Source organism: Streptomyces sp. NPDC048370, from assembly GCF_043200825.1.
Lineage (GTDB): Bacteria > Actinomycetota > Actinomycetes > Streptomycetales > Streptomycetaceae > Streptomyces.
Map to the genome: position 1 here is coordinate 56862 of NZ_JBICYI010000009.1, position 115343 is coordinate 172204.

Genomic DNA, 115343 nt, shown 5'->3' on the forward strand with positions numbered 1-115343 from the left:
CCGGGCCACGCGGCGCCCGGCCCCTTCGGGCCCGGTCTTCTCGGGCAGCGGTGGTGGGGCGGTGAACCCCCGTCAGTCGGCCTTCCGGGGCCGTAGCGCCTCCTCCATCACGGCCCGGGCGATCGGCGCCGCGCTGCCGCCGCCGCTGATCTCCGTACGCCTGGCCTCGGCGTCCTCGACGACGACCGCGACCGCCACCGCGGGCTGGGCCGTGTCCGCCGCCTGCGCCCAGGCGATGAACCAGGCGTACGGAGTGCCCGCGTTGCCCAGGCCGTGCTGGGCCGTGCCCGTCTTGCCGCCGACCGTCGCCCCCGGGATCGCCGCGTTGGTGCCCGTGCCCTCCTCGACCGCCCGGACCATCAGCCGCTGCAGCTGGGTCGCGGTCGAGGGGCGCATCGCCTGCCGGTAGCTGCGCCTGCCGGTCGTGTCGACCGTCGTGCCGCCCGCCGTCGTCGTCCGCTCGACCAGGTACGGGTGCGCGATCTCCCCGTTGTTGGCGACCGCCGCCGCCACCAGCGCCATCTGCAGCGGGGTGGCCGTCGTGTCGAACTGGCCGATCGACGACAGCGCCAGCTGGTCGTCGCTCATCGCGCGGTCGAAGTTGGACCTGGCGACCCAGGACGGGATCGTCAGGCCGGGGTCGTTGAAGCCGAACTTCTCGACCGCTTCCACCATTCCCGAGAGCCCCACCTCCACCCCGAGCCCCGCCATCACCGTGTTGCACGACCACTGGAGCGCGTACGCGAGGGACGCGTTCCCGCACCCGGTGGCCGCGTTCGGCAGTACCTGCCGGGTCCCCGGCAGGACGAACGGGTCGGGGGTGTCCGTCGGCGCCTCGACGTCCGTCACCACGCCCGCGTCGAGCGCGGCGGCCGCCGTCACGATCTTGAACGTGGAGCCCGGCGGATACGTCTGCCGGATCGCCCGGTTCAGCATCGGCTGGTTCGGCGAGGTGTTGAGCCGCGCCCAGGCCCCCTCGACCGCGGGCCCCGTCCCGGAGAGCAGCGCCGGATCGAACGAGGGGGAGGAGACGAGCGCCAGGACCCGCCCGCTCGACGGCTCGACCGCCGCGACCGCGCCCCGCTTCCCGCCGAGCCCCCGGTACGCGGCCTCCTGCATCGACGCCCGGATCGTCGTCACCACGTCGCCGCCCGCGAGCCGCCCCCGGCTGAGGTCGTTCCAGAACGGGAACGGCGCCAGCATCGGATCCGTACCCGCCAGGACACCGTCCTCGGCGTGCTCCACGAACGTCGTGCCGTACGTCTGCGAGGCGAAGCCGGTCACCGGCGCGTACAACGGGCCCTGCTTGTACGTCCGTTCGTAGCGCAGCTGCTGCCCGCTGTCCCGCGAGCCGGTCACCGGCCGCCCGTCGACCACGATCTCGCCGCGCGGCTCGCCCCAACGGGTGATCGCCACCCGCCGGTTGGCCGGGTTCTCGTCCAGCGACTCGGCCTGGAAGACCATCACCCGCGCCGCGTTGACGAGCAGCGCCACGAGCAGGACCAGGCAGAGGGCCGCCGCGCGCCGGATGTACGGGATCACCGGGCGTCCTCCACGATCGGCGCGATGACCCCGGTCTCGACGAGCTCGGGGCGGGGTGCGCGGGCGGAGTCGCTGACCCGGATCAGCAGCGCCACGATGATCCAGTTGGTGACGACGGACGAACCGCCCTGCGCGAGGAACGGCATCGCCATGCCGGTCAGCGGGATCAGGCCCATCACCCCGCCGGCGATCACGAAGACCTGCAGGGCCAGGATCGAGGCGAGGCCGATCGCGAGCAGCCGCCCGAAGGGGTCCCGCAGGGCGAGCCCGGCCCGGTACCCGCGCGCGACGAGCAGCGCGTAGAGCAGGAACAGGGCGGTGAGGCCGACAAGGCCCAGCTCCTCGCCCGCCGTCGCGAGGATGAAGTCGGACTTGGCGGCGAAGCCGATCAGGATCGAGTGCCCGAGGCCGAGGCCCGTGCCGAGCATCCCGCCCGCCGCGAAGGCGAACAGGGACTGCGCGAGCTGGCTCGGCCCGTCGCCCGCCTCGATGGAGGCGTAAGGATTGAGCCAGTCCTCGACGCGGCTGTGCACGTGCGGTTCGATCGAGCCGACCGCGAACGCCCCGACGCCCGCCAGGAGCAGCCCGACCGCGATCCAGCCGGTCCGGCCCGTGGCCACGTACAGCATGATCACGAAGAGGCCGAAGAAGAGCAGCGAGGTGCCGAGGTCCCGCTCCAGGACCAGCACGCCCACGCTCAGCAGCCAGATCGCCGCGATCGGCCCGAGCACCCGGCCGGTGGGCAGCTGGAGCCGCCAGATCCTGCGGCCGGTGTACGCGAGGGCGTTGCGGTTGGCCGCCAGGTACGCGGCGAAGAAGACGGCGAGCAGGATCTTGGCGAACTCGCCCGGCTGGAAGGAGAGTCCGCCGATCCGGATCCAGATCTTCGCCCCGTTGACCGCGGGGAAGAAGATCGGCACGACCATCAGGAGCAGCGCGGTGGCCATCGAGAGGTACGCGTACCGCTGCAGCGTCCGGTGGTCGCGCAGCAGCACCACGACCGCGGCGAAGAGCGCCACCCCGAGCGCCGACCAGACCAGCTGCGTGAAGGCCGCCTGGTCCTTCGGCGTCTCCAGGTCGAGCCGGTAGATCAGTACCAGGCCGAGGCCGTTGAGCAGGACCGCGATCGGCAGCAGCAGCGGATCGGCGTACGGCGCCCGGAACCGTACGGCGAGATGGGCGAGGAGCGCGAGCCCGCCGAGACCGGCCCCGTAGCGGAGGGCGTCCGGGGGTACCGCGCCGCTCCGGGCCAGGCCGACGTCGGCGTAGCCCATGACGGAGATGAGGACGGCGCAGACGAGGAGGGAGAGTTCCACGCCGCGGCGCTTCGGGATGCGTAGCCCGGGCGGGGGAGCGTCCGCCGTCGTTGCGGTCATGGTCCGCAACGTAGCAAGCGATATGGCTTATATCCCTTATGTGTGACGGTGTGCCGTCACGGCTCCGGATCCTCGTCCGGATCGGCCAACCGCACGTACTCCGGCAGCGTGAGACGCGCCTCGGCGCCGCCGTCCGGGGCGTCCGCGAAGACGAGGCGCGCGCCGATCACTTCGGCCTGGCCGACCGCGATCGTGAGCCCGAGCCCGTGCCCCTTGCCGCCGTTCTCGGTACGGAACCGCTGCGGCCCGGACGCGAGCAGGTACTCCGGGTATCCCGGGCCGTGGTCCCGCACCGTGACGACCGCGCCGTCCACGGTCAGGACGACCGGCGGGGCCCCGTGCCGGTGCGCGTTGGCGACGAGGTTGCCGAGGACCCGTTCCAGGCGCCGCCGGTCCGTCTCGACCGTGGCGTCGCGACCGACCCGCACCTCCGTCTCGGTGCCCGAGGCCCGCACCACCCGCCGCGCGATCGCGCCGAGGTCGTGCACCGCCAGGTCCACGGTCTCGTTGCGGGCGTCGAGCCGGGAGATCTCCAGGAGGTCCTCCGTCAGCGAGCGCATCGCCTTCACCCGGTCCCGGACCAGCTCCGACGGCCGTCCCTCCGGCAGGAGTTCGGCCGCAGCCGACAGACCGGTCAGCGGGGTGCGCAGTTCGTGCGCCACGTCCGCCGTGAAGCGCTGCTCGGTCTGCAGCTTGCGCTGGAGCGAGGAGGCCATCGTGTCGAGCGCCCCGGAGACCGTGGCCACCTCGTCCTGCGGGCGCGCCGGGTCCTTCGTGCGGGGGTCGTCCACGCGGGCGTCGAGGTCGCCGGCGCTGATCCGCCGGGCCACCTGGGCGGTCAGGTGCAGCCGCCGGGTGATCCGGGTGACCGCGAACGCGCCCACGAGCAGCGTCGCCCCGATCGCGAGGACCGAGGAGCCGAGGATCGACCGGTCGAGACCGTCGATGATCTCCGTACCGGTGGAGTAGTCAACCCGTACGGCGAGGGCGCGGCCGTCGGCCGGTCCCGCGGCCCACATCGTCGGCCGGCCCTGGTACTCCTCGACCACCGTGCCGCGCTCGCCGCGCAGGGCCAGCGCCCGCAGCTCCTCGGGCAGCCCCTCGGGGTCGATCCCGGCGGCCCGGGGGAGCGGGTCGCCCGCCTCGTACGCGCGGGAGGCGCCGGCGAGCCGGGTCAGCGCCCGCTCACGGAAGTCGTCGACGGTCTGCCCCGCCACGGACACATGGACGAGGACGCCGAGCAGCGCCGCCAGGGCGCAGCACATGACGGTGATGAAGACCGCGGACTTCCAGGTGAGCGTCGCGGTCCAGGCCGGCAGGCGGGGCCGGCGCGGCCGCCCGCGTCGCGCCGTCACGAGGGCTCCACGAGCGGGTCGTCGGAGCCGGAGGCGGAGGCCGGGGGAGTGGGCGCGTGCTCGGGCTCGGGCGAGGAGCCCGGCGGGGGCGGGGAAGGCGAGGGCTCGACGAGCCGGGGCTCGGGCGCCGGCGAGGCGGACGGCGCCGAGGGCTTCACGCGGACGATCTCGTCCCGGGTCGGCAGCATCGCGCGCTGCTGTTCGTCCCAGGACCAGGCCGTGCGGTACTCGTACCCCGGGATGCCGGCGGAGGCGGCCCGCACGATCAGGTCGCGGCCCGCGAGCTCCACGCGGATCACCTGGTCGACGGTGGCCATGATCCGGGTGAGCCCCTGGTTCTCCGCGGTGTACACCCGCACGCCCACCTGTTGGTCGGGCATCCGGATGCCGACGATCAGCTCGTCCCGGCCGTTGCCGGTCAGATCCCGGTAGTACGCCTCCATCACCGGGCACTTCGCGGGCTCCTGGGTGCACCGGGCGATCTGCCGGGCCGTCTCCTCGTACATGCCGTCCGCGCCGGAGTACGTGTCCGGGTGGGCGGCCACCTCGGCCTTGACCACGGCGACGGCGTCGACCCGGCGGACGTCGTTGTCCGGGACCTTGATCCCGGGGACGGACTGGGTGTCGGTCTCGCCGTAGTCGAGCGGCGGCGCGGTCGCGGGCGGAAGCCCGGGCCAGAGGCGGACGGGGCCGATTGCGGTGGGCGTGGCCCCGGCGCTCTTCAGCTCCCCTTCGGTGCCGCAGCCGGACAGCACGAACGGCGCCGCCACGGCCAGGGCCACGGCGGCGACGAACGGCAGTCCGCGCGGTCTCACTCGGCTCCTCGGGTCCTACGCTCCCCGCGACCTGCTACTTCACGAGGTCGGCGAAGAGGATGATGTTGTCGGTGCGGTGACCGTCCTCGATCGGTCCGCCGCAGGTGATCAGCCGCAGCTCGGGACGGTCGGTCTTCCCGTAGACCTTATTCGTAGGGAAGTCCTTTTTGTCGACCTGCTGTATCTCGCGGACCTCGAAGGTCGCGGTCGAGCCGTCCGCCCGGCCGACCTCGATCAGGTCCCCGGTCCGCACCTTCGCCACATCGCGGAGGAGCGCCGGGCCCTCGGCCGTGTCGTAGTGCGCGACCAGGACGGCGGGCCCATTCTCCCCCGGGGTCACACCGCCCGTGTACCAGCCCGCCCGCCCCGCCTGATCCACCGAGGGCACCTGGAGGCCGCCCTCGGCGTCGAGGCCGAGCCGCAGGACCGGGGAGGTGTCCACGCCCGCCGTCGGGACGACCAGGCGCGTCGGCTCCGACGCCGCCATCGGCGGGGCCTCGTGGCGCGCCGGGGCCGCGGAGACGTTCCGTACGGAGACGTCGGGGGCGAGGGCCCCCGGGGCGGCGCCCGCGCCGGTCGAGCAGGCGAGGAGGCCGCCGCCGAGGGCGAGCGCGAGCGCGGAGCCGACGAGCAGCCGCCGACGGGGCGGGCGGGTGGCGGTACTCGTGGGCGAGGCGGGCGGCGCGGACGGCACGAGTGGCGCGGACGGCATGGACGGCTCCGGATCCTCACGGTGACAGCTGATGGATTCGAAGCTAAATGTCCGCTATTGCGGCCTTGTAACAGTGGGCCGTAGGCGCCGCGACGAAGCCGTCACAGCCCGGCCCCCTGGCCCCTGGCCTCCCGGCCCCCTGGTTTCTGTCGGTCCATCCGGTCGAGCGCCGCCCGGCAGAAGGTCAGCAGCTTCTCGTCCTCATGGACGTCATGGCTGCTGTAGCCGGACTCCCGCACGTTGTGACGCCGCCGCCGGTCCAGCTCCGTACGGATCACCCAGCGCGCCCCCGCCGCCGCGGGACCCATCTCCGCCAGGCACTCCGCGATGTCCACGCGCGCGTGCCGGTTCTCCTCCCAGGCCGCGAGCAGCACCGGGAGCGTCGCCTCCGTGTCCCCGGACACCCGCCACAGGGCCGCCGCACTCCGCACCCGTACCCACAGGTCACGGCAGGCGAGACCGGGGAGCAGGGCCGGCGCGCTGCGCGCCGCCGCCGGGCCGATCGTGCCGAGGGCACGCGCCGCCGCACACCGGTCCGGCGCCGTCGCGTCAGGGCCCAGCCAGCCCGCGAGGGTCGGCAGCACGGCTTCGCGGTCGCCCTCGACCGACCACAGCGTGAGCGCCGCCTGCGCGGAGACCGCCGCCGCCTCGCTCTCCAGGAGCGCCCGCGCGTCCGGGATCACCGCCCGCGCGGCGGGCCCGAAGGCGGCGAGGGTCGTCAGCGCCGCCTCCTGCACCCAGTCCCGCCGGTTCGGCGGCGCCCCGCGCAGCACCCGCAGCACCTCGGGCACCGCCTGCACACCCCGGACCGAGGCCAGGGCGAAGAGCAGCGGCGCCGCGTGCTCGTAGAGCCGGTCGTCGAGATCGACCCGGGCCAGCCTGCGGCGCAGCAGCGGCGCGAGCGGCGCGGCCGCGGGGCCCAGGGTGGGCACCGCGTACAGCAGATCCCGCCGTACGTCCGGTTCCACCAGGGCGCGGGCGAGCAGCGGTACGGCCCGGGCGTCCCCGGAGCGGGCGAGGGCGAGCAGCGCCCTGGCGCGCCCGTCCGGCGCCCCGGGCGGGCCCTCCGGCCGTTCTGCCCACTCCGGCCGCTCCGGTCTCTCGGGGCGGCGGGCGAGCCGCGCCGCGAGGGCGTCCGTCGCCGGGGCGGTCAGCTCGAAGAGGCCTTCGAGGAACGAGGTGGCCGCCTCGCGCAGCCTCGGCTCGGGGTCGGCGAGCTGCGCCCCGACCAGCCGCACGACCTCCTCGTACCGGCCGCGCCAGACCCGTATCAGCCCCCCGCACAGCCAGATCGCGTCCAGGCGCTGGCACCGGTCGGGGCTGCGCAGCTGGGCGAGGATCAGCGCGGTCCGCTCCTCGACGCGGTCGTCGAGCGCGGTGTGCAGGGTCCGCATCAGCTCGTCGGTCCACGGCGTCGGGCGACCGGTCGAGCGCTCCTCGAAGAGCTCGCGGACCTGCCCGGCCGCACCGGACGCGCCCGGCCGGGCGTCCGTCTCCGGCGGCGCGGTCCGCACCTCGTCGAGGAGGAGCGTCACCCGCTCCACCACGTCGTCAGGGACCTCGGTCGGCGCGCACCGGGCCAGCTGCGCGAGCGCCGCGAGCCGAAGCCCGGGCGCCTGGGCCGCGCGGGTCAGCCAGCCGAGCCAGTCGACGGTCTCGTCGCGCAGCGACTCGTGCCGCCGCGCGATCCGCCCCACGGCCTCCACGAGCGCGAGCCGCACCTCCGTGTCGCGCTCGACGGTCAGCCGCTCCCGCAGCAGGGTCAGCACACGGGCGGGGTCGGGGTGGAGAGAGGCGAGCGCGCAGGGGGCCGCAAGCCGGACCTCGGGGTCCGGGTCGCCGACCAGACCGAGGAAGACGTCGGCGCCCGCCGCGACGGCGGCAGCGGCCATCGCGTAGTTCGCGGCGGGGATGAACTCCTCGTCGTCCGCGTCGAGTTCGTCGAGCTCCTCCTCGCCGCTCAGATCGATCCCGCCGATACTGGTCAGCAACTCCACGATGCCGCCCCGGTCCTGGACCTCGGGGTCGGCGACCAGTTCCAGCAGGAAGGGGATGCAGGCGAGCGTCGAGTCGTACACGTCGCCCTGGTGGTGCACCGCGCCGTACATCCCGTCGAGGGCGAGCTCCCGTTCGGCGGGGTCGGACGAGGCGAGTCCGCGCAGCATCCCCGGTACATCGTCGGCCGGGCCGTAGGCGTGCCCCAACGAGGCCCAGTCGACCTCCTCGATCCCCGTCAGCATGCGGCCGCCGCCTTCCCCGTGAGCTGTACCAGGACGCAAGTGTGCACCACCACACCGTGAACAAGGACCCGCTGACCGGACGCGGTCTCGGAAGGGCCCTCGGGCCGCTCGAATCGCGCCATCCGCGGCGACGGCGCCCGCAGTTGCCCGCCGGGGCGCCCGCGAGGTGCCCTCCCGGCGTCCCGGGGGCCGTCCCTAGCCGTCGGACCGTACGCGCACGAAGCGGGCGGTCTCCTGCCGCCCCGACAGCTGCAGCAGCTCCACCGGGAGCGGGTCGGCGAGCAGCGTCACCGGACCGTGCTCGGGGTGGGTCACGGCCTCCCCGAGGCGGTCGGCGGCCAGGGCGGCGACCTCGCGGGCCTGCGTCGGAGTGAGCCTGGGCGAGGTCGTCACCGTACGGTCGTCGGGCAGTCGGACCAGGAGCGCGCGGGGCCGGTCCACCGGGCCGACCAGGCCCAGAAGCGTGCCGTCGAGGGTGTCCGCGTGCCGCACCTTCCGCCAGGACCACGTCTCGCCCGCCCGGTACGAGGAGCGCAGCGCCTTCGCCACGACCCCCTCGACGCCCACCTCCCGAAGATCCCGGAACCAGTCGCGCGCGGTCTCCTCGTCCACCGTCGCGAGAACTCGCTGCACGGGCGGACCGATCTCCTCCAGGGCCGTGCCGAGGAGCCGCCAGCGCTCGGCGAGCGGCAGGGGCCGGACGTCCCTGCCGGGGACGGCGAGCACGTCGAAGGCGATGTACGAGACCGGTACGCCCGCCCGCCTGCGGTCGCCCGGCGAGCGGAGCAGATCGGTGAAGCTCAGTCGCCCGTCCCGGTACGCGCACAGCTCCCCGTCCAGGACGAGACCGGCCGGAAGACGGTCGCCCAGATGCGCCGCGATCTCGGGGAACTCCGGGGCGAGGTCCCGGTGCGAACGCGACTGGAGAACGACCCTCCGCTCCTCCAGGACGAAGGCGAGGGCGCGGAATCCGTCCAGCTTGAGGGAGTACTGGAACCCCCCTGGTGTGCTCCCCTGCGCCGGGATCTCGTCGGCCGGGCGGGGGCGCATCACGTCGACGGGCGGCCGCAGGACGGGGCCGGTCGCGGGGGCCTGGCTCATGGCAGGGACCCGGCCCGGTCCGGGTCGAGGAGCGGCCCGAGCAGCTCCCCGTACCGCTCCAGACGTGGCGCGATGTCGTCCATCAGAAGCACGAGCCGTTCGGGCGCGTCGCACGCCTCGACCTCCTCCCAGGTCACCGGAGCGGAGACGGCCGGCCGGGCGCGGGCGCGCAGGGTGTAGGGGGTCGCGGTGGTCTTGGCGGCCGCGTTCTGGCTGAAGTCGACGAAGACCTTGCCGGGGCGCAGGGCCCGCGCCATGCGGTGGACGACGAGGGCGGGGTGGTCCGCCTCGGCCCGGACGGCCAGCTCCTTCGCGTACGCCGAGACCTGCTCGGACGGGGTCGGCGCCAGCGGGACGAGCAGGTGCAGGCCCTTGGCGCCCGAGGTCTTGGCGAAGGCCTCCAGGCCGTCCTCCGCGAGCCGCTCGCGCAGCCAGGTCGCCACCCGGCAGCACTCCACGACGGTCGCGGGCGGCCCGGGGTCGAGGTCGAGGACGAGGCGGTCGGCGACGGCGGGGGAGTCGGCCCGCCACTGCGGGGTGTGGAACTCCACGACCAGGTTCGCCGCCCACATCAGCGAGGCGAGGTCCTGGATCATGACCTGCCGGGCGCGCGGCTCGTCGGAGCGGGGGACCGGGGTCGTCTTCACCCAGGCGGGCGTGCCGGGCGGCGGGTTCTTGGTGAAGAAGAGCTGCCCTTCGGGGCCGTCCGGATAGCGCAGGAAGGACACCGGCCGGTCCCGCAGATGGGGCAGGATCGCGGCCCCGACGGTGGCGTAGTAGTGCAGCAGCTCGCCCTTGGTGGTGCCGGTGGCCGGGTGGAGGACCTTGTCCAGATTGCTCAGCGGGAGGCGCCGCCCCTCCACCTCCGTGATGGGCGTCATACGATGAGAATCCCACGAATCCGGCGGTTGCATACAAGTACGTACAGAAGCGTATGAAGTGCGGCTGAGACCTTTGAAAGGGATGAAACGTGCGATCCATCTGGAACGGCGCCATATCCTTCGGCCTGGTCAGCATCCCGATCAAGCTGGTGAACGCCACCGAGAGCCGGTCCGTGTCCTTCCGCCAGATCCACGAGGCCGACGGCGGCCGCATCCGCTACCGCAAGGTGTGCGAGCTGGACGGCGAGGAGGTCTCCCAGGCGGAGATCGGCAAGGCCTACGAGGAGTCCGACGGGACCATGATCCCGATCACGGACGAGGACCTGGCGGCGCTGCCGCTGCCGACGGCCAAGACGATCGAGATCGTGGCCTTCGTGCCGGCCGGGGAGATCGACCCGCTCCAGATGGACGCCGCGTACTACCTCTCCGCGAGCGGCGTGCCGGCCGCCAAGCCGTACACCCTGCTCCGGGAGGCCCTCAAGCGGAGCGACAAGGTGGCCGTCGCCAAGTACGCGCTGCGGGGGCGGGAGCGGCTCGGGATGCTCCGGGTCGTCGACGACGTGATCGCCATGCACGGGCTGCTCTGGCCGGACGAGATCCGGGCGCCCGAGGGGGTGGCGCCGGAGTCCCCCGTCTCGGTGCGGGAGGCCGAACTCGACCTGGCGGACGCCCTGATGGCCACCCTCGGCGAGGTCGACATCAGCACCCTGCACGACGACTACCGGGAGGCGGTCGAGCGGATGATCGCCGCCAAGGCGGAGGGCGGCGCGGCGGTGGCGCCCCCGGAGCCGGAGGCGGAGGGCGGCGGCCAGGTCATCGACCTGATGGCGGCCCTGGAGAGCAGCGTCCGCGCGGCGAAGGAGGCACGCGGGGAGGGCGGCGGCGTCGCCGAGGTCACCGAACTGACGTCCCGCAAGAGCGCGCCGCGCACCCCGAAGGAGACCGGGGCGCGGAAGTCCACGGCGAAGACGGCCGCGAAGAAGACGGCCGCCCCGGCCCGCAAGTCGACGTCGAGGACGGCCGCCAAGGAGACGACGGCCAAGGAGACGACGGCCAAGGAGACGACGGCGAAGAAGACCACTGCGAAGACCACTGCGAAGAAGTCCGCGACGAAGTCGACCGCGAAGAAGGCCTCCGCCAAGAAGGCGACGCCGCGCAAGCGCTCGGCGTGAGGCCCTAGGGGCTGTCCGGCGGATCAGGGCCGGGGCCACGGCGCCTGGCACGGCACCTCGCCGCGTTGCCGAAACGCCCGAATAGCTCCGCTATCAGGACGCTCCGGCGCCTTGCGATGCACCGCACCAGACGCCGCGTCCTATCCGGCCCTGATCCGCCGGACAGTCCCTAGGGCGTGTTTCGAAAGTCCCGCCTGACTGGCGACGCCTGGCACGCACGCTCGCCGCGTTGTCGGGATCACCCCGATACATCCAGTATCGGGGCGACCCTCCGCCTTGCGATCGCACGCACCAGACGCCGCCAGGCCTGCCCTTCGGGCAGACGGCGCTACTTTCGAAACACGCCCTAGCCCTTCAGCAGCTCCCGCAGCGACGTCTTCATCGCCGCGACGAAGCCCTCCCGCTCGGCCTCCCCCGTCAGGTCGAGCGAGAGGTACGGATTGAGGTCCTCCAGCTCCACGAGCAGCAGCTCCCCGCCCGGCGCCCGGCAGGCGTCCACCCGCTGGATGCCGTGCGCCAGGTCGTTCCAGTCCACGAACCGCTGCGCGAACTCCAGGGCGGCGGCGGTCGGTTCGTACCGCCGGAGGACCCAGCGGGCCTCCGGGTCGGGCGCGTACAGCGCGTACTGGAAGGCGCGCCCCACGAAGTAGAACGAGACCTCGTAAGCGAACTCGATCCGCGGCTGTACGAGCATCCCGGCCGGGTCCACCTCCCCGAGCCGCGCCCGCTCCACGAAGCGCAGACCGACCGAGTCCGCGCCCAGGAGCGGCTTCACCACGTACTCCGCGGCCTCCGGCAGCCGGTCGAACTCCTCGCGGCGCCCCGCCGTGGGAATGACCGGAAATCCCTCCCTCGACAGCTGGAGGAGGTAGTCCTTTCCGGCCATGTCTCCCTTCCCGGTCAGCGAGTTGAAGACCCGCACCCCGCCCTCGCGGGCCTCGCGCGTGAACGCGTCGTACGCCTCCTGGTAGTGCAGGACGGGACCGCTGTTGCGGACGACGACGGCGTCGAAGCGGTGCATGAGCCCGGCCGCGTCGAGCGGATGGCAGAGGGCGACCTCGAACTCCTCGCGCAGCCGCCCCGAGAGCCAGATGTCCTCGTCGCAGTACCGCCGCCCGCGCGCCTGATAGCCGAGGTCGGTGACGTAAAGAAGCGTTCCCATGTGTGATCCCCTCTGCTTCCGCTCAGCCTCCGGCTGGCCGGATCGCCAAAGATTACGTGACGGAAACGCCGCGCATCCGACCATGTGGATCCACGTGCTCCGCCGCATAGCGTGGGCGAACACCGGTGCGAAAGCCGGTGCGAGCAGCGATTTCGCGGCCGGAGCCGACAGCCCGGCGCGACCGGTGCGCGGCAGGACCCGTCACGGGCCGCCGGCACCGCCGAGAGGTGAGGCGACAGCATGCACTACCGGATCCTGGGGCCGGTGCGGGTATGGCGGGGGGACGCCGAGCTCGCCCTGGGGCCCCCGAAGCAACAGGCCCTGCTGGCCCTGCTGTTGGCCAGGGCGGGACAGCTCCTGACCCCGCAGGAGGTGATCGACGCCCTGTGGGAGGAGCCGCCGGGCAGCGCGGTCAACGTGGTCCACCGCCATGTCGGCGCGCTCCGCAGACTCCTGGAACCCGAGCTGCCCAGCCGCGCGGACGCCCGGCGGCTGCTGCGCGGGGCCGGCGGCTACCGGCTGCGGGTCGACGCGGGCGAGCTGGACCTGCTGCACTTCCGTGCTCTGCGCGAGGACGCCCGGCGGGCCACGGCGGCCGGCGACCGAGCGCGGGGCGTGGATCTCCTGGTCGACGCGCTCGGGATGTGGGGCGGCCCCGCCGGCACAGGGCTGGCCCCGAGCGTCGCCGCGCACCCGCTGTTCACGGCGCTCAACCACGAGTACCTGGCCACCGTCAAGGAGGCCGCCGACGCCGCCCTCGCGACGGACCACGCCCACGGCGAGCGCGTCCTCGCCCTGCTCCACCAGGCGGGCCACCACTACCCGTTCGACGAGGCCCTGCACGCCCGCCTGATCACCGTGCTCGCCGCGCTCGGCTGGCAGGCCGAGGCCCTGGCCGTCCACCGGTCGGTCCGCTCCCGCCTTGCGGGGGAGCTCGGCGTCGACCCGGGTCCCGAGCTGCGCGCGGCGCACGAGCGGGTCCTGCGGCAGACCGTCCCCGTGGTCCTGCCCGGCGCGCCCGGCGCACCGGTCGAGCGCGCCGCCGGGGCCGGGGCCGGAGCCGGGTCCGGGGACGGGGGCGCGGCAGGGGGCGGGGACGGTGAGCAGGACCGTACGACCTTACGGCCGGCCGCCCCGCAGCTCCTCCCCGCCCAACTGCCCTCCGACATCGCCACCTTCGCGGGGCGAAGGACCGAGCTGGACCTCTCCCGGGCGCTGCTGGACGCGGTCGGGGACACGGACGCGGACGGGGACGGGGACACCGGGAAAGCCGGGCATCCCGCCCCCGCCCCGGCCCCAGCCTCGGGCTCCGCCCCCGCCATCGCCGCGATCAGCGGCATGGCCGGTGTCGGCAAGACCACGCTCGCCGTCCACTGGGCCCATCAGGTGGCGCACCGCTTCCCCGACGGCCAGCTCTACGTGAACCTCCGCGGCTTCCACCCCACCATGGCGCCGCTCGCCGCCCCCGACGTCATGCGCGAGGTCGTCTCCGCGCTCGGCGTCCCGCCCCAGCGGGTCCCCGAGAGCCCCGAGGCGCTCCCGGCCTTCTACCGCAGCCTCCTCGCACCCCGCAGGCTCCTGATCCTGCTGGACAACGCCCGCGACTCCGAGCAGGTACGCCCGCTGCTCCCGGGCGCCCCCGACTGTCTGACGCTCGTCACCAGCCGGCACCGCCTCGACGGCCTGGTCGTCACCCACACCGTGCGCTTCATCGGCCTGGAGGTGCTCTCCCGTGCCGAGGGCATCGAGTTCCTGACCCGGCGCCTGGGCGAGGAGCGGGTCGCGGCCGAGCCCGCGGCCGCCGAGTCCATCATCGAACTGTGCGGGTACCTGCCGCTCGCCCTCGCCATCGTCGGCGCGCGCGCCCTGCTCAACCCCCGGTTCACCCTGGAGGCGGTCGCCGAGGAACTGCGCGCCACCCGGGGCAGTCTCGACTCCTTCACCAGCAGCGACGCGAGCGCCGACGCCCGGAGCGTCTTCTCCTGGTCCTACCGCGCCCTCAGCCCCGCCGCCGCCCGCCTGTTCCGGCTGCTCGGCGGCGCGCACGCGGGCCCGGAGCTCTCCGTGCCCGCCGCCGCGAGCCTCGCGGGCGTGCCCGTCAGGGACGCCCGCCGCCAGATCGGCGAACTCCTCGACAGCCACCTGCTGACGGAGGACGCGCCGGGCCGCTTCTCCTGCCACGAGCTGCTGCGCGCGTACGCCGAGGAGCTGAGCCTCGAACGGGACGACGAGGCCGCCCGGGCCCGGGCCCGACGCCGCCTGGCCGAGCACCATCTGCACAGCGTCCAGGCGGCCGACGCCCTCCTCGCCCCGTACCGCGACCGCGTCCCCCTGCTGCCGCCGGGCGAGGGCGTCGTGCCGGAGGTGCTGACCGGGGAGCGGCAGGCGGCGCAGTGGCTGCACCGGCAGCGTCAGGTGCTGCTCGCCGCCGTCGAGCGGGCGGCCGCGGACGGCTCCGGCGACCCCGACGGCGGTTCCGACGGCGACCCCGAAGCCGACACCGCCGGCGATCCCGAGGCCGTCGGCCTTCCCGACGGCCTCTGCTGGCGCCTCGCCGCGACCCTGGAGCTCTTTCTCGACCGGGCCGGCCGCTGGGAGGAGCAGCGGCGCATCCAGGAACTGGCCCTGCGGGCCGCCCGGTCGGACGGCGACGCCACGGGCCAGGCGTACGCGCTGCGCGCCCTGGGGTTCGCGTACTGCAGGCTGGGCCGGTACGAGGAGTCCCACGACACGCTCTCGCGGGCGCTGGACGGCTTCACCGCCGCCGGTGACCCGGACGGGCAGGCGACCGCCCACCGGAACCTGGCCTTCCTCAGCAACGCGAGGGGAGATCACACGCGGGCCCTGGACCACTACCGGCTGGCGTCCGCCCTCTACGAGGGGTCCGGGCACCGCACGGGAACGGCGGCCGTCCTCAACGAGATCGGCTGGACCCGTATCCTCACCGGCGCCTACGAGCAGGCGCTGGACGACTGCGGCAAGGCGGTCGTCCTGCACCAGGGGAACGGGAACCGCAACGGCGAGGCGGCGGCCTGGGACAGCGTCGGCTACGCCCGGCACCACCGGGGCGAGTTCCCCGAGGCCCTCGCCGCGTACGAGAAGGCGCTGGACCTCTACCGCGACCTCGGTGACCTCAGCCTGCAGGCCGACACCCTCACGCACATCGGCGACAGTCACGAGGGCGCGGGCGACGCGGCCTCCGCGGTCGTCGCCTGGCGCGAAGCCGCCGAGCTCTTCGAGCACTTGGGGCATCCGGACGCCCGACAGGTGCGGGAACGGCTCGCGCGTCCGGTCTCCCGGGCGGCCGCCGACGACATGGTCGGCGGCCCCCGATGACGTATCAGGGAGACGTCACTTTTTCGGCACTGGGCCCTGCCTACTCTGCTGCCCCGAACCGACCGGGGAAGCAGAGGGGAACATGCCGTGGCCAGGGAAGGAATCAAGCCGCGGTGATTTCCGATGCGCACACCGGAGACCGATTTGGGCGGTCCATTCCGGTCGACTCCACGGTTCCGGGCTTTCCGTCGTCGGATCGTCGAACAAAACTTCGCTCTGATCTGTTTCTACGGTCGGAGGTCGCGGAGCACTCCGCTGACGTTCAGCACTTCGTGGCAACCGGAGGCCTGCTGTCCGGTGGCGGGCGTGCCCGGCTTGGCGCAGGTCACCTCCGCGGTCACGGTCGAGTTCTCGGGGATGTCGATGGGGGTGACCCAGTGGTAGTCCTGGTTGCGGAACGTCTCGAGGGCGATCGTGGTGATCTTCCGCTCGCCGAACGAGATGGTGATGACACCCTCGTCGCCCTGGAAGTTCGCCACGACGATGTCGGTGATCCCGAACACCTTGCCCTGGGGCACCTGGTACGTCCCCACCTTCTTGCCACCGGCGCCCGCCTGGACGTCGATCGTGGCCGAGCTCTGCTGACCCCGGCCGGTGCCGCCCGGTCCCGTACCGCCCCCGCCGTCCCCGCCGGAACCGTCTCCCTGCCCGTCGGGCTTGGGGGTGGGCTTGGGCTTGGCCTGCTCCTCCGCCTTGGCCTTGTCCTGCTTCGCGGCCTCCTCGCGCTGCGCGGTGGTGGCGGCCTCCTTCGCGGCGCTGCGCACCGCCGGCCTGACCAGCGCGAACCAGGCGACGAGCAGCGCCATGATCAGCGCGAGCAGGATCAGCAACCACTTGGGCAGGATGGGCAGTTGGACGAACTCGCCCTCGACGACACCAGGAGCGGCCGGCGGCGCGGGCGGCACCGCCGTCTGCGCGGCGGGAGGCTCCCGGTCGCTCTTCAACGACTCCCCGCCGGACCCGCCGGACCCCTCGGTCTCCGGGGCGTCGGCGACCTCGATCTCGAAGGGCCAGCTCACCGGCTCGCCGAACCAGACCAGCGAGCGGACCCGCGCCTTCAGCCCGACCTCGGCGGTCTCACCGGGTTCAAGGCGTCGTCGCTGCGGAGTGGTGCGCAGGGTCAGCTCCTCGCCGGCCTGCCGGGCGGCGAGCGCGAGGGAGACCGGGGTGTTGCCCTGGTTCCGCAGGGCGATCCGGTAGCGCGCGCCGAGCCAGCCGCGCCGCCGCCGGGGCGCCAGCTCCTGGCGGACCTCGTGGAACGCCTCCACACGCACCGTGGTCTCCGGGACCACCACGTTCTCGGGGTGTTCCACGGGCAGGACGCGCACACCGAGCGGCTTCTCCCCGGCGCGGACCTCGGAGGAGCGCGGCGGGGAGAGCCGTACCGTCACCGTCTCCGAGGTGCCGGGATACAGCGAGAGGCGGGCCGGCTCGACGGTGCTCCACGCGGCACAGTCACCGACCACCGTGAACGTGTACGCCTCGACGATGTCGCTGTCGTTACGGACGTTCAGGGTGGTCGTCGCCTCGCCGCCGGGCGAGACCGTCACGGTCGGCATATCGAGTTCGGCAGATGTGGTCACGCTCGGAACCTAGGTCCCCAACTCGCCCTTCTCCAGGGGCGCGGGGGCCAACGGACGGGCAGCGCGGCTGCCCCCAAGGACCATCGGCGCGCGGTCGGGCGCCGGAACTGAACCACCCGCCGGCCGAACACCAACCGGCCGGCGGACGACGAGAAACGGGTGGGAAGACATGACGAAGAGCGATCAGTGCGATTCCAGGGTGTCGGTCTCGGTCTACGCCGAAGACCTGATCCTGCAGGCGGGGATCATCGAACAACTACGACGACGGCCCGAGGTGGAGCTGCTCCCCGAGGCCGAGGCCGACAAGGCGCGGGCCACCCTGGTGGTGGTGGACACGGTCGACGACTCCACCGTGCAACTGCTGCGCCGCCTCCAGCGCAACACCTCCACGAGCACCGGGCTCGTCGTCGGACGCTTCGAGGCGGGCGCCCTGCAGACGATGATCGAGTGCTCGGTCGCCGCCGTGCTGCGCCGCGCCGAGGCGGACCAGGACCGGCTGGTCCACCTGGTCACCGCCCTCGCGAAGGGCGAGGGCGTGCTCCCCGGCGACCTGCTCGGCAAGCTCCTGGCCCACGTCAGCAGCCTGCAGCGGACCGTCCTCGACCCACGGGGGCTCACCCTCTCCACCCTGACGACGCGTGAGGCCGACATGCTCCGGCTGGTGTCCGAGGGTTTCGACACCGTGGAGATCGCGCAGAAGACCTCGTACTCCGAACGCACCGTCAAGAACGTGCTCCACGAGGTCACCACCCGACTGCAACTGCGCAACCGCGCCCACGCGGTGGGGTACGCGCTGCGGCACGGACTCATATGACCCCCTCGGGTGCCCGAAAGAGCAGCGGACGCTTCCCCCGGCGCGGGTACTCGCGGCCTGTCGCCGCGCGCCGGGGGCTGTGACGCTCGTCCACGGTGAACCGTTCTCAGACTGCGAGGTGGACGTGACCGGCACCCCACGCCCGGCAGGCCGTACGCGCCTGGCCAGACTGGCCGTCTCCGTGGCGGTGATGGTGCCGATGCTCGCGGTGAGCTCCCCGCGCGCCGCCACCCCCGCCGCCGTGCCCCTGCGCGCGGCGGCGGCCGCGGCCGACACCGGCCGCATCGTCTACGCGGGCACCGAGCACCGCTCCATCGGGCGCGTCACGGGCAACCCGGCCACCGGCGAACCGCTGCTCGGCCCCGGCCCGGCGCACTACGACACCGAGGCCTACGCCCGCGGCGACCAGGTCGTCTTCATCAGCCTCCGTGACGGCACGCGCCCCCAGGTGTACCTGCGGGACGGCGGCGGGGGCATCCGCAAGCTGACCTCCGAGCGCGACGCGGCCAACCCCGAACTCACCCCGGACGGCCGGTTCGTGGTCTTCGACTCCGCCGAACCCGGCATCGGCGGAACCCAGCGGGACCTCTGGATCGTGGGGACGGACGGAACCGGGGAGCGCCGCCTCACCGACTCCCCCCGCAGGAACGAGACCGCGCCCACCGTCTCGCCCGACGGCGCCAGGATCGCGTACGTCAGCGACGCCGACCCCCTGCGCGGCAAGCAGATCTACCGCCGGGCCCTCGACGGCGGCGCGTACGAAAGGATCAGCGACGGTCCGGCCGGCACCGCCGACGACCCCGCCTGGAACCCGGTCGACGACACCGTCAACCGCGACCTCGTCGCCTACACCCACACCGCCGCGCCCGGCACCGACCCGAGCGGCCCCCGGCTTCGGGTCACCTCGGGACCGGGTGCCGACGGCCCGCTTCTCTCCGGCGAACAGGCCGGCTGGAACACCCGCCAGGCCGCCTGGCAGCCCGACGGCGACACCATCCTCTTCCTCAGCATCAACGGGCCCTGCGGCTGCACCAACCCGTACGAAACCGTCTACCGGGCCGTCGCCCACTCCACGGAAACCGCCCAGAGCCTCCTCTACGAGGACCGGGTCGTCGACTCGCCGACCTGGCTCGGCCCGCAGAACGGCGGCACCGTCCTCGTCACCCGCACCACCGCGGAGGCCCGCAACCACGCGTACCTCCAGGACGTACGGCCCGACGGCTCCGACCCCCGCGACCTCGGCGTCAAGATCCTGCGCGAGGACCCCACCGCCCTGACCAACACCGACCCGGCGCGAGATCCGCTCTTCAACCCGCCCGGGACATACGACCCGTGGACCGAGCGGCAGAGCTACACCCCGGACGGCCGGCGGATCGTCGTCTCCCGCTTCCAGGGCGACCCCGAGACCGGCCGGATCGAGAAGATCTGGCTGACCGACGCCGACGGCTCGAACCCCACCCTCGTCCCGCTCGCCGGCCGCGGTGACAAGGACTGGGACACCGACCCGGCCTTCTCGCCCGACGGCAGGTTCCTCGCCTTCGCCCGCACCTCACCCGGCGGCGTCGGCTCGGCGTCGGGCCCGAGCCGCATCCTCATCGCCGACGCCAGGACCGGCGCGCTCGTCGGCCAGGTGCGCCCGCCCGCGGGACAGACCGGCGGCGACGCCCAGCCGACCTGGTCCTCGGACGGCAAGACCCTCGCCTTCACCCGTAACCAGGTCATCGACGGCGGGGGCGGCAACAAGCACATCTGGACCGTGCCCGCGGACGCCCTCGACCGGCAGCGGAACCTGAGCGCCGAACTCTGCCCGAGCAGCTGCCAGGTGATCGACGACAGCCCCGCGTTCTCGCCCGACGGCAAGCGCCTCGCCTTCAACCGCAAGGACGGCGGCGGCCGGGTCAACCAGCGCAACAGCGTCCTGGTGACCGACCTGACCTCGGGCGGCTGCCAGGTCCTCCTGCCGACCGGCCGCTCCGGCGACCCGGACGGCTGCCGCCGGGAGGTCCCCGACACCTCCGCCACCGGCCCGTTCCAGGCGCGTGACGTGGCCTGGTCGCCGGACGCGTCCCGGCTCGTGTTCAGCTCCCGCCGGGAGCTCGCGGTCAACTCGCCGGAGGCCCTGTCCACCGTCGAGATCGCCACGGGCGCCGTGACGTCCCTGACCGGTGCCCTCGCGGGCCGCCAGAAGGAGCCCGCGTACCAGCAGTCCGTCGACCTGACGGTGACCGCGCCGCCCACCGCGGACCCGGTGACCGAGGGCGGGGCCGGCACGGTGACGGTGACCGTCACCAACCAGGGCCCGTCCGCCTCGCCCGGCACCGTCTTCACGGCCGCCGCGCCCCCGGGCGTCCGCCTCGACGGGCTGACCCCGTCGAAGGGGCGGTGCGAGCCCGGGTCGCCGCAGTGCGAACTCGGCGTCCTCACGCCTGGCGAGAGCGTCTCCATCACCGTGCGGCTGACCGGCGTGACCCCCGGCGACCGGGTCGTCGACTGGTCCGTCACGGGCGCGGTCATCGACCGCAGCCCGACCGACAACACCAGCCGGACCCTCGTCCCCGTGGAGCAGGCCCCGGAGCCGCCGACACCGACACCGACCCCGACGCCGACGACGCCCACCCCGACCCCGCCGAAGCCGACCCCGCCGCCGCCCGCGCCGAAGGCCGGTCCCGCGCTGACCATCACCGCCCAGCCCGAACCCGGTTACGTCGGCGGCAAGGTGGTCCTCACGTACACCGTCCGCAACGGCCGGGAGGCCCTGGCCACCGGACTGACCCTGCGGCTCGGCCTGCCGCGCGGAATCCCGGCGGGCAAGGCTCCCGCCGGGTGCGCGAACAACGTGTGCGCCCTCGGCGACCTCGCCCCCGGCGCCTCCACCGTCGTCACGATCGTCCTGTCCCCGAACAAGGCCCTGACGACCACCGCCACCGGCCGGCTCACCACCTCCGGCACCGACGCCGATCCGTCCGACAACACGGCCCGCCAGCGCATCCGGATCCTCCAGCCCAAGATCATCGCCGTGCCGCCCATCGGCAAGCCGGGCTTCGTGACCTCCGTCCGCGGCAAGGACTTCCCGCCGGGCACGCCGGTGACGCTCAGCTGGAAGCCGGGCATCACCGCGGCCGCCGTGCCCACCGTCCCCCGCGCCGACGGGACGTTCATCGCCCAGCTGCTGATCCTCTCCAAGGACCAGACGGGACCGCGCGTCATCACCGCCAAGGGCGCCGGCTTCTCCCCGGTCACCACGCCCTTCCTCGTGGTCACGGGCAACGTCGCTCCGCCCGACGAGGTGGCCCGCCGGTGATCCACGAGATCGACGAGGGGGTCCGCCTGCTGCTCACCGAGTCCGGCCTCACGGAGAGCGGGGTCGACCTGGTCTTCGACCCGCCGACCCGGGAGTGGGCGGCCCGCCGCAACGCCCCGACGATCAGCGTCTTCCTCTACGACATCAAGGAGGACGTCGAACGGCGGCGGACCGGCAGGCTGGAGGAGTACGACGACACCGGACGGATCGTGGCCTACCGCACCCCGCCCCGCTGGTTCGACCTCACCTACCTCGTCACGGCCTGGACCAACCGGCCGCAGGACGAGCACCGGCTGCTCTCCGAAGTACTCCGGTGCCTGGCCCGCACGGACGTGCTGCCCGCCCGCCTGCACACCGGGACCCTGCTCCAACTGGGCCTCGCCGTGCCCATCGAGGTGGCCGGCGGCGCCCAGCAGGGCCGCTCGGCCGGCGACGTGTGGTCGGCCCTCGGCGGCGAGCTGAAGGCGGCGATCGACCTCAAGGTCCTCGCCCCGCTCGCGGGCGAGCCCATCGACGCCGCGCCGCCGGTCACCGAAGGGCTGCGGGTACGCGTCGCCCCGACGGCCGGCGACACCTCGGCGGACCCCGGCAGGCGCCTGCGCTACGACGGCACCGGCGACCCCGGTCCGCACGGCTTCGCCGGCCCCCGCGACAGGCCCGAGCCGACGCGCCGCCACCGGGGGCCGGTGCGGTGATCAAGGACGACGTACGGGCGTACGGGGACATGGACGTGGACGTGGACGTGAAGGTGAAGGTGATCGGGAGCAAGGGCGGGGACGCGGTCGTGGACCCGGTCGTGGAAAGGGACCCGGCCGGGCTCGCGTACCTCTGGGAGCGGCTCGCCCGCGTCGAGCAGCGGGTGCGCGACGCCGTGACGGCGCGCCACGCGACCGACCCGACCCCCGACGACCCGTACCGGGGCCAGTACCTCACCCCGGAAGGGGCGGAACGGATCCTGCGGGCCCCGGCCGCCTTCCACCCCGGTACGGCCTCGGCCACCGCCACCGCCACCACCCGCGCGGACGGGCCCGCGGCATCGCCCGGGTCGCGCCTTCGGCGACTCGCAGAGGACTTCCAACTGCTCCCGCAGGACGAGGAGTTGCTCCTCGTGGCCCTCGCCCCCGACGTCGACGCCCGGTTCGAGGCGCTGTACGGCTACCTCAACGACGACCTCACCCGGCGGCGCCCGACGATCGGACTCGCCCTCGACCTGTGCGGGCTGCCCGTCGCGGGCGCGGGGCGGTTCCGGTTCTCCGCCGCCTCGCCCCTCGTCGGGGGCGGACTCCTGGAGATCGCGGAGCCCGACCGTCCGTTCCTCTCCCGGACGCTCCGGGTCCCGGACCGGGTCGCCGCCCATCTGCTCGGCGACGACGAGCCGGACGCCCGACTGGCCGGTCTCGTCGACACGGGAGCCGGCGGCCCGGAGCCGGCCGAGGGCTACGAGGACACGGTGCTGCGCGTCGCGGAGGCCGCCGTCACCGGCCGCGGCCCGGTCCACGTGCGGTCCCGCGGCGGCGACGCCGGCCGGGTCGCCGTCGAGGCGCTCACGGCCGCAGGCCGCCGGCCCCTGGTCCTGGACATCGCCGCGCTCCCCGCCGACCCCGAGGTCGCCCGGGTGCCGCACCTCCTCGCGACCGAGGCCCGGCTGTGCGGCGGCGGCATCGTGGTCGGCCCGATCGAGGCGCTCGAACCCGAACGCCCCGAACGGGCCCGGTGGTTGCGCGAGCTGTGCGCCACCGCGACCGGCGTCCCTCTGATCACCTACGGGACCAAGAACTGGGACCCCCTCTGGTCCCGCCAGAGCCCGGTCCCCTTCACCGTCGGCCCGCCCACCGGCGGCCGCCGGGTCGCCCAGTGGCGCCAGGCGCTGACGGAGGCGACGGAGACGATCGGGGCGCCAGGTGCCGCTTCCGGCCTCGCGCCGCCCGGCGTCGCGCCCGTCGCCGTAGCGGGCGCCGTACCCAGCGCCGTACCCGGCGCCGCGCCCATCGCCGTCCCCGGCGACGACGAACTCGGCCCGGCCGTCGCCTCGTACCGACTCGACGCCGAGCAGGTGCGCAAGGCGGCCGCGGTCGCCGTCCGCGCGGCCGCGGCGGAGCGCCGCCCCGTCGGCCCGCAGGACCTGCGCGCCGCCGTACGCGGCCAGAACGGCGCCGGCCTCGAACGCCTCGCCCGCCGCATCGAACCCGGCGTCGGCTGGGACGACCTGGTGCTGCCCCCGCCCACCCGCCGCCAGCTCGGCGAACTCGCCCTGCGCGCCCGCCACCGCGACCAGGTCCTCGGCCAGTGGCGGATGCGCCCCGGCGGCGGACGCGGGCGCGGCGTGATCGCCCTGTTCGCGGGCGAGTCCGGCACGGGCAAGACGATGTCGGCGGAGGTCGTGGCCGCCGAACTCGGCATGGAGCTCTACGTGGTGGACCTCTCCACGGTCGTCGACAAGTACATCGGCGAGACGGAGAAGAACCTGGAGCGGATCTTCGTCGAGGCGTCCGAGGTCAACGGCGTCCTGCTCTTCGACGAGGCGGACGCGATCTTCGGCAAGCGCTCCGAGGTGAAGGACGCGCACGACCGCAACGCCAACATCGAATCGGCGTACCTGCTCCAGCGGATGGAGTCCTTCGACGGGATCGCCGTCCTCACCACCAACCTCCGGGCCAACCTCGACGAGGCGTTCACCCGCCGTATCGACGTGATCGCCGACTTCCCCATGCCCGACGCGCACCAGCGGCTGGCGCTCTGGGACCGCTGCCTGGGCCCCGAGATGCCCCGGGACGACGACCTCGACCTGGCGTTCTGCGCGGACCGCTTCGAGCTCGCCGGCGGCTCGATCCGTGCCTGCGCGGTGACGGCGGCCTACCTCGCCGCGGAGGCGGGCGGGCCGCTCGGGATGGCGCAGGTCGTCTCCGCCGTGCTGCAGGAGTACCGCAAGCTCGGACGCCTGGTCCTGGAGAGCGAGTTCGGCCCCTGGCTGAGGAGCGACCGGCCCCCGACGACCGGCTGAGGCGACCTCCGCGAAGGAGCCGGGGTGGCGGGTTGGCGAGGTCCCGAGGTGCCGTCGCGCCGGCGAGGCGGCCCGGGAATGTGGGCGATGGTGCACCCCACCTGCCCGTTCAGGCAGTGCCGTTGCCCTTCGGCGGGGACCTACGGGCCTATGACCAGGCACATCGCGCGCGTGAGACTCGGTGGTGACCCAGTGGCCACTTGAAGGAGCGAGTATGCCGTCGTACCTCACCCCGGGCGTGTACGTGGAGGAGGTGCAGTCCGGTGCGCGGCCGATCGAAGGTGTGGGCACCGCGGTTGCCGCCTTCGTCGGGTTCGCGGAGCAGGGGCCTTTCCACCGCCCGACCCTGGTGACCAACTGGGACCAGTACGTCCAGACGTTCGGCGGCTTCACGGAGGGCACCTACCTCGCCCACTCCGTCTACGGCTACTTCGCCAACGGCGGCGGTACGGCCTACGTCGTCCGCGTCGGCGGCCCGGCGGCCGACCAGGCCGACGCGGGACAGCCCGCCCTGCAGGCCCCCGCGCCCGTCGCGCTCGGCGGCTTCCTGGTGTCGGCCCGCGCCGGTGCCGGGGCGGAGGTCTCGGTGGAGATCGCCGACGCCGACGGCGAGAACCCGCCGGAGGACCGCTTCAAGCTGCTGGTCCGCCAGGGCGACAAGGTGGTGGAGACGTACGACGCCTCCGTCCGCAAGAACGTCAAGGGCTATCTGCTCAACCAGGTGCGCGGCTCCAAGGTCGTCCAGATCGCCGAGCAGCCGGGCACGGCGCAGACCAGGCCCGAGAAGCAGACCGTCGCGCTGGCGGCCGCCCCGGCCGCGACCCCGGCCGCCTCCGCCCCCGGCGGCGTCGCGCGGCTCGACCCGAACGAGTACGTGGGCGACGCCTCCGCCCGTACCGGCTTCGCCGGCCTGGAGGCGATCGACGAGATCACCATGGTCGCCGTACCGGACCTGATGAGCGCCCACCAGCGCGGCGCGATCGACGCCGAGGGGCTCCGTACCGTCCAGCTCGCCGTCATCTCCCACTGCGAGCAGATGGGCGACCGCGTCGCGGTCCTGGACTCCCCGCCGAACATGAACGCGCAGAGCATCCGTACCTGGCGCCAGGACGAGGCCGGCTACGACTCCCGCTACGCGACCCTGTACTACCCCTGGATCTCGGTCTTCGACCCGGCCACGGGCCGCAACACCACCGTCCCGCCCAGCGGCCACGTCGCGGGCGTCTGGGCGCGCAGCGACGGTGAGCGCGGTGTCCACAAGGCCCCCGCCAACGAGGTCATCCGCGGCGCCGTCGACCTGGAGATCCGCCTCAGCAAGGGCGAGCAGGACCTGCTCAACCCGATCGGCGTGAACTGCGTGCGCGCCTTCCCCGGCCGCGGCATCCGCATCTGGGGTGCCCGCACCCTGTCGTCGGACCCGGCCTGGCGCTACCTCAACGTCCGCCGGCTCTTCAACTACCTGGAGGAGTCCATCCTCCTGGGCACCCAGTGGGTGGTCTTCGAGCCGAACGACGAACGGCTCTGGTCCAGCATCCGGCGGAACGTCACCGCCTTCCTCAGCGAGGAGTGGCGGCGGGGCGCCCTGTTCGGGAGCACCGCGGCGGAGGCGTTCTACGTCAAGTGCGACCGCGACAACAACCCGCCGGAGTCGGTCGACCTCGGCCAGGTGATCTGCGAGATCGGTGTCGCTCCGGTCAAGCCCGCCGAGTTCGTGATCTTCCGGCTGTCCCAGTTCTCCGACAGCACCAGCCTCGTCAACGAGTAATTCGTCGACGGGCCAACGGGCCAACGGGACAGCACATAAACGGGCAAACGGGTACACGGGTAACAGGAAAAGGTGAAAGCAGTCATGGCAGAGGGCGACGCTCTTTCCACACATATCTTCGGCGTCCAGCTCGGCGGCTACATGGTCGAGTCGATCCAGGAGATCAGCGGCCTGTCCTACGAGGAGGACGTGGTCGAGGTCCGGCAGGTGACCCCCGACGGCAAGCTGCTCATCAAGAAGCAGCCGGGCGCGCGCCAGGCCGGTGAGGTGACGATCACCCGCGGCATGGACAAGAGCAGCGAGTTCACCAAGTGGGTCAAGGAGACGCTGGAGAACGGCGCGGTCGACTCCGCCCGCCAGAACCTCACGATCGAGGTCAAGGACGCGGCGGGCGAGACCGTCCGCCGCATCCAGCTCATGCAGGGCTGGGCGAGCAAGTGGGAAGGCCCCTCGCTCAAGGCCGGCGAGTCCAGCGCCGCCACCGAGACGGTGACCATCACCTTCGAGGAGATCGTGATCGAATGAGGCGCAGGACGGTCACTTCGGGCAACCTGGAGGAGCTCCTCGACGCCGTCTCGTCCGCCGCTCCGGCGGCCGCCCCCGCCCCGGCAGCCGCGCAGGCCCCGGGGCCGGCGCGGCAACGCGAGGAGTTCCGCACCGAGTTCACCTTCGAGCTGCCGCGCGGGTACGTCGACGACGAGGGCACGGTCCACCGCACGGGCTCCATGCGGCTCGCGACGGCCAGGGACGAGCTGCGTCCGCAGATCGACCTGCGGGTGAAGGAGAACCCGGCGTACCTGAGCGTGGTGCTGCTCAGCCAGGTGATCACCACCCTGGGCACGATCACCGACGTCCACGCCGGGGTCGTCGAGCGCATGTACGCCACGGACGTCGCCTTCCTCCAGGACTTCTACCGGCGGATCAACAGCGAGGGGCACACGCACGCCGCGGTGACCTGCCCGCACTGCCACAGCCCCTTCGAGGTGGACCTCTCGGGCGGGCGCCTGGGGGAATCGTGACGTACGCCCTTCCCCGGCTGCGGGAGGAGATCGCGTACGTCGCCTACCACTTCCACTGGCAGCGCGAGGACATCCTCGACCTCACCCACGCGGAGCGTCAGGAGTGGGTGCGGGAGATAGCGCGGATCAACACACGGGTGAACGAAGGCGGGTGAGGTGAGGGCATGGGCTTCTGGGACAGGTTGCGGAAGGGCGGCGGGTCTTCCACGTCGGCTGCGTCGGCCTCGCGGGACACGGCTGTACGGGAGCCCGCTCAGGCCACGTCTCCGCAGGCCCCGACGGGGATCCCGGACTGGGACGGCGGCTGGCGCGAGGTAGCCCCGGCGCCGGTCACCATCGCCCGCTCGACCCTGGGCGTGAGCGACGGGCTGCGCTTCCGCTCGGGCCTCGCCTCCTGGCAGAACCCGACGCTCACGGCGGACCTCGGCCACGGCCTCCTGCCGTCCGCGCCCGCCGGCCTGATCCACGGCGTCGCCCGCCCGTCCACACCCTCACGCCCGACCCCGTACGCGGGCGGCGGCCCGCTGCTGCTGCGTGCGGTGGGCGGGGAGCCGGAGCCGGAGGGCCCGGACCTGGGGTCCGACCTGGGTCCGGAGCGCCCGATCCAGAGGGCGGCGGCACCGGGCGCGGGCTCGGGGCCGGAAGCCTCGGATCCGCTGCTGGTGTCCCGGCGTACGACGCCGGCCGCCGAAGGGGCGAACCCGGATCCGGAGCACCCGATCCAGCGGACGGCGGCACGGGATGAGGGCTCGCGGCCCGAGGCCTCGGACCCGCTGGTGGTGTCTCGGCTCACGTCGCCGGCTACCGAAGGGGCGAACTCGGCGTCGGAGCACCCGATCCAGCGCGCGGCCGTACCGTCGGCGGACGGGACCGCCCCGGTGACGACCGCCCCCGTACTGGGCGCGGCCCCGGTGGTGTCCCGCCGCATCGCGGATTCCGGTACGCCGGGGGGCACCGCGCGCCCCGACGCGAACGGCCCCGACGCGAGCGGCTCCGACGCGCTGCCCGTCGTGGGCAGGGCGCCTCAGCCCTCCGGTACGAACGAGCCCAGCACCACGAGTCCGGCACCCCGGACCCCCGAGACGTCCGCCGCCCCCCGGCGGACTCGGCCGGGTTCCCCTGTCCGGCCGCGCCCGGTCGGCGCCCCGTTGGTCGTGGCCCGGCGCCCGGCGATGGCACCGCGTGTGCTCGCCGCGGTTCCGCCGCGCACACCGGCCACGGCCGCCGACCGGGCGACCGACGACGTACGGGAGAAGCCGGTCCCGTCCGCCCCGGCGGACCGGACCCCGCGTACCGCGACCCGCCCGGGCCTGGGTGAGCCGATCGGTGAACTGCCCGCCACGGCACGGAAGTTCGACGGCGGCACGACGCCCCCGACGTCGACCTCGACCCCGACCTCGACGGCGCCGACCGCGCCGGGCGTCGCCCAGGCGATGCCGGTCATGCGCCGCGTGACCGAACCCGAGACCCCGTCGACCCCGGCCCCCACCCCGACGCCTTCGCCCCGCCCGACCCGGTCCGGTCTCGGCGCGCCGCTCCGCGAACTCCCCCCGACGGCCTCCCTGCTGGGCGGCGGGTCGCCGATCCAGCGCCGCACGCTCCCGAACCGTGAGACCACCTCCACGAACACCCCGACGCCGCCCCAGCCCGGGGCGGACACTCCGGTGGTCCGGGTGCCCCGCACGGCCGAGGGCCCGTCCGGCCCGGGTGCCGTCACGCCCTCGACCGGTCCGGCCGTGCCTCCGGCGGTTCCGGTGTCCCGCGCGGTGGAAGGGCCGTCAGGCCCGGCGGCCGTCACGCCCCCGGGCGGGTCGACCGCCCCTCCGCCGGTTCCGGTGTCCCGCGCGGCGGAACACCCGTCCGGCCCGGGCCCACGCCCGGACGCTCTCGTACGGCCGGTGACGACCGGCCCGACCCCCGGAGCGCCGAAGGCCCCCTCGACCGGACCGACTTCGGCCGCCCCTGCGGTGCAGAGGGCGCCCCGCTCGGACACCCCTTCGTCAGCCTCCACCCCGGTGGTCCCGGAGCCGCTGACCGTGTCACGAGCGGTCGAGAGGACGAGCAGCCCGGACAGTGCCCCGATCCTCGGGGCGTCGGAGGGCCGCTCGGGCGCGTCCACCCCGGCGGACCCGGCGGTGGTCCCGCTCGCCGACCCGGCGGCGCCGCGGCCGGAGCCGATGGTCCCGGTGTCGCGCGCGGTCGACAGGACGAGCAGCCCGGACAGTGCCCCGATCCTCGGGGCGTCGGAGGGCCGCTCGGGCGTGTCCGCCCCGGCGGACTCGTCGCCGGTCCCGCTCGCCGACCCGTCAGAGCCCCGGCCGGAGCCGTTGACCGTGTCCCGTGCGGTGGAGAAGCCGTCCGGCGCGGAGGCCCGGCCGACGACGGGCCAGGTCGGCACCCCGCCGTCCGGACCGGCCGCCGCACGGAAGCCGGCCCCCGCCGACCGGACCGCCACCCCCGGCGTGAAGGCGAACCGGTCCACCCCCGTCGCCCCCTTCGTCCAGCGCTCCCGCCGACTGCTGGCCGACCGGCCGCTGGTCATCAGTACGCGCGTCGCCGAACGGTTCTCCGGGTCGGTACCCGCTCCCGCGGCGGCCGCGGCGCCCTCCCGCCCCGTGGTCGCGGCCACGTGGCGCAGGGACCCCGCACCCGAGACGCCGGCGGAGCCGGCTCCCGCGCGGGCGGCGTCCGTCCAGCGCGCCGCCGCACGCCCGAGCGGGCGCGGCGGCTCCCCGCCACGCCCGAGCGGGCGCGGCGGCTCCCCGACCGACCCGACCGCCCCGGCGGACCGCCCGGTCCAACGCGCGAGCCACCCGGAACCGGCGACGAAGCCCACCCCGACCACCCCCACCCCGACCACCCCCGCCCCACCGGTCGTACGCCTCGACCCGACCACCCCGTCGTCCCCCCGCCCCGCCCCCGTGCAGCGCCAGGCCGCCCAGCCGTTGACGTACACGAGAGGCGCAGGCCCCGTGGCCGAGCCGCCCGCGACGCCCGTCGTGCGGGCACCGGCGACAAACCGGCAGCTCCAGGCCAAGGCCGTTCAGCGGATGGCCGAGGCGGGGCTCAGCGGCGTCCCGGTGATCCCGATCGCCCGCGACGTGTCGCCCACGTCCACGTCGACCGGCACCTCGACGACCTCCACGTCCACCTCCACCTCGACGTCCACCTCGACGTCCAAGTCGACCTCCACCGGCACCCAGACCGGCCCGACCGTCCCCCGCGGCAAGGAGCTCGACGAGCTCGCGAGGGCACTGATCGACCCGGTGTCCCGGCTGCTCCGGAACGAGATGCGCCGCAGCCGGGAACGCACCGGCCGCCCTCACGACCACCGCCGCTGACCCGAGCCCGCACCAGGCACCAGCAGCACCCCCGCCGGACCCGCCGGACCGGCAGGGACCGCCACCCCGAACGAACACAGAACGCGCCCCCGGGCAAGGAGAAAGAGATGACGGACAGCATCGTCGCGACGAGCGTGTTCTTCCGGCTCGCGATCGGCGGCAACGACCTGGGCGCCTTCCACACCTGCTCCGGTCTCGGCGCCCAGGTGGAGATGGAGCAGTACGCGGAGGGCGGCAACAACGGCTTCGCCTGGCAGCTCCCCGGCCGCATCACCTGGTCCAACATCACCCTGACCCGTCCGGTGACCGCCGATTCCGCCAAGATCGCGCGCTGGTTCGACGAGATCATCCAGCGGGTCGAACCCAAGGACGGCGAGATCGTCGCGCTCAAGCCCGATCTCACCCCCATCGTGGGCTGGCAGGTGCTCGGCATCGTCCCGGTCAGCTGGCAGGGCCCGTCCTTCGACCCGGCCAACTCCCAGGCGGCGATCGAAACCCTGGAGATCGCCCACGAGGGCCTGCGCCCGTCCTGACGTCCGACACCGGCAGCCGAGAGGAGGTACGTACCCGATGGCACGCGGCCGAGCCAACCGCACCCAAGCCCAACTGACGATCATGGAACCGCCCGCGAAGGTCGGTGCCAAGCCCGGCGGCACCCTCGCCCGCGTCAAGCTCCAGTTCAACCCGTCGTCCTTGTCGATGAGCAAGACCACCGAGTGGCGGCGTACGCCCTCCCGGATGGCCGGCCAGTCGGCCCTGCCCGAGTTCGTCGGCAGCGGACCGCGGTCGCTCTCGCTGGAGGTCTTCCTCGACGCGACCGCGAAGCACGACAACTCCGTCGAGAACACCGTGCAGAAGATCATGATCGCCCTCGTGCCCACCAAGGCCAGCCTGGCCCGCAAGACACCGGCCAGCCCCTGGGTGCGGTTCGAGTGGGGCAAGTCGAAGACGACCTCCTTCGACGGCGTCCTCTCCAACTTCTCCGTCAATTACAGCCTCTTCGATGTCGACGGGAAGCCGCTGCGCGCCACCTGCTCGCTCTCCATCGAGGAGGCGAGCGTCGACCCGGCGGGCCAGAACCCGACGTCGGGCTCGCGCGAGGCGCGCCGTACGCACCGCGTCGTCGCGGGCGACAGCCTGCCGTTGCTCGCCTGGCGCGAGTACGGCGACGCCACCGCCTGGCGGGTCATCGCCGAGGCCAACGACGTCGACGACCCCATGGTGCTCGTGCCCGGCACGGAACTCGTCGTGCCCAGCAACGAGGACGAGACCCCCGAGGAGGGAGAATGAGTCCGAGCCGAGGCGGCCGGTCGTTCGCGGCCGACCCGATCGTCGAGGCCCCGGCCCCACTGCCGGACCCCTGGGTCAAGCAGTTGGTCAGCTGCGTGGTCGACGAGAACGTCGGACTGCCGGACACCGCCCTGGTGACGTACCGCGACCCGAACCACCACCTGCTCACCGAAACCAAGATCACTATCGGCACACAGCTGAAGATCTCGGTCGCGACCGCCCAGGCCGGGCAGTCCCATGTGCGGCTGTTCACGGGCGAGGTGACGGCGCTGGAGCTGGACACCGACGACACGGGCTCGTTCACGGTGATCCGCGCGCACTCCAAGGTGCACCGCCTCCAGCGTGGCCGCAAGGTCGTCGCGTTCCGCAACATGACGACGGCGGCCATCGTCAAGCAGATCGCCGCCGGGGCCGGACTGCCCGTCGGCAAGGTCCAGGCCGCGCGGGGCATGCACAAGCAGATCTCCCAACCCAACGTCTCCGACTGGGAGTTCCTCCAGTACCTGGCGGGGGAGAGCGGCGCCCAGGTGCGGGTCGACGAGAAGGGCATGCTCCAGTTCGTGAAGCCGAAGCCCGCCTCGGCCGCGCCGGCCCCGTCCACCCGGGCGACCGCGAGCCCGATGGTCCTGGAGTACGGCGCCAACCTGCACGCTCTCCGTGCCGTCCTGACGGCCGCCGACGGGGCGAGCAAGGTGAACGTGCGGGGCTGGAACATGAACACCAAGATGCCGCTGGTGGGGACCGCGGCCTCCGTCGCCAGCAAAACCCTCGTCCCGGGGCTCTCCCCGTCGAAGGCGTCCGCGTTCGGCAAGAAGGCGGAGATCACCGTCGCCGACACCCCGTACCGTACGAAGGCCGATACGAAGGCCGTGGCCGATTCCGTGGCCGAGTCGGTGAGCGCCGGGTTCGGCGAGTTCGAGGCGGTCGTCGACGGGAACCCCAAGCTTCGCGCGGGCACCCCGGTCACCCTCGGCAACGTGGGCAAGGACTTCTCCGGCCGGTACACGGCCACCGCCGTCCACCACGTCCTGGAGCCGGCGGGCGGCTACCGTACGACGGTCGTGGTCAGCGCCTCGCCCGACCGCTCCCTCCTCGGCCTCGCCTCGGGCGCCGAAGCGCCCGCACGCTCCGGGCGGATGCCGGGTCTCGCCATCGGCGTGGTCACCAACGTGCGTGAGGTGGGCCGTCAGCAGCGCGGCTGGGTGAAGCTGACGTTCCCCTGGCTCGACGAGACGTACGAGACGGACTGGGTACGGACCGTCCAGTGGGGTGGCAAAGGCGGCGGCGGGGTCTTCAGCCCCGAGGTCAACGACGAGGTCCTCGTCGGCTTCGAACAGGGGCTGCTGGACAGCCCGTACGTGATCGGCGGCCTCTACAACGGCGTCGACAAGCCGTCGAAGCACGACGTACCGCTCATCGACAAGACCAGCGGCAAGGTTCAGCGCCGTTCCCTGGTGTCCCGCTCGGGCCACCGCCTCGAACTGCTCGACACCAGGACCGGCGTCTCCGGGCTGCGCCTGGCCAGTGGCAACGGGCGACTGGAGGTGCAGCTCGACGAACGCCTCGACCAGATCGACGTCACCGTCTACGACCCGACAGGCAGAAGTCCGCTGACGTCGATGTCGCTGACCCCGAGGGAGATCACGCTGGACGCGGGCCTGGGCACGCTCAACCTGAACGGTCAGACCGTGAACATCAACGCCACGACCTTGATGAACATCGACGCCAAGACCTCGATGAACATCAGCGCCAAGACCGGGGTCACCGTCACCGGCGGGACGGCGGCGACGGTCAAGGCGGCGGTCATCAACCTCAACTGATCCGCCCACCGGGTTCCCCACCCCCGTACCGCTTCGACTTCGTCACCAGCAAGGAGTAAGTGAATGCCTCCCGCAGCGCGCGTAGGAGACCCCACGGCCCACGGCGGTGCCCTCGGCACCCCGCCGCCCGGGCCCTTCACCGCCAGGGTCGCCACCGTGTTCATCGGCGGCAAGCCCGCCGCGGTGACCGGAAGCGTGAACGTCTGTGGGCCGCACGCGTACCTGGCCCTCACCAACCTGGTCAAGCCGAGCCCGCAGGCCGCCACCCGCCGCGTACTGATCGGTGGGCTGCCGGCCGCCTGCGCGATGGACGACACGGTGTGCGGATCGAAGATCATGGCGGGTGCGCCGAACGTCTACATCGGGGGCCCGCTGTGAGCGAGCGGTTCATAGGCCGCGGTTGGGGCTTCCCCCTCAGGGTGAGCCCCACCGGCGGTATCGGGATGGTGGAGCGCGACCGGGAGATCGAGGAGGCCATCCGCCTCGTCCTGGGTACGGCACCGGGCGAGCGCCCGATGCGCCCCGAGTTCGGCTGCGGGATCCACGACTACGTCTTCGCGCCGGGCGACGACGAGACGGCCGGCCGCATCGGCCACGAGGTGCGGACGGCACTGGAGCGGTGGGAGCCGCGGATCGAGGTCGACGACGTGGTCGTCGCGTTCGACGCCGTGGACGAGGGTGTCTTCTACATCGACGTCCGGTACACGATCCGGTCCACCAACGACCTGCGGAACCTGGTCTTCCCGTTCTACTCCATCCCCTCCACCGAGGGCTCCGACGAGACGGGAGTGCGCTGATGGCGCTGCCCTCACCCCACCTGGACGACCGGCGCTTCCAGCAGCTCGTCGACGAGGCCAAGCGGTACGTGCGGCAGCGGACGCCGGAGTGGACCGACCACAACGTGTCGGACCCCGGAGTCACGCTGATCGAGACCTTCGCGTACATGGTCGACCAGCTGCTCTACCGGCTGAACCGGGTCCCCGAGAAGAACTACGTGGCCTTCCTCGACCTGCTGGGCGTCACGCTCTTCCCGCCGACGGCGGCCACCGCGGAAGTCGACTTCTGGCTGTCCGCGCCCCAGGCCGACACGGTGATGCTGCCGGCGGGCATCGAGGTGGCGACCGAACACGGCGGAACGGAGGAGGAGGTGGTCTTCGGCACCACCGCGGACCTGCCGATCGTGCCCAGCTCCCTGACCCGCCTGGTCACCGCCCCCGCGGGCGGCGAGCAGACCGACCGTACGGCCGCCCTCGCAGAGGGCCGGGACATCCCCTGCTTCCAGGCCGCTCCCGCCCCGGGGGACGCCGTGCTGTTCGGCCTGCCGACCGCGGTCCCGCGCTGCATCGTCGTCGTCCAGCTGGACAGCCGCGTCGAGGGCGTCGGTGTCGACCCGAGGCAACCTCCCCTGGTGTGGGAGGCCTGGGACGGCGCGCGCTGGGTGCTGTGCGAGACCGACTCGGACACCACGGGCGGCCTCAACCGACCGGGCGAGATCGTCGTGTTCGTACCGGCGGGCCACACGGCGTCGGTGCTCGCGGGCACGCGGGCGGGCTGGCTGCGCTGCCGGGTGGTCGCCCCGGAGGCGGGTCAGCCGTTCTACTCGGAGTCGCCGACCGTCCGTGAGGCGGAGGTGTTCACCGTCGGCGGGACGATGACGGTCGAGCACGCGGAGGTCGTGCACGACACGATGCTGGGCGCCTCCGACGGCGTGGCGGGCCAGCGGTTCCGCGTTCCGCGCCCGCCGCTGCTCCTGGACGGCGAGCCGCCGGTGGTCGAGGTGTCCTCGGCCGAGGGCTGGCAGACCTGGACGCCGGTCGACCACTTCGGCGACTCGACCCCCGCCGACCGGCACGTGGTCGTGGACGCCACGACCGGCGAGTTCACCTTCCCGCCCGCGCTGCGGGAACCGGACGGCACGCTGCGCACCTACGGCGCGGTCCCCGACCAGGGCGCCCAGGTGCGGATCCCGCGCTACCGCACGGGCGGCGGCGCCGCCGGCAATGTGGCGCGCGGCGCGATCTCGGTGCTGCGCAGCTCCGTCCCGTACATCGACCGGGTCGAGAACCGGGAGGCGGCGCGCGGCGGGGTGGACGGCGAGAGCGTCGACAACGCGAAGACGCGGGCCCCACACGTACTGCGGGTCCGGGACCGGGCGGTCACGGCGCAGGACTACGAGTTCATCGCGCGCGAGGCGGCCCCGTCGGTGAAGCGGGTGCGCTGTCTGCCCGCCGTGGCGGGGGAGGGCGGCGCGGTACGGGTCCTGATCGTGCCGGACGCGGTGGCGGACGAGGGCGACGACCGCCTCCGCTTCGAGCAGCTGATCCCCTCGGACCAGGTCCTGTCGGCGATCACGGCCCGCCTGGACGAGCGCCGCCTGGTCGGTACGCGCCTGGTGGTGGAACCGCCCGCCTACCAGGGCGTCACGGTGGTCGCCCGGCTGGTGGCCGAGGACCAGGACGTGGACCGGGTACGGGAGGCCGCGCTCGACGCGCTCTTCCGGCACCTGAACCCGCTGCACGGCGGGGCCGACGGCAGGGGCTGGCCGTTCGGCCGCCCGGTCCAGTACGGAGAGGTCTTCGCGGTCCTCCAACGGGCGGCGCAGAACGCCCTGGTGGAGGAGGTCCGCCTCTTCCCGGCGGACCCGGTGACGGGTCGGCGGGGCTCCCCGGTGGAACGCATAGACGTAGCACGCAACGCCCTCGTCTTCTCCTACCAGCACCAGGTGGTCGTGACCCCCGGGGACCTGGGCGGCGGATCATGACCAGAGCCGCGGTCCCCGGCCTGCCGAGCCGCCACCCGATCGGCGCCCTGCTCCCGGCCCTGTACGCGGACGACGACCTCGCGCAGCGCTTCACGGCGGGCCTGGACACGGTCCTGGCCCCGATCCTCTCGACCCTGGACAACCTCCCGTCGTACTTCGACCCGGCACTCACGCCCCCGGACTTCCTCCACTGGCTGTCGACCTGGCTGGGCGTGGACCTGGACGACGACTGGCCGGAGGAACTGTCCAGAACGGTCGTGGCCCGAGCGATGGAACTCCACCGCCGGCGAGGCACCCGCCGAGGCCTGGAAGAACGCCTGCGCCTGTGCCTGGGGGTGGAGGCCCAGATCATCGACGGCGGCGGAGCAACGTGGTCGAACACCCCGAACGCGACGCTCCCCCCACCCCCCACGGGCGAACTCCTGGTCCGCGTCAGGGGCCCGGTGGACACCCGCCAGGTCCTGGAGGTGGTCCAGGCCTCCTGCCCGGTCCACCTCACGTGCCGAGTGGAGATCGTGACGGGCGAGCCGGACGAGGAAGGCAACTGACATGCGCGTCTGCCCGGACTGCGGCACGGCGAACGGCGACACGGACGACTTCTGCGGGAACTGCGGGGGGTACGTGGGCTGGTCGAAGGAGGAGGAGAAGGAGCGGGAGAGGGAGCAGGACCGGGACCGGGACGGGGACCGGAACCGGGACGGGGACCGGGACCGGGACCGCCGGAGGACGCGGGAGGAGGAGGAACCACCGTCAGACTTCCCCCAGCTCCCCGCTGCGACCCCGGACGTCCCGACGGCATTGCCGACGGAACTGACGGGAGGGTTCCCGGCCGGACTGGGCCTCCCGGCGGACGTCCCGACGCAGCCCGAGCCGGGCTTCTTCCGGGGACTTCTGAGAGGCTTCCAGTCGGAGCTCCCGGTGGAGATCCCGTCGGACGCGTCAGGGGAGGGGCCGGCTGAGGAGGAGGCAGAGGAGGAGCGGCGCAGGCCCCCGGCTCGGACGACCAGCCCGCCCCCCACGCTTCCACCCCGCCCCACGCACAGCCCCACCCCACCCACCTCACCCACTCCACCCACTCCACCCACTCCACCCACTCCACCCACTCCACCCACACCCACGTCCGCCCCCATCGCGGCGCGCAGGCCGGTCCCGGTCCCCGCAGCACCGGAGGAACCCCCGGCGGGACCGGTGGGAGCGGTGAAGCCGGCGAAGCCGATGGCGCAACGCCCGAAGGTACGTAAGTCGTCGTCGGAGACACAGCAGGGCCCGCCCTGCCCCCAGTGCGGCACGGCGAACGCCCCGGACCGCCGCTTCTGCCGCCGCTGCGCGGCCCCGCTGCGCCCGACGGCGCGGGTGGTGCCACTGCCGTGGTGGCGGACGGTGTGGCCGTTCCGCCGCAGGGCGCGTTCGGGATCGGGCGTGTGGGTACGCCGCTCGGTGATCGCGCTGGTGCTGGTCGGCCTCCTGGTGGGCGGCTACTTCCTGATCCCGGCGGGCCGCTGGCTGTACGAGGACGTACGGGACAAGCTCGGCAAGGCGACGCCGATCACCCCGACATCGACAAAGGCCACTGCGTCGGTCAGGGGCCACGGTGGAGCCCTGGCGACGGACGGCCTGAGCAACACGTACTGGGGCGCGCCGAAGGTCGGCGACGCGCTGTCGTTCGAGTTCCGCGCCCCGTTCCGCCTGGTGGACGTAGTGATCCACACGGGCGCATCGGCGAAGACGGAGACGTTCCGCAACCAGGCCCGCCCGACGAAGGCGGACCTGGTGGTGACGGCATCGGACGGCAAGGTCCACAAGAAGTCCATCACCCTGGCGGACAAACCGGGCCCCCAGACGATCCAGACGGGCTACAGCGACGTCGTCTCGATCCAACTGACCCTCCACGAAACAGCGGGCCTCACCGAAGGCCGCCACATAGCCCTGGCGGAGGTCGAGTTCTTCAAACGCTCGTGAACCACCCCCGACCTGGCAAGATCGGGGAAGCGGAGCAGTCACGTAAGCGGTCGGGTGAGGGGGAGGCTCGATGGGAAGCCAGTTGCGTGTGGGGGATGTGTATCGGTCTGCTCGGAACAGGGATCCGTCCCTCGAGCGCATCGACGGCCATCCGAACATCCACCACGCGACGGCCTCCAGGACGCTCGCCCAGATTCAGCTGAGCAAAGGCATCAACCCGATCGCGAAGGTCAAGGCCGCTCACGGGCGACGCCGGCCGGCCGTCCTGATCCGTTCCAGCACCTGGAAGGCCGGAACTCCCGAGACTCCTTGGCACGACTCGATCGACCTGGACCGTGGCCGCGTGACCTACTACGGGGACCACAGGGTCGATCACACGGTGCCGGTGGGAAGTACCCAGGGGAATGCCGTCCTGCTGGAGGCGCTTGAGGAACATCGGGCCCCGACCGCGGAGCAGCGTGCACTGGCCGTGCCGCTGCTGATTTTCGAGGCGGTGCCGCGCAACGGAACGCAGAAGGGCTACGTCAAGTTCTGTGGTGTCGCCGTCATCGAGGGCGCCGAGCAGGTCGAGCAGAAGACGAAGGACGCGCGCTACCCCAACTATCGCTATGACCTCGCAGTCCTGGACCTGCGCGCCGAAGACGACCAGCTCGACTGGGCATGGATCGAAGCCAGGGGTACCGCCGGGCTGTCATCCGAGGACACACTCGAACGAGCTCCCCGTTCTTGGCGTCAGTGGGTGGAGCAGGGGCACGCCGTGCTGCCTCACATCAGGCGGCAGACCCCCGGGACGGAGCGAGAGAGCGCATCGGCCCGAACTCTCCCCGAGGACGGCCGCGAGTCCATGGCCCTGTTTCCCTACCCTCGCCGCGCGGACGATACCGCCCCTGCATCTTCCGCACGGACGGGGCTGTCGGCGGAGCTGACGGTGAGCGAGCTCATGCACAGACTGAAGACCCTCAAGGTCCACCGGAGAAACGGCCGACAAAGCAGGCACAAGCCGCTGGCTCTTCTCTGGGGGATCTCCAGAGTGGCGACCGGGAAGCCTCACCTGGCACCTTGGCAACAGTTCCGCGACGAGGTGGGAGGGCTGATGGCCGAGTTCGGCCTGCCCGACTCGTCGATCACCCCTGAGTATCCGTTCTGGCACCTGCAGACGAGCCACCTGTGGGACGTCCATGGCGTTCGACCGGAGCAGGATGCTGTTGCTCGCGCGGCAACGTTCGACAGGCTCAACCCCGAGGGCGGAGTGTCCAAGCAGGCCGAGCGACTGTTGGGCGACCCCTTCGTACGATCTCAGGCCGTCGCCGTTCTGCGAGAGACCTACCTCGCCGATGTCGATCAGGGCGCTCTGATGGCACGCCTGGGGCTTGCCGGCCAGGAGAGCGCAAGCGGCGTCGACGAATTCATGGAGGAGTTGGAGAAGAATCAAGGCCCCACCGCACGGCGCACGGTCGCCGCCTCACGTCCCGTCCGCGACACCGCTCTGACGGTCAAGGTGAAGAGGCTGCACCGTGACAGCTGCCAGGTTTGCGGCCTTCGGCTGGCGACCCGGTTCGGTACCTACAGCGAGGCAGCCCACATCCGTGGACTGGGGCGTCCGCACAACGGCCCCGATGTACTGGAGAACCTGCTCGTTCTGTGCCCCAACCATCACGTCCAGTTCGACGGTCTGGCGCTGTACATCGACGCCGAAGGTACCGTTCGCTCGACCGCGGACGACATCACCATCGGTCAACTCCGACGACACCACGCCCACCGGATCAGCGAAGCGCACCTTCGCTACCACCGGGCCTTGTGCGGCAGGGACCTGGTGGACCATGACGAACAGGAAGACCTCGCTGCCATCGAGGGGCAACAGAGCTAGCTGAAGAGCTGTTGCCCGTGCTCGACGGCCGCACTCTCGGCCTGCGCGAAAGCCTGCTTGGCGTCCTCGGCAGCACTGTCGGCGGCGACAAGGTTGGCCGGCTCCTGTGCGGCTGCCGCCTTGGCAGCCTTCCGTGCCCGCTTCTTCGCCCTGCGCACCGCCGCGATCTGCTCGCTGAACGTCTTCCGATAGGCGAGCGATTCGGCCCTTCGGGCCGGCTCCAGGGCTGCCCGTCGGGCAGGGGAGGAGCCGTCGGTCCGCAGACAGATCCACTGACTTCCGTTGGTGAGCTCCATGTCGCCCAACTCCAACGCGCGTTCTCGGCTGGCCTTCCAGTGGCCGTTGAGAACCTCGAAGCCTTCTTCGAGCAACTTCCGGCGAGTCTCGCCACGGAATCGACGTGCCTCGTCCACCTGCTGGCCGATGGACTCGATGGTGTGCCGGTGGATGATCATGCCTTCGCAGCGCTTGAAGAGTTCCAATGCCCGCGCGTCGCCGCCTCGTGGCGCGAGAATGGCATCACGGTCCTGCTTGCGTAGACTCATCAGGAAGTTCTCGGGGACCGGCGTCCCGGGCTCGACAAGCCAGCGGATCTCGCTCATGCCGCCCGGACTCTGAATAGTGCGCTTCAGGTCCCGATTTCCGCCCACAAGGATTTCATCCCTGATACGCAGAAGGCCGACTGCCATCTCGCCGGTGACGTCATCGCCGTGCACCAGCAGGCAGATGTGGCCCACGGCCTCAGGCGGTATCTGCCAACCGCCGAAGTTGCGAGACCACTTGCAGTCGACATCGACACCGAGGACATCGAAGTCCATGCCGGCGGAACCTTCGGCCAGCTGGTATCCGTCCCGCACGATGTTCTCGATGTTGACGCCGAGGTAGCCCTTCTCCTGGTCGTTGCACTGGTCGAGCGTCCAGCGTCGTGTCCGAGGAGTGGCGATGACTTCGTCCGTGGCTTTCCGGATGAAGGCGCCCATACGACTGGTCACATCTGAAGAGAAGAACGCAAAGGCAGTATCCAGCTCCAGGTCGGTTCCGTGTGTTTCCGGAACGGACTCTCCGGCTGCGTTCGCCGATTCCAACCCGAAGAGGAGTTGCTCATCCATGATCGATTGGCTCCACGGTCGTCAGTGTGTTGTGGGCAAGCGACGGCCCACGTGCACCGGATGGGCGTGAGAGGAGAGGAGAGGGCGTTGATGGCGGGAAGGATGCACAGACCCTGCGTTCGCTTCGCTATACGGCATCCGCCATGACGGGTTGCGGCACGACCTCGGCGCTGCCTTCCTCTTCGGCAGGGCCCTTGGGCCTCCATGTCTGGACCTTGCTCAGTACATCGTCAGTCGGAGGTTCCCAGCCGAACGCGGCGCAAAGAACGTGCATGGCGAGGCGAGGAGGAACGGCATTTCCGATTTGCTGGCCCACATCCTTGCCCGACCACGGGTAGTCCGTGGGGAAGGTCTGCAGGCGACCTGCTTCGGAGAACGAGAACCGGTCCATCTCTGCTCCGTCGAGTGAGACCACCCGGTTGCGCGTGATTTTGCCGGTGACGGTGGCCGAGGGCTCCCACGACCCACGCCGGCCACGTGCCTTGGGGTCTCCGCCGGTCCCGTAGTTCGAGATGACGAGGAAGGGTGACTCTCGGCGCAGGACGTCGTTCATCGTCCGCCAGGGGGCCAGACTGCTGTCCCCGGAGTCACGGGGAACGCCCTTGCGGTAGGTGCGATGTGTGGGGGCGGGGAGCTTCACGGACTCAGGTCCCAAGCGAGCAATGAGAACTGCCCTCTTGCGAGTCTGGGGTACTCCGTAGGCCTCCGTGCGCAAGAGCCCGCAGTCCACCGAATAGCCCTCGCTGTGCAAGGCCTTGGCATAGGCCTCCCATACCGGGAGCACTGCGGGGACCTGCTCGAGGACGATGGCGCGGTACGGCTTGCCGAGATCGTCGATCGCTTCCAGCGCCCAACGAAGTGGCTCCAGCACCAGCCCGGTCCGCTCGTCCTCCAACTTGGAGAGGTCCTTTGCGATCTCCTCGCGGTCCTCTCTTGCCACCATGCGCTCGACGAAAGCCAGAACGTCGTCGAGGGCCCTGCGTCCTGCGCCTGTCCCTGCGACGGTGAAGGTCTGGCACGGAGGACCGCCCGCGAGGACGTCCGCGTCGGGAAACAGACCGGGCCCGTACCGTCGTACGTCACCCTCGACGGTCTCCAACCCGGCCGCGCGACGCGTTGCGCAGGCAGCGGAGTCCCACTCCACGCCCACCGTTGCCATGCCGAGCTTCTCGGCGGCAACGTCGAGCCCGCCAGGGCCGGCGAACAGGTCAACGATCTGGACGGGATGCACGTGCTCTCCACAGGGTGTCGGCATGGGGCCGTTCGAGCCAGGATCGCCGGCACCTGAACAGCGCACATCAGAGTAACGCGCACCTCTGACAGCGCCGCTGGTTCGAGGAACGGTGGACGACGTGTTGGCCAACCTCGCCACGCCCACCCACGCAAGAAGACCCCGTCCTCAGCGCTAACGCTGGTGGCGGGGTCTTTAGGCACTTCCTGCGAAGTGCCCCCGGCAGGATTCGAACCTGCGCACACGGCTCCGGAGGCCGTTGCTCTATCCCCTGAGCTACGGGGGCGTCCGCCGCGTTCGGCGGCGACGGGTAGAACCCTACCAGCATCCGAGCGGTGCCTGTGAACAGGTATTTCCGTCGAGTCACCGACCCCCCGTTCCCCCTCACGGGTCGGAAGTGGGCAAAACCCGGACGCAGCCACTTCCGGCGACCTACTCTCGTCGTGTGTCAGGCATGTCCGGTCGGGTGCTCGTTGTCGATGACAACCGGGTGATCCGGCAGTTGATCAGGGTCAATCTCGAGCTTGAGGGCTTCGAGGTCGTGACCGCGGCCGATGGTGCCGAGTGTCTGGATGTCGTGCATCAGGTGCAGCCTGATGTCGTCACCCTCGACGTCGTCATGCCCCGGTTGGACGGGTTGCGCACCGCCGAGAGGCTGCGGTCCGATCCGCGCACCAGTCATCTGCCGGTCGCCATCGTCAGTGCCTGCACCCAGTACGAGATGGACAGCGGTGTCGCCGTCGGCGTCGACGCCTTCCTCGCCAAGCCCTTCGAACCCGCCGAGCTCGTACGCGTCGTACGCAAGCTCATGCACCGCGACGGGCGGGAGCCCGGGCAGCGGCGTGGCGGACAGGAGGGGCCGTCGGGGGTCGACGGGGTCGATGGAAGACGCGACGACCGGCACGACGGCAGACGCGATGTCCCCGACGATGGCCGACTCCACGACGGGCCCTGTGGCAGAGACGACCGAACCGACCGCAGGCACGACGACCGAGCCGGCGATCGAGCCGACGGGCGTCACGGAGTCGGGCGAGCCGGTACCTGTTCCTAGTGGGCGCGGTGACCGCATCGCGAAACCGGTTCGCTTTTCGACCCCCCTTCTCCCATACGCTTGTCCCGTGACCCCCGCGGACCTCTCCCTCACCGTGCTGCACGCCGTGCGCCGTGCGGTCGACGACGGTGTGCTCCACGTGGAGGTCCCCAGCCGCGTCACCGTCGAGCGGCCCCGGCCCGGGGGTCGCGGTGACTACGCCAGTAACGTCGCCCTCGCCCTCGCCCGCGCCGCCCACCGCCCGCCCCTCGACGTCGCCGCGATCCTCCGCGACCGGCTCCACCGGAGCCCCGGGATCGCCGCCGTCGACATCACCGGGCCGGGCTTCCTCAACTTCACCCTGCGTCGCGACGCCCAGCAGGATCTCGTCCGCGAGATCCTCCGACTCGGTGACCAGTACGGGTGCCGGGCGCATAGCGGCGAGATCGTCGACCTCTCCTGCCGTGCCGACCTCCGCGCCGCCGTCACCGCCGACGCCCTGCGGTCGATCCTCCACTCCCAAGGTCTCTCCGTACGGATCCACTGCGACGGGCCCGTCGACGATGCGTGGTCCCTGCTCGGCGTGAGCCCTCTCAGCCCCGTGAGTCCGCTGAGCACCCTCAGCCCCGTGAGCCCGCTCAGCACCCTCAGCCCCCTCAGCCTCAGCGGTTCGGCCGAGGCCGAAGCCCGGGCCGAAGCCCGGGTCGAGGCCGGCAGCCGGTCCCACGGCATCGCGCCCCTCCCCGTGCCCCACACCCCCCGCGCCCTCCTCCGCCGCCTCGGGCTCGACGCCGCGCGCTGGGGGCTGCTCGCCCCCGCCGCCCACGACCAGGCCCGGCTCGGTGACGAGCTCCTCCGGCAGCACGAGGGCAACCCCCTCTTCCGCGTCCGGTACGCCCACTCCCGCGCCCGTGCCCTCGTACGGAACGGGCGGCAGCTGGACGTCCACAGCGACCCCCGCGAGAGCGTGGACGCCCCCGTCCTCACCCGCGCCCTCGGCGACCACCCCGCCGTGCTCGCGGCCGCCGCCCGCCACCGCGCCCCCGACCGGGTCGCCCGGCATCTGGAAGTCGTCGCCGACGCGCTGCTCGACTTCCAGCACACCGTCCTGCCCCTCGGCGACGAGAAACCCTCGGCCGCCCACCGCTCCCGGCTCGCGCTCGCCGAAGCCGCCGGGGTGGTGCTCGCCGGTGGCCTCTCCCTGCTCGGCATCAGCGCACCCGACCAGATTTGAAAGATGCAGACATGAGCCGTTCCGCCCACCCCGCCGGGCCCCGCCACGCCGACGTCCTCCCCGAAGGGCACTACAGCGCCCCGCCCGCCGACCTCAACGTCCTCGACCCCAAGGTGTGGGCGCGGACCGTGAGTCGTAACGACGAAGGTCAGGCCACTGTCGGGGGGCTCAGCGTCACCGAGCTCGCCGAGGAGTTCGGGACCCCCGCCTACTTCCTCGACGAGAGCGACTTCCGCGCCCGCTGCCGCGCCTGGGCCGACGCCTTCGGCCGGGACGCCGACGTCTTCTACGCCGGCAAGGCCTTCCTCTCCCGCGCCGTCGTCCGGTGGCTCACCGAGGAGGGGCTGAATCTGGATGTGTGCTCCGGGGGCGAGCTCTCCACCGCTCTCTCCGCCGGGATGCCCGCCGAGCGCATCGCCTTCCACGGGAACAACAAGAGCGAAGAAGAGATTCACCGTGCCGTCTCCGTCGGCGTCGGGCGCATCGTGCTCGACTCCTTCCAGGAGATCGTCCGCGTCGCCCACATCGCCCAGTCCCTCGGCAAGCGCCAGCGCGTCCAGATCCGTGTGACCGTCGGCGTCGAGGCGCACACCCACGAGTTCATCGCCACCGCCCACGAGGACCAGAAGTTCGGCATCGCCCTCGCCGGGGGACAGGCCGCGGAGGCCGTCCGGCGTGCGCTGAAGCTCGACGGGCTCGAGCTCATCGGGATCCACTCCCACATCGGCTCCCAGATCTTCGACATGGCCGGCTTCGAGGTCTCCGCCCGCCGCGTCGTCCAGCTCCTCGCCGAGGTACGCGACGAGCACGGCGTCGAGCTCCCCGAGATCGACCTCGGCGGCGGCCTCGGCATCGCCTACACCTCCGACGACGACCCCCGCGAGCCCCACGACATCGCCAAGGCGCTCAAGGAGATCGTCGCCCGGGAGTGCGAGGCCGCCCGGCTCGCCACCCCGCGCATCTCCGTCGAGCCCGGTCGCGCCATCGTCGGCCCCACCGCCTTCACGCTGTACGAGGTCGGCACCGTCAAGCCGCTCGAAGGGCTGCGGACGTACGTCTCCGTCGACGGCGGCATGTCGGACAACATCCGCACCGCGCTGTACGACGCCGAGTACAGCGTCGCCCTCGTCTCGCGGACGAGTGACGCCGCGCCCATGCTCAGCCGTGTCGTCGGCAAGCACTGCGAGAGTGGCGACATCGTCGTACGGGACGCGTTCCTGCCCGCCGACATCGCGCCCGGCGACCTCATCGCCGTACCGGCCACCGGCGCCTACTGCCGCTCCATGGCCAGCAACTACAACCACGCACTCCGCCCGCCCGTCGTCGCCGTCCGCGACGGCGAGGCGCGGGTGATCGTCCGGCGTGAGACGGAGGAAGATCTCCTGCGTCTCGACGTCGGGTGATGAAATAGATGTCTCAGGATCCGGACGAGGGGCAGAAACCCTCGTCCGGTGAGTGAGACTGGTCCAACGTAGAAATACGAAGCAGTACGAGAAGCAGTACGAGAAACGAGGTCGGATGATGCGTACGCGTCCGCTGAAGGTGGCGCTGCTGGGCTGTGGTGTGGTCGGCTCAGAGGTGGCGCGCATCATGACGACGCACGCCGACGACCTCGCCGCGCGCATCGGCGCCCCGGTCGAGCTCGCCGGCGTGGCGGTCCGCCGCCCCGACAAGGTCCGTGCGGGCATCCCCGCCGAGCTGATCACCACCGACGCCACCGCCCTGGTCAAACGGGGCGACATCGACGTCGTCGTCGAGGTCATCGGCGGTGTCGAGCCCGCCCGCACGCTCATCACCACCGCCTTCGAGCACGGCGCCTCCGTCGTCTCGGCCAACAAGGCGCTCCTCGCCCAGGACGGCGCGAGCCTCTACGCCGCCGCGGAGGAGCACGGCGAGGACCTGTACTACGAGGCCGCCGTCGCGGGTGCCATCCCGCTCATCCGGCCGCTGCGCGAGTCCCTCGCCGGCGACAAGATCAACCGCGTGATGGGCATCGTCAACGGGACGACGAACTTCATCCTCGACAAGATGGACACGTCGGGGGCCGGGTACAGCGAAGCGCTCGACGAGGCCACCGCCCTCGGGTACGCCGAGGCCGACCCGACCGCCGACGTCGAGGGCTTCGACGCCGCCGCCAAGGCCGCCATCCTCGCCGGGATCGCCTTCCACACCCGCGTACGTCTCGACGACGTCTACCGCGAGGGCATGACCGAGGTCACCGCCGCCGACTTCGCCTCCGCCAAGCAGATGGGCTGCACCATCAAGCTGCTCGCGATCTGTGAGCGGGCCGCCGACGGCGAGTCCGTCACCGCGCGCGTGCACCCCGCGATGATCCCGCTGAGCCACCCGCTCGCCTCCGTCCGCGAGGCCTACAACGCGGTCTTCGTCGAGGCCGAGGCCGCCGGGCAGCTCATGTTCTACGGCCCCGGCGCGGGTGGCGCTCCGACCGCCTCCGCCGTCCTCGGCGACCTCGTCGCCGTGTGCCGCAACAAGCTCGACGGGGCCACCGGCCCTGGGGAGTCCGCGTACACCCAGCTGCCCGTGAGCCCCATGGGCGACGTGGTGACGCGGTACCACATCAGCCTCGACGTGGCCGACAAGCCGGGTGTCCTCGCCCAGGTCGCGACGGTCTTCGCCGAGCACGGCGTGTCGATCGACACGGTCCGTCAGCAGGGCAAGGACGGCGAGGCCTCCCTCGTCGTCGTCACCCACCGCGCGCCCGACGCCGCCCTCTCCGGGACCGTCGAAGCGCTGCGCAAGCTCGACACCGTGCGCGGTGTCGCCAGCATCATGCGTGTTGAAGGGGAGTAAGGACCCATGACCAGCAAGGGCACCCACCAGTGGCGCGGCATCATCGAGGAGTACCGGGACCGCCTTCCGGTCACGGACACGACGCCGGTCGTCACGCTCCGTGAGGGCGGTACGCCGCTCGTTCCCGCTCAGGTCCTCTCCGAGCGCACGGGCTGCGAGGTGCACCTCAAGGTCGAGGGCGCCAACCCCACCGGTTCCTTCAAGGACCGCGGCATGACCATGGCCATCTCGAAGGCCAAGGAGGAGGGCGCGCAGGCCGTCATCTGCGCCTCCACCGGCAACACCTCGGCGTCCGCGGCGGCTTACGCGGTACGCGCCGGCATGGTGTCCGCCGTCCTCGTGCCGCAGGGCAAGATCGCGCTCGGCAAGATGGGCCAGGCCCTCGTGCACGGCGCGAAGATCCTCCAGGTCGACGGCAACTTCGACGACTGCCTTGACCTGGCCCGCGCGCTGTCGGACAACTACCCGGTCGCGCTGGTCAATTCCGTCAACCCGGTCCGTATCGAGGGCCAGAAGACGGCCGCCTTCGAGATCGTGGACATGCTGGGCGACGCCCCCGACATCCACGTCCTGCCCGTGGGCAACGCCGGCAACATCACGGCGTACTGGAAGGGGTACCGGGAGTACGCGGCCGACGGCCTCGCGACCCACCGCCCGCGCATGTGGGGCTTCCAGGCCTCCGGCTCCGCGCCGCTCGTGCGCGGCGAGGTCGTCAAGGACCCGTCGACGATCGCCACCGCGATCCGCATCGGCAACCCGGCCTCGTGGGAGTACGCGATCGCCGCGCGCGACGAGTCGGGCGGCTTCATCGACGAGGTGACGGACCGTGAGATCCTGCGCGCCTACCGCCTGTTGGCCTCCCAGGAGGGCGTCTTCGTCGAGCCCGCATCCGCCGCCTCCGTCGCCGGTCTGCTGAAGGCCGCCGAGCAGGGCAAGGTCGACCCGGGGCAGACGATCGTCTGCACCGTCACCGGCAACGGCCTGAAGGACCCCGACTGGGCCGTCGCCGGCGCGCCCCAGCCGGTCACCGTCCCGGTCGACGCGGCCGCCGCGGCCGAGCGCCTCGGTCTCGCGTAACTCGCTCAGTTCGGGTCGATCCCTGATGAAATCGGCCTCCCTGGGGAACCCCCGGGGAGGCATACCCGATCAGGAACGTACATAGGCGCACAGGAAGGCTTGCGACACGCATCGTGCGCCTCCTGTGCGCCCTATGTCGCCACAGAACCTTCCTTCGATAGGCTGTACCGAACCCGCCCCGTTGCATATGCGCGGTGTCGTTGCCGTTGTCGCCCCCCGAGGCAGAAACGGCCCCCGGGTTTCTGTGTACTTCTCTTGAAAACCCGTAGTCGCAAGTCAAGGAGAGTCATCGAGCGATGGCCGGTCCCGCCTTCCGCGCTGCCGCCGTACGGGTGCGCGTTCCCGCCACCAGCGCCAACCTCGGCCCCGGCTTCGACGCCTTCGGCCTGTCGCTGGGTCTCTACGACGACGTCGTCGTCCGGGTCGCCGACTCCGGGCTGCACATCGACATCGCCGGCGAAGGCGCCGACACGCTCCCGCGCGACGAGAGCCACCTGCTCGTACGCTCCCTGCGTACCGCCTTCGACCTGCTCGGCGGACAGCCGCGCGGCCTCGAGGTCGTCTGCGCCAACCGCATCCCGCACGGCCGCGGCCTCGGCTCCTCCTCCGCCGCCATCTGCGCCGGCATCGTCGCCGCCCGCGCCGTGACCATAGGCGGCGACACCCGCCTCGACGAGGCGGCCCTCCTCGAACTCGCCACCGAGATCGAGGGACACCCCGACAACGTCGCCGCCTGTCTGCTCGGCGGATTCACGCTCGCCTGGACCGAGTCCGGTGCCGCGCGAGCGATCAGGATGGATCCCTCGGATTCCATCGTTCCGGTGGTTTTCGTCCCCGGAAAGCCCGTACTGACCGAGACCGCGCGCGGTCTGCTCCCGCGCACCGTCCCGCACGTCGACGCCGCGGCCAACGCCGGACGCGCCGCACTCCTCGTCGAGGCGCTCACCCGCCGCCCTGAGCTGCTGCTCTCGGCCACCGAGGACCGGCTGCACCAGGAGTACCGGGCCCCCGCGATGCCGGAGAGCATCGCCCTTGTGAACCGGCTGCGGGCGGACGGAGTCCCCGCGGTCATCTCCGGCGCGGGCCCCACGGTGCTCGCGCTGGCCGAACACGGGTCGGCCGACAAGGTCGCCCGACTGGCGGGCGAGGGATGGGCCGCGAACCGGCTCGACCTCGATGTGTCCGGAGCGAGTGTTCTGCCGCTCGCACCCTAGGGACACGTGATTGCCGGTGAGGGAGAGGGGGAATGTTTGTTGGAGCCGGTAGTGTTAACCTCAAGTCAGCACCCGGCGCCTTGTTGGCGCGGTGCTGAGTGTCCCCATCCGGGACCACCGATTCTTCCGGGAGCCTCCCCAACTGCCTGAGCAGCCTGCCTGAGCAGTTTCGAGCACGCTCCGGAACCGGCGCGACACCCCTCGCTCATCCTGTGTGAGGGCCGAGCAGGGGGCCTCGGGCCGGACCCAAGCACGTTTTTTCTCTTCCGCCGTACCCGGCGGGACCACCGCCCCGACACGGTCCACAAGCCAGGACCGTTGTCGGACAGCACAACCGGTCGCCGAGCCAGATGGCCGACGTCCGCTCCAGGGAAGGACCCTTCGTGAGCGACACCACCGATCTGATGGGCGTGACTGCCGACAACACGGTCGACAATTCCGCGCCCGCCGCAGGTGCTGCCACTGGCACCACCGCACGGCGCCGCCGCTCCGGCACCGGCCTCGAGGGCATGGTCCTGGCCGAGCTGCAGCAGGTCGCGTCCGGCCTCGGCATCAGGGGCACCGCGCGGATGCGCAAGAGCCAGCTGATCGAGGTCATCAAGGAGGCGCAGGCCGGTGGCGGTACGTCCGCCCCCGCCAAGGCCGCCGACACGGCTGAGACCAAGCCGAAGCGCCGCGCCACCTCCAAGGCCCGTACGGCCGACGCCGCCGCCGAGCCCGCCGCCGCGCAGGCGGAGAAGGCCGAGAAGGCCGTCGCCCAGCAGCAGATCGACATTCCGGGGCAGCCGGCCTCCGAGGACCAGCCGGCCGGCGAGCGCCGCCGTCGTCGGGCCACCGCGCCCGCCGGCAGCCCGGAGGGCGAGGCCAAGGCCGAGTCCGCCCAGGCCGTCAAGACCGAGACCAAGGTCGACACCCGGACGGACTCCCGAACCGAGTCCCGTACGGACGCGTCCGCCGAGGCCAAGGCCGAGACCGCCGCCGACACCGCCGAGGGCCGCGGCCGCCGTGACCGTGGCGAGCGCGGCGAGCGCCGTGACCGCGGCGAGCGTGGCGAGCGCCAGCGCGACCGCCGTGACCGCGGTGGCAAGGGCGACGACCAGCAGGGCGGTGGCCAGGGCGGCCAGCGTCAGCAGCGTCAGGGCGGCGGCCAGCAGCAGAACACCGGCCCGCAGGACGACTTCGACGACGAGGGCGGTCGTCGTGGCCGTCGCGGCCGCTACCGCGACCGTCGTGGCCGTCGTGGCCGTGACGAGTTCGCCACCGGCGAGCCGCAGGTCTCCGACGACGACGTCCTGATCCCCGTCGCGGGCATCCTGGACATCCTCGACAACTACGCGTTCATCCGGACCTCCGGCTACCTGCCCGGCCCGAACGACGTGTACGTCTCCCTCGCCCAGGTCCGCAAGAACGGTCTGCGCAAGGGTGACCACGTCACCGGCGCCGTGCGTCAGCCGAAGGAGGGCGAGCGCCGCGAGAAGTTCAACGCGCTGGTCCGCCTGGACTCCTCGAACGGCATGGCCGCCGACTCCGGCCGTGGCCGCCCCGAGTTCAACAAGCTGACCCCGCTCTACCCGCAGGACCGGCTCCGTCTGGAGACCGACCCGGGTGTGCTGACCACGCGGATCATCGACCTCGTGTCGCCGATCGGCAAGGGCCAGCGAGGCCTGATCGTGGCCCCGCCGAAGACCGGCAAGACCATGATCATGCAGGCGATCGCCAACGCGATCACCCACAACAACCCCGAGTGCCACCTGATGGTCGTCCTGGTCGACGAGCGTCCGGAAGAGGTCACCGACATGCAGCGCTCGGTCAAGGGCGAGGTCATCTCCTCGACCTTCGACCGCCCGGCCGAGGACCACACCACGGTCGCCGAGCTCGCCATCGAGCGTGCCAAGCGCCTCGTGGAGCTGGGCCACGACGTGGTCGTCCTGCTCGACTCGATCACCCGCCTGGGACGTGCGTACAACCTCGCCGCCCCGGCCTCCGGCCGCATCCTGTCCGGTGGTGTCGACTCGACCGCGCTCTACCCGCCGAAGCGCTTCTTCGGTGCGGCGCGCAACATCGAGGACGGCGGCTCGCTGACCATCCTGGCCACCGCGCTGGTCGACACCGGCTCGCGCATGGACGAGGTGATCTTCGAGGAGTTCAAGGGCACCGGCAACATGGAGCTCAAGCTCGACCGGAAGCTCGCCGACAAGCGCATCTTCCCGGCCGTCGACGTCGACGCCTCGGGTACGCGTAAGGAAGAGATCCTGCTCGGCAGCGACGAGCTCGCCGTCACCTGGAAGCTGCGTCGCGTGCTCCACGCGCTCGACCAGCAGCAGGCGATCGAGCTGCTGCTCGACAAGATGAAGCAGACGAAGTCGAACGGCGAGTTCCTTCTGCAGATCCAGAAGACGACTCCCGGATCCGGCAACAACGACTGAGGTATGACCTCCGTCACGCGACGGGGGACCGGCCCGAGGGCCGTAACCCCGCCGTGACCTGGATCGACGTCCGCGCCCACCGTGCCCCGCACGGTGGGCGCGGTGCGTTGCGGGCCGTCGCTCCGCGAAACCTCACAGGTTCCCGTGCAACCCTTCCGGGTGCATCTCCGTCACAGAAGGTGAAACTAGGACCTGAGGTAGGAAATGACCGAGCAGAGCAAGAGCGGCCGAATACGGGGCAACGGCCGCCGCCGCAAGCAGCCCGCCAAGGGCCGCCGCGCGGTGACCGTCGCCGCCTGGAGCGCGGCCGCGCTCGTCGTGGTCGGCGGCTCCGGGCTCGGGTACGTCTACTTCAAGCTCAACGGCAACCTCAAGAGCGTCGACATCAACGCCCAGCTGGGCACCGACCGCCCCAAGAACGTCGACAACGGCTCGATGGACATCCTGGTCCTCGGCTCCGACTCCCGCTCGGGCGACAACGGCGCCTACGGCAAGGACGAGGGCGGCGCCCGCTCCGACACCGCGATGGTCGTCCACGTCTACGAGGGCCACAAGAAGGCCAGTGTCGTCTCCATACCCCGCGACACCCTCGTCGACCGCCCCGCGTGCACCGACGAACGGGGCACCGCCGTCGCCGGCGACAAGCGGGCGATGTTCAACACCGCGTACGAGGTCGGCGGGCCGGCCTGCGCCGTGAAGACCGTCGAGTCGATGTCCGGCATCCGCATGGACCACTACATCGAGGTCGACTTCACCGGCTTCAAGAAGCTGATCGACAAGCTCGGCGGCGTGGAGATCACCACCACCGAGGCCATCAAGGACTCCAAGAGCCACCTGAACCTCGCCCCGGGCACCCACACCCTCGACGGCGAGCAGTCCCTCGGCCTGGTCCGCACCCGCAAGAGCGTCGGCGACGGCAGCGACCTCGGCCGTATCCAGCTCCAGCAGGCGTTCATGAAGGCCTTCATGAACCAGGTCAAGGACGTCGGCGTCCTGTCGAACCCGAAGAAGCTCCTCGACGTCGCGGACACCGCCACCAAGGCCATCACCCCCGACTCCGAGCTCGACTCGGTCAACGAGCTGATGGGCTTCGCCCAGGGCCTCGCGGGGCTCGGCTCCGAGGACGTCCACATGATCACGATGCCCGTCGAGTACGACCCCGCCGACCCCAACCGCGTCATACCGCTCCAGGCCCAGTCCAAGCAGGTCTGGCAGGCGCTCAAGGGCGACAGGCCGATCCCGGCCTCCGCGACGAAGGACACGGCCACGGGCAAGGCCGACGGCCTCGTGAAGTAGCGCGGAATAGTTTCACAACGGACCCGGTTTTGGGAGATACGGCCGGTCCTGGCAGACTGGTACGTCGGCCCCGGTTCACGCAGGTGCAATCCGCACGGCGACCCGGAGCCCTCCCGAAACTAGGAGACACCTTGAAGCGCGAGATCCACCCCCAGTACGTCGAGACCCAGGTCAGCTGCACCTGTGGCGCGTCGTTCACCACCCGTAGCACCCTGACCGACGGCACCATCCGTGCCGAGGTCTGCTCCGAGTGCCACCCGTTCTACACGGGCAAGCAGAAGATCCTCGACACCGGCGGCCGCGTCGCCCGCTTCGAGGCCCGCTTCGGCAAGGCTGCGGCCAAGAAGTAGCACGTCACTGCGCCGGTCCTTGGTCGCTCCCGCAGGGGGCTACCGGACCGGCGCTTTGCCGTCCCCGCAGTCCGTTCGTACGAAAACCAGGAGCCCCCGATGTTCGAGGCGGTCGAGGAACTGATCGGCGAGCACGCCGATCTCGAGACGAAGCTCGCTGACCCTTCGGTCCACGCGGACCAGGCCAACGCGCGCAAGCTGAACAAGCGTTACGCCGAGCTGACCCCGATCGTCGCCGTCTACCGTTCGTGGAAGCAGAACGGTGACGACATCGAGACCGCCCGCGAGCTGATGCACGACGACCCCGACTTCGCGGCCGAGGTCAAGGAGCTGGAGAAGCAGCGCGAGGAGCTGACCGACAAGCTGCGGCTGCTGCTCGTCCCGCGCGACCCCAGCGACGACAAGGACGTCATCCTGGAGATCAAGGCAGGCGCGGGCGGCGACGAGTCCGCCCTGTTCGCCGGCGATCTGCTGCGGATGTACCTGCGCTACGCCGAGCGCATCGGCTGGAAGACCGAGATCATCGACTCCACCGAGTCCGAGCTCGGCGGCTACAAGGACGTCCAGGTCGCCGTGAAGACCAAGGGCGGCAACGGCGCGACCGAGCCCGGCCAGGGCGTCTGGGCGCGGCTGAAGTACGAGGGCGGGGTGCACCGCGTGCAGCGCGTGCCCGCCACCGAGTCGGCCGGCCGGATCCACACCTCCGCGGCCGGTGTCCTCGTGACCCCCGAGGCCGAGGAGATCGACGTCGAGATCCACGCCAACGACCTGCGCATCGACGTGTACCGCTCGTCAGGGCCCGGCGGCCAGTCCGTCAACACGACCGACTCCGCGGTCCGCATCACGCACCTGCCGACCGGCATCGTCGCCTCCTGCCAGAACGAGAAGAGCCAGCTCCAGAACAAGGAGCAGGCGATGCGTATCCTGCGGTCCCGGCTGCTCGCCGCCGCGCAGGAGGAGGCCGAGTCCAAGGCCGCCGACGCCCGTCGCAGCCAGGTCCGTACCGTCGACCGGTCCGAGAAGATCCGTACGTACAACTTCCCGGAAAACCGGATCTCGGACCACCGCGTCGGATTCAAGGCGTACAACTTGGACCAGGTGCTCGACGGCGATCTGGACGCGATGATCCAGGCCTGCGTCGACGCCGACTCCGCTGCCAAGCTCGCCGCGGCGTAAGTTCCGTAAGCCCCACCCCGTACCACGGAGGACCAGCGTGAACCTGCTGCTTGCCGAGGTGGCCCAGGCCACCCAGCGGCTGGCCGACGCCGGCGTTCCCTCGCCGCGTTTCGACGCGGAGGAGCTCGCCGCGTTCGTGCACGGCGTCAAGCGGGGGGAGCTGCACAACGTCAAGGACTCGGACTTCGACGCCCGCTACTGGGAGGCGGTCGCCCGCCGCGAGGCCCGCGAGCCGCTCCAGCACATCACCGGCCGGGCGTTCTTCCGCTATCTGGAGCTCCAGGTCGGTCCCGGCGTCTTCGTGCCCCGGCCGGAGACCGAGTCGGTCGTCGGCTGGGCCATAGACGCCGTCCGCGCCATGGACGTGGTGGAGCCGCTGATCGTCGACCTGTGCACCGGCTCGGGCGCCATCGCGCTCGCCATGGCGCAGGAGGTGCCGCGCTCGCGGGTGCACGCGGTCGAGCTCTCCGACAACGCGCTGCTGTGGACCCGTAAGAACGCGGAGGGCTCGCGGGTCACCGTCCACCAGGGCGACGCGCTGACCGCGCTCCCCGAGCTCGACGGCCAGGTCGACCTGGTCATCTCCAACCCGCCGTACATCCCGCTCACCGAGTGGGAGTACGTCGCGCCCGAGGCCCGCGACCACGACCCGGAGATGGCGCTGTTCTCCGGCGAGGACGGCCTCGACACCATCCGGGGCATCGAGCGCACCGCGCACCGGCTGCTGCGCCCGGGCGGCCTCGTCGTGATCGAGCACGCGGACACCCAGGGCGGCCAGGTGCCGTGGATCTTCAACGAGGAAGCCGGCTGGGCGGACGCCGCCGACCACCCGGACCTGAACAACCGCCCGCGCTTCGCGACCGCCCGCAAGGCGATGCCGTGAGCCGCACCGCCCCCACCGCTCTGACCCGCACTGCCCTGACCACGCTTGTGTACGAGGAGGCCCGCTAAATGGCTCGGCGATACGACTGCAACGAGGCGACCGACCGTGTGACCGGTCTGCGCGAGGCCGCGTCCGCCGTGCGCCGCGGCGAGCTGGTCGTGCTGCCCACCGACACCGTGTACGGGATCGGCGCGGACGCCTTCAGCGCGGAGGCGGTCGCGGACCTGCTCGACGCCAAGGGCAGGGGCCGCAACATGCCCACGCCCGTCCTCATCGGCTCCCCGAACACGCTCCACGGGCTCGTCACGGACTTCTCCGAGCAGGCGTGGGAGCTCGTCGACGCCTTCTGGCCGGGCGCGCTCACGCTGGTCGCCAAGCACCAGCCGTCGCTGCAGTGGGACCTCGGGGACACCCGGGGCACGGTGGCGATCCGGATGCCGCTGCACCCGGTCGCGATCGAGCTGCTGACCGAGGTCGGTCCGATGGCGGTCTCCTCGGCCAACCTCACGGGTCACCCGTCGCCGGAGGACTGCGACGCGGCCCAGGGCATGCTCGGCGACTCCGTCTCCGTGTACCTCGACGGGGGACCGACCCCGGGGATCGTGCCGTCGTCGATCGTGGACGTCACCGGCAAGGTGCCGCTGCTGCTGCGTGAGGGCGCGCTCTCCCCGGAGGAGCTCCGGAAGGTCGTACCCGACCTCGAGGTGGCCAATTGACCGCCCCTGAGGGGCGTGGCATAGCGGGGCACGAGAGCAGTTCCTTCCGCATCCTCCACGTCAGCACCGGCAACGTCTGCCGCTCGCCGATCACCGAGCGGCTGACCCGCCATGCCCTGAGCGACCGCCTGGGCGACCCCCGGGGCGGCGGCCTGATCGTGGAGAGCGCGGGCACCTGGGGCCACGAAGGGGCCCCGATGGAGGCCAACGCGGAGCTGGTCCTCGCCGACTTCGGCGCGGACTCCAGCGGTTTCTTCGGCCGCGAGCTCCTCGACGAGCACGTCATCCGCGCGGACCTGGTCCTGACGGCGACCCGCGACCACCGCGCGCAGGTCATCTCGATGGGCCACTCGGCGGGTCTGCGCACCTTCACCCTGAAGGAGTTCACCCGACTCGTCCGGGCCATAGACCCGGCGACGCTGCCGGACCCGCTGGGCGACGGCATGGTCGAACGCGCGCGTGCGCTGGTCCGTGCCGCGGCGGCTCTACGCGGGTGGCTCCTGGCCCCGAGCGCGGAGGCGGACGAGGTCAACGACCCGTACGGCGCCCCGATCACGTTCTTCCGCTCGATCGGCGAGGAGATCAACACGGCGCTCGACCCCGTGGTGACGGCCCTGACCGGAGTCCCCGCGCGCCGCTGACGCACCCCTAGGGCCAGACGGCGCAGAGCGCGGGTGAACATCAGGCAAACCGCCTCCCGCGCGCCTACATTGGAGCTGAAGGCCAGCCCACGCGCCTGGAGCCACAGATGCCGGTCACCGCTCCACCCGAAGAGGAACTCGACGTCCTGCGCAGGCAGGACCCGGAGATCGCCGACGTGCTGCTCGGCGAGGCGCGCCGGCAGAGCGACAGCCTGCAGCTGATCGCCGCCGAGAACTTCACCTCGCCCGCCGTCCTCGCCGTCCTCGGCTCCACGCTCGCCAACAAGTACGCCGAGGGCTATCCCGGCGCCCGCCACCACGGCGGCTGCACGTTCGCCGACGCCGCCGAGCGGATCGCCGTGGAACGGGCCACCGCGCTCTTCGGAGCCGAGCACGCGAACGTACAGTCCCACTCCGGCTCCTCGGCCGTCCTGGCCGCATACGCGGCGCTCCTGAGGCCCGGTGACACGGTCCTCGCCATGGGCCTCGCCCACGGCGGCCACCTCACCCACGGCTCGCCCGCCAACTTCTCCGGCCGCTGGTTCGACTTCGTGCCGTACGGCGTCGACGCCGAGACCGGGCTCGTCGACTACGAGCAGGTCGCCGCCCTCGCCCGCCACCACCGCCCCAAGGCGATCGTCTGCGGCTCGATCTCCTACCCCCGCCACCTCGACTACGCGATCTTCCGCGAGATCGCCGACGAGGTGGGCGCCTATCTGATCGCCGACGCCGCGCACCCCATCGGCCTCGTCGCCGGGGGAGCGGCCCCGAACCCCGTCCCGTACGCCGACGTGGTCTGCGCCACCACGCACAAGGTGCTGCGCGGTCCGCGCGGCGGGATGATCCTCTGCGGCGCCGAGCTCGCGGGCCGCGTCGACCGGGCGGTCTTCCCGTTCACCCAGGGCGGTGCCCAGATGCACACCATCGCCGCCAAGGCCGTCGCGTTCGGCGAGGCGGCGACGCCGGCCTTCACGACGTACGCCCATCGGGTGGTCGCGCACGCCCGGGTCCTCGCCGAGGCGCTCGCCGCGGAGGGCTTCGCCGTCACCACGGGCGGCACCGACACCCACCTCATCACGGCGGATCCCGCTCCTCTCGGTGTCGACGGCCCCACCGCAAGGACCCGGCTCGCGGCCGCCGGAATGGTCCTGGACACGTGCGCCCTGCCGTACGGGGACGGGCGCGGCATCCGTCTCGGCACCGCCGCCGTCACCACCCAGGGGATGGGCTCCGGGGAGATGGCACGGATCGCCGCGCTGTTCACGATCGCGCTCCGGGACGACGTGGAGGAGACGGCCCGGGTACGCGCGGAAGTACGCGATCTTGCCGGGCGATTTCCCCCGTACGGCCGGTGACGAAGCCGGACCGCAACCATCCGGGCGGCCCGTATGTCCTCAAGCACATGGACAGCACGGCTAGGGTGTGGGGCTGAGATGGCCAGCGATTCCTGTGGGGCAGCCCGTGCGTGATTACCTGCTGACGCTCTGTGTCACGGCCGCGGTGACCTATCTGCTCACCGGTCCGGTGCGGAAGTTCGCCATCGCGACCGGGGCGATGCCGGAGATCCGCGCCCGCGACGTACACCGAGAACCGACTCCGCGGCTCGGTGGCATCGCCATGTTCTTCGGCCTGTGCACCGGTCTGCTCGTCGCGGATCACCTGCAGAACCTCAACAGCGTCTTCGAGCTCTCCAACGAGCCGCGCGCGCTGCTCTCCGGTGCCGCCCTGATCTGGCTGATCGGTGTCCTTGACGACAAGTTCGAGCTGGACGCGCTGATCAAGCTCGGCGCGCAGATGATCTCCGCCGGTGTGATGGTGATCCAGGGTCTGACGATCCTGTGGCTGCCGATCCCCGGTGTCGGCGTGGTCGCGCTCACCAAGGGGCAGGGCACGCTGCTGACCGTGGCGCTCGTGGTGCTCACCATCAACGCGGTGAACTTCGTCGACGGCCTGGACGGTCTGGCCGCCGGCATGGTCTGCATCGCCGCCGCCGCCTTCTTCCTGTACGCGTACCGGCTCTGGTACGGCTACACGATCGAGGCCGCCGCCCCGGCGACGCTCTTCACCGCGATCCTCATGGGCATGTGCCTGGGCTTCCTGCCGCACAACATGCATCCGGCCAGAATCTTCATGGGCGACTCCGGCTCGATGCTGATCGGCCTGATCCTGGCCGCCTCGGCGATCTCGATCACCGGTCAGGTCGACGCGGACGTCCTGCGGATCTTCGAGGGCTCGACCCGTGAGGCCACCCACGCCGCCCTGCCGGTCTTCATCCCGCTGCTGCTGCCGCTGACGATCATCGCGATCCCGATGGCGGACCTGGTCCTGGCCATCCTGCGCCGCACCTGGAACGGCCAGTCGCCGTTCGCGGCGGACCGGGGGCACCTGCACCACCGGCTCCTGGAGATCGGGCACTCGCACAGCCGGGCCGTCCTGATCATGTACTTCTGGTCGGCGCTGATCGCGTTCGGGACGCTGGCGTACTCGGTGCACTCGACGTCGATGTGGATCGTGCTCGTGGTGGTCTTCCTGAGCGCGATCGGGCTCGTGCTGCTCCTGCTGCCCCGCTTCACGCCGAGGGCGCCCCGCTGGGCGGAGTCGTTCGTCCCGCCGCGCTACCGGCGCCGCAAGGTCGTCCCGGCAACGTCCGCGACGGTCGGCGCCTCGGTGGCCGCTCCGGCGGAGGAGGCCGCCGAGGAGCGTGTCCCGGTGCCGGCCGGGGTCAACGGAGCCACCGCCATCGGCCACCGTTCGCGCTTCACCGACCGGCGGAAGGCCGGAACGCCGAGTTGACGAATGTCATATCGGGCCGCGTTACCAGACAAATCCCCCCGGCGTGCTGCACACACGCGCACTGTCACTCTCATGTGTGACAGTCAGCACACTTCCCGGGTAAAGAACTACTCAAATAGTTTGTGATACCGTTCACGAGACCCGGCGACAGAGCCGAAAGACCGTAGTGCGACGGTCCGTTGGCCCCGAGACACACCTCGGACCGGGCTTACGCTCGTCCCTGACGACACCATCGCCCCCACCAAGCAACAGCGGAGACACCGCCATGCCGTCCAACGACGCACGCATCCTCCTGTCAGCTGCCATCCCCGCTGCAGCCACCGGCGCCGTCGCCGCGGTCATCAGCGGCGTGGTCGCCGGCGGAAAGGGTGCGATCGGCGCCGTCATCGGCTGCGCGGTCGTGATCGCCTTCATGGGGATCGGGCTCGTGGTGCTCCAGCGGACGGCCAAGTCGTACCCGCACCTGTTCCAGGCGATGGGTCTTCTGCTCTACACGACCCAGCTGCTGCTCCTCTTCGTCCTGATGCTGTTGCTGAAGAACACGACGTTCTTCGACTTCAAGGCCTTCGCCTTCACGCTGCTCGCGTCGACCCTCGTGTGGATCGCCGCGCAGGCCCGCGCGTACATGAAGGCCAAGATCATGTACATCGACGACCCCAAGAAGCCGGGGTCTTCGACGTGAGGGGTAGGGCCGGGATAAAGGCGCATTCGGCTTCCTGCTATCGTCCGGTGCCAACTGCGGCACTGCGGGCGCGGGCATCCGAGCTGACGCCTGTCCCAGCGCGAGGCTCGACGCCGAACCGCCGCCCCCTTATCCGTAAGACCAGTCCAGTGCCGACCCGCGGCTGCGTGCCGCGCCGACACAACGAGGTTGCCGTACCTATGCGCCACGCTGAAGGAGCCCGCGGTGAGTGCTGACCAGACGCTTGCCTTCGACCCGGATTGCCACATCTTCAGTGGATGCGGCTTCCCGGCGCCGGGCCTGCACACGTTCATGTACGAGCCCATCGCCACGGTGGGAGGCATCGAGATCACCAAGCCGATGCTGCTCGCCGTGCTCGGCTCCATCGTGGTCGTCGGGTTCTTCTGGGCTGCCTTCAGCAAGCCCAAGCTGATCCCCGGCAAGATGCAGATGGTCGGCGAGGCCGGTTACGACTTCGTCCGCCGCGGCATCGTCTACGAGATCATCGGCCGGAAGGACGGCGAGAAGTACGTCCCCTTCATGGTGTCGTTGTTCTTCTTCGTCTGGATCATGAACCTCTGGTCGATCATTCCGCTCGCCCAGTTCCCGGTCACCTCGCTGATCGCCTTCCCGGCCGGTCTCGCGCTGATCGTGTACGTCATGTGGATCTCGCTGACCTTCAAGAAGCACGGCTTCGTCGGCGGCTGGAAGAACATCGTCGGTTACGACAAGTCCCTCGGCGCGATCCTCCCGATGGTCGTCGTCCTCGAGTTCTTCTCGAACCTGATCATCCGGCCCTTCACGCACGCGGTGCGACTGTTCGCGAACATGTTCGCCGGTCACCTGCTGATCGTGATGTTCTCGCTGGCCACCTGGTACCTCATGAACGGCCTGGGCTTCGTCTACGCCGGCGCCTCGTTCGTGATGGTCCTCGTGATGACGGCCTTCGAGCTCTTCATCCAGGCCGTCCAGGCGTACGTCTTCGTCCTCCTGGCCTGCAGCTACATCCAGGGCGCGCTCGCCGAGCACCACTGAGCCATCCCGCCCGGGATTCAGCTACACCCCCAATCCAACAGTCGTCCGGTGGCCAACCCCCACCGGGTCATTGAAAGAGAAGGAAGTAACGGCATGTCCGCTGCTCTCGACATGGTCAACCTCGCGGCCTCCGCCAAGGAGAACGTCGTCGGCAACGTCGCCTCGATCGGCTACGGCCTCGCCGCGATCGGCCCCGGCGTCGGCGTCGGCATCATCTTCGGTAACGGTACGCAGGCCCTCGCCCGCCAGCCCGAGGCCGCCGGTCTGATCCGCACCAACCAGATCATGGGCTTCGCCTTCTGTGAGGCGCTCGCCCTCATCGGCATCGTCATGGGCTTCGTCTACCAGTAAATCGGACCGACAGCCCACACCTTTTTACGGAAGGCACTGATGTGAACGCTCTGCTTCTTGCGGCGGAGGAGCCCCAGCCTCCTCTGATCCCGCATCTTGACGAGCTCGTCATCGGCCTGATCGCCTTCGTCATCGTCTTCGGCTTCCTCGCCAAGAAGCTCATCCCGAACATCAACAAGGTTCTGGAAGAGCGTCGGCAGGCCATCGAGGGTGGCATCGAGAAGGCCGAGTCGGCCCAGATCGAGGCCCAGAGTGTGCTGGAGCAGTACAAGGCCCAGCTCGCCGAGGCCCGCCATGAGGCCGCGCGTCTTCGCCAGGAGGCGACGGAGCAGGGCACCGCGATCATCCAGGAGATGAAGGCGGAAGGCCAGCGCCAGCGCGAGGAGATCATCGCGGCCGGCCACACGCAGATCGAGGCCGACCGCAAGGCCGCGGCGACCTCGCTGCGCCAGGACGTGGGCAAGCTCGCCACCGACCTGGCCGGCAAGCTGGTCGGCGAGTCCCTCGAGGACCACGCCCGCCAGAGCCGCACGATCGACCGCTTCCTCGACGAGCTCGAGGAGAAGGCCGAGGCCGTCCGATGAACGGAGCGAGCCGTGAAGCACTGGCCGCCGCACGTGAGTCCCTCGACGCGCTGACCGACAACACCTCGGTCGACGCGGCGAAGCTCTCGGGCGAGCTGGCTTCCGTCACCGCACTGCTCGACCGCGAGGTGTCGCTGCGTCGGGTCCTGACCGACCCGGCGCAGGCGGGCGAGGCCAAGGCCGAGCTCGCCCAGCGACTGCTCGGCGGCCAGGTGGGCGGCGAGACCATCGACGTGGTCTCCGGCATGGTGCGTTCCCGCTGGTCCCAGTCGCGTGACCTGGTCGACTCGGTCGAGGAGCTGGCGAACATCGCCGACCTCACCGCGGCGCAGCAGGCCGGCGCGCTGGACGACGTCGAGGACGAGCTGTTCCGGTTCGGCCGCATCGTCTCCTCCAGCACCGAGCTCCGCTCGGCGCTGACGGACAAGGCCGCCACGGCCACTGCCAAGAGCGAGCTGCTGCGCGGCCTGCTCGGCGGCAAGGCCAACGTGGTCACCGAGCGTCTGATCATCCGTCTCGTGACCCAGCCCCGGGGACGTAGCCTGGAATCGGGACTCGAGTCCCTGTCCAAGCTCGCCGCGGCGCGTCGGGACCGGATGGTCGCCGTGGTCACCACGGCGGTGCCGCTGTCCGACCAGCAGAAGCAGCGCCTCGGTGGCGTTCTGGCCAAGCTGTACGGCCGCCAGATGCACCTGAACCTGGACGTGGACCCCTCGGTCGTCGGCGGGATCTCGGTGCAGGTCGGCGACGAGGTCATCAACGGGACCATCGCGGAGCGCCTCGACGAGGCGTCCCGGCGACTGGCCGGCTGACGACAGCGACCAACACAAAAGCATGATCAGCGGCCCGGTTGGGCCGTGCAATTGCAGAAGATTCCTGGGGGTCGGCCCCCAGACCCCCAAGAAAACTTCGGGCCCAACAAGGAGAGCAGGGAACCCAGATGGCGGAGCTCACGATCCGGCCGGAGGAGATCCGGGACGCGCTGGAGAACTTCGTCCAGTCGTACCAGCCGGACGCGGCCTCGCGCGAGGAGGTCGGAACGGTCAGCCTGGCCGGCGACGGCATCGCCAAGGTGGAGGGTCTTCCCTCGGCCATGGCGAACGAGCTGCTGAAGTTCGAGGACGGCACCCTCGGTCTCGCCCTCAACCTCGAGGAGCGCGAGATCGGTGCGATCGTCCTCGGCGAGTTCAGCGGTATCGAGGAGGGCCAGCCGGTGCAGCGCACCGGTGAGGTTCTCTCCGTAGGTGTCGGCGAGGGCTACCTCGGCCGCGTCGTCGACCCGCTCGGCAACCCGATCGACGGCCTCGGCGAGATCGCGACCGAGGGCCGCCGCGCCCTCGAGCTGCAGGCCCCGGGCGTTATGGCCCGTAAGTCGGTGCACGAGCCGATGGAGACCGGTTACAAGGCCGTCGACGCCATGACGCCGGTCGGCCGCGGCCAGCGTCAGCTGATCATCGGCGACCGTCAGACCGGCAAGACCGCGCTGTGCGTCGACACGATCATCAACCAGCGTGACAACTGGCGCTCGGGCGACGTGAACAAGCAGGTCCGCTGCATCTACGTCGCCGTCGGCCAGAAGGGCTCGACCATCGCGTCCGTTCGCGGCGCCCTGGAAGAGGCCGGTGCGCTCGAGTACACGACGATCGTCGCCGCCCCGGCGTCCGACCCGGCCGGCTTCAAGTACCTGGCGCCGTACACCGGTTCCGCCATCGGTCAGCACTGGATGTACCAGGGCAAGCACGTCCTGATCGTCTTCGACGACCTGTCGAAGCAGGCCGACGCCTACCGCGCCGTGTCCCTGCTGCTGCGCCGCCCGCCGGGCCGTGAGGCCTACCCGGGTGACGTCTTCTACCTGCACTCGCGTCTCCTCGAGCGCTGCGCGAAGCTCTCGGACGAGCTGGGTGCCGGTTCGATGACCGGTCTTCCGATCGTCGAGACCAAGGCGAACGACGTGTCGGCGTTCATCCCGACCAACGTCATCTCCATCACCGACGGCCAGTGCTTCCTGGAGTCCGACCTGTTCAACGCCGGCCAGCGTCCGGCCCTGAACGTCGGTATCTCGGTCTCGCGTGTCGGTGGCTCCGCCCAGCACAAGGCGATGAAGCAGATCTCCGGTCGCCTCCGTGTGGACCTGGCCCAGTTCCGTGAGCTCGAGGCGTTCGCCGCCTTCGGTTCCGACCTGGACGCCGCGTCGAAGGCGCAGCTGGAGCGTGGCCAGCGCATGGTCGAGCTGCTCAAGCAGGCTCAGTACCAGCCGATGCCCACCGAGAACCAGGTCGTCTCCGTCTGGGCCGGCACCACCGGCAAGATGGACGACGTCCCGGTCGCCGACATCCGTCGCTTCGAGGCCGAGCTCCTCGCGTACCTGCGCCAGAACCACGCGGGTCTCATGAGCTCCATCCGTGAGGGCGGCAAGATGTCGGACGACACCCTGCAGTCCGTGGCCGACGCCATCGCGGAGTTCAAGAAGCAGTTCGAGACCTCTGACGGGAAGCTGCTGGGCGACGACGCTTCCGCTGCCGTCAACGTCTCGAAGTGACGACGGAAGGGACCTGACTCATGGGAGCGCAGCTCCGGGTCTACAAGCGTCGCATCAAATCCGTCACCGCGACGAAGAAGATCACCAAGGCGATGGAGATGATCGCCGCCTCGCGCGTCGTCAAGGCGCAGCGCAAGGTGCAGGCGTCGACCCCGTACGCGACCGAGCTGACCCGCGCGGTCACCGCGGTCGCCACGGGTGCGAACGACAAGCACCCGCTGACCACCGAGGTGGAGAACCCGACCCGCGCCGCGGTCCTGCTCCTGTCGAGCGACCGCGGTCTGGCCGGCGCCTTCAACTCCAACGCCATCAAGGCGGCGGAAGCGCTGACGAGGAAGCTGGAGAGCGAGGGACGCGAGGTCGACATCTATGTCGTCGGCCGTCGTGGCATCGCGCACTACAGCTTCCGTGAGCGCAAGCTGTCCGACTCGTGGACCGGTTTCACCGACCAGCCCGAGTACGCGGACGCCAAGAAGATCGCGGCTCCGCTGATCGAGGCGATCGAGAAGGACACGGCCGAGGGCGGCGTGGACGAGCTCCACATCGTCTACACCGAGTTCGTCTCGATGATGACGCAGACGGCGGTCGAGGCCCGGCTGCTGCCCCTCAGCCTCGACGAGGTGGCGAAGGAGGCGGGCGAGCAGGACACGCTCCGTCCGCTGTACGACTTCGAGCCGTCGGCGGAGGACGTCCTCGACGCCCTGCTGCCGCGCTACGTCGAGAGCCGGATCTACAACGCGCTGCTCCAGTCGGCTGCCTCCAAGCACGCCGCCACGCGCCGCGCGATGAAGTCGGCTACCGACAACGCGGGAGACTTGATCAACAACCTCTCCCGACTTGCCAACGCGGCCCGCCAGGCCGAAATCACCCAGGAAATCAGCGAGATCGTCGGTGGCACCGCAGCCCTGGCCGACGCGACCGCGGGGAGTGACAAGTAATGACGACCACTGTTGAGACGGCCGCCGCCACGGGCCGCGTCGCCCGGGTCATCGGCCCGGTCGTCGACGTGGAGTTCCCCGTCGACGCGATGCCGGAGATCTACAACGCGCTGAACGTCGAGGTTCCGGACCCGGCCGAGGAGGGCGCGACCAAGACGCTGACCCTCGAGGTCGCCCAGCACCTCGGTGACGGCATCGTCCGTACCATCTCGATGCAGCCCACCGACGGCCTGGTCCGCCAGGCCCCCGTGGTGGACACCGGCGCCGGCATCACGGTGCCCGTCGGTGATGTCACCAAGGGCCGTGTGTTCAACACGCTCGGTCAGGTGCTGAACGACGACGCCTCGACCGTCGCGGACGCCCCGCGCTGGACGATCCACCGCAAGGCCCCGGCGTTCGACCAGCTCGAGTCGAAGACCGAGATGTTCGAGACCGGCCTGAAGGTCGTCGACCTTCTCACCCCGTACGTCAAGGGTGGAAAGATCGGTCTGTTCGGTGGTGCCGGTGTCGGCAAGACCGTTCTGATCCAGGAAATGATCGTCCGTGTGGCCAAGCTGCACGACGGTGTGTCGGTCTTCGCGGGCGTCGGCGAGCGCACCCGTGAGGGCAACGACCTCATGGTGGAGATGGAGGAGGCCGGCGTTCTGGACAAGACCGCGCTGGTCTTCGGCCAGATGGACGAGCCCCCGGGCACCCGTCTCCGCGTGGCCCTCGCCGGTCTGACCATGGCGGAGTACTTCCGCGATGTGCAGAAGCAGGACGTGCTGTTCTTCATCGACAACATCTTCCGCTTCACCCAGGCCGGTTCCGAGGTCTCCACGCTGCTCGGCCGCATGCCCTCCGCGGTGGGTTACCAGCCGAACCTGGCCGACGAGATGGGTCTCCTCCAGGAGCGCATCACGTCGACCCGTGGTCACTCGATCACCTCGATGCAGGCGATCTACGTCCCCGCGGACGACCTGACCGACCCGGCCCCGGCCACCACCTTCGCCCACCTCGACGCGACGACGGTTCTCTCCCGTCCGATCTCCGAGAAGGGCATCTACCCGGCCGTGGACCCGCTGGACTCCACGTCCCGGATCCTGGACCCGCGCTACATCGCGCAGGAGCACTACGACGCCGCCACGCGCGTCAAGGGGATCCTGCAGAAGTACAAGGACCTCCAGGACATCATCGCGATCCTCGGTATCGACGAGCTGAGCGAGGAGGACAAGCTCGTTGTCCACCGCGCCCGGCGTGTCGAGCGCTTCCTGTCCCAGAACACCCACGCGGCGAAGCAGTTCACCGGCGTGGACGGTTCGGACGTTCCGCTCGACGAGTCGATCGCCGCGTTCAACGCGATCTGCGACGGTGAGTACGACCACTTCCCCGAGCAGGCCTTCTTCATGTGTGGTGGGCTCGAGGACCTCAAGAAGAACGCCAAGGAGCTCGGCGTCTCCTGAGCCCCGTGCTCTCGTGAGGGGGGCGGGTGTGTCCCGCCCCCCTCGTCACGCCCATTAGCTGCATCCCCCCCCGGGGGACAACCCCCGGACCCCCGGCATCAACCCCCGGGGGCGGGCCCCGGCACATCCGTGCCGGACGCCCGACTAGACTTTGACCCAACACCCGGCAGTACCGCCGGGTGGTGACCCGAGGAGCACCCTTGGCTGCTGAGCTGCACGTCGAGCTGGTCGCCGCGGACCGGAGTGTCTGGTCCGGCGAGGCCACCTTGGTCATCGCGCGTACCACCTCCGGCGACATCGGCGTCATGCCCGGCCACCAGCCGCTGCTCGGTGTGCTGGAGTCGGGCCCGGTGACCATCCGTACCAGTGAGGGCGCGACCGTCGTCGCCGCCGTCCACGGTGGATTCATCTCGTTCGCCGACGACAAGCTGTCTCTGCTCGCGGAGATCGCCGAGCTTGCGGACGAGATCGACGCCCAGCGCGCCGAGCGTGCGCTGGAGCGCGCCAAGTCGGAGTCGGACGCCGCCGCCGAGCGTCGCGCCGATGTCCGGTTGCGTGCGGTAGCGGTTCACTAGCGGACCGCGCCGAGAGTTGTGCCCTCAGCCGCGGCACGGCTGGAATTCTCCAGACCGTGTCGCGGCTGAGGCGATGCAGATGCAGGTTGTATTCGGTTACGCCGGCGAAGCCGGTCACGGGACGCAGCGAGGAGGTCGGTGAAGATGTTCCTCGCTCTGCTCCTGAGCGGCCTGGTCGTCGCACTGGTGGTGATCGGGCTCTTCGTCTTCGGCTTGCGCCGGAGGCTGATCCAGCGTGCCGGTGGCACCTTCGACTGCTCCCTGCGCTGGAACGTGCCCGAGGAGCCGGACCCCTCCGGCAAGGGCTGGGTGTACGGCGTCGCCCGCTACAGCGGTGACGAGATCGCCTGGTTCCGGGTCTTCTCGTACGCGCCCCGCCCCCGTCGGGTTCTGGAGCGTTCGGCCATCGAGGTCCTTGAGCGCCGGATGCCCGAGGGCGAGGAGGAGCTCGCGCTGCTCTCCGACGCCGTGATCCAGGGCTGTATGCACCGCGGGACCCGGCTCGAGCTGGCGATGAGCGAGGACGCCCTGACCGGCTTCCTCGCCTGGCTGGAGGCGGCGCCTCCCGGCCAGAGAGTCAACGTGGCCTGACACGAAACTACGGCGGGGACGGTGTGCTGCACCGTCCCCGCCGCGTTTTTCGTGGGCCGACCCGGAGCGCTAGTTCAGCCCGCTGTTGATCGCGCCGACCAGCTCACCGTTGCTGGTGTCGCCGCTGAACTCCCAGAAGAACGCGCCGCCCAGGCCCTGGTTCTTCGCCCAGCTCATCTTGGACGTGACCGTGGCCGGGGTGTCGTAGCTCCACCAGTTGGAGCCGCAGTGCGCGTACGCCGTGCCGGCGACCGTGCCGGTGGCCGGGCAGGAGTTCTTCAGGACCTTGTAGTCCTCGATGCCCTGCTCGTACGTGCCGGCCGCCGGGCCCGTCGCCGTGCCGCCGGGGGCGGACTGGGTGACGCCGGTCCAGCCGCGGCCGTAGAAGCCGATGCCGAGCAGCAGCTTGTTGGCCGGGACGCCCTTCGCCTTGAACTTGGCGATCGCCTCGGCGGAGTTGAAGCCCGCCTGCGGGATGCCGGCGTACGAGGTGAGCGGGGAGTGCGGGGCCGTCGGGCCCTGCGCCGCCCAGGCGCCGAAGAAGTCGTACGTCATCACGTTGAACCAGTTCATGTACTGCGCGGCGCCCGCGTAGTCGGCGGCGTCGATCTTGCCGCCGGTGGAGGCGTCGGCCGTGACGGCCGCGGTGACCAGGTTGCCGGTACCGAACTTGGCGCGCATGGCTTGCATCATGTTCTTGAAGGAGGCCGGGCCGCTGGTGTCGCAGCTCAGACCGCAGGCGTTCGGGTACTCCCAGTCGAGGTCGATGCCGTCGAAGACGTCGGCCCAGCGGGGGTCCTCCACCAGGTCGTAGCAGGACTGCGCGAAGGCGGTCGGGTTCTGCACGGCCTGGCCGAAGCCGCCGGACCAGGTCCAGCCGCCGAACGACCACAGCACCTTGATGTGCGGGTACTGGGCCTTGAGCTTGCGCAGCTGGTTGAAGTTGCCGCGCAGCGGCTGGTCCCAGGTGTCGGCCTTGCCGTCGACGGACTGGTCGGCGGTGTAGGCCTTGTCGTAGTCGGCGTAGGCGTCACCGATGGTGCACCTGCCGCCCTGGACGTTGCCGAAGGCGTAGTTGATGTGCGTGATCTTGGCCGCGGAGCCCGACGTCACCAGGTTCTTGACGTGGTAGTTGCGGCCGTAGACGCCCCAGTTGGTGAAGTAGCCGAGCTTCACGGCGTTGCCGACGGGCGGGGTGGTCCCGCCCGTGGTGCGGACGCTCGCCGCGCCGCTGGCCGGGCCGGTCTGGTCGATGGTGTCGCGGGCGACGACCGTGTAGCTGTAGTCGGTGCCCGCGGTCAGACCGGTGTTGGTGTACGTGAGTCCGGTGACCGTGGCGACGGTGGTGCCGTCGCGCTTGACGTCGTAGTTCTTGATGCCCTTGTCGTCGGTCGCGGCGGTCCAGCTCAGCTTGACCGAGGTGTTGGTGATGTCGGAGGCGACCGGTGTGCCGGGGGCGGAGGGCGCGTTGTCGCCGGGCTGGGTGCCTCCGTCGCAGGAAGCGCCGTTGATCTTGCAGCCGCTGGGGGCGCCGGAGCCGGAGCCGTTGAATCCGAAGGAGACGGTGGCGCCGGGGGCGAGGGTGCCGTTCCAGCCGACGTTCTTGGCGGTCCAGTGGGTGCCGGAGCTGGTGACGGTGGCGTCCCAGGCGGAGGTGACGGCGGTGCCGGCGGGGTAGTCCCACTCGACGGTCCAGGAGGAGAGCGTGGTGGTGCCGGTGTTCTTCACCGTCCACTTGCCCTCGAAGCCGGTGCCCCAGTCGGAGACCTTGGTGTACGTGGCGGTGGCCGCGGTGGCGGCTTCGGCGGGAGCGGCGAGGCCGACCATGGCGGCCAGGGGCAGGATCAGGGCGGTGAGACCGGCGGCGGCCCGGTGTCTGAACCCTGTTCTGCGCGTCGGTGCTTGAGTGCTCAACGGTGCTCCTCAAGTTTGCGGACGGACGAACGAGAGATGGGGGTGGTCCGTGAACATGCGCGCGCCCCGCGAGAGTAGGAAGGTCTGGACCAATCGTCAAGAGGTCCAGACCAACGTCGACGGTGGGTGGGTCAGACACCCAACTCCCGTGCCAGTACGGCAGCTTGGGCCCGGCTCCGTACGTCCAGCTTCCCCAGGACCTTGCTGACGTGCGTCTTCACCGTCGCCTCCGCCATGTCGAGCCGGCCCGCGATCTCCGCGTTCGACAGGCCCTGCGCCAGCGCCGCGAGCACCTCCCGCTCCCTGGGCGTCAACGCGTCGAGGACGGACGGATCCGCCGTGCCGGGGCCGCGCTCCGGGCCGCGCCGGGACGCGAACTCGGCGATCAGCCGCCGGGTCACGGCCGGGGCGATCATGCCCTCCCCGCGCGCCACCGTCCGTACCGCCTCGATCAGGTCCTTCGCCTCGGTGTCCTTCAGCAGGAAGCCCGCCGCCCCGGCCCGCAGCGCCCCGAAGACGTACTCGTCCAGATCGAAGGTGGTCAGCACCAGCACATCGGCGAGACCCTCGGAGACGACGTGCCGGGTCGCCGTCACCCCGTCCATCCGCGGCATCTGAACATCCATCAGGACCAGGTCGGGGCGCAGCTCCCGCGCCAGTTCCACCGCGCGCTCGCCGTCCGCCGCCTCCCCGACCACCTCGATGTCCGGAGCGCTGCCCAGGATCAGGACGAGTCCCGCCCGGACCGCGCTCTGGTCCTCGGCCACGATCACCCGAACCATGCCTGCGGCTCCTTGTCGCTCGTCCCCACGGGCAGGACCGCCCGTACCCGCCATTCTTTCCGGCCGTCGTCCGCCGTCACCGGGCCGGACTCGAACTCGCCGTCGAGCAGCGCCACCCGTTCCTCCATCCCCACCAGACCCGCCCCCGATCCTGGCGCGCGCGGTCCCGGTCGCTCCCCGCCGAGCGCGCTGGTCACCCCGACGGTCAGGGCCCCGTCCCGACGGCGGCCGAGCTCCACCCGCACCTCGCCCGGCGCCGCGTGCTTGAGGGCGTTGGTCAGCGACTCCTGCACGATCCGGTACGCGGCCAGCTCGACCGGCGTCGGCAGCGGACCGTCCGCCCGCGACCGGGCGTCGTCAAGCGTGAACGTGAGTCCGCTCGGCTCCCCGCTCGCCCGTGCCTGGCCGACCAGCGCGTCCAGTCCTTCGAGGGTCGGCGCGGCCGCCGGTTCGGCGTCCCCGCTGCTGTCCCGCAGCAGCCCGATGAGGCGGCGCATCTCCGCGAGCCCCTCCACGCTGTTCTCCCGGATCACGGTCAGCGCCTGCCGGGTCGTGGCCGCGTCGTCGAGGGACAGCGCGGCCGTGGAGTGGATCGCGATCGCGGAGAGGTGGTTGGCGACCATGTCGTGCAGCTCCCGCGCCATCCGGGCCCGCTCGGCAACCACCGCGTGCGTACGGTCCACCTCGGCGAGGAGCGCGGTCTGCTCGGCGCGCAGCCGCGCGGCCTCTGCGGCCTGGCGGTGGTTGCGTACGACCGCGCCCGTCATCGCGGGCAGGAACGACACCATGCCCGTGATCACGCCGACCAGGATCGCGACGGCGTTCTGCCACCAGACGAGGAAGCCGATCGTCACGCCGATGGTGATGAGCCCGGTCGTGTACGGGATGCGGCGGGCGGCGGCGGGGGAGCCGTACACCACCGCCGCGTAGACCACGTCCGTGAACATCAGCGCGGTCACGAGGCTGCCGTAGGTGAACTGGTCGGCCACGAGCGCGAGCGTGCCGACGACCAGGGCGGTCTGCGGCATCACGCGACGCAGGGTCTCCATGGCGGCCATGACGAACAGCGGGACGAGCGTCGCCCACCGCTCCTCGATCAGGCGGCCGGTCTGGATGTGCAGACCGAAGGACCACATCAGCAGGCCTATGGCGAGGCCGCCTGCGGCGATCAGCAGGTCGTCACGGTGCGGGCGGGGGAGTGTCACGTGTCCATCCAACACGCAGGCCTGCCGTCCGGCCTCGACGTCCGGGCCGATCCGGCCCTCCGTCGAAGGATGTAGTCGTACTTCGTCACTGGCGACGACGATCCGCGCCCGCCGTCACGGGACGCTGAGGGAGACGTACGAAAGGGAGTACCGCCGTGATCGTCACGCTGATCGTGATCTGCGAAGTCGGCTTCTGGGTGCTGCTGGCCGCCGGCCTCGCCACCCGCTACCTGCTGAAGATGCCCAGGACCGGTCTCGCCCTGCTGCTCTGCGAGCCGCTCCTGGAAGTCCTGCTGCTCGTCGTCACCGCGATCGACCTCAAGAACGGGGCCGAGCCGAGCTGGCGCCACGGTCTCGCCGCCGTGTACATCGGCTACACCGTCGGCCACGGCCACCGCACCGTGAAGTGGCTCGACGGCCACGCCGCCCACCGCCTCGGCGGCGGGCAGCCGCCCGTGAAGCCGCCCCGCTACGGCATGGCGCGCGCCCGCCACGAGGGCAAGGTCTGGCTGGGCTCGGTGACGGCGGCGGCCGTGGCGTCCGGGCTGCTGCTCCTCGCGACCTGGTACGTCGGCGACGACGGCAACACGGACTCGTTGAAGAGCTGGATGTACGTCGCCTGGCGGGCGGCCGGCATCCACGGCCTGATCGCGCTCAGCTACACGCTCTGGCCGAAGAAGGCCCCGGAGGGCGGGCTGAAGGGCGAGAACGGGGACATGGTGTCAGCGGTCCCCGCCCGGGACCCGGAGCACGTCGCCGACGTCCTTGTTCGCCGTCCGGGCAAGGATGCCGCATCTCCCGGGGGGCAACCCCCGGACCCCCGGCAGGGGCGTGGTCGGGATCGCGTCTAGCGGTCCCCGCCCGGGACCCAGAGCACGTCGCCGACGTCCTTGTTCGCCGTCCGGGCAAGAATGAAGAGCAGATCCGACAGCCGGTTGAGGTAGGTCGCCGTCAGGGGGTTCATGGCCTCGCCGTGGACCTCGAGCGCCGCCCATGTGGAGCGCTCCGCGCGACGGACCACCGTGCACGCCTGGTGCAGCAGGGCCGCACCGGGCGTGCCGCCCGGCAGGATGAAGGAGCGCAGCTTGTCGAGCCGCTCCAGGAAGCGGTCGCAGTCCGCCTCCAGCTTGTCGACGTAGGACTGCTCGACCCGCAGCGGCGGGTACTTCGGGTCCTCCACCACCGGGGTGGAGAGGTCCGCGCCCACGTCGAACAGGTCGTTCTGGACCCGGACGAGGACCGTCACGACCTCCTCGTCGAGCTGTCCGAGGGCGATGGCCGTACCGACGACGGCGTTGGCCTCGTTGGCGTCGGCGTACGCCGAGATCCGCAGATCGGTCTTGGCGGTCCGGCTCATGTCGCCCAGCGCGGTGGTGCCCTGGTCGCCGGTACGGGTGTAGATGCGCGTCAGATTGACCATGTGCCCAGCGTAGTTACGCTCCGGCCTTCAGGAAGGTCCGTGTGCCGACCGTCACGGCCGCCAGCGTGAGCCCGACGGCCACCAGGACGCCGTACAGCGTGGTCGCCGTCGCGTACTGCCCGACGTACGCGTCCCGTACCGCGTCCACCAGATAGCGGAACGGCATGAAGTGCGAGAGCACGTTCAGCCAGGTCGGCGCGAGCGCCATAGGCAGCATCAGCCCCGACAGCAGCATCGCCGGCAGCGTGAGCGCGTTGACCGTGGGGCCGAACTCCGTCGGCGTGTTCACCTTCATCGCCAGCGCGTACGAGAGCGAGGCGAGGGAGAAGGTCAGCAGGGCGACGAAGACGAAGCCGATGAGGACCCCGGCGAGCGGGGCGCGCAGCCCCATCACCAGCGCGGTCAGGACGAGCAGTACGGCCTGGAAGACGAAGAGCGAGGCGTCGCGCAGGAGCCGGCCGAGGAGCAGCGCGAGCCGGCTGACCGGGGTCACGCGCATCCGCTCCACCACGCCCCAGTTCTTCTCCATGATGAGCGAGAAGCCGGCGAACGAGGCGCCGAACAGGCCGAGTTGGAGCAGCAGTCCGGGGACGAGGACCTGCCAGGAGTCGCCTTCGCGGCCGAGCGGCAGATCGCTGAGCAGGGGCCCGAAGAAGAGCAGGTACAGCAGCGGCATCAGGGCGCCGAAGAAGATCTGGAACTTCGAGCGCAGGGTCTGGCGGGCGTAGCGCCCGAAGACGAGCGCGGTGTCATGGAAGAGCAAGGCGAGTCCTAAACGGCTACGGGGGTGGGGTCGGCGGGGGCCGGGCCGCGCCCGGTGACGGCGAGGAAGGCGTCCTGGAGGGTGGTCACCCCGTGCTCGGCCTTGAGCCCGGCGGGGGTGCCCTCCGTGACGACGACGCCCCGGTCCACGATCACCAGCCGGTCGGAGAGCGCGTCGGCCTCGTCGAGGTAGTGGGTGGTGAGCACGACGGTCGTGCCGTGCTCGTCGCGCAGTCGGCGCACCAGCGCCCACAGGTCGGCGCGGCTGCCCGGGTCGAGCCCGGTCGTCGGCTCGTCGAGGAAGAGCACGTCGGGGCGGTGGGCGAGGCCGAGCGCGATGTCGAGGCGGCGGCGCTGACCGCCGGAGAGCGCGGACGGGGAGCGGTCGAGGACCTCGGTGAGGCCGAGCTCCTCCGCCAGCTCCTCGGCGCGGGCGGTCGCGTCCGCCTTGGAGAGCCGGTACAGGCGGCCCTGCATGACGAGTTCGGAGCGCACGGTCTCCTGCGGGTCGACCCCGCCGGACTGGGCGACGTACCCGATCCGGCTCCGTACGGACGCCGGGTCGGCGAGCAGGTCGTGGCCGGCGACGGTGGCCGCGCCGCCGGTGGGCGGGAGCAGCGTGGTGAGCATCCGCAGGGTGGTGGTCTTCCCCGCGCCGTTGGGGCCGAGGAGGCCGAGGATCTCGCCCCGCCGCACGGTGAGGTCGATCCCGCGGACCGCTTCCACGGGGCCGTTCTTCGTCTGGAAGGTCCGGGCGAGCCCGGCCGTACTGATGATGGGCATGGCGACTACAAAAACAGAGTCACTGAATTTTTGCAATGTCTCCAAAATTTCAGGGGGACCTAGAATGACGCCATGGCTGAGGGGCTGAGGGAGCGCAAGAAGCGCCAGACGAAGCAGCGGATCTCCGACATCGCGACCGGGCTCTTCCTGGAGCACGGCTTCGTGACCGTGACCATCGCGGAGATCGCGGAGGCCGCGGACGTCTCCGTCAACACGGTGTACAACTACTTCCCCGCCAAGGAGGACCTCTTCCTCGACCGCATGGAAGGCGTCACCCTGCGCGTCGCCCGGATGATCCGCGGCCGCGACACCGGCGAGTCCGCCGCCGACGCCGTCCTGCGCGAGCTGCGCCAGCAGATCGGCGCGGTCTCACCCGCGTACGGACTCATGGACGGCTTCGACGCCTTCATGAACGTCATCGAGCACGCCCCCACCCTCAAGGCCCGGCTCTTCTACCTCCAGCAGCAGGTCCACGACGCCGTCGTCGCCACCCTGCGCGAGGAGACCGGCGCGGCCGACGACGACCCGCTGCCCCTGCTCGTCGGCGGTCAGCTCGCCTGGATCGAGAACACCGTCGTCGGCTACATCACCCGTCAGATGTCGGCCGGCGGCAAGGCGACCCGGGTCTCCCGCGAGGCCCTCGTCCTCCTCGACGAGATCGAGGAGCTGCTGAGCGAGCGGGTCCTCACGTACGCCGTACGGGGGTAGCCGGCCTGTCGCGAGTGTGACGTCCGTCAAACCGGGCGTGACGCGCGTTACTTCACGGTCACTTCGCGCCCCACGACCGCTAATCTCCGCCGGAGAGCCAGACATGAACAGGCGTTGAGGGGTGGAAGACGTGGCCAGGAAGCTCGCCGTCATCGGAGCCGGACTCATGGGGTCGGGAATCGCGCAGGTCTCGGCCCAGGCGGGCTGGGAGGTCGTCCTGCGTGATGTCACCGACGCCGCACTGACCCGCGGCACCGACGGCATCAAGGCGTCGTACGACCGGTTCGTCGCCAAGGGCAAGCTGACCGCGGAGGACGCCGAGGCGGCCCTCGGCCGGATCACCGCCACGACCGAACTCGAGGCCGTGGCCGACGCCGACGTCGTCGTGGAGGCCGTCTTCGAGAAGCTGGAGGTCAAGCACGAGATCTTCCGCTCCCTCGACAAGGTCGCCAAGGACGGCGCGGTCCTCGCCTCCAACACCTCCGCCATCCCGATCACCAAGATCGCCGCGGTGACGGAGCGTCCGGAGGCCGTCGTCGGCACCCACTTCTTCTCGCCGGTCCCGATGATGCAGCTCTGCGAGCTCGTCCGCGGCTACAAGACCAGCGACGCCACCCTCGCCGCCGCGCGGGAGTTCGCCGAGTCGGTCGGCAAGACCTGCATCGTCGTCAACCGCGACGTCGCCGGCTTCGTCACCACCCGCCTCATCTCCGCGCTCGTCGTCGAGGCCGCCAAGCTGTACGAGTCGGGCGTCGCCACCGCCGAGGACATCGACATCGCCTGCAAGCTCGGCTTCGGCCACGCCATGGGGCCCCTCTCCACCGCCGACCTCACCGGCATCGACATCCTCGTCAACGCCACCTCCAACATCTACACGGAGTCGCAGGACGAGAAGTTCGCGCCGCCGGAGCTGATGCGCCGGATGGTGGACGCCGGTGACATCGGCCGCAAGAGCGGGCAGGGCTTCTACACGTACTGATCGTCGAAGGCCGTTCGGCCATCACCCCACGGGGTGAATTCGGTATCAGTTCGCTTACAAGGCGCAACGCTTCTGCGCCAACGGCAGTCAGTTGTTGCAAAGACGGAGCACTCCCGGGGAGCGCATATGCACATCAGGGGCGACCATGTCGAGCTGGTCGTCGGGGGCCGCCTCGACGTCCGTAGCGCGGCGGACGCCCGTACGGTCCTGCACTCGGCCGTCGACGACGGAGTCGGCGACCTCGTGCTCGACCTGACCGGTCTCGACTCCTGGGACGCCACAGGACTCGGGGTCATCATGGGCGCACACCGCCGGGCGGGCCGCTGCGGACGGCGACTCGTGCTGCGCGGGGTTCCGCCCCAGATGCAGCGCCTCCTCGTGGCGACCCGGCTCCACCGGATCCTCGCGATCGAGGGCGGGCTCGCCGCGGAGTCGCTGCCCCGCGTCTGAAGCGTCGGCACGGCTGAACCTTCGGCACCTCTGAACCGTCGGCACGGCTGAACCGTCGGCACCTCTGAACCGTCGGCACGGCTGAACCGTCGGCACCTCTGAACCGTCGGCACGGCTGAACCGTCGGCACCGCGGTTGTGAAGCTGCTGTGCGAAACAGGCGAGCCGTGCCAATCCTCGACGGACCGTGACGTCTTGGTCGGGGCAGCACCCCGGATGTTCCCGGATGCTCGAAGAAGGTCTAGGGTTCGGTCGCCCGCCCATTGACGAACCCACCCGGCGGGCACCGGACCAGAAGCGACCGCGAGCGTGCAGATCGGCCGGAGGGGCTTCCGCACGCACCGCTTTTGGGGGGCTTTGACCATGGACCCGATGAACCGGGGGCCGGAAGACTACGGCCACGACACCGAGGGTGACGACGTCCGCGACGGACGCGCCGGCGGCCCCGCCGCCGGCCCCGGACCGGCGGTCACGCCCGCCCGCGTCCGCACCGCCCGCGTCGTCTCCGGCGACCTCCTGCTCACCGTCAACCCCGTCGACGGCAGCGAGATCGAGGCCTGCCCGCCCGGAGAGCAGCCCGCGCCGCCCCGCCGCCGCACCGCCCAGGAGCGCGCCGAGGCCGCCCGCGCGGCCACCCCGCCCGTACCGGCGGGACCCGCCGCCCCGAGGCTGCCGCTGATCGAACGGCAGGAGGAGCACGAGCGGCTCGTCCAGCTCCTCGCGCGCGGCCGCTCCGTCCGGGTCACCGGCCCCGCAGGCTCCGGCCGCACCGCCCTCCTCGAAGCGGTCGCCGCCGACTGCGCCGACCTCGCGCCCGACGGCGTCGTCCGTCTCTCCGGCCACCACCGGACCCCCACCGAGCTGCTGTACGAACTCCTCGCCACCGTCCAGCACGCCCCCGACCACCGCCCCGACCGCAAGGGCCTGCTCGATCTGGTCCGCGACATCGGAGCCGTCGTCCTCGTCGACGACCTGGAGTTCGGCGGCGCGTCCCTGGACGAGCTCCTCGCCGCCGCGCCCGAGTGCGCCTTCCTGCTCGCCGCCACCCCCGACGTCCAGGCCCCCTCGGCCGACGCCCACCTCGAAGAGCTCGCCCTCACCGGCCTCGGCCGCGCCTCCTCCCTCGAACTCCTGGAGCGCGCCGTCGACCGGCCGCTCACCGACGACGAGGCCAACTGGGCGGGCGACCTCTGGTTCGAGTCCGAGGGCCTGCCGCTGCGGTTCGTCCAGGCGGGCGCCCTGCTCCGGCAGCGCGACCGGCTCCGGGTCACCCCGGCCGAGTTCGACGCCTTCGGGGCGGCCGCCCAGGAGGACGCCGTCCCCTCCGAGTTCGACGCCTTCGGCGCCCTCGACGACGCCTTCGGCCCGTCAGGGGAGACCGGCGCGGCCCAGCCGGACCCCGCCGACATCGAACTGCGCGAGATACCGCTGCCGAGCCTCGGCGAGGGCGCCGCCCCCGCCGCGCTGCTCTCCTCCCGGCTCAGCCGCTCCGCCCAGGACACCCTGCGGTTCGCCGTCGCCCTCGGCGGCGAGGTGCCGCACCAGGCCCACCTGCCCGCGCTCGTCGGCGACACCCACGCCGACGCCGCCCTCGGCGAGCTCATGGCCTGCGGACTGCTCTCCCCGGTCGGCACCCGCTACCGCCTCGCCGCCGGAGTCCTCACCCAGCTCCTCGCGCACGGCTACGCCGAGGACGCCGCCGCCCGCGCCCACACCGTCGCCCAGCACTACGCCTGGTGGGCCGGACACCCCTCCGTCACGCCCGCCCGCGCGGTCGCCGAGGCCGACGCCGTCCTGGCCGCCCTCGCCGCGCTCGTGCCCGGCGCGAGCGACGAACACCCCGCCACCGCCGTCCTGCTCGCCCGCAGCGCGGCCCCCGCCTTCGCCGCCGGCCTCCACTGGGGCGCCTGGGAGCGGGTCCTGCGCGGCGGCCAGGAAGCCGCCCGGCTGGCCGGCGAGGTCGCCGAAGAGGCGTACTTCCACCACGAGTTGGGCGTCCTCGCGCTCTGCGCGGGGAACCTGGAGCGGGCCCGCGCCGAACTGGAGGCGTCGATCGGCATGCGCGGCGTCCTCGCCGACAAGCGCGGCACCGTCGCCGGCCGCCGGGCGCTCGCTCTGGTCGCCGACCGCGCCGGCACCCCGCCGCACGGCGACGTCGCTCCGGCCGCCGCGTCGCGGGAGGAGCCCCTCTCCCCGCCGCGCGGCATCCAGAAGGCCGTCGTCCCGCCGGTCTCCCGGCCGGCCGCCACCCCGCCCCCGGCCGTCCCCGCCTTCCCGGACTTCGCCGACGAGGGCCCGACCCTCATCACCCGCCCGGACACCCTCACGAGTGACGGCGGTACGAAGCGGGGCCGCCGCGCCGGCATCATCGCCGGGGCCCGCCGCAACATCGTCGCGGTCAGCACGGGAGCGCTCCTGGCCGCCGTGCTCGGCACCGTCGTGACCATCGGGGCCACCTCGGGCGACGCCGAGGACCCGGGCACAGGCCGCGTCACCTCCGACCGCACGGCCGACGAGGAGACCGGCGACGCCGTCCTGGACGCCGAAGAGCCGGCCGAGGACGCGACGGACCGCCCCTCGGGCAGCGCCTCGCCCACGCCGTCCGGCTCCGCGGGCTCGGGCACGCCCACCACCTCGGGCAGCCCGTCCACCCCGTCCGGCACGTCGGCCACGACGGCGCCCACGGTCACGGGCTCCCCGGTCCCGACGACGACGCCCCCGCGCCCGACGACGAGCCCGACGCGGACGACGAGGCCGCCGACGTCGCCCTCGACGACCCCGTCGACCACACCGTCGACGACCCCGCCCACCACCACGCCGCCGCCGGACCCCACGGACACGACCCAGCCGCCCGCCAGCAACTCCGCCTCCGGCGACACCAGCCCGACCGGCAACCCGGCCTGACGCGAGGCCGCCGAACACGACGAACGGCCCCGGGTGCGATCACCGCACCCGGGGCCGTAGACGTAGGACCGTACGAAGGGTCAGAACAGCCGCAGCTTGTCGTCCTCGATGCCGCGCATCGCGTCGTAGTCGAGCACCACGCAGTCGATGCCGCGGTCCGTCGCGAGCACCCGCGCCTGCGGCTTGATCTCCTGGGCCGCGAAGACGCCCTTCACCGGCGCGAGGTGCGGGTCGCGGTTGAGCAGCTCCAGATAGCGGGTCAGCTGCTCCACGCCATCGATCTCACCGCGCCGCTTGATCTCCACCGCGACCGTCGCCCCGTCGGCGTCCCGGCACAGGATGTCCACCGGGCCGATCGCGGTCGGGTACTCGCGGCGGATCAGCGTGTGACCCTCGCCGAGGGTCTCGATGCGGTCCGCGAGCAGCTCCTGGAGGTGCGCTTCCACGCCGTCCTTGATGAGGCCCGGGTCCACACCCAGCTCGTGCGAGGAGTCGTGGAGGATCTCCTCCATCGTGATGATCAGTTTCTCGCCCGCTTTGTTCACCACGGTCCAGATGCCGGCCTCACCGTCGACCCCTTCCTTGAGGGTGCACGGCGGCGACATCCAGTTGAGCGGTTTGTACGCCCGGTCGTCCGCGTGGATGGAGACGCTGCCGTCTGCCTTGACCAGGATCAGACGGGGAGCGGAGGGCAGGTGGGCCGTGAGCCGGCCCGCGTAGTCCACGGAACAGCGGGCGATGACGAGACGCATGGTCGGCAACGCTACAAGACACACGCTCTTCCGCGCGATTCGGCTCTTAACGCCCGCTGGACGAGGGTCACTTATTGGCCGGTTGTGTTCCCAATCTCCTGGTGCGCTCCGGACTGCGCGCTTACCGTGGAAGCAGGAGGTCGCCGTCCGTGCACGCAGCGTGTCGCACGGGGGTTCCTTCATCCCTGCCCGTAAGACCCCGCCTGTCGGGGTCGCGAGAGGAGAACCCATGTCGCTCGACGTCTCACCGGCGCTGTTGGAACAGGCCGAGCGAGGCGAGGTCGACGAAGCCGACTTCGTCGACTGCGTCCGGACCTCCCTGCCCTACGCATGGGAGATGATCAGCTCTCTGGTGGCTCAGCTGAAGGTCGACGGCGGAGAGTTCGCCGACAACCAGACGCCGCCGCCGAACGAGCAGGCACGTGGTCAGCTGTTGCGTGCACTCGCGAGTGACGCCATCCGCGGTGCGCTGCAGCGGCACTTCGGGGTGCGTCTGGCCTTCCAGAACTGCCACCGCGTTGCGGTGTTCCCGCTGGACCCCGCGGTCGACGAGCGGCTCGCCCGCTTCACCTCCGTCCGGGGTCAGCTGCTCAACCAGTCGCCGGAACTGCGCGACTGCTGAGGCACGGTGAGTGCCGCCGCTCCGCATCGCGGGAGACGCGAACGATGCGAGAGGTGCCGGAGCGGCGGCATCACCACGAGCGCCCGCACGACCCGACTCCATGGACTCAGACCAGCAGCGGGAGCACCTCGGACCCGAGCCGCCGTACGTTCTCCTCGGTGGCCGCGAGGTCGCCCGTGCCCTCGGCGAGCAGCGCGAAGCGCGTGATGCCCGTACGCTCCGAGGTCGCCGCGAGCCGGTCCGCCGCGAGGCGGGGCGTACCCACCGGGTGCAGCCCGCACAGCAGCTCCGTGTACGCGACGGGGTCCCGCATCGAGCGGTGCCGGCCGTCCACGGTCACATGGGCGTCGAGACCCTGCTTCAGCCAGCCGGGCATCGCCTTCACCAGCGCCTCGGACGCCTCGCGCGTCCCGTCGGCGAGCTGGGCGACACCCGCGGAGACATGGTTCGCGCCGATCCGCGCGATCTCGTCCGGAGTGCGGCCCGCGTCCCTGGAGAAACGTTCCCACGCGGCGACCATCTCGGCCTTCTCCTCGTCACCGCAGTGCATCCCGAGCAGCATCGGCAGCCCGCGCGCGGCGGCCAGTTCGACGCTCCTGGGGGAGGTGCAGGCGACCACGACCTCGGGCGAGGCGTCCCCGCCGATCAGCTCGCCGGGGCGGGGGACGACGGCCACCTCGCGGAAGGCGAATCGTTCTCCCTCCGCGGAGACACGGGGCTCGGTCAGCCAGCGCAGCAGCAGGTCGAGCGATTCGGGGAAGCCCTGTTCGTACGCCTTCAGACCCGAGCCGAACACCTCCAGATCGACCCACGGTCCGCCTCTGCCCACGCCGAGCGTGAACCGGCCTCCGGAGGTGAGATGGAGCAGGGCCGCCTGCTCGCCCAGGGCGACCGGATGGACCGTCGGCAGCACGCTCACCGCCGTACCGACCCGGATCCGGCGGGTGCGGCCCAGAAGCAGCGCCGCCAGCGTCACGGCCGACGGACAGACTCCGTACGGAACGAAGTGGTGCTCGGCCAGCCAGACGGAGTCGAGCCCCGACTCCTCGGCCACCTCGGCGGTCCGCACCGCCCGGTGCAGAGCCTCGCCCTGACCCTGACCCGGGAACTGGGCTGCCAGCACAAACGTACCCACGCGCATCGCCTTCTGCCTCCTTGCGGCCGACGCGGTTCTCCCCCTCGTACTGGCAACAACGTCTGACACGTGCCAAAGGCACGGCCTCCCATGAAGTTGTTGCGATTTTCCGCTAACTCGCCTTGCCGGGTGGGAGGGCACTCCGTCGCGGCCCGTAGGCTTGAGAGAACGTTCTGTGCCCCCGGCCCCGTGAGGTGATCAGGTGTCCCCGCGTCGCAACCGCCCCCATGGCGGCGAGAAGCCCGATCCTCAGGGTGAGTCGGGCGACCGGTACGGGGGCTCGCAGCGCAGCGAGAGCTGGCAGGGCGAGGAGTGGTTCGTCCGGCACGTGGCCGGCGCGAGCGCCCCGGGCAAGCGCTACCGCTGCCCCGGCTGCGACCAGGAGATCCCGGGCGGCGCCCCGCACGTGGTGGCCTGGCCGGAGTACGGCGGAGTGGACGACCGCCGCCACTGGCACAAGGCCTGCTGGAACGCGAAGGACCGCCGCACCACGAGGGTGCAGCGGTCCCGCAACGCGCCGAAGTACTAGGGCCTTTCGTTTGGATCATGCCGGGCTCGCGGGCCCTGGCACCGTGCCTCGCCGCGTTGTCGTCGGTTGCCATGGCTCCGCCATGACGCCCTCCTCCGCCTTGCGATGCACGGCACCAGAGCCCGCTCCCTGATCCGGCCTGATCCAAACGAAAGACCCTAGGGCCTGTCCGACCCTGATCCGCCGGACAGGCCCTGGCGGATCGGCCGGACTCAGACGTCCCGGCTGTTCAGCAGGGCGTACGCGCCGCCCATCACCGCCGCCGCGATGATCGCCATGATCCAGACCGGGTCCCAGCCCGAGGGGCCGGACTGGCCGATCGCCGACTTGCCGGCGTACAGCGCGATGAGCTGGCTCGGGACCGCGTAGTCGAGCAGCCACTGCTGCAGCTTGGCCAGCGACTCCGAGAACATGAACATGGCCGCCACCAGCGGCAGCAGCAGAACACCGATCATGATCGTGATCGCGCCCGCCGAGTGCCGGATGATCGCGCCGATGGCCAGCGACAGCAGGCCGAGCAGCGCCAGGAACAGGCCGACACCGACCGTCGCCCGCAGCCACTCGCCCGAGGTCGGCTCGGCGGCCTCCGGCACCATCGCCACCTGCGCCACGCCCACCACCGTCGCCGTCACCGTGGTGATCGTGAAGACGAGCAGGAAGAAGACGATCGCCTTGGCCGTCAGGACCCGGCCGCGGGTCGGGCAGGCGGTCAGCGTCGTACGGATCATCCCCGTGCCGTACTCGGAGGCGATCGTCAGCACGCCGAGCGTGATCACACAGATCGAGCCGAGGAGCACACCGAAGAAGCCGAGCGCGAGCGCCGACTCCTGGTCGGCGGGAACGTCGGCGCTGGACACGACCGCGGCGACGCCGAGGCCGATGACCAGCATCAGCAGCACCATCACACCCAGCGTCCACATCGTGGAGCGCACGGAACGGATCTTGGTCCACTCCGAGGCGAGCGCGTCCCCGAGATGCGCCCGGCGCACCGGGATGGGGGAGACGTACGAGTACGGGACGGCCGCGGGGCCGGGGGTGGGGAGGGGAGCGGGGGCGGGGAGGGGAGCGGGGGCGGGGGCGGTCATCGGGCGTCCTCGGCGTTCTTGGCGGGCTCGCTCTGCGTCGCGTACGGGTTCTGTCCGGGCGGCGGCGGGGCGTACCAGCCCTGCTGCGGTACGTCCTGCACGACCGGCTGGGCCGGCTGCTGAAGGTGCTGCGGCTGCGGCTGCTGGAGGTGCGCCAGCTGGTCGTCGGTGGAGCGGTAGTCCACGGCGCCCTGCGTCATCCGCATGTACGCCTCCTCCAGCGAGGCCTGGTGCGGCGAGAGCTCCCAGAGCCGTACGTCCGCGTCGTGCGCCAGGTCGCTGATCCGCGGCAGCGCCAGACCGGTCACCCGCAGCGCGCCGTCCGGCTCGGACATCACCCGGCCGCCGGCCTCGATCAGGGTGGCCGTCAGCTTCTCCCGCTGCTGCGGCTCCGCCTCCGGGGTGCGGACCCGGGCGAAGTCGGCGGAGTTCGCCGAGATGAAGTCCTTGACGCTCATGTCGGCCATCAGCTGGCCCCGGCCGATCACGATCAGATGGTCGGCGGTCAGCGCCATCTCGCTCATGAGGTGGCTGGAGACGAAGACGGTCCGGCCCTCGGCGGCGAGCTTCTTCATGAGATTACGGACCCAGAGGATGCCCTCGGGGTCGAGACCGTTCACCGGCTCGTCGAAGAGCAGCACCTGCGGGTCGCCGAGCAGTGCGGCGGCGATGCCCAGACGCTGCCCCATGCCCAGCGAGAAGCCCTTGGAGCGGCGCTTGGCGACGTCCTGGAGTCCGACGACCCCGAGGACCTCGTCGACCCGCTGCGCCGGGATACCGGCGAGCTGGGCGAGCGACAGGAGATGGCTGCGGGCGCTCCGGCCGCCGTGCACGGCCTTGGCGTCGAGCAGCGCCCCCACCTGGCGGGGCGCGTTCGGCAGCTGCCGGAAGGGGTGGCCGCCGATCGTGACATGCCCCGACGTGGGCCGGTCAAGCCCGAGGATCATGCGCATCGTGGTCGACTTGCCGGAACCGTTGGGGCCGAGGAAGCCGGTGACGGTACCCGGCCTCACCTGGAAGGAAAGGTTGTACACGGCCGTCTTGGCGCCATAGCGCTTCGTCAGGCCGACTGCCTCGATCATTCTCCAGCCCCATCGACAGGTCAGGTCGTCGGGGCCGTTGGCCGACGGCCGGGGCCCCCGTATGAGCTAGGAGCTTATCCAGGGGTTGACGGTTCCGGCCAAGCCGAAATCGTGATGGACGCGCTACGCGTCCCGCTTCTTCATGACCAGGTAGCCGCCGAGCAACGCGGCCGCCACCCAGAGGACCATGATCCCCAGGCCGCCCCAGGGCCCGTACGGCGCCTCCTCCGTGTTCAGGGCGTCGGGGAGGACCTGCATGATCTTGGAGCCGGCCTGGTCGGGGAAGTAGAGCGCGACCTCCTTGGCCTTCGGGACCGCCGAGAGGATCTGCGAGACCAGGAAGAAGAACGGCACCAGGATCCCGAGCGAGAGCATCGAGGAGCGCAGCATCGTCGCGACACCCATCGAGAAGATCGCGATGAGACCCATGTAGAGCCCGCCGCCGACGACCGCCCGCAGCACGTTGTCCGCGCCGAGCGTCGTGCGGTGCTCGCCGAGGAGGGCCTGGCCCAGGAAGAACGACAGGAAGCTGGTCACCAGGCCGACGCCCAGGGCGAGCGCGCCCGCCACCGCGATCTTGGAGAAGATGAAGGTCGCCCGCTGCGGCACGGCCGCGAGCGAGGTGCGGATCATGCCGGAGCTGTACTCCGTGCCGACGACCAGGACGCCGAAGACCACCATCGCCAGCTGGCCGAGAATCATCCCGGAGAAGCTGACGAAGGTCGGGTCGAAGGTCGCCTGCTCGGCCTCGGAGAGATCGCTGAACGTGGACTCGATCAGCGCACTCAGGGCCGCGCCCATCGCCACCGTCACCAGGAGCGCGCTCGCCAGGGTCCAGACCGTCGACGAGACCGTCCGGATCTTGGTCCACTCCGACTGGAGGACCGCCGATACCGCTGCCATCGTTCAGGCTCCCTTGGTGGTGTCGCCCCAGCGGGGGCCCGCCGGTTCCGCCGCGTGGACGTCCGTGCCGTGCGCGTGGTACTCCACAGCACCCGCGGTCATCTGCATGAACGCTTCTTCGAGAGAGGCGCGCTGCGCGCTCAGCTCGTGCAGGACGAGCCGGTGCTCGGCCGCCAGTTCACCGATCTTCTCGGTCGTGGCGCCGTCCACCTCCAGCGTGCCGTTGCCCGCCTCGACGGGCGTGAAGCCGCTCTCGTGCAGGACGTCCCGCAGCCGCTCCTGCTGCGGCGAACGCAGCCGTACGTAGCTCCGCGAATTCTGGTGGATGAAATCCGCCATCGACGTGTCGGCCAGCAGTTTTCCCTGCCCGATCACGATCAGATGATCGGCCGTCAGGGCCATTTCGCTCATCAGATGGCTGGAAACGAAGATCGTCCGGCCCTCGTTGGCGAGCGCCTTCATCAGATTGCGGATCCAGTGAATTCCCTCGGGGTCCAGACCATTGACGGGTTCGTCGAACATCAGGATCTCGGGATCACCCAGCAGCGCCGAGGCGATTCCGAGCCGCTGGCCCATGCCGAGGGAGAAACCCTTCGACTTCTTCTTCGCGACCGACGTCAGACCGACCAGGTCGAGGACCTCTCCGACGCGGCTCTGCGGAATGCGGTTCGACTGCGCGAGGCAGAGCAGATTGTTGTACGCCGACCGGCCGCCGTGCATCGCCTTGGCGTCGAGGAGCGCCCCGATGTACTTCAGCGGCTCCTGGAGCTCCCGGTAGTGCTTGCCGTCGATCCGGACCGTACCGCTCGTCGGGTTGTCCAGATCGAGCATCATCCGCATGGTCGTCGACTTGCCCGCGCCGTTGGGCCCGAGGAAGCCGGTCACCACGCCCGGCCGCACCTGGAAGGAGAGATGGTCGACCGCCGTCTTCGATCCGAACCGTTTCGTCAGGGCCTCGAGCTCGATCATGCGTACAACCTACGGGCGCGAAAAACCCTCCGCCACCGGAATGACGGAGGGTTTCGCGACGCGTCGCCCACTCGTTACCGAGAAAGGCGTCAGCGGGTCTGCTGAGCCGGGACACCACGGGTGGCCGGCTCGTCGTCGATCGGGGAGCCGGCGGCCGCCACGGCGGCGCCGGTCAGCGTCGCCAGCATCTCGCGGACGTTGGTCAGCTGGGCGTTGATCGAGTCGCGGCGGTTCGTCAGCGCGGCGAGCTCGCGCTCCGATTCCGACCGGATCCGGTCGGCCTTGGCGTTCGCGTCGGCCACGATGTCCTCGGCCTGGCGCTGCGCGGTCTCCACCGTCTGACGGGCCCGGCGCTCCGCGTCCGTACGCAGCTTCTCGGCCTCCAGGCGGAGCTGCTCGGCGCGGTGCTCGATCTCGGCCAGACGCTTCTCGGCCTTGGCCTGACGCGAGGCCAGGTCGCGCTCCGACTGCTCCCGGCGCTTGGCCAGGTTGGTCTCGAAGTCCGCGGCGGCCTGGGCGGCCTTGGCGCGGGTCTCCTCGAAGAGGGCGTCCGCCTCCTCACGCTTGGACTGCGCGTCCTTCTGCGCCTCGCCGCGCAGCGAGTTGGCCTCGCCCTGCGCCTTCTCGACGATCCGGACGCCCTCGTCCTCGGCCTTCGACTTGCGCTCGGCCGCGAACGACTCGGCGTCGTTGCGCACCTGCTGCGCGGCCGACTCGGCCAGCTCGCGGTGCTGCTCGGCGGCGCGACGGGCCTCCTCGCGCAGGTCCTTCGCCTCCTCCTCGGCGAGGCGGAGGATCTTCTCGACACGCGCACCGAGGCCGGCGTACGACGGCTCGGCGTCGGTGACCTGGGCCTGGGCGTTCTGCGTCTCGAGGTGGAGCTCCTCGATGCGCTTTTCCAGAGAGGTGATTCGTCCTAGAGCACTGTCACGGTCGGCGACGAGCTTGGTAATGCGGTCATCCACCTGACCGCGGTCGTAACCACGCCGCACGAGCTCGAAGCCGAAGGGGGAGGAAGTGTCGCTCATGGGGTTCCTGTCGAATGAGACCGGTGAGGTGTTAGGGGGAATCCTAGGGGCCGAAGCGGCGTGTCATCGAGCGGATGCCCGTTTGATCTGGAGAATGTCCAGCCTTTTGAGTGGCTAGCCCTCGGAGGACTTGCCACTCGAACGTGTTGCCCCCGCCGGAACGCCCGCCTTGTCACCCATCGCACCGGCGGACTTCGCCCCGCCGGACGGCGCCTCGAAAGACTCCAACGCTTCAAGTACGTCCTGGACACGGGAGATCTCGGCATTGATGTCCTCGCGACGGCGCACCAGCACATCGAGATCGCGCTTGCCCTCGGAGATCATCGTCTCGGCCTCGTGCTCGGCCTCCGCCTTGACCTTCTCCGCCTCCGAGACGAGCGAGGCCTTCTTCTGCTCGGCCTCCTTCAGGAGCGCCTCGGCCTTCTTCACCGCGGCGATCCGGACCTTGCTCGCCTCCGAACTCGCCTCCGAGACCAACTCCTTGGCCTTCTCCGCCGCCTCGGCCCGCTGCTCCTCCGCCGCCTTCACCAGCTTGTCGACCCGCTCGCCGGCCGTCTTCATCTGCTCGGCCGTCTCGCGCCGCGCCCGCTCGTGCAGCTCCTCGATCTCGCCCTCGATACGGGCCCGCAGCTCCTCCGCCCGCTCCCTTATGGCCGTCGCGTCGCTGCGCGCGCCCACCAGGAGCTCGTCCGCGTCCGTACGGGCCTTCTCCACCAGCGAGTTGCCCTCGACCGTCGCCTCGGCCACGATCCGGTCGGCCTCCTGACGGGCCGCGCCGACCATCGTGTCCGCCTGGGACTCCGCCTCGGTGGTGGCGCGCAGCGCCTCCTCCTGGGCCTTCGCCATCAGCTGGTCGGCCTGCTCGGCCGCGTCCGAACGGCGCTTGGCACCGGCCTCGCGCGCCTCGTCGAGCGTACGGTCGGCCTCCTCGCGCGCCTCGGAGCGCATCTGCTCCGCCGCCGCCTCGGCGTCCGCCCTGACCCGCTCGGCCTCGGCACGGATCCGCTCGGCGGCCTGCTGGGCCTGCCCCACGTTCTCCGCGCCCTCGGCCCGCAGCCGCTCCGCCTCGTCGGCCGCCTCGGCCGTGATCCGCTCGGCCTCGCTCGTGGCCTCGCCGATGAGCGAGTCCGCCTGCTCGGCGGCGTCCGCGCGGCGCTTGTCGGCCGCCTTCCGCGCCTCGTCCAGGACCTGCTCGCCGTCCGCGCGCGCGGCGGCCCGCAGCGCCTCCGCCTCGGCCTCGCCCGCCGCCTTGACCTGCTCGGCCTCGGTACGGATCCGCTGCGCGTCCTGCTCGGTCGACTCCAGGAGCGCCACCGCCTCCGCGGTGATCCGGTCCGACTCGCCCGTGGCCTCGGCGATCAGCGCGTCGGCCTGCTCGGCGGCGTCCGAACGCCGCTTGTCGGCCGCCTTGCGCGCCTCGTCGAGGACCTGCTCGCTGTCGGCGAGCGCGGCGACCCGCAGTGCCTGGGCGTGCGCCTCGCCGTCCGTCTTCAGCTGCTCGGCCTCGGCCCGCAGCGCCTCCGCGTCGGCCGTAAGACGCTCGGCCTCGCCCGCGGCCTCCGTGATGAGGGTGTCCGCCTGCTCGGCGGCGTCCGCGCGGCGCTTGTCGGCCGCCTTGCGGGCCTCGTCCAGGATCTGCTCGCCCTCCGTGCGGGCGAGCGTGACCAGCTCCTCCGCCTCGGCGGTGAGCCGCTCGGACTCGGCGGCCGCCTCGGAACGGATCCGGTTGGCGTCCTCGCGGGCGTCCGCACGGGTCCTGGCCGCGTCCTGCTCGGCCGAACCCAGCGCGTCCGTCGCCTCCGTCCGTACCCGCTGGGCGTACTCGGCCGTGTCCGCGCGCAGCTTCTCCGACTCGGAGATCGCGTCCGCGACCGTCCGCTCGGCCAGCGCCTTCGCGGCCTCGGTCTCCTCCTGGGCGCGCGCCCGGACCCGGTTGGCGTCCTCGGTCGCCCGCTCCCGCTCGGCGTACGCGTCGGCGCGGACCCGGTCCGCCTCCTCCTGCGCTTCGGTACGGGTGCGCTCCGCCGCGTGCTCGGCCGCGCTGCGCAGCCCGGCGATCTCCTCCTCGGCCTGCTCCTGGAGGCCGGCGACGGAGTCCCGTACCTCCTTGGCCGTCTGCTCGGCCGCGGACACCATCTCCGTGGCCCGCCGGTCCGCCTCCTCGACCAGGCGCTGCGCCTCGGTCTGCGCCTCCTCCACCCGCTTACGGGCGGAGGCGAGGAGCTCCTCGGACTGCTCGCGGGCGTGCTCGCGCTCCCGGTCGGCCTCGGAACGGGCCGACTCCAACGTCTCCTCGGCCTCCCGGCGCCGCCGGTTGGCCTCCTCCTGCGCGGCGGCCAGCGCCTCGGCGGCCTCGGCGGCCACCCGCTCGGCCGCGGCAGCGGCCTCGGCGCGTACCCGGTCGGCGGTCTCCTGGGCCTCCGACTTCAGCCGCTCGGCCTCCGTCGACGCCTCCGTGCGCAGCCGTACGGCAGCGGCCTCCGCCTCGGCGCGCGCGGTCGACGCGTCCGACGCGGCCTCCGTGCGGAGCCGCTCGGCCTCCTGCTCGGCCTGCGCCTGGAGCGTACGGATCCGCTCGGCGGCCTCCGTGCGGAGCCGCTCGGTCTCCTCGGCGGCCTCGCGGCGCAGCCGCTCGCTCTCGGCGCGCGCGTCGGTCAGCGCCTTCTCGGCGCTCTCGACCCGGGTCTCGGCCTCGGTGTGCAGCCGGGTCAGCTCCTCGGCCGCCTCCTCGCGGCGGGCGGCGGCGGCCCGCTCGGCGTCCTCACGGAGCTCGGCCGCGGCGCGCTCGGCCGCGTCCTTGACCGACTCGGCCTGCTCCTCGGCCTCCGCCCGCATCCGCTCGGCCTCGGCGCGGGTGCGCTCCAGCGTCTCCTCGGCCTGCGTGCGCAGCGTCTGCGCGCGCTCCATGGCCTCCGAGCGGACCCGCTCGCCCTCGGCGCCCGCGCTCGCGCGCAGCTCGTCGGCGTCCGTACGGGCCTTGGTCAGCAGCTCCTCGGCGGTGCCGGCCGCCTCCTCGATCTGGCCGACGGCCTCGCGCCTGGCCTCGCCGCGGATCTTCTCGCCCTCGGCGATCGCCTCGGCCCGCAGCTGCTCGGCCTCGCCGCGCAGCCTGCGCGCCTCCTCCTGCAGCTCGACGGTCTTGGCGCGGTACTCCTTGGTGTCGTCCTTGGCCGAACCGAGCAGCTCGTCGGCCTGCTCCCCGGCCCGGTCGCGCAGCCGGTCGGCCTCCGTCTCGGCCTCGCGCCGGATCCGCTCGGCCTCCTCGGAGGCCTTGCGGATGGTGGCCTGGGCGTCCTCGGAGGCCTTGGTCAGGACCTCCTCGGCCGTGCGGGCGGCCTTGGCGAGCGCGGCGGCCGAGTCCTCGGCGGCGACCGTACGGGCCTTGTCGGAGGCCTCCGAGACCAGCTTCTCGGCCTCGGCGGTGGCCTCGCGCAGCTTCTCCTCGGCCGCCCCCTTGAGGGTCTCGGCCTCCTTGGTCGCCTCGGAGACGAGCCGGGCGATCTCGGCCTTCGCCGTACGGGTGCGCTGCTCGTTGACGGACTCCGCGGACGACAGCTGCCTGGCGGCCGCCTCCTTGGCCTCGGCGAGCGCCTTCTCGGCCTCGGCGCGGGCCTCGCGGAGCCGGTCCTCGGCCTCCTGCATCCGCTGCTCGGCGGCGCGGGACAGCTCGGCGGCCTGCTGACGGGACTGCTCGGTCTCGGCGGTGGTGGAGGAACGCAGCTGCTCGGCATGGCTGGTGGCCTCGTGCGCCTGCGTGGACGCGGCGTTGAGGAGCCGCTCGGCGTCCTTGCGGGCGCGCAGCAGAATCGCTTCGGCCTCGGCACGGGCCGCCTCGGCCTCCGAACCCACCCGCTGGCGGGTCTCCTCGGCGAGCCGGGTGGCCTCCGCGCGGGCACCGCTGAGCGCCTGCTCGGCCTCGGCGCGGGACTCCTCCATGAGGCGGCGGGCCTGCGACTCCGTACGGGCGCGCAGCTGTTCGGCCCAGGCCACGTTCTCGTTGACGTGCGCCTCGACGGTCTGCCGGCGCTCCGCGAGCTCCTGGTCCAGGCGCTGCCGGCGCTGGACGGCCTCGGCGTGCAGCTCGGCCTGGAGCCGGGCCTGGTGCTCGGCGTGCTCCTGCAAGATGCGCTGGGTCTGGGCGCGGGCGTCGCGCAGTTCGCGCTCGGCGTCCTGGCGCAGCTGTTCGGCCTGGATCTGCGCGTTGCGCAGCAGCTGTTCGGCCTGGTAGCCGATGTCCGCGCTGTCGTACGCGGGGCGGGACGCGATGGTGCGACGCGCCTCGTGGAGCTTGGCGCGCAACACCTCGACCTGGTAACCGAGGTCCTCGGCGTGCTGGACGGCCTTCTCCCGCTCGGTCTTCAGCCGGTCCATCTCGGCTTCGAACCGCGAGAGATGGTCGTCTTCAGCTCGGTGGCTCTCCTGGCGTTCGTAGCCCCGCACTGCGCGGTCCCATCCTTCCCCGAGCTCTCAACGCGTTCGAGCAGGGGAGACCCCAACCCTGGTCGCACACTCCAACGAGCACCGTTCCCCGGAGAACGGCCCCCCGGGAATCGTGGCAGATCGGATACCCCGACTTCGACGCCGCATGGGCATGCGGCCCCGACCGGCCCCGGCCCGGAGTCGCCCACTCTACCGGGCCAGGAATCCGGAGGTCAGTGCTCCGCTGAGGAGGGGTCGGCGGACGTGACCAGTTCGGTCAGTACGCCGTGGCAGTCCTTGGGGTGGAGGAAGGTGATACGAGAGCCCATGGAGCCGATCCTCGGCTCGTCGTAGAGGACCCGGACGCCCTTGCCGCGGATGGCCTCGGCGTCGCCGTCGACATCGGCGGTGCCGAAGGCGATGTGGTGCACGCCCTCACCGTTCTTGGCCAGCCACTTGCCCACCGCGGAGTCCTCCCGGGTGGGCTCCAGGAGCTGGAGGTACGAGGCGCCGCCGTCGGAGGTGTCGTTGATCTTGAGCATGGCCTCGCGGACGCCCTGCTCCTCGTTCACCTCGGAGTGGAACACCTCGAAGCCGTAGGTCGCGCGGTAGAACTCGACGGTCTTGTCGAGGTCGAAGCAGGCGATCCCGATGTGGTCGATTCGCGTCAGCATGGCTCCAGTCCACCCCCGGAGAGGTGGTTACGCAACGTGCGCGCCGTCACACCGACTGGCCGGTGACCGTGCGCGTGACCGCTCAGTACATTGAAGGTAAACCCTCGTTCACTCCTCATCCCTAGGGGCCGTGCCTCATGTCTGGAACGACCGGTACCACCTCAGTGATCGTCGCGGGCGCCCGCACGCCCATGGGCCGACTCCTCGGCTCCCTCACCTCCTTCTCCGGCGCCGACCTGGGCGGTTTCGCCATCAAGGCCGCCCTCGACCGGGCCGGCATCGGCGGCGACCAGGTGCAGTACGTGATCATGGGGCAGGTGCTCCAGGCGGGCGCCGGGCAGATCCCCGCGCGCCAGGCCGCCGTCAAGGCGGGCATCCCCATGAACGTGCCGGCGCTGACCGTCAACAAGGTCTGCCTCTCCGGCCTGGACGCCATCGCGCTCGCCGACCAGCTGATCCGCGCGGGCGAGTTCGACATCGTCGTCGCCGGTGGCCAGGAGTCGATGACCAACGCCCCGCACCTCCTCCCGAAGTCCCGCGAGGGCTTCAAGTACGGCGCGATCGAGATGCTCGACGCGATGGCGTACGACGGTCTGACCGACCCCTTCGAGAAGATCGCCATGGGCGAGTCCACGGAGAAGCACAACACCCGCCTGGGCATCCGGCGCCCCGAGCAGGACGAGATCGCCGCGCTCTCGCACCAGCGCGCCGCCGCCGCGCAGAAGAACGGCATCTTCGAGGCCGAGATCACCCCGGTCGAGATCCCGCAGCGCAAGGGCGACCCGGTCATCTTCTCGAAGGACGAGGGCATCCGCGCCGAGACGACGGTCGAGTCGCTCGGCAAGCTGCGCCCGGCCTTCGCCAAGGACGGCACCATCACCGCCGGCACCTCCTCGCAGATCTCGGACGGCGCCGCCGCCGTCGTCGTGATGAGCAAGGCGAAGGCGGAGGAGCTGGGCCTCGAGTGGATCGCCGAGATCGGCGCCCACGGCAACGTGGCGGGCCCGGACAACTCGCTGCAGTCGCAGCCGTCCAACGCGATCCAGCACGCCCTGAAGAAGGAGGGCCTGGGCGTCGAGGACCTCGACCTGATCGAGATCAACGAGGCCTTCGCGGCGGTCGCCGTCCAGTCAATGAAGGACCTCGGCGTGACCCCGGAAAAGGTGAACGTCAACGGCGGCGCGATCGCGCTGGGCCACCCGATCGGCATGTCCGGCGCCCGCGTGGTGCTGCACCTGGCCCTCGAGCTCAAGCGGCGCGGCGGCGGCGTCGGCGTGGCGGCGCTGTGCGGCGGCGGCGGTCAGGGCGACGCTCTGGTCGTCCGCGTACCCAAGTAGACGCGGCCCGGCAAGTAGCACCGGCAGCGTTTCCCGGAAGCAAGGAGCGGTTGAACATGGTGGACGTCCCCGAACTGGTCGCCCAGGCGCGGGAGGGCCGGCCGCGTGCCGTGGCCCGGCTGATCTCGCTCGTGGAGGGGGCGTCCCCGCAGCTGCGCGAGGTGATGGCGGCCCTTGCCCCGCTGACCGGCGGCGCGTACGTGGTGGGCCTGACGGGTTCGCCCGGCGTGGGCAAGTCCACCTCGACGTCGGCGCTGGTCGCGGCGTACCGGCGGGCGGGGAAGCGGGTCGGCGTCCTGGCCGTCGACCCCTCGTCCCCGTTCAGCGGCGGGGCGCTGCTCGGCGACCGGGTCCGGATGTCGGAGCACGCCTCGGACCCGGGCGTCTACATCCGCTCGATGGCCACCCGCGGGCACCTGGGCGGGCTCGCCTGGTCCGCGCCGCAGGCGATCCGCGTCCTGGACGCGGCCGGCTGCGACGTGATCCTCGTCGAGACCGTCGGTGTCGGGCAGTCGGAGGTGGAGATCGCCTCCCAGGCCGACACGTCCGTGGTGCTGCTCGCCCCGGGCATGGGCGACGGGATCCAGGCCGCGAAGGCGGGCATCCTGGAGATCGGCGACGTGTACGTGGTGAACAAGGCGGACCGGGACGGCGCGGACGCGACGGCCCGCGAGCTGAACCACATGCTGGGCCTGGGCGAGGCGCGCGGTCCCGCCGACTGGCGGCCGCCGATCGTCAAGACGGTCGCGGCGCGGGGCGAGGGCATCGACGAGGTCGTCGAGGCGCTGGAGAAGCACCGCGCGTGGATGGAGGAGCACGGGGTCCTGGCCGACCGCCGCCGGGCGCGCTCGGCGCGGGAGGTCGAGACGATCGCGGTCACGGCGCTGCGCGCACGCATCGGCGACCTGCACGGCGACCGCCGGCTCGACGCGCTCGCGGAGCGCATCATGGCGGGCGAGCTGGACCCGTACGCGGCCTCCGACGAACTGGTCGCGAGCCTGACGGGCGCCTGAGCCCCGTCCCCGGTCGTGGGCAATCGTTCCGCCCCTGCGGGCCGATTGCCCACCCGGGCGGGAGTGTTACGGCTTGCCCCTGCGGCCGCGCAGTTCGGACGCGACCGGCTTGAGGGACTCGTGGAGGTCGCCGAGCGCCTCCGGGGTCAGCTGGTCGATGAAGTGCTTGCGCACGGACTCCACGTGGTGGGGTGCGACCTTGCGCATGGTCTCCATGCCCTCGTCCGTCAGGACCGCGTACAGCCCGCGCCGGTCCGACTCGCAGTTGACGCGGCGGACGAGCCCCGCGTTCTCCATGCGGGTGATCTGGTGCGAGAGCCGGCTCTTGGACTGCAGCGTCGCGGTGGCGAGGTCGCTCATCCGCAGGCGGCGCTCCGCCGACTCCGAGAGGTTCACCAGGATCTCGTAGTCGTTCATGGTCAGGCCGAAGGGCTGGAGGTCCTTCTCCAACTGGTACGTCAGCATCCGGTTGACGTCCAGATACGTGCGCCACGCGCACTGTTCGGCGTCGGTGAGCCAGGGGGTGGCCGTCTCGGTCTCCATATATGGATTCTACCTAAGAAGTTGAATACTGGACGAAGTCGGGGAGTGTGACGCCAGGCACCCGGGCCCGACGTGCGGGGTGCAGATGTTCGAGGGCGTCACACTCCGCAGACTACCGGCTACAGCCCGAAGCGCCGCTGGAGGTCACCGAGCTGTCCGGGAAGGCGCGGTGCCTGGCCGTGCGCCCCCTGGCCGGAACCGTGCGCCCCGGGCACCCCGCCCGGAACGCCGGGCTGCCCGCCCGCCTGGCCGATCGCCCGCTCGGCCATCAGCAACTCCGTCGACTGGAGCAGTACCGTACCCGCTCCCACGAACTCGAACTGGTGCTCCTCGCCCGAGCTCCCGCCGATCCCCGTCAGCGCCCGGACGCCGCCCATCACGCCCGTCATGTAGCCGTGGTCGTAGTGGTGGCACGGGGACGGGCAGTCCGCCCAGCCGACCAGCGCCTGCGGGTCCACCCGCATCGGCGGCTCCATGAAGACCACCGGGCCGTTCGAGGCCGCCACGAACTTGCCCGTGCCGATCAGCGTCACGAAGCCCGGCACGATCGACTGCTTCAGCGCCAGCGTCGGCTGGTACGCCAGCAGATTGCCCGAGCGGATCGTCAGATTGCCCTCGTCCAGGTCGAACGAGTTCACGTCGAAGGCCCGGTCGGCGAGGAGCATCTTGCCGCTGCCCTCCGCCACCACCCAGTCGCTCGCGTGCAGCGGCGAGTGGAACGACGTACGGACCAGGCGGTCCAGGCGCCCGTGCCCGATGCCGTTGAAGTCGATCCGCCCGTAGTAGGCGATCATCTTGCCCTTCTGCAGGAACCACTGGGAGCCCTTGAGCTCCACGCAGAAGGTGTACGGATTGACGTTGTCGTCGGACGGGAGCGACTGCGGGTCGAGGACGACGGGACCGGTCACAGCTTCTCCTCCGAGGCCTGCACGTACACCGCACCACTGCCGGTCAGCTCCAGCTGGAACGCCTCGCCCGAGCCCCGGCCCACCATGTCGCGCCAGCCCAGCGCGGTCGAGAGCTTGTTCCGTACGTCGCCGTGGTGCGCGACGTACGCCTGCGGGTCCACGTGGACCGCGCGGCCCGGGGTGATCGGCAGCTCGATCACGCCGCCGTGCGCCATGACGGCGACCGCGCCGTGGCCCTTGAGCGTCGTGGTGAAGAGCCCCTGGCCGGTCACCTGGCCGCGCACCATGCCCATGACCCCGCCCTGGGAGCCCATGAACATCGTGCCCTGCTCCAGGGTGCCGTCGAAGGCGAGGAGCCGGTCGGCCTCGACGTACAGGGTGTCGCCGGTCAGCTGGATCACCTGGATGTGGTGGCCGCCGTGCCCGAACATCACCGTGCCGTTGCCCTCGACGGTCATCAGCGGCGTCGCCTCGCCGGCGACCCGGCGGCCGATCATCGACATCACGCCGCCCTGGCCGCCGGCGATGTTCGGCGTGAAAGTGACGTCGCCGCGGTACGCGAGCATCGCGCCGCGTTGGCTGAACATGCGCTGTCCGGGCACGAGGGTCGCCTCGACCATCCGGGAATTGACCTCACGGAACGGCATCAGACGTCGCCCCCGATCGTGTTCCGCTCACTCGGCTGCACGTAGACGAGCCCGTCGCCCTCGAAGCGGATCTGGAAGGCCTCGCCGCCGCCCTCGCCGATGAACGTGCGGAACGTCACACCGGACTGGAAGCTCTGCTGGAGGTTGCCCTGGTGGGCGACGTACGCGCCCGGGTCGACCGAGAGCGGGTACTGCGGGCTCACCCGGAGCACCACCGCCGGGCCGTCGGACATGATCGCCGCCTGGCCGGTGCCCTCCACGGTCGTGGTGAACAGGCCGTTGCCGGTCGCCCCGCCGCGCAGTCCGGTGAAGCTCGTGCCGGTGCGCAGCCCCGCGTCCGTGCAGAGCAGATTGCTCGACTCGACGTAGAGCTTGTCGCCGTGCAGCTGGACGAGGTTGATCTCGGAGGCGCGGTCGGCGAACCAGCAGGTCCCCTGGCCCTTCACCTCCATCACCTCCATCTGCTCACCGGTGAGCCTGCGGGTGACCATGCCGCGCAGGCCCTCACCGCCGCCGGACATCTTCTTGAAGGCCATCTGGCCGTCGTAGGCGACCATGGAGCCGTTTTTCGCCTTGACGGCGTCACCGGTCATGGAGACGGCGAGCACTTTGCTGCCTTGGAGTCGGAACGTAGCCACGGAGGGAGATTACGGGCCCCCCGGTTAAAGAGACAGCAAAGGCGACGTGCACAATGGATCCGCCCACCCTTGTGCATCCGTTCACAAGATCGCGTACACAAGATCGAACGAAGGTGACCCCCTCCCGTGGACATCAAGACCGCCTCCTCCCTCCACCGCCTCCGACTCGTCTCCGCCCCGGAGGCCGTCTCCTTCCTCCTGCTGCTGGTCTGCTCGGTGCTGAAGCGCACCACGGAGTTCAACGCCGTGCCGGTGATGGGTGCGATCCACGGCATCCTCTTCATCCTGTACGTGCTGTTCTGGCTGGACGCCTGGAACCGCACCAAGTGGCAGTTCAAGACCGCCGCGCTCTACTTCGTCCTCTCCGTGCTGCCCCTCGGCGGCTTCTTCGCGGAGCGCAAGCTGAAGCGCGAGGCCGAGGACGCCGTCATCGCCTCCCGCGCCCGCCGCGAGGACGCGGTCGAGGCATGATCGTCGCCTTCTCGGTCACCCCGCTCGGCGTCGGCGAGGAGGTCGGCGAGTACGTCGCCGACGCTGTCCGGGTCGTACGGGAGTCGGGGCTGCCGAACCGCACCGACGCGATGTTCACCTCCATCGAGGGGGAGTGGGACGAGGTCATGGACGTCGTCAAGCGCGCCGTCGCCGCCGTCGAGGCGCGCGCCCCCCGGGTCTCCGTCGTCCTCAAGGCCGACATCAGGCCCGGCGTCACGGACGGCCTCGCCTCCAAAGTCGCCACCGTCGAACGTCATTTGAACGGCTGACGGCCCGGACCGGACGCCGGACGGCCCCGGCCGAACGGCTGACGGCCCTTACCGCGCGGACGAGCCCCCGACCCCTCTGGGCCGGGGGCTCACCCGTACGCGCAGCGAGAACAACTCACTCGGACGACTCCAGTCGACACGCCGATGCTTCTCCCCTTTTGTGGGGGTATCGACCTGTCCGACGACAGCTGGAGGCACCGTGCGGCCGAGAGGCTACGACTACGACACCTACAGCCGACTCGCCGGTCCTCTGACGGAACCGGACACGGCGGCCTACACGGTGCAGTACCGAAGTCTGCTCTCGAAGGAGCCGCACCGAATGCGCGCCGTCCTCCTCATGAGCCTGGCGCCGGTGCTCTCCGCGCTGCTGCTCGTGTACCTCGTCTGGCCCAGCCACTGGACCGTCCGCGAGGGCGGCGACCGATGGCTCGTCAGGCTCGACGCCGTGATGCTCGTGTCGATCGGGCTCATCTGCTTCTTCATGCTGGTCAACGTCGCCTCGATCGCGCACGCCACGATGGTCGCGCGCGACCCCATACCCGTGTACCCGCAGAAGGGCACCCGGGTCGCCTTCCTCACCACGTACGTCCCCGGCAAGGAACCGCTCTCCATGGTCCGCGGCACCCTCGAAGGGGCCGTACGCCTCCGGCACAAGGGCACCCTCGACGTCTGGCTCCTGGACGAGGGCGACGACGAACGCGCCAAGGCGCTCTGCGCCGAACTGGGCGTCAAGCACTTCACCCGGGCCGGGATACCCGAGTGGAACCGCCCGAAGGGCGTCCACAAGGCCCGCACCAAGCACGGCAACTACAACGCGTGGATCGCGATGCACGGGGACGCGTACGACTTCTTCGCCTCCGTCGACACCGACCACGTCCCGCTCCCCAACTTCCTGGAGCGGATGCTCGGCTTCTTCCGCGACCCGGACGTCGCCTTCGTCGTCGGACCGCAGGTGTACGGCAACTACACCTCGCCCGTCACCAAGGCCGCCGAGTCCCAGCAGTTCCTCTTCCACGCGCTGATCCAGCGGGCCGGCAACCGCTACCACGCGCCCATGTTCGTCGGCACCAACAACGTCGTACGGATCTCCGCCGTCAAGCAGGTCGGCGGTCTCTACGACTCCATCACCGAGGACATGGCCACCGGCTTCGAGCTGCACCGGAGGAAGAACCCGCGCACCGGCCACTTCTGGCGCTCCGTCTACACCCCCGACGTGCTCGCCGTCGGCGAGGGACCGGCCTCCTGGACCGACTTCTTCACCCAGCAGCTGCGCTGGTCCCGGGGCACGTTCGAGACGCTGATCAAGCAGTACTGGAAGACCCCCTTCAGGGTCCCGCCGGGCCGCTTCCTCAACTACACGCTGATGCTCGTCTACTACCCGATGACGGCGATCAACTGGCTGCTCGGCATCCTCAGCTGCGTCCTCTTCCTCTGGTTCGGCGCCTCCGGGACCCAGGTCTCCTCCTCGATCTGGCTGATGATCTACAGCGACGCGGTCGCCCTGCAGATCGGCCTCTACCTCTGGAACCGCCGCCACAACGTCTCGCCCCACGAGCCCGAGGGCTCCGGCGGCCTGGCCGGCATGGCGATGTCCGCGCTCTGCGCGCCGATCTACCTCAAGTCGCTCGGCTCCGCGGTGCTGCGCACCCGCGGGCGCTTCGTCGTCACCCCCAAGGGCGGCGAGGCCAGCCCCGACCGGATCCTCACCTTCCGTATCCACCTCTACTGGGCGGCGGTGCTGATCGTCTCGCTGCTCGCCTCCGTCCACTTCCAGCACACCCACGCGGCCATGCGCACCTGGGCCGTGCTCGCACTCGTCATCGCCCTCTCCCCGGTGGCCGTCTGGAGCTGGACGGTCCTGCGCGAGCGGCGCAGCCGGCAGGTACGCGCCCGCGCCAGGGCCCGTACCCGCGCCCGCCGCCTCACCCCCGCCCGCGAGGGCGTCGAGGTCATCGCCGCCGCCACCCCGCATCCGCCCGCGGCCACCGCACCCGCGCCCACGACGACCGGAGGGAACTGAGCCATGGCCTACCGGCCGTCGAAGAAATTCAAGAAGACGCTGTTCGGCAGCGGTGCCGTCGTGGTCCTCGCGGCCCTCAACGCGCCCGCGGCGGTCTCCTTCGTCGGGGAGAAGTACCACGCGTACAAGATCGCCCAGCCCGGCTACAAGAAACGGTTCGGCTCCTGGGCGCCCGTCGAGGTCCCCGCCGGGTACAGCGTCAACGCCATCCACGCGGCGCTGCTGCACACCGGCAAGGTGCTGCTCATCGCCGGCTCGGGCAACGACCAGAAGAAGTTCGACTCGGGCACCTTCGACACCATCCTCTGGGACCCGAAGCGGAACACCTTCAAGAAGATCCCCACCCCCGAGGACTTCTTCTGCTCCGGCCACACCCAGCTCGCCGACGGCCGCCTCCTGGTCGCCGGCGGCACCGCCCGCTACGAGATCCTCGACGGCGAGGTCAAGCGGGCCGGCGGCGGGATGCGGGTCAAGAACGAGAGCCCCGACAAGGCGATCACCCTCAAGAAGGGCACGGTCTTCCGCTCCCCGTCCGGGGTCGAGTACGTGTCGAAGTTCGACGTCACGGTCCCCAAGGCCAAGCGCGACTTCGAGGTCTCGTACTTCAAGAGCGGCCAGATGAAGCCCTGGAAGACCAAGGTCACCGCCGCGGAGGCGCGGGTCTTCGTTGAGGCGAGGAAGGAGGGCGCGCAGGCGCTCACCACCCAGGCCGCGCAGTACGAGATCGTCGGGCTCAAGGGCGCCGACGCCGACAACGTCTACGGCCTCGCCCAGCGGCTCACCACCGAGAAGCAGGACTTCCAGGGCATCAGGGGCGCCTACGAGTTCGACCCCAGGGCCGAGAAGTACATCCCCGTCGCCCCGATGAAGGACGCCCGCTGGTACCCGACGCTCGTCACCCTCCAGGACGGCAAGGTCCTCGCCGTTTCCGGGCTCAACGACGTCGGCGACGTCGTCCCCGGCGACAACGAGATCTACGACCCCAAGACCAAGAAGTGGTCCGAGGGCCCCTTCCGCTACTTCCCCACCTACCCGGCCCTCTTCCTCACCAAGGGCGGCAAGCTGCTCTACACCGGCTCCAACGCGGGCTACGGGCCCGCGGAGAAGGGCCGCGAGCCGGGGCTCTGGGACCTGAAGAAGAACTCCTTCACCAAGCTCGGCGGGCTGACCGACCCCGACCAGCTGGAGACCTCCGCCTCCCTGATGCTGCCGCCCGTCCAGGACCAGAAGGTCATGGTGCTCGGCGGCGGCGGGGTCGGCGAGTCCCCGAAGTCCACCGCCCGTACCTCGATCATCGACCTCTCCAAGGAGACCCCGGCCTTCCGGAACGGACCCGCGCTCCCGCAGGGCACCCGCTACCTCAGCAGCGTGCTCATGCCCGACGACACGGTCTTCACCACCGGCGGCTCGGAGCAGTACCGTGGCGCGGGCGGCAGCGACATCCTCAAGGCGCAGTTCTACGACCCCGGGGCCAACGCCTTCGCCGCCGCGGCCGATCCGACGGTCGGCCGCAACTACCACTCCGAGGCGCTGCTGCTGCCCGACGGCCGGGTCGCCACCTTCGGCTCCGACCCGCTCTACGGCAACCAGGCCAACACCAAGCTCGGCAGCTTCGAGCAGCGCATCGAGATCTTCACCCCACCCTCCCTCCACCGCGCCGGCACCGACCGCCCCGCCCTGGGCGAGGGCCCGCAGGAACTCGACCAGAACGGCCGCGTGACGTTCCGCACGAAGGACGCGGCGACCATCACCAAGGCCCGACTGATGCGCCCCAGCGCCGTCACCCACACCACGGACGTCGAACAGCGCTCGGTGGCCCTGGGCCTGACGAAGACGAAGGACTCGGTGACGGTGGAGGTCCCCCTCGACCGAACCCTGGTCCCGCCCGGCTGGTACATGCTCTTCGTCACCGACAAGGACGGCATCTCGTCGGAGGCGAGGTGGGTCCAGGTGGGAGGCCGTTAGGTCTTCGCGCGGCGGGCCAGGCCCAGGGCGTAGTCCGGCCACCAGGTGCCGGCGGACGGGCCGCCTCGGCAGGGGCCGTCCGATTCGCCGGGGCGCTTGATCCACAGGTAGGCGTCCACCAGCTCGTCGCCCGTGCGGTCGGTCGGTGGGACGCCGAGGGCGCGGCCCGGCGGGTTGCACCAGGCCTCCTCCCGGTCACCCGGGAGGGGGCCGTCGCCGTTGCGGCTGGTGTCGACGGTGAAGTGCGTGCCGCCGAGGAGGCCGGAGAGCGCGGCGCCGAAGCCCTTCACGGTGTCGTTGGTCTGGAAGTTGGAGACGTTCAGCGAGAAGCCGTCGGCCCGGTCGATCCCGGCCCGGCGCAACGGCTCCACCAGCTTGCCCGGATCGTCGATCCACGCCGGATTGCCCGCGTCCAGGTAGACCCGGGTGTTCGGCTGCCGCTTCAGCCGGTCGATCGCCTCGGAGAGCAACTGGAAGCGCTCGTCGTGGTACTGGGCGGGCGTGCAGCCGTCCACGACGTGCGGCACCGCGTCCGGCTCGAGGACGACGATCGCGGGCGCGTCCCCGACGGCGGAGGCGAAGGAGTCGACCCAGGTGCGGTACGCCTGCGCGTCGGGCGAGCCTCCCGCCGAGTACATCCCGCAGTCCCGGTGCGGGATGTTGTACGCGACGAAGACCACGGTCCGCTCGTCCGCGGCGGCCCCGCGCACGGCCTTGGTGATGTCCGGTACGGGATCGTCGCCGTCCGGCCAGTCGGCGACCGGCCGCTCCGCGATCCGCTTCAGGACGCGCGCGTCCTCGGCGCGGCCCTCCGCCTCGTACTGCCGTACCTGCCGGGCCGCGTCGCTGTCCGGATCGACCCAGAAGGGGGAGCCGCCGGAGGGCGCCACCGCCTCGCCGCGCGCGGACGGCGGCCCGACGGGGGTGCGGGCGGGCTCGTCCGGGTCGCCGCAGCCGGTCAGGAGCAGGGCGGCGGCCAGGGTCGAGGCGAGGGTCAGGGCGGCGGGGAAGGGCGTGCGGCGGGACACGGCGTCATCGTGACATAACGGTCACGCGGGGGCGGGGTGCGACACCGGGGAGCCGGTCAGGGCCATGCCGATCGGGGTGCGTTCGTAGAGCACCTGGTGGCCGTACCGACGCGAGGTCAGCAGACCGGCGTCCTTCAGGACGGACAGGTGCGCCGACACGGAGGAGGGGGCGAGACCGAGCCGGTGCGCGAGCGCGGTCGTGCCGGCCGGCTCGTCGAGCGCGCACAGCACGTCCGCCCTGGCCCGGCCGAGCAGCCGGGCGAGCGCGTCGGGGGTCCGGTCGCCCGCGGACTCGGTCCACAGGCCGCCGATCCCGCGCGCCGGGTAGGCGACTGTCGGCTGCCAGGGCGGGTCGAAGCCGCTCACCACGTCGGGCCAGATGAAGACGGAGGGCATCAGGACGAGGCCCTGGCCGTCGAGCGCGCGGACGTGTTCGCCCGCGTACGAGACCGTCAGGGTGGCGGTGTCCGCCGTCCAGCCGAAGCCGGGGTGGAGCTCGCCGAGGAGGCGTTCGAGCCCGCACTCCGCGAGCCTGCGCGAGTGGTACGCCACGTCCGCCTCCAGGAGCGCCCGCAGCCGGGGCCAGTCCGGCGCGACCAGGGCCTCCCAGGCCGCCTGGAGCAGATCCGCGAGCCGCTGGACGGTGCCTGCCGGATCGGCCAGCATCCGCCGCCCCTCGTCGGTCGCGGAGGCGCCGGGGGTCTCGGCGAGCGCCCGCGCGAAGTCGTCCAGGGCGAGGTCCGGGTCGGTCGCCCGTACAGCCGCGATTTCCTCCTCGAAGGAGGCGGCGGGCCCCAGGGGCGGCGGGTACAGGAAGTCGGGGCTGTGCCCGCGCCGGGGCATCAGCAGCTGCAGCGGCCCGAGTTCGAGCCCCTGCGCGGCGCCCCGGATCCGCCGCAGCCAGGGCAGGTGGTAGCCCTGCTGCCGGGGGCGCGCGAGCACGCGCACGGCGGAGTGCGTCTCCCAGAGCGGCGAGAGCGCGAACCGGATCCGGAGGGGGTCGGCCTCGCCGAACTGGAGGTGGTACGGCACGGGTCGACCCTCCTGGCCTCTGCGGAAGATTCGGCCGGAGCCGAAAGTCTAGGTGGGGGAGGGCGGGCGGGGCAGTCTGCCGCCATGCCGAAGCCCCCTCCCGGAGCCCCGTCCGAACCCCCGACCGCCATACGGCCGCCCGAGCCCGGCCCCCAGCCCCGCCTCACACCCCGCCCCGGCTACCGGGCCGTCTTCGCCGTGCGGGAGTTCCGGGTCGTGTTCGTCGCGCACCTGTTGTCCTTGCTCGGGGTCGTCGTCAGTGAGATCGCGCTCACCGTGTTCGTCTACGACCTCGCCCGCTCCCCGCTCCTCTCCGCGCTCACCTTCGCCCTCGGCTTCCTGCCGTACCTCGTCGGCGGCACCCTCCTCGCCGGGGTCGCCGACCGCCACCCGCCCCGCCGGGTCCTCGTCGTCTGCGATCTCGTCTGCGCCGGCTGCGTCGCGCTCATGGTCGTGCCCGCCACCCCCGTCGCCGGGCTGCTGGTCCTGCGGTGCGCCGTCGCCGCCGTCGCGCCGGTCTTCCAGGGGACCCGGACGGCGACCCTCGCCGACATCCTCGGCGAGGGCGACCTCTTCGTCCTCGGCCGCTCGCTCCTCCGGATCGTCTCCCAGAGCGCCCTGCTCACCGGCTTCGCCGTCGGCGGCCTGCTCCTCACCGTCGTCCCACCGCGCGGCGCGATCGCGATCACCGCCGCCACCTTCCTCGCCTCCGCGCTCCTCCTGCGCCTCGGGACGCGGAAGCGGCCCGCCCGCGGAGCGACAACGACGGAGGAGGAGCGCGGCAATCTCGCCCTCCTCCGCGACCGCCGCGTCCGCGCCCTCATGCTGATGTTCTGGCTGCCGCCCCTGTTCGCCGTCGTCCCCGAGGCCCTCGCCGCCCCCTACGCCGATCAGGCGGGCGTCTCCACCGCCGCGCTCGGCCTGCTGATGTGCGCCTTCCCCGTCGGCACCATCGCGGGCGAGCTGTTCGCCGGGTCCAGGCTCAGCGCCGCGACCCGCTCCCGGATCGTGTACCCGCTGGTCCTGGTCGGCGTCCTCCCCTATCTCCTGTACGTCCTGGAGCCCGGCGCCGCGCTCTCGGGCCTCGCTCTCCTCGTGGCCGGAGCCACCGGCGCGTACACGCTCGGCCTCGACGCATGGTTCGTCGCCGCCGTCCCCGAGGCGCAGCGGGGGAGGGCGATGACCCTGATGACCGCGGGCATGATGACCGCGCAGGGCGTCGGCATGGCCGGCGCCGGTCTCGCCGCCGAGTTCCTCCCCGTCCACCTCGTGGTCGCCGGCACGGGTGTGCTCGGCACCCTCTGTGTCCTCGCCGCCGTCCTCCATCTCCGTGCGACCGAAGTGCGAGACGGGGCTGACCGGCATGTGACCACTGGGTAAGGTCGACGCGTGCCGAAGCCGCTCAGTCTCCCCTTCGATCCCATCGCCCGCGCCGACGAACTCTGGCAGAAGCGCTGGGGGCCGGTCCCCTCGATGGCCGCGATCACCTCGATCATGCGCGCCCACCAGATCCTCCTCGCGGAGGTCGACGCCGTCGTCAAGCCGTACGGACTGACCTTCGCGCGGTACGAGGCGCTGGTGCTGCTCACCTTCTCCAAGGCCGGTGAGCTGCCGATGTCCAAGATCGGCGAGCGGCTGATGGTCCACCCGACCTCGGTCACCAACACCGTCGACCGACTGGTGAGGTCCGGGCTCGTCGACAAGCGGCCCAACCCGAACGACGGCCGCGGCACCCTCGCCTCCATCACCGACAAGGGCCGCGAGGTCGTCGAGGCGGCCACCCGCGACCTGATGGCGATGGAGTTCGGCCTCGGGGCCTACGACGCCGAGGAGTGCGCCGAGATCTTCGCGATGCTCCGCCCGCTGCGGGTCTCGGCGGAGGACTTCGACGAGTCCTGACCGCGACCTCCCACCCGGGCGAAGATCGCCCGGAACGTGCCGTTACGCTCGACGGCATGAAATCCAGCGTGCTGACCCGTTACCGCGTGATGGCGTACATCACCGCCGTCATGCTGCTCGTGCTGTGCACCTGCATGGTCTTCAAGTACGGGTTCGACATGGGCGAGGACGTGACCTTCGCGGTCTCCCAGGCCCACGGTGTCCTCTACATCATCTACCTGATCTTCGCCTTCGACCTGGGCTCCAAGGCGAAGTGGCCGTTCGGCAAGCTCCTGTGGGTGCTGCTGTCCGGGACGATTCCCTTCGCCGCGTTCTTCGTCGAGCGCAAGATCGTCCGCGAGACGCTTCCGCTGGTCAGCGGCGCGCAGCCGGCCCCTGCCAAGGCCTGACCCGGTCCTGACCCCCGACCTCCGCACGGATGTGCGGAGGTTTGCCATCGACATTTACTAGGACGTCCTAGTAAATTCGAAGCATGGACGCTGACGCCATCGAAGAAGGCCGCCGCCGCTGGCAGGCCCGGTACGACAAGGCCCGCAAGCGGGACGCGGACTTCACCACGCTCTCCGGCGACACCGTGGAGCCCGTCTACGGGCCCCGGCCCGGAGACACCTACGAGGGCTTCGAGCGCATCGGCTGGCCCGGTGAGTACCCGTTCACCCGAGGCCTGCACGCCACCGGCTACCGCGGCCGGACCTGGACGATCCGGCAGTTCGCCGGCTTCGGCAACGCCGAGCAGACCAACGAGCGGTACAAGATGATCCTGGCCGCCGGCGGCGGCGGCCTCTCGGTCGCCTTCGACATGCCGACCCTCATGGGCCGCGACTCCGACGACCCGAAGGCGCTCGGCGAGGTCGGCCACTGCGGCGTCGCCATCGACTCCGCCGCCGACATGGAGGTCCTCTTCAAGGACATCCCGCTCGGCGACGTCACCACATCGATGACCATCTCCGGGCCCGCCGTGCCCGTCTTCTGCATGTACCTGGTCGCCGCCGAGCGCCAGGGTGTCGACCCGGCCGTCCTCAACGGGACGCTCCAGACCGACATCTTCAAGGAGTACATCGCGCAGAAGGAGTGGCTCTTCCAGCCCGAGCCGCACCTCCGCCTCATCGGCGACCTGATGGAGCACTGCGCCCAGGGCATCCCCGCCTACAAGCCGCTCTCCGTCTCCGGCTACCACATCCGCGAGGCCGGGGCGACGGCCGCGCAGGAGCTCGCGTACACCCTCGCCGACGGCTTCGGCTACGTGGAGCTCGGCCTCTCCCGCGGCCTGGACGTCGACGTCTTCGCCCCAGGACTCTCCTTCTTCTTCGACGCGCACCTCGACTTCTTCGAGGAGATCGCCAAGTTCCGCGCCGCCCGCCGGATCTGGGCGCGCTGGATGAAGGAGGTCTACGGCGCCAAGACCGACAAGGCCCAGTGGCTCCGCTTCCACACCCAGACCGCCGGTGTCTCGCTCACCGCCCAGCAGCCGTACAACAACGTCGTACGGACCGCGGTCGAGGCGCTCGCGGCCGTCCTCGGCGGTACGAACTCGCTGCACACCAACGCCCTCGACGAGACCCTCGCGCTCCCCAGCGAGCAGGCCGCCGAGATCGCGCTGCGCACGCAGCAGGTGCTGATGGAGGAGACGGGCGTGGCCAACGTGGCCGACCCGCTCGGTGGTTCCTGGTTCGTCGAGCAGCTCACCGACCGCATCGAGGCCGAGGCCGAGAAGATCTTCGACCAGATCAAGGAGCGCGGCCGTCGGGCCCACCCGGACGGGCAGCACCCGATCGGTCCGATCACCTCGGGCATCCTGCGCGGCATCGAGGACGGCTGGTTCACCGGCGAGATCGCCGAGTCCGCCTTCCAGTACCAGCAGTCCCTGGAGAAGGGCGACAAGCGGGTCGTCGGCGTCAACGTCCACCACGGCTCGGTCACCGGCGACCTGGAGATCCTGCGGGTCAGCCACGAGGTCGAGTGGGAGCAGGTCCGGGTCCTCGGCGAGCGCAAGGGCCGTCGTGACGACGCCCGGGTGCGCGCCGCGCTCGACTCGATGCTCGCGGCGGCCAGGGACGGTTCGAACATGATCGGCCCGATGCTCGACGCGGTCCGTGCCGAGGCCACGCTCGGCGAGATCTGCGACGTGCTCCGCGAGGAGTGGGGTATCTACACCGAGCCCCCGGGCTTCTAGCCGCGCGAGCGCGTATGGCAGAGGGCGGTACCGGAGCTTCCGGTACCGCCCTCTGCCATACGCGCCTACTCCGTCGCCGTGCCGACCACCTTCGTCGGCGTGACCCGGATGACCACCCGCACCACCTCGGGCGGCAGGTCGAGGTAGTCCTGGCCGGCGCCCGGGCCCTCGTAGTGCTCGTCGAGCGCGACCGCGAGCGCGCGGCCGACGTCCTCGGTGACCGTGGCCGTGCCCCGTATCTCGGCGTACAGCTGCGGGTCCTTGCTGTCGTACACGGTCAGGCTGACCCGGGGGTCGGCCTCGATGTTCCGCACCTTGCGGCGGCCCGCCTGCGAGGAGATCAGGAGGTCGTCGCCGTCCCTGCCCACCCAGACCACCGAGGTCTGCGGGGAGCCGTCGGGGTGGACGGTGGCCAGGATCGCGGGGTTGGTTTCGTCCAGGAGCGCGCGCACGGCGGTGTTCAGAGTGATCGTCACGGCCGTCACCCTAGGGTGTGGCCGCCGCCGCGCCCAGACCTCCGAGCAGCAGGGCCGTGAAGCGCTGGACCCAGGCCGCGTCGACCGGTTCGGCGCTCACCAGGGCGCGGTGGACCACCGCGCCGGCGATCACGTCGAAGATCAGGTCGTCGGTGCGGTCGACGGACGCCGGGTCCCGGTCCGAGGGGAGCTCGCCGCGCTCCTGGGCGCGCTGGCGGCCTTCGAGGACGAGCCGCTTCTGCCGGTCGACGATGGAGGTACGGATGCGCTCGCGCAGCGGCTCGTCCCGGGTGGACTCCGCCACGACCGCCATCAGGGCGGTCTTGGTCTCGGGGCGCTGGAGCAGCGCGGCGAACTGGAGGACCACGTGCTCGATGTCGGCCTGGAGGGAACCGAGGTCGGGCAGTTCGAGTTCGTCGAAGAGGACGGCGACGGCGTCCACGACGAGCTCGTTCTTGCTCGCCCAGCGCCGGTAGAGGGTGGTCTTGGCGACGCCCGCGCGGCCCGCCACGTCGCCCATCGTCAGCTTCGACCAGCCCAGTTCGACCAGCGCGGCCCGGGTCGCGTCGAGGATCGCCGCATCGGCCTCGGCGCTGCGGGGGCGTCCGGTACGGCTTCGGGGGCTGGTGCGGCTACACATGGGGATCGACCATACCCGCCGGTAGGTATTGCGCCAGAGGCCCGCGATGTGAGCCAGTTCACCGAGGAGTCCTTCCCCTGGGCCGACCGGGACAGTTACGCTACGACCCGTAGCGAAAGGTGTGATCGACCGCCCCCTGGCACGTCGATCCGCCTGAGCGACAACCACATGCGCCGGGTGGGGACCCGGCGCGAACGAACGGGAACCGTGCGCCGTGGTGCGCGGTTCAGCCATGACGTACCGGTTACGCGCGCGGAAGGGGGAGGATGTACTCATGCAGCCCAGAAACATGTCCATGAGCGGCGTCGTCGACCTCGCCGCGGTGAAGGCGGCCGGTGAGGCCAAGGCGAAGGCGGAGCAGGCGCGTGCCGAGGCCGCCCGGCAGGGTGGCGCCGCCGCCGTCGCCCCCTCTGCCCTGGTGATCGATGTCGACGAGGCCGGCTTCGAGCGCGATGTCCTGCAGCGCTCGGCCGAGGTTCCGGTCGTCATCGACTTCTGGGCCGAGTGGTGCGAGCCGTGCAAGCAGCTCGGCCCCCTCCTCGAGCGCCTCGCCGTCGAGTACAACGGCCGCTTCCTGCTGGCCAAGGTCGACGTCGACGCCAACCAGATGCTGATGCAGCAGTTCGGCATCCAGGGAATTCCGGCCGTTTTCGCGGTGGTCGCCGGCCAGGCGCTCCCGCTCTTCCAGGGCGCGGCGCCCGAGGCCCAGATCCGGCAGACCCTGGACCAGCTGATCCAGGTCGGCGAGGAGCGCTTCGGCCTCACCGGTATCGCCGTCGACCCGAACGCCGAGTCCGACGGCGCCGCCGAGTCGGCCCCGGTGCCTGCCGGTCCGTACGACGCGCTGCTCGAAGCGGCCATGTCGGCGCTGGACGCCGGTGACCTGGCCGGTGCGGTCCAGGCGTACAAGAACGTGCTCGCCGACGACCCCGGTCACCCGGAGGCGAAGCTGGGTCTGGCCCAGGCGGAGTTGCTCGCCCGGGTGCAGGACATGGACCCGCAGCAGGTGCGGAAGACCGCGGCCGAGAATCCGGGCGACGCCACCGCGCAGATCGCCGCCGCCGATCTCGATCTGGTGGGCGGCCATGTCGAGGACGCCTTCGGTCGTCTGGTCGACGCCGTGCGGCGGACGACCGGTGAGGAGCGGGACGCGGCGCGGCTGCGGCTCCTGGAGCTGTTCGAGGTCATCGGACCGGAGGACCCCCGGGTCACGGCGGCCCGTCAGGCCCTCGCGCGGGTGCTCTTCTGACCCATTCCTTCCCACCGGGAAGGGCGCCGATTTGGCGACACAGTGACAAAACGCGGCCGCGCTTTACCAAAACTTGGTAATCGCGGCCGCTGTTACTTGCAGTAAATCGAACCCGTGATTGTGTCCGGGTTTTCCCTTCATCATCCCGCTTTGCCGATGCCGCGGGCTGCACCCTGTGTGGCCACGCGGCATCGCGCTGTCGTGGCGAGGTTATCCAGCCGTTACTAGCGAGTAACGAACCCCCTTGTGCGGGCGCCCGGAATGGACCACGATCGGCGACGCTCGGTCCGATACCGCACCAGCCCGGCAACCATCCGGGTTCGCGGCGAGGGTCCCCACCGAGCGGGTCGGCGGCAGTGGCGCCGGCCGTGGACAGGGGGGTTCCTGCTCTTACCGGCAGGGCCTGTCCAAGAGGTTGCGCGCAAGGCGTGGCCAGTGGTTGTCGCTCGGGGGTGATCGCCGGTGAAGTCGGACGCTCCGCGCCCGGTGTTCGGCGCTCCTTCCCGAGGACGTAGCACTTCTCCCATCCCAGGACGGGCCCCTGGGCCCATCCGGAGATGTACGTCCGAGAAGGAGGATTCTCATGAAGTCCCAGGTTCGTGGCGGGACCAGATGGAAGCGGTTCGCCGTCGTCATGGTGCCGAGTGTGGCCGCGACGGCCGCGATCGGTGTCGGCCTGGCTCAGGGCGCGCTCGCAGCGTCCTTCAGCATCTCCGGCCAGGAGTTCAAGGTGAAGGCCGACAGCCTTGTCGGCAAGGACTTCGTCCAGTACGGCAGCGTGGCGTCCGGTAAGGACCTGCACGGCAAGCCGTTCGCGGAGCCCGTCGGTGTCTCGGGCTTCTCCGAGGCCTGGATCACCAACATGTGCCAGTCCGTCGTGACGCCGGACGTGCCGTTCATCGGCAACGTCTCGCTGGAGCTGCGCGCCGGTACGGAGAAGAACAAGCCGGTCTACGCGAAGGACATCTACCTGGATGTCTCCTCGCTGAAGGCCGACGCCGAGTTCGGGAACATCGACATCGGCGTGGCCGCGGGTTCGCTCCCGAAGTCCGAGGGCAAGCCGGGTATCCAGCCGGGTACGAAGGCCAACCCGTACGGCTTCTCGCAGCGCGCCGAGACGGCGACGCTGACCAACGTGGAGCAGAAGGCGTGGGCGACCACCGCCGGAACGTTCAAGCTCAGCAACCTGAGCCTGAAGCTGCACAAGGGCACCAAGGAGTGCTTCACCGAGTAGTCACTCGGTGCTGCGTCTCCGCAGTAACCGCCCGGCGGGCGCGGGCCGTCGTTCGTTCCGTACGGCCCCGCCCGTTCCCGGCCACAGTGCCACCTTCTCCACTTCTCATCGCAACACCGCTTCCAGGGAGCTGTTTTCCATGAGCGCCGAGTCCACTGCTTCCCGCGGAGTCCCGAACCAGCGCGAGCGCCGCTTCCACCACTGGCGGGGCAGCCGACCCTTCTGGGCCGGACTGCTCACCATGATCGGCGGCGTACCGATCGCCTACTTCCCGTACGCCGATCTGCGACTCGGCAACATGACGATCGCGATGGCGACCACGGGCGGCGCCGGAGCCCTGATCATCGGCGTGCTTCTGGTGACGCTCGGACTGACGATGTGGTTCCAGCCCATCGTCCGGGTGTTCGCGGGCGTCGCGGCGATCGTCCTGGCGCTCGTCTCCATCCCGGTCTCCAACCTCGGCGGCTTCTTCATGGGCTTCCTGCTCGCCCTGGTCGGCGGCGGACTCTCCGTCGCGTGGGCCCCGGGCAACCCGGTGGAGGAGACCGCGCAGCCGTCGGCCGAGCCGGCCGGCGAACGGGCGGAGGCCGGAGCGGGCGAGCACGAGTACGACGGTCAGCAGCACGGCACCGAGGCGACGGAGGCGACCCACGCGGTCGACTTCGACAAGGCCCCGGTCCCGGAGCAGCGCGCCGGTGAGGAGCCGGACCCGCAGGCGGGTCCCGGTGCGCAGGCGACCGAAACGACGATCGACGCCAACGGCGGGAGGAACAGTGCGGGGTGACGAAACACAGTCGGCGCAGTCGGCGACGGCTGCGGACGGCGCCACTCTGGCTCGCAGGGGTCCGCGGCACGCGGCTCCGCGCAAGTCGCTGCTGAACAAGATCCAGGGACCCGCGGGCAAGGCGATGGCCCTGGCCGCCATGCCGACCGCGGTCCTGATGGGCATGGGCATGGCGCCCAGGCTCGCCGTCGCCGACGAGAAGGACATCCCCTTCGCACCCGGCCCCTGCGTGACCCGCTCGGACGAGCCGGTGACCGAGGAGACGACGAAGCCCGCCGAGACGCCCGAGCCCACGGCCAGCGCGAGCGCCACCGAGTCGCCCGAGCCGGAGGCCACCGAGGAGCAGGAGTCGCCGAAGCCGACCGCCAGCCCCTCGGCGACGTCCGCGACGGAGCAGCGCGCCACCGAGGAGAAGTCCCCGGCCCCGACGCCCACCCCGACGGCGACGAAGAGCGTCAACCCGCTCGACCCGCTGGGCCTCGGCGACAAGATCAAGGACTTCTTCGACGGGCCGAACACCACGCCGACGGCCACGCCGACGCCCTCCGCCACGGCCACCAAGCCGGCGAAGCCCGCGCCGACGCCTTCGACGACCGCACCCTCGACCACCAAGCCGTCGACCACCACGCCCGACGCGGGCAAGGCGGACGCCGACGACCCCGTCGACCGAACCAAGGAGGCCATCGAGAAGGCCGCCGACCAGGCCGGTCAGAAGGTCGAGGAGCTGCCGGAGGACGCCAAGGGCCTCGACGCCAAGAAGGACGAGGACATACCCGACGGCGCCAAGCCGCGCTTCCCGTGCCCCGAGCCCGACCCCGAGGCGCTCGCGGCGGCCGAACTGGAGCCGGGCATCCCGCTCCTGCCGGACGAGCCGTGGAAGCTGAACAGCACCATGCTCACGCTGAAGGGGCTGAAGTACCACGGCATCGTCGAGGTGAAGACCGGCAGCGGCAAG

At 71.3% G+C, this 115343-nt stretch carries 100 protein-coding genes, 1 tRNA gene and 1 pseudogene (1 of these 102 only partly in view); 66 read left to right on the plus strand and 36 right to left on the minus strand.

What is annotated here, in order from left to right; translation table 11 throughout:
• Positions 1-72: 72 nt before the first annotated feature.
• From ACGFYP_RS20475 to ligD, 8 genes are all read right to left on the minus strand, one after another.
• Positions 73-1542 (minus strand): penicillin-binding transpeptidase domain-containing protein, encoded by a 1470-nt coding sequence (locus tag ACGFYP_RS20475; RefSeq protein ID WP_393495237.1) that lies wholly within the window; start codon positions 1540-1542, stop codon positions 73-75.
• Positions 1539-2918: an FtsW/RodA/SpoVE family cell cycle protein gene (locus ACGFYP_RS20480; protein WP_393495240.1), complete on the minus strand. Its 1380-nt coding sequence runs from the start codon at positions 2916-2918 to the stop codon at positions 1539-1541. Before ACGFYP_RS20480 ends, ACGFYP_RS20475 begins: the two co-directional genes overlap by 4 nt.
• 56 nt (positions 2919-2974) lie before the next feature.
• Entirely contained in the window at positions 2975-4273 is a 1299-nt protein-coding gene (locus ACGFYP_RS20485) for an ATP-binding protein (RefSeq protein ID WP_393495243.1), read from the minus strand.
• Positions 4270-5088 carry a hypothetical protein gene (locus ACGFYP_RS20490; RefSeq protein ID WP_393495246.1) on the minus strand — a complete coding sequence of 273 codons (819 nt, stop codon included), beginning with the start codon at positions 5086-5088 and terminating at the stop codon, positions 4270-4272. The genes ACGFYP_RS20485 and ACGFYP_RS20490 overlap by 4 nt, the downstream gene beginning before the upstream one ends.
• Before the next feature lie 34 nt (positions 5089-5122).
• Complete coding sequence (locus ACGFYP_RS20495) at positions 5123-5800, minus strand: class F sortase (RefSeq protein WP_393495249.1); 678 nt, start codon at positions 5798-5800, stop codon at positions 5123-5125.
• A gap of 101 nt (positions 5801-5901) precedes the next feature.
• The gene (locus ACGFYP_RS20500; protein WP_393495252.1) at positions 5902-8040 is read right to left on the minus strand and encodes a HEAT repeat domain-containing protein; all 2139 of its coding nucleotides are present in this window, start codon (positions 8038-8040) and stop codon (positions 5902-5904) included.
• A gap of 195 nt (positions 8041-8235) precedes the next feature.
• The gene (locus ACGFYP_RS20505; RefSeq protein WP_393495255.1) at positions 8236-9141 is read right to left on the minus strand and encodes a DNA ligase; all 906 of its coding nucleotides are present in this window, start codon (positions 9139-9141) and stop codon (positions 8236-8238) included.
• A complete protein-coding gene (gene ligD, locus ACGFYP_RS20510) occupies positions 9138-10022 on the minus strand; it encodes a non-homologous end-joining DNA ligase (RefSeq protein ID WP_393495258.1) in 885 nt (294 codons plus the stop codon). Before ligD ends, ACGFYP_RS20505 begins: the two co-directional genes overlap by 4 nt.
• 89 nt (positions 10023-10111) lie before the next feature.
• Here ligD and ACGFYP_RS20515 point away from each other — a divergent pair, with 89 nt between their 5' ends.
• A complete protein-coding gene (locus tag ACGFYP_RS20515; protein WP_393495261.1) occupies positions 10112-11194 on the plus strand; it encodes a Ku protein in 1083 nt (360 codons plus the stop codon).
• A gap of 346 nt (positions 11195-11540) precedes the next feature.
• Here the strand turns inward: ACGFYP_RS20515 and ACGFYP_RS20520 are convergent, their stop codons facing one another.
• Positions 11541-12356: a hypothetical protein gene (locus ACGFYP_RS20520; RefSeq protein WP_393495264.1), complete on the minus strand. Its 816-nt coding sequence runs from the start codon at positions 12354-12356 to the stop codon at positions 11541-11543.
• A gap of 240 nt (positions 12357-12596) precedes the next feature.
• Here ACGFYP_RS20520 and ACGFYP_RS20525 point away from each other — a divergent pair, with 240 nt between their 5' ends.
• A complete protein-coding gene (locus ACGFYP_RS20525; protein WP_393495267.1) occupies positions 12597-15692 on the plus strand; it encodes a BTAD domain-containing putative transcriptional regulator in 3096 nt (1031 codons plus the stop codon).
• A gap of 227 nt (positions 15693-15919) precedes the next feature.
• Here the strand turns inward: ACGFYP_RS20525 and ACGFYP_RS20530 are convergent, their stop codons facing one another.
• Positions 15920-17251 (minus strand): hydrolytic protein, encoded by a 1332-nt coding sequence (locus ACGFYP_RS20530; RefSeq protein ID WP_393495760.1) that lies wholly within the window; start codon positions 17249-17251, stop codon positions 15920-15922.
• 106 nt (positions 17252-17357) lie between these two features.
• Between ACGFYP_RS20530 and ACGFYP_RS20535 the strand changes: the two genes are divergently transcribed.
• The 18 genes from ACGFYP_RS20535 to ACGFYP_RS20620 all read left to right on the plus strand — a co-directional run bounded on the left by ACGFYP_RS20535 (position 17358) and on the right by ACGFYP_RS20620 (position 40213).
• The gene (locus ACGFYP_RS20535) at positions 17358-18089 is read left to right on the plus strand and encodes a response regulator transcription factor (RefSeq protein WP_393495763.1); all 732 of its coding nucleotides are present in this window, start codon (positions 17358-17360) and stop codon (positions 18087-18089) included.
• Positions 18090-18213: 124 nt separating this feature from the next.
• A complete protein-coding gene (locus ACGFYP_RS20540; protein ID WP_393495270.1) occupies positions 18214-21390 on the plus strand; it encodes a hypothetical protein in 3177 nt (1058 codons plus the stop codon).
• Positions 21387-22085 (plus strand): DUF4255 domain-containing protein, encoded by a 699-nt coding sequence (locus tag ACGFYP_RS20545; protein ID WP_393495273.1) that lies wholly within the window; start codon positions 21387-21389, stop codon positions 22083-22085. Before ACGFYP_RS20540 ends, ACGFYP_RS20545 begins: the two co-directional genes overlap by 4 nt.
• 29 nt (positions 22086-22114) lie before the next feature.
• Entirely contained in the window at positions 22115-24391 is a 2277-nt protein-coding gene (locus ACGFYP_RS20550; RefSeq protein WP_393495766.1) for an ATP-binding protein, read from the plus strand.
• 214 nt (positions 24392-24605) lie between these two features.
• Entirely contained in the window at positions 24606-26156 is a 1551-nt protein-coding gene (locus tag ACGFYP_RS20555; RefSeq protein ID WP_393495276.1) for a phage tail sheath family protein, read from the plus strand.
• A gap of 84 nt (positions 26157-26240) precedes the next feature.
• Positions 26241-26681, plus strand: a complete 441-nt coding sequence (locus ACGFYP_RS20560) for a phage tail protein (RefSeq protein ID WP_361959700.1) — start codon at positions 26241-26243, stop codon at positions 26679-26681.
• Positions 26678-27175 carry a hypothetical protein gene (locus ACGFYP_RS20565; RefSeq protein WP_393495280.1) on the plus strand — a complete coding sequence of 166 codons (498 nt, stop codon included), beginning with the start codon at positions 26678-26680 and terminating at the stop codon, positions 27173-27175. The genes ACGFYP_RS20560 and ACGFYP_RS20565 overlap by 4 nt, the downstream gene beginning before the upstream one ends.
• On the plus strand, positions 27172-27330 hold the full coding sequence (locus ACGFYP_RS20570) for a DUF6760 family protein (RefSeq protein WP_176729256.1): 159 nt from the start codon (positions 27172-27174) through the stop codon (positions 27328-27330). Before ACGFYP_RS20565 ends, ACGFYP_RS20570 begins: the two co-directional genes overlap by 4 nt.
• 9 nt (positions 27331-27339) lie before the next feature.
• Positions 27340-30516, plus strand: a complete 3177-nt coding sequence (locus ACGFYP_RS20575; RefSeq protein ID WP_393495284.1) for a hypothetical protein — start codon at positions 27340-27342, stop codon at positions 30514-30516.
• A 107-nt stretch (positions 30517-30623) separates the two neighbouring features.
• Positions 30624-31049 (plus strand): phage tail protein, encoded by a 426-nt coding sequence (locus tag ACGFYP_RS20580; protein ID WP_361959691.1) that lies wholly within the window; start codon positions 30624-30626, stop codon positions 31047-31049.
• A gap of 37 nt (positions 31050-31086) precedes the next feature.
• Positions 31087-31806 carry a peptidase M23 gene (locus tag ACGFYP_RS20585; RefSeq protein WP_393495289.1) on the plus strand — a complete coding sequence of 240 codons (720 nt, stop codon included), beginning with the start codon at positions 31087-31089 and terminating at the stop codon, positions 31804-31806.
• Positions 31803-33626 carry a VgrG-related protein gene (locus tag ACGFYP_RS20590; protein ID WP_393495292.1) on the plus strand — a complete coding sequence of 608 codons (1824 nt, stop codon included), beginning with the start codon at positions 31803-31805 and terminating at the stop codon, positions 33624-33626. Before ACGFYP_RS20585 ends, ACGFYP_RS20590 begins: the two co-directional genes overlap by 4 nt.
• 63 nt (positions 33627-33689) lie before the next feature.
• Positions 33690-34004, plus strand: coding sequence for a PAAR domain-containing protein (locus ACGFYP_RS20595; RefSeq protein ID WP_361959682.1), 315 nt, complete (start codon positions 33690-33692; stop codon positions 34002-34004).
• Positions 34005-34069: 65 nt separating this feature from the next.
• On the plus strand, positions 34070-34423 hold the full coding sequence (locus ACGFYP_RS20600) for a GPW/gp25 family protein (RefSeq protein WP_393495769.1): 354 nt from the start codon (positions 34070-34072) through the stop codon (positions 34421-34423).
• Complete coding sequence (locus tag ACGFYP_RS20605; protein ID WP_393495295.1) at positions 34423-36387, plus strand: putative baseplate assembly protein; 1965 nt, start codon at positions 34423-34425, stop codon at positions 36385-36387. The genes ACGFYP_RS20600 and ACGFYP_RS20605 overlap by 1 nt, the downstream gene beginning before the upstream one ends.
• Positions 36384-36935: a phage tail protein I gene (locus ACGFYP_RS20610; RefSeq protein ID WP_393495298.1), complete on the plus strand. Its 552-nt coding sequence runs from the start codon at positions 36384-36386 to the stop codon at positions 36933-36935. Before ACGFYP_RS20605 ends, ACGFYP_RS20610 begins: the two co-directional genes overlap by 4 nt.
• A 649-nt stretch (positions 36936-37584) precedes the next feature.
• The gene (locus tag ACGFYP_RS20615; RefSeq protein WP_393495301.1) at positions 37585-38346 is read left to right on the plus strand and encodes a zinc ribbon domain-containing protein; all 762 of its coding nucleotides are present in this window, start codon (positions 37585-37587) and stop codon (positions 38344-38346) included.
• 70 nt (positions 38347-38416) lie between these two features.
• A complete protein-coding gene (locus tag ACGFYP_RS20620) occupies positions 38417-40213 on the plus strand; it encodes an HNH endonuclease (RefSeq protein ID WP_393495305.1) in 1797 nt (598 codons plus the stop codon).
• On the opposite strand, the gene ACGFYP_RS20625 is transcribed toward ACGFYP_RS20620, so the two are convergent.
• The 3 genes from ACGFYP_RS20625 to ACGFYP_RS20635 all read right to left on the minus strand — a co-directional run bounded on the left by ACGFYP_RS20625 (position 40210) and on the right by ACGFYP_RS20635 (position 42839).
• Positions 40210-41322 (minus strand): NaeI family type II restriction endonuclease, encoded by a 1113-nt coding sequence (locus ACGFYP_RS20625; RefSeq protein ID WP_393495308.1) that lies wholly within the window; start codon positions 41320-41322, stop codon positions 40210-40212. The two genes, ACGFYP_RS20620 and ACGFYP_RS20625, sit on opposite strands and share 4 nt — an antisense overlap.
• Positions 41323-41449: 127 nt before the next feature.
• Positions 41450-42553 (minus strand): DNA cytosine methyltransferase, encoded by a 1104-nt coding sequence (locus tag ACGFYP_RS20630; RefSeq protein WP_393495311.1) that lies wholly within the window; start codon positions 42551-42553, stop codon positions 41450-41452.
• 214 nt (positions 42554-42767) lie between these two features.
• Positions 42768-42839: transfer RNA gene (locus tag ACGFYP_RS20635), tRNA-Arg, on the minus strand.
• A 159-nt stretch (positions 42840-42998) separates the two neighbouring features.
• Between ACGFYP_RS20635 and ACGFYP_RS20640 the strand changes: the two are divergent.
• The 25 genes and pseudogenes from ACGFYP_RS20640 to ACGFYP_RS20760 form a co-directional block, all read left to right on the plus strand.
• A pseudogene (locus ACGFYP_RS20640) lies at positions 42999-43442 on the plus strand (response regulator); the annotation flags it as partial.
• Positions 43443-43671: 229 nt separating this feature from the next.
• On the plus strand, positions 43672-44817 hold the full coding sequence (nrtL, locus tag ACGFYP_RS20645) for an ArgS-related anticodon-binding protein NrtL (RefSeq protein WP_393495314.1): 1146 nt from the start codon (positions 43672-43674) through the stop codon (positions 44815-44817).
• An 11-nt stretch (positions 44818-44828) separates the two neighbouring features.
• Complete coding sequence (gene lysA, locus ACGFYP_RS20650) at positions 44829-46220, plus strand: diaminopimelate decarboxylase (RefSeq protein ID WP_393495317.1); 1392 nt, start codon at positions 44829-44831, stop codon at positions 46218-46220.
• Between the two features lie 115 nt (positions 46221-46335).
• The gene (locus ACGFYP_RS20655; protein ID WP_361959655.1) at positions 46336-47628 is read left to right on the plus strand and encodes a homoserine dehydrogenase; all 1293 of its coding nucleotides are present in this window, start codon (positions 46336-46338) and stop codon (positions 47626-47628) included.
• A gap of 6 nt (positions 47629-47634) precedes the next feature.
• Positions 47635-48705: a threonine synthase gene (gene thrC / locus ACGFYP_RS20660; RefSeq protein ID WP_361959653.1), complete on the plus strand. Its 1071-nt coding sequence runs from the start codon at positions 47635-47637 to the stop codon at positions 48703-48705.
• 296 nt (positions 48706-49001) lie between these two features.
• Entirely contained in the window at positions 49002-49919 is a 918-nt protein-coding gene (gene thrB / locus ACGFYP_RS20665) for a homoserine kinase (RefSeq protein WP_361959650.1), read from the plus strand.
• A gap of 383 nt (positions 49920-50302) precedes the next feature.
• Positions 50303-52345, plus strand: a complete 2043-nt coding sequence (rho, locus tag ACGFYP_RS20670; RefSeq protein WP_393495323.1) for a transcription termination factor Rho — start codon at positions 50303-50305, stop codon at positions 52343-52345.
• Between the two features lie 204 nt (positions 52346-52549).
• The gene (locus ACGFYP_RS20675; protein ID WP_393495326.1) at positions 52550-53641 is read left to right on the plus strand and encodes an LCP family protein; all 1092 of its coding nucleotides are present in this window, start codon (positions 52550-52552) and stop codon (positions 53639-53641) included.
• A gap of 131 nt (positions 53642-53772) precedes the next feature.
• Positions 53773-53991, plus strand: a complete 219-nt coding sequence (gene rpmE / locus ACGFYP_RS20680; RefSeq protein ID WP_361959641.1) for a 50S ribosomal protein L31 — start codon at positions 53773-53775, stop codon at positions 53989-53991.
• A 99-nt stretch (positions 53992-54090) separates the two neighbouring features.
• Positions 54091-55167 carry a peptide chain release factor 1 gene (gene prfA / locus ACGFYP_RS20685; protein WP_393495330.1) on the plus strand — a complete coding sequence of 359 codons (1077 nt, stop codon included), beginning with the start codon at positions 54091-54093 and terminating at the stop codon, positions 55165-55167.
• A 37-nt stretch (positions 55168-55204) separates the two neighbouring features.
• A complete protein-coding gene (gene prmC, locus ACGFYP_RS20690; RefSeq protein WP_361959635.1) occupies positions 55205-56050 on the plus strand; it encodes a peptide chain release factor N(5)-glutamine methyltransferase in 846 nt (281 codons plus the stop codon).
• Positions 56051-56118: 68 nt separating this feature from the next.
• Positions 56119-56766 (plus strand): L-threonylcarbamoyladenylate synthase, encoded by a 648-nt coding sequence (locus tag ACGFYP_RS20695; RefSeq protein WP_361959632.1) that lies wholly within the window; start codon positions 56119-56121, stop codon positions 56764-56766.
• Positions 56763-57407 carry a protein-tyrosine-phosphatase gene (locus ACGFYP_RS20700; RefSeq protein WP_393495335.1) on the plus strand — a complete coding sequence of 215 codons (645 nt, stop codon included), beginning with the start codon at positions 56763-56765 and terminating at the stop codon, positions 57405-57407. Before ACGFYP_RS20695 ends, ACGFYP_RS20700 begins: the two co-directional genes overlap by 4 nt.
• Positions 57408-57514: 107 nt before the next feature.
• Positions 57515-58762: a serine hydroxymethyltransferase gene (glyA, locus tag ACGFYP_RS20705; RefSeq protein ID WP_393495338.1), complete on the plus strand. Its 1248-nt coding sequence runs from the start codon at positions 57515-57517 to the stop codon at positions 58760-58762.
• A gap of 106 nt (positions 58763-58868) precedes the next feature.
• Positions 58869-60200, plus strand: coding sequence for an MraY family glycosyltransferase (locus ACGFYP_RS20710; RefSeq protein WP_393495341.1), 1332 nt, complete (start codon positions 58869-58871; stop codon positions 60198-60200).
• A 265-nt stretch (positions 60201-60465) separates the two neighbouring features.
• A complete protein-coding gene (locus ACGFYP_RS20715; protein WP_361959620.1) occupies positions 60466-60882 on the plus strand; it encodes a hypothetical protein in 417 nt (138 codons plus the stop codon).
• Between the two features lie 225 nt (positions 60883-61107).
• Positions 61108-61917: a F0F1 ATP synthase subunit A gene (gene atpB / locus ACGFYP_RS20720; protein ID WP_361959617.1), complete on the plus strand. Its 810-nt coding sequence runs from the start codon at positions 61108-61110 to the stop codon at positions 61915-61917.
• A 93-nt stretch (positions 61918-62010) separates the two neighbouring features.
• A complete protein-coding gene (gene atpE / locus ACGFYP_RS20725) occupies positions 62011-62268 on the plus strand; it encodes an ATP synthase F0 subunit C (RefSeq protein WP_158990502.1) in 258 nt (85 codons plus the stop codon).
• Between the two features lie 41 nt (positions 62269-62309).
• Complete coding sequence (locus ACGFYP_RS20730; protein WP_361959613.1) at positions 62310-62852, plus strand: F0F1 ATP synthase subunit B; 543 nt, start codon at positions 62310-62312, stop codon at positions 62850-62852.
• Positions 62849-63664 (plus strand): F0F1 ATP synthase subunit delta, encoded by an 816-nt coding sequence (locus ACGFYP_RS20735; RefSeq protein ID WP_393495348.1) that lies wholly within the window; start codon positions 62849-62851, stop codon positions 63662-63664. Before ACGFYP_RS20730 ends, ACGFYP_RS20735 begins: the two co-directional genes overlap by 4 nt.
• Positions 63665-63792: 128 nt before the next feature.
• Positions 63793-65391: a F0F1 ATP synthase subunit alpha gene (gene atpA / locus ACGFYP_RS20740; protein WP_361959607.1), complete on the plus strand. Its 1599-nt coding sequence runs from the start codon at positions 63793-63795 to the stop codon at positions 65389-65391.
• Between the two features lie 20 nt (positions 65392-65411).
• Complete coding sequence (locus tag ACGFYP_RS20745) at positions 65412-66329, plus strand: F0F1 ATP synthase subunit gamma (RefSeq protein WP_393495352.1); 918 nt, start codon at positions 65412-65414, stop codon at positions 66327-66329.
• Positions 66329-67771, plus strand: coding sequence for a F0F1 ATP synthase subunit beta (gene atpD / locus ACGFYP_RS20750; RefSeq protein ID WP_361959601.1), 1443 nt, complete (start codon positions 66329-66331; stop codon positions 67769-67771). The genes ACGFYP_RS20745 and atpD overlap by 1 nt, the downstream gene beginning before the upstream one ends.
• A gap of 200 nt (positions 67772-67971) precedes the next feature.
• A complete protein-coding gene (locus ACGFYP_RS20755) occupies positions 67972-68346 on the plus strand; it encodes a F0F1 ATP synthase subunit epsilon (protein ID WP_315892777.1) in 375 nt (124 codons plus the stop codon).
• 144 nt (positions 68347-68490) lie between these two features.
• Complete coding sequence (locus tag ACGFYP_RS20760; protein WP_361959598.1) at positions 68491-68937, plus strand: DUF2550 domain-containing protein; 447 nt, start codon at positions 68491-68493, stop codon at positions 68935-68937.
• Positions 68938-69006: 69 nt separating this feature from the next.
• On the opposite strand, the gene ACGFYP_RS20765 is transcribed toward ACGFYP_RS20760, so the two are convergent.
• The 3 genes from ACGFYP_RS20765 to ACGFYP_RS20775 form a co-directional block, all read right to left on the minus strand.
• A complete protein-coding gene (locus ACGFYP_RS20765) occupies positions 69007-70851 on the minus strand; it encodes a glycosyl hydrolase family 18 protein (RefSeq protein WP_393495358.1) in 1845 nt (614 codons plus the stop codon).
• A 131-nt stretch (positions 70852-70982) separates the two neighbouring features.
• Entirely contained in the window at positions 70983-71633 is a 651-nt protein-coding gene (locus tag ACGFYP_RS20770; protein ID WP_393495361.1) for a response regulator, read from the minus strand.
• Positions 71621-72838, minus strand: coding sequence for a sensor histidine kinase (locus ACGFYP_RS20775; RefSeq protein WP_393495364.1), 1218 nt, complete (start codon positions 72836-72838; stop codon positions 71621-71623). The genes ACGFYP_RS20770 and ACGFYP_RS20775 overlap by 13 nt, the downstream gene beginning before the upstream one ends.
• Positions 72839-72993: 155 nt before the next feature.
• Between ACGFYP_RS20775 and ACGFYP_RS20780 the strand changes: the two genes are divergently transcribed.
• On the plus strand, positions 72994-73689 hold the full coding sequence (locus ACGFYP_RS20780) for a hypothetical protein (protein WP_393495367.1): 696 nt from the start codon (positions 72994-72996) through the stop codon (positions 73687-73689).
• On the opposite strand, the gene ACGFYP_RS20785 is transcribed toward ACGFYP_RS20780, so the two are convergent.
• The 3 genes from ACGFYP_RS20785 to ACGFYP_RS20795 are packed head-to-tail and all read right to left on the minus strand — an operon-like array spanning position 73686 to position 75803.
• Positions 73686-74258, minus strand: coding sequence for a cob(I)yrinic acid a,c-diamide adenosyltransferase (locus ACGFYP_RS20785; RefSeq protein WP_361959586.1), 573 nt, complete (start codon positions 74256-74258; stop codon positions 73686-73688). The genes ACGFYP_RS20780 and ACGFYP_RS20785 overlap by 4 nt on opposite strands.
• A 13-nt stretch (positions 74259-74271) precedes the next feature.
• Positions 74272-75021 carry an ABC transporter permease gene (locus ACGFYP_RS20790; RefSeq protein WP_393495371.1) on the minus strand — a complete coding sequence of 250 codons (750 nt, stop codon included), beginning with the start codon at positions 75019-75021 and terminating at the stop codon, positions 74272-74274.
• 8 nt (positions 75022-75029) lie between these two features.
• Entirely contained in the window at positions 75030-75803 is a 774-nt protein-coding gene (locus ACGFYP_RS20795) for an ABC transporter ATP-binding protein (RefSeq protein WP_393495373.1), read from the minus strand.
• Positions 75804-75875: 72 nt separating this feature from the next.
• Between ACGFYP_RS20795 and ACGFYP_RS20800 the strand changes: the two genes are divergently transcribed.
• From ACGFYP_RS20800 to ACGFYP_RS20815, 4 genes are all read left to right on the plus strand, one after another.
• On the plus strand, positions 75876-76511 hold the full coding sequence (locus ACGFYP_RS20800; protein ID WP_393495376.1) for a TetR/AcrR family transcriptional regulator: 636 nt from the start codon (positions 75876-75878) through the stop codon (positions 76509-76511).
• A 130-nt stretch (positions 76512-76641) separates the two neighbouring features.
• Positions 76642-77490 carry a 3-hydroxyacyl-CoA dehydrogenase family protein gene (locus ACGFYP_RS20805; protein WP_393495379.1) on the plus strand — a complete coding sequence of 283 codons (849 nt, stop codon included), beginning with the start codon at positions 76642-76644 and terminating at the stop codon, positions 77488-77490.
• Between the two features lie 126 nt (positions 77491-77616).
• Positions 77617-77940, plus strand: coding sequence for an STAS domain-containing protein (locus tag ACGFYP_RS20810; protein ID WP_024761898.1), 324 nt, complete (start codon positions 77617-77619; stop codon positions 77938-77940).
• Positions 77941-78302: 362 nt separating this feature from the next.
• Positions 78303-80843, plus strand: a complete 2541-nt coding sequence (locus ACGFYP_RS20815) for an ATP-binding protein (RefSeq protein WP_393495384.1) — start codon at positions 78303-78305, stop codon at positions 80841-80843.
• A gap of 80 nt (positions 80844-80923) precedes the next feature.
• On the opposite strand, the gene nucS is transcribed toward ACGFYP_RS20815, so the two are convergent.
• Positions 80924-81595, minus strand: coding sequence for an endonuclease NucS (gene nucS, locus ACGFYP_RS20820; protein ID WP_329115828.1), 672 nt, complete (start codon positions 81593-81595; stop codon positions 80924-80926).
• 229 nt (positions 81596-81824) lie between these two features.
• On the opposite strand from nucS, the gene ACGFYP_RS20825 reads away from it, so the two are divergent.
• Positions 81825-82217: an SCO5389 family protein gene (locus tag ACGFYP_RS20825; protein ID WP_017236120.1), complete on the plus strand. Its 393-nt coding sequence runs from the start codon at positions 81825-81827 to the stop codon at positions 82215-82217.
• 106 nt (positions 82218-82323) lie between these two features.
• Here ACGFYP_RS20825 and ACGFYP_RS20830 read toward each other — a convergent pair whose 3' ends face one another.
• Positions 82324-83358: an LLM class flavin-dependent oxidoreductase gene (locus ACGFYP_RS20830; protein WP_393495389.1), complete on the minus strand. Its 1035-nt coding sequence runs from the start codon at positions 83356-83358 to the stop codon at positions 82324-82326.
• A 196-nt stretch (positions 83359-83554) separates the two neighbouring features.
• Between ACGFYP_RS20830 and ACGFYP_RS20835 the strand changes: the two genes are divergently transcribed.
• Positions 83555-83881, plus strand: a complete 327-nt coding sequence (locus tag ACGFYP_RS20835) for an ATP/GTP-binding protein (protein ID WP_393495392.1) — start codon at positions 83555-83557, stop codon at positions 83879-83881.
• Between the two features lie 212 nt (positions 83882-84093).
• On the opposite strand, the gene ACGFYP_RS20840 is transcribed toward ACGFYP_RS20835, so the two are convergent.
• The 7 genes from ACGFYP_RS20840 to mce all read right to left on the minus strand — a co-directional run bounded on the left by ACGFYP_RS20840 (position 84094) and on the right by mce (position 94041).
• Entirely contained in the window at positions 84094-84966 is an 873-nt protein-coding gene (locus ACGFYP_RS20840) for an ABC transporter permease (protein WP_393495395.1), read from the minus strand.
• Positions 84963-86048 carry an ABC transporter ATP-binding protein gene (locus ACGFYP_RS20845; RefSeq protein ID WP_361959557.1) on the minus strand — a complete coding sequence of 362 codons (1086 nt, stop codon included), beginning with the start codon at positions 86046-86048 and terminating at the stop codon, positions 84963-84965. Before ACGFYP_RS20845 ends, ACGFYP_RS20840 begins: the two co-directional genes overlap by 4 nt.
• A gap of 123 nt (positions 86049-86171) precedes the next feature.
• Positions 86172-86951 carry an ABC transporter permease gene (locus ACGFYP_RS20850; protein WP_393495399.1) on the minus strand — a complete coding sequence of 260 codons (780 nt, stop codon included), beginning with the start codon at positions 86949-86951 and terminating at the stop codon, positions 86172-86174.
• 3 nt (positions 86952-86954) lie between these two features.
• Positions 86955-87920, minus strand: a complete 966-nt coding sequence (locus ACGFYP_RS20855) for an ABC transporter ATP-binding protein (RefSeq protein WP_393495402.1) — start codon at positions 87918-87920, stop codon at positions 86955-86957.
• An 89-nt stretch (positions 87921-88009) separates the two neighbouring features.
• Positions 88010-88948, minus strand: a complete 939-nt coding sequence (locus ACGFYP_RS20860) for a cellulose-binding protein (RefSeq protein ID WP_393495405.1) — start codon at positions 88946-88948, stop codon at positions 88010-88012.
• Between the two features lie 114 nt (positions 88949-89062).
• Positions 89063-93388: a polarized growth protein Scy gene (scy, locus tag ACGFYP_RS20865; RefSeq protein ID WP_393495408.1), complete on the minus strand. Its 4326-nt coding sequence runs from the start codon at positions 93386-93388 to the stop codon at positions 89063-89065.
• Positions 93389-93600: 212 nt separating this feature from the next.
• Complete coding sequence (gene mce / locus ACGFYP_RS20870; protein WP_361959545.1) at positions 93601-94041, minus strand: methylmalonyl-CoA epimerase; 441 nt, start codon at positions 94039-94041, stop codon at positions 93601-93603.
• A gap of 137 nt (positions 94042-94178) precedes the next feature.
• Here mce and ACGFYP_RS20875 point away from each other — a divergent pair, with 137 nt between their 5' ends.
• A complete protein-coding gene (locus ACGFYP_RS20875; RefSeq protein WP_393495413.1) occupies positions 94179-95378 on the plus strand; it encodes an acetyl-CoA C-acetyltransferase in 1200 nt (399 codons plus the stop codon).
• Between the two features lie 56 nt (positions 95379-95434).
• On the plus strand, positions 95435-96391 hold the full coding sequence (gene meaB, locus ACGFYP_RS20880) for a methylmalonyl Co-A mutase-associated GTPase MeaB (RefSeq protein WP_393495417.1): 957 nt from the start codon (positions 95435-95437) through the stop codon (positions 96389-96391).
• 66 nt (positions 96392-96457) lie between these two features.
• Here meaB and ACGFYP_RS20885 read toward each other — a convergent pair whose 3' ends face one another.
• The 4 genes from ACGFYP_RS20885 to ACGFYP_RS20900 form a co-directional block, all read right to left on the minus strand.
• Positions 96458-96934 carry a MarR family transcriptional regulator gene (locus ACGFYP_RS20885; protein WP_361959536.1) on the minus strand — a complete coding sequence of 159 codons (477 nt, stop codon included), beginning with the start codon at positions 96932-96934 and terminating at the stop codon, positions 96458-96460.
• 119 nt (positions 96935-97053) lie between these two features.
• Positions 97054-97842 carry an AIM24 family protein gene (locus ACGFYP_RS20890; RefSeq protein WP_393495420.1) on the minus strand — a complete coding sequence of 263 codons (789 nt, stop codon included), beginning with the start codon at positions 97840-97842 and terminating at the stop codon, positions 97054-97056.
• Positions 97839-98489 carry an AIM24 family protein gene (locus ACGFYP_RS20895; protein WP_393495423.1) on the minus strand — a complete coding sequence of 217 codons (651 nt, stop codon included), beginning with the start codon at positions 98487-98489 and terminating at the stop codon, positions 97839-97841. The genes ACGFYP_RS20890 and ACGFYP_RS20895 overlap by 4 nt, the downstream gene beginning before the upstream one ends.
• Positions 98489-99127, minus strand: a complete 639-nt coding sequence (locus ACGFYP_RS20900) for an AIM24 family protein (protein WP_393495426.1) — start codon at positions 99125-99127, stop codon at positions 98489-98491. The genes ACGFYP_RS20895 and ACGFYP_RS20900 overlap by 1 nt, the downstream gene beginning before the upstream one ends.
• A 126-nt stretch (positions 99128-99253) precedes the next feature.
• Between ACGFYP_RS20900 and ACGFYP_RS20905 the strand changes: the two genes are divergently transcribed.
• From ACGFYP_RS20905 to ACGFYP_RS20920, 4 genes are all read left to right on the plus strand, one after another.
• Entirely contained in the window at positions 99254-99598 is a 345-nt protein-coding gene (locus tag ACGFYP_RS20905) for a DUF3817 domain-containing protein (RefSeq protein ID WP_361959524.1), read from the plus strand.
• On the plus strand, positions 99595-99888 hold the full coding sequence (locus ACGFYP_RS20910) for an MTH1187 family thiamine-binding protein (protein WP_361959521.1): 294 nt from the start codon (positions 99595-99597) through the stop codon (positions 99886-99888). The genes ACGFYP_RS20905 and ACGFYP_RS20910 overlap by 4 nt, the downstream gene beginning before the upstream one ends.
• A 199-nt stretch (positions 99889-100087) precedes the next feature.
• Positions 100088-101908: a glycosyltransferase family 2 protein gene (locus ACGFYP_RS20915; protein WP_393495431.1), complete on the plus strand. Its 1821-nt coding sequence runs from the start codon at positions 100088-100090 to the stop codon at positions 101906-101908.
• A gap of 3 nt (positions 101909-101911) precedes the next feature.
• A complete protein-coding gene (locus tag ACGFYP_RS20920; RefSeq protein WP_393495434.1) occupies positions 101912-103873 on the plus strand; it encodes a galactose oxidase-like domain-containing protein in 1962 nt (653 codons plus the stop codon).
• On the opposite strand, the gene ACGFYP_RS20925 is transcribed toward ACGFYP_RS20920, so the two are convergent.
• Positions 103870-104901, minus strand: coding sequence for a glycoside hydrolase family 6 protein (locus ACGFYP_RS20925; protein WP_393495437.1), 1032 nt, complete (start codon positions 104899-104901; stop codon positions 103870-103872). The two genes, ACGFYP_RS20920 and ACGFYP_RS20925, sit on opposite strands and share 4 nt — an antisense overlap.
• 21 nt (positions 104902-104922) lie before the next feature.
• Positions 104923-105933 (minus strand): DUF5937 family protein, encoded by a 1011-nt coding sequence (locus ACGFYP_RS20930; protein ID WP_393495440.1) that lies wholly within the window; start codon positions 105931-105933, stop codon positions 104923-104925.
• Between the two features lie 84 nt (positions 105934-106017).
• Here ACGFYP_RS20930 and ACGFYP_RS20935 point away from each other — a divergent pair, with 84 nt between their 5' ends.
• From ACGFYP_RS20935 to ACGFYP_RS20950, 4 genes are all read left to right on the plus strand, one after another.
• Positions 106018-107313 carry an MFS transporter gene (locus ACGFYP_RS20935; RefSeq protein ID WP_393495443.1) on the plus strand — a complete coding sequence of 432 codons (1296 nt, stop codon included), beginning with the start codon at positions 106018-106020 and terminating at the stop codon, positions 107311-107313.
• Positions 107314-107322: 9 nt separating this feature from the next.
• Positions 107323-107832: a MarR family transcriptional regulator gene (locus tag ACGFYP_RS20940; RefSeq protein WP_361959506.1), complete on the plus strand. Its 510-nt coding sequence runs from the start codon at positions 107323-107325 to the stop codon at positions 107830-107832.
• A 56-nt stretch (positions 107833-107888) separates the two neighbouring features.
• A complete protein-coding gene (locus ACGFYP_RS20945; RefSeq protein WP_361959503.1) occupies positions 107889-108221 on the plus strand; it encodes a DUF3817 domain-containing protein in 333 nt (110 codons plus the stop codon).
• 83 nt (positions 108222-108304) lie between these two features.
• Positions 108305-110005 (plus strand): methylmalonyl-CoA mutase, encoded by a 1701-nt coding sequence (locus tag ACGFYP_RS20950; protein WP_393495448.1) that lies wholly within the window; start codon positions 108305-108307, stop codon positions 110003-110005.
• Between the two features lie 65 nt (positions 110006-110070).
• On the opposite strand, the gene ACGFYP_RS20955 is transcribed toward ACGFYP_RS20950, so the two are convergent.
• Together ACGFYP_RS20955 and ACGFYP_RS20960 are read right to left on the minus strand one after the other, a co-directional pair.
• Positions 110071-110481, minus strand: coding sequence for a PPOX class F420-dependent oxidoreductase (locus ACGFYP_RS20955; protein WP_393495451.1), 411 nt, complete (start codon positions 110479-110481; stop codon positions 110071-110073).
• A gap of 10 nt (positions 110482-110491) precedes the next feature.
• Positions 110492-111121, minus strand: a complete 630-nt coding sequence (locus ACGFYP_RS20960) for a TetR/AcrR family transcriptional regulator (protein ID WP_361959494.1) — start codon at positions 111119-111121, stop codon at positions 110492-110494.
• Between the two features lie 274 nt (positions 111122-111395).
• Here ACGFYP_RS20960 and ACGFYP_RS20965 point away from each other — a divergent pair, with 274 nt between their 5' ends.
• From ACGFYP_RS20965 to ACGFYP_RS20980, 4 genes are all read left to right on the plus strand, one after another.
• The gene (locus tag ACGFYP_RS20965; protein WP_393495456.1) at positions 111396-112370 is read left to right on the plus strand and encodes a tetratricopeptide repeat protein; all 975 of its coding nucleotides are present in this window, start codon (positions 111396-111398) and stop codon (positions 112368-112370) included.
• A gap of 583 nt (positions 112371-112953) precedes the next feature.
• A complete protein-coding gene (locus tag ACGFYP_RS20970) occupies positions 112954-113604 on the plus strand; it encodes a DUF6230 family protein (RefSeq protein WP_361959488.1) in 651 nt (216 codons plus the stop codon).
• Positions 113605-113743: 139 nt separating this feature from the next.
• Positions 113744-114388, plus strand: a complete 645-nt coding sequence (locus tag ACGFYP_RS20975) for a DUF6114 domain-containing protein (RefSeq protein WP_393495460.1) — start codon at positions 113744-113746, stop codon at positions 114386-114388.
• Positions 114378-115343, plus strand: the 5' portion of a protein-coding gene (locus tag ACGFYP_RS20980; RefSeq protein WP_393495463.1) for a hypothetical protein. Its footprint extends 324 nt past the window's final position; only the first 966 of its 1290 coding nucleotides appear in the window; the start codon lies at positions 114378-114380; its stop codon lies beyond the right edge, outside the window. The genes ACGFYP_RS20975 and ACGFYP_RS20980 overlap by 11 nt, the downstream gene beginning before the upstream one ends.

Excerpts from the sequence above, each read along its gene's own strand:
- ACGFYP_RS20895 (WP_393495423.1), bottom strand. The coding sequence starts at position 98,489 with ATGCCGTTCCGTGAGGTCAATTCCCGGATGGTCGAGGCGACCCTCGTG.
- nucS (WP_329115828.1), bottom strand. The coding sequence starts at position 81,595 with ATGCGTCTCGTCATCGCCCGCTGTTCCGTGGACTACGCGGGCCGGCTC.
- thrB (WP_361959650.1), top strand. The coding sequence starts at position 49,002 with ATGGCCGGTCCCGCCTTCCGCGCTGCCGCCGTACGGGTGCGCGTTCCC.
- atpD (WP_361959601.1), top strand. The coding sequence starts at position 66,329 with ATGACGACCACTGTTGAGACGGCCGCCGCCACGGGCCGCGTCGCCCGG.
- ACGFYP_RS20970 (WP_361959488.1), top strand. The coding sequence starts at position 112,954 with ATGAAGTCCCAGGTTCGTGGCGGGACCAGATGGAAGCGGTTCGCCGTC.
- atpE (WP_158990502.1), top strand. The coding sequence starts at position 62,011 with ATGTCCGCTGCTCTCGACATGGTCAACCTCGCGGCCTCCGCCAAGGAG.
- ACGFYP_RS20840 (WP_393495395.1), bottom strand. The coding sequence starts at position 84,966 with ATGACCGCCCCCGCCCCCGCTCCCCTCCCCGCCCCCGCTCCCCTCCCC.
- ACGFYP_RS20920 (WP_393495434.1), top strand. The coding sequence starts at position 101,912 with ATGGCCTACCGGCCGTCGAAGAAATTCAAGAAGACGCTGTTCGGCAGC.
- ACGFYP_RS20600 (WP_393495769.1), top strand. The coding sequence starts at position 34,070 with ATGGTGGAGCGCGACCGGGAGATCGAGGAGGCCATCCGCCTCGTCCTG.
- ACGFYP_RS20845 (WP_361959557.1), bottom strand. The coding sequence starts at position 86,048 with ATGATCGAGGCAGTCGGCCTGACGAAGCGCTATGGCGCCAAGACGGCC.
- ACGFYP_RS20575 (WP_393495284.1), top strand. The coding sequence starts at position 27,340 with ATGGGCTTCTGGGACAGGTTGCGGAAGGGCGGCGGGTCTTCCACGTCG.
- ACGFYP_RS20500 (WP_393495252.1), bottom strand. The coding sequence starts at position 8,040 with ATGCTGACGGGGATCGAGGAGGTCGACTGGGCCTCGTTGGGGCACGCC.
- ACGFYP_RS20560 (WP_361959700.1), top strand. The coding sequence starts at position 26,241 with ATGGCAGAGGGCGACGCTCTTTCCACACATATCTTCGGCGTCCAGCTC.
- ACGFYP_RS20825 (WP_017236120.1), top strand. The coding sequence starts at position 81,825 with ATGTCGCTCGACGTCTCACCGGCGCTGTTGGAACAGGCCGAGCGAGGC.
- ACGFYP_RS20785 (WP_361959586.1), bottom strand. The coding sequence starts at position 74,258 with ATGGTCAATCTGACGCGCATCTACACCCGTACCGGCGACCAGGGCACC.
- atpA (WP_361959607.1), top strand. The coding sequence starts at position 63,793 with ATGGCGGAGCTCACGATCCGGCCGGAGGAGATCCGGGACGCGCTGGAG.
- ACGFYP_RS20960 (WP_361959494.1), bottom strand. The coding sequence starts at position 111,121 with ATGTGTAGCCGCACCAGCCCCCGAAGCCGTACCGGACGCCCCCGCAGC.
- ACGFYP_RS20555 (WP_393495276.1), top strand. The coding sequence starts at position 24,606 with ATGCCGTCGTACCTCACCCCGGGCGTGTACGTGGAGGAGGTGCAGTCC.
- ACGFYP_RS20495 (WP_393495249.1), bottom strand. The coding sequence starts at position 5,800 with ATGCCGTCCGCGCCACTCGTGCCGTCCGCGCCGCCCGCCTCGCCCACG.
- ACGFYP_RS20745 (WP_393495352.1), top strand. The coding sequence starts at position 65,412 with ATGGGAGCGCAGCTCCGGGTCTACAAGCGTCGCATCAAATCCGTCACC.
- ACGFYP_RS20810 (WP_024761898.1), top strand. The coding sequence starts at position 77,617 with ATGCACATCAGGGGCGACCATGTCGAGCTGGTCGTCGGGGGCCGCCTC.
- ACGFYP_RS20565 (WP_393495280.1), top strand. The coding sequence starts at position 26,678 with ATGAGGCGCAGGACGGTCACTTCGGGCAACCTGGAGGAGCTCCTCGAC.
- ACGFYP_RS20585 (WP_393495289.1), top strand. The coding sequence starts at position 31,087 with ATGGCACGCGGCCGAGCCAACCGCACCCAAGCCCAACTGACGATCATG.
- ACGFYP_RS20735 (WP_393495348.1), top strand. The coding sequence starts at position 62,849 with ATGAACGGAGCGAGCCGTGAAGCACTGGCCGCCGCACGTGAGTCCCTC.
- ACGFYP_RS20885 (WP_361959536.1), bottom strand. The coding sequence starts at position 96,934 with ATGGAGACCGAGACGGCCACCCCCTGGCTCACCGACGCCGAACAGTGC.
- ACGFYP_RS20815 (WP_393495384.1), top strand. The coding sequence starts at position 78,303 with ATGGACCCGATGAACCGGGGGCCGGAAGACTACGGCCACGACACCGAG.
- ACGFYP_RS20965 (WP_393495456.1), top strand. The coding sequence starts at position 111,396 with ATGCAGCCCAGAAACATGTCCATGAGCGGCGTCGTCGACCTCGCCGCG.
- ACGFYP_RS20770 (WP_393495361.1), bottom strand. The coding sequence starts at position 71,633 with ATGGTTCGGGTGATCGTGGCCGAGGACCAGAGCGCGGTCCGGGCGGGA.
- prfA (WP_393495330.1), top strand. The coding sequence starts at position 54,091 with ATGTTCGAGGCGGTCGAGGAACTGATCGGCGAGCACGCCGATCTCGAG.
- ACGFYP_RS20610 (WP_393495298.1), top strand. The coding sequence starts at position 36,384 with ATGACCAGAGCCGCGGTCCCCGGCCTGCCGAGCCGCCACCCGATCGGC.
- ACGFYP_RS20715 (WP_361959620.1), top strand. The coding sequence starts at position 60,466 with ATGCCGTCCAACGACGCACGCATCCTCCTGTCAGCTGCCATCCCCGCT.
- ACGFYP_RS20830 (WP_393495389.1), bottom strand. The coding sequence starts at position 83,358 with ATGCGCGTGGGTACGTTTGTGCTGGCAGCCCAGTTCCCGGGTCAGGGT.
- ACGFYP_RS20595 (WP_361959682.1), top strand. The coding sequence starts at position 33,690 with ATGCCTCCCGCAGCGCGCGTAGGAGACCCCACGGCCCACGGCGGTGCC.
- ACGFYP_RS20655 (WP_361959655.1), top strand. The coding sequence starts at position 46,336 with ATGATGCGTACGCGTCCGCTGAAGGTGGCGCTGCTGGGCTGTGGTGTG.
- ACGFYP_RS20800 (WP_393495376.1), top strand. The coding sequence starts at position 75,876 with ATGGCTGAGGGGCTGAGGGAGCGCAAGAAGCGCCAGACGAAGCAGCGG.
- ACGFYP_RS20850 (WP_393495399.1), bottom strand. The coding sequence starts at position 86,951 with ATGGCAGCGGTATCGGCGGTCCTCCAGTCGGAGTGGACCAAGATCCGG.
- ACGFYP_RS20550 (WP_393495766.1), top strand. The coding sequence starts at position 22,115 with ATGGACGTGGACGTGGACGTGAAGGTGAAGGTGATCGGGAGCAAGGGC.
- lysA (WP_393495317.1), top strand. The coding sequence starts at position 44,829 with ATGAGCCGTTCCGCCCACCCCGCCGGGCCCCGCCACGCCGACGTCCTC.
- ACGFYP_RS20590 (WP_393495292.1), top strand. The coding sequence starts at position 31,803 with ATGAGTCCGAGCCGAGGCGGCCGGTCGTTCGCGGCCGACCCGATCGTC.
- ACGFYP_RS20945 (WP_361959503.1), top strand. The coding sequence starts at position 107,889 with ATGAAATCCAGCGTGCTGACCCGTTACCGCGTGATGGCGTACATCACC.
- mce (WP_361959545.1), bottom strand. The coding sequence starts at position 94,041 with ATGCTGACGCGAATCGACCACATCGGGATCGCCTGCTTCGACCTCGAC.
- ACGFYP_RS20605 (WP_393495295.1), top strand. The coding sequence starts at position 34,423 with ATGGCGCTGCCCTCACCCCACCTGGACGACCGGCGCTTCCAGCAGCTC.
- ACGFYP_RS20480 (WP_393495240.1), bottom strand. The coding sequence starts at position 2,918 with ATGACCGCAACGACGGCGGACGCTCCCCCGCCCGGGCTACGCATCCCG.
- ACGFYP_RS20580 (WP_361959691.1), top strand. The coding sequence starts at position 30,624 with ATGACGGACAGCATCGTCGCGACGAGCGTGTTCTTCCGGCTCGCGATC.
- ACGFYP_RS20860 (WP_393495405.1), bottom strand. The coding sequence starts at position 88,948 with ATGAGCGACACTTCCTCCCCCTTCGGCTTCGAGCTCGTGCGGCGTGGT.
- thrC (WP_361959653.1), top strand. The coding sequence starts at position 47,635 with ATGACCAGCAAGGGCACCCACCAGTGGCGCGGCATCATCGAGGAGTAC.
- glyA (WP_393495338.1), top strand. The coding sequence starts at position 57,515 with ATGCCGGTCACCGCTCCACCCGAAGAGGAACTCGACGTCCTGCGCAGG.
- ACGFYP_RS20935 (WP_393495443.1), top strand. The coding sequence starts at position 106,018 with ATGCCGAAGCCCCCTCCCGGAGCCCCGTCCGAACCCCCGACCGCCATA.
- ACGFYP_RS20505 (WP_393495255.1), bottom strand. The coding sequence starts at position 9,141 with ATGAGCCAGGCCCCCGCGACCGGCCCCGTCCTGCGGCCGCCCGTCGAC.
- ACGFYP_RS20875 (WP_393495413.1), top strand. The coding sequence starts at position 94,179 with ATGTCTGGAACGACCGGTACCACCTCAGTGATCGTCGCGGGCGCCCGC.
- ACGFYP_RS20620 (WP_393495305.1), top strand. The coding sequence starts at position 38,417 with ATGGGAAGCCAGTTGCGTGTGGGGGATGTGTATCGGTCTGCTCGGAAC.
- ACGFYP_RS20530 (WP_393495760.1), bottom strand. The coding sequence starts at position 17,251 with ATGCCGACCGTGACGGTCTCGCCCGGCGGCGAGGCGACGACCACCCTG.
- ACGFYP_RS20525 (WP_393495267.1), top strand. The coding sequence starts at position 12,597 with ATGCACTACCGGATCCTGGGGCCGGTGCGGGTATGGCGGGGGGACGCC.
- ACGFYP_RS20950 (WP_393495448.1), top strand. The coding sequence starts at position 108,305 with ATGGACGCTGACGCCATCGAAGAAGGCCGCCGCCGCTGGCAGGCCCGG.
- ACGFYP_RS20625 (WP_393495308.1), bottom strand. The coding sequence starts at position 41,322 with ATGGATGAGCAACTCCTCTTCGGGTTGGAATCGGCGAACGCAGCCGGA.
- ACGFYP_RS20520 (WP_393495264.1), bottom strand. The coding sequence starts at position 12,356 with ATGGGAACGCTTCTTTACGTCACCGACCTCGGCTATCAGGCGCGCGGG.
- ACGFYP_RS20795 (WP_393495373.1), bottom strand. The coding sequence starts at position 75,803 with ATGCCCATCATCAGTACGGCCGGGCTCGCCCGGACCTTCCAGACGAAG.
- ACGFYP_RS20675 (WP_393495326.1), top strand. The coding sequence starts at position 52,550 with ATGACCGAGCAGAGCAAGAGCGGCCGAATACGGGGCAACGGCCGCCGC.
- ACGFYP_RS20695 (WP_361959632.1), top strand. The coding sequence starts at position 56,119 with ATGGCTCGGCGATACGACTGCAACGAGGCGACCGACCGTGTGACCGGT.
- ligD (WP_393495258.1), bottom strand. The coding sequence starts at position 10,022 with ATGACGCCCATCACGGAGGTGGAGGGGCGGCGCCTCCCGCTGAGCAAT.
- ACGFYP_RS20855 (WP_393495402.1), bottom strand. The coding sequence starts at position 87,920 with ATGATCGAGCTCGAGGCCCTGACGAAACGGTTCGGATCGAAGACGGCG.
- meaB (WP_393495417.1), top strand. The coding sequence starts at position 95,435 with ATGGTGGACGTCCCCGAACTGGTCGCCCAGGCGCGGGAGGGCCGGCCG.
- ACGFYP_RS20760 (WP_361959598.1), top strand. The coding sequence starts at position 68,491 with ATGTTCCTCGCTCTGCTCCTGAGCGGCCTGGTCGTCGCACTGGTGGTG.
- ACGFYP_RS20910 (WP_361959521.1), top strand. The coding sequence starts at position 99,595 with ATGATCGTCGCCTTCTCGGTCACCCCGCTCGGCGTCGGCGAGGAGGTC.
- ACGFYP_RS20975 (WP_393495460.1), top strand. The coding sequence starts at position 113,744 with ATGAGCGCCGAGTCCACTGCTTCCCGCGGAGTCCCGAACCAGCGCGAG.